The 115,343-nt window shown below is 37.2% G+C and carries 87 protein-coding genes and 1 tRNA gene (1 of these 88 cut by a window edge); 57 read left to right on the forward strand and 31 right to left on the reverse strand.

Annotation, left to right across the window (positions count from 1 at the left end; translation table 11 throughout):
- Window positions 1-1,182, reverse strand: coding sequence for a glycosyltransferase family 2 protein (locus tag LVD15_RS19620; RefSeq protein ID WP_233776908.1), 1,182 nt, complete (start codon window positions 1,180-1,182; stop codon window positions 1-3).
- A gap of 314 nt (window positions 1,183-1,496) precedes the next feature.
- Between LVD15_RS19620 and LVD15_RS19625 the strand changes: the two genes are divergently transcribed.
- From LVD15_RS19625 to LVD15_RS19660, 8 genes are all read left to right on the forward strand, one after another.
- Entirely contained in the window at window positions 1,497-3,833 is a 2,337-nt protein-coding gene (locus LVD15_RS19625; protein ID WP_233776909.1) for an MBG domain-containing protein, read from the forward strand.
- Window positions 3,830-4,837, forward strand: coding sequence for a PorP/SprF family type IX secretion system membrane protein (locus LVD15_RS19630; protein WP_233776910.1), 1,008 nt, complete (start codon window positions 3,830-3,832; stop codon window positions 4,835-4,837). Before LVD15_RS19625 ends, LVD15_RS19630 begins: the two co-directional genes overlap by 4 nt.
- Before the next feature lie 26 nt (window positions 4,838-4,863).
- Window positions 4,864-6,120, forward strand: coding sequence for a hypothetical protein (locus LVD15_RS19635; RefSeq protein WP_233776911.1), 1,257 nt, complete (start codon window positions 4,864-4,866; stop codon window positions 6,118-6,120).
- A gap of 123 nt (window positions 6,121-6,243) precedes the next feature.
- A complete protein-coding gene (locus LVD15_RS19640; RefSeq protein WP_305038971.1) occupies window positions 6,244-8,412 on the forward strand; it encodes an exopolysaccharide transport family protein in 2,169 nt (722 codons plus the stop codon).
- A 103-nt stretch (window positions 8,413-8,515) separates the two neighbouring features.
- Entirely contained in the window at window positions 8,516-9,943 is a 1,428-nt protein-coding gene (locus LVD15_RS19645) for an O-antigen ligase family protein (protein WP_233776913.1), read from the forward strand.
- Window positions 9,944-10,009: 66 nt separating this feature from the next.
- Window positions 10,010-10,687, forward strand: coding sequence for a TolC family protein (locus LVD15_RS19650; RefSeq protein WP_233776914.1), 678 nt, complete (start codon window positions 10,010-10,012; stop codon window positions 10,685-10,687).
- 30 nt (window positions 10,688-10,717) lie between these two features.
- Window positions 10,718-12,064 carry a flippase gene (locus LVD15_RS19655; RefSeq protein ID WP_233776915.1) on the forward strand — a complete coding sequence of 449 codons (1,347 nt, stop codon included), beginning with the start codon at window positions 10,718-10,720 and terminating at the stop codon, window positions 12,062-12,064.
- 7 nt (window positions 12,065-12,071) lie between these two features.
- Complete coding sequence (locus LVD15_RS19660) at window positions 12,072-13,283, forward strand: glycosyltransferase (RefSeq protein WP_233776916.1); 1,212 nt, start codon at window positions 12,072-12,074, stop codon at window positions 13,281-13,283.
- On the opposite strand, the gene LVD15_RS19665 is transcribed toward LVD15_RS19660, so the two are convergent.
- Window positions 13,267-14,148, reverse strand: coding sequence for a polysaccharide pyruvyl transferase family protein (locus tag LVD15_RS19665; RefSeq protein ID WP_233776917.1), 882 nt, complete (start codon window positions 14,146-14,148; stop codon window positions 13,267-13,269). The genes LVD15_RS19660 and LVD15_RS19665 overlap by 17 nt on opposite strands.
- Before the next feature lie 173 nt (window positions 14,149-14,321).
- Here LVD15_RS19665 and LVD15_RS19670 point away from each other — a divergent pair, with 173 nt between their 5' ends.
- The 3 genes from LVD15_RS19670 to LVD15_RS19680 are packed head-to-tail and all read left to right on the forward strand — an operon-like array spanning window position 14,322 to window position 16,923.
- Window positions 14,322-15,254 (forward strand): glycosyltransferase family 2 protein, encoded by a 933-nt coding sequence (locus LVD15_RS19670; RefSeq protein ID WP_233776918.1) that lies wholly within the window; start codon window positions 14,322-14,324, stop codon window positions 15,252-15,254.
- 14 nt (window positions 15,255-15,268) lie between these two features.
- Entirely contained in the window at window positions 15,269-16,156 is an 888-nt protein-coding gene (locus tag LVD15_RS19675) for a glycosyltransferase family 2 protein (RefSeq protein ID WP_233776919.1), read from the forward strand.
- Complete coding sequence (locus LVD15_RS19680) at window positions 16,156-16,923, forward strand: glycosyltransferase (protein WP_233776920.1); 768 nt, start codon at window positions 16,156-16,158, stop codon at window positions 16,921-16,923. Before LVD15_RS19675 ends, LVD15_RS19680 begins: the two co-directional genes overlap by 1 nt.
- Before the next feature lie 26 nt (window positions 16,924-16,949).
- On the opposite strand, the gene LVD15_RS19685 is transcribed toward LVD15_RS19680, so the two are convergent.
- The 4 genes from LVD15_RS19685 to LVD15_RS19700 form a co-directional block, all read right to left on the reverse strand.
- Window positions 16,950-18,440 carry a right-handed parallel beta-helix repeat-containing protein gene (locus LVD15_RS19685; protein ID WP_233776921.1) on the reverse strand — a complete coding sequence of 497 codons (1,491 nt, stop codon included), beginning with the start codon at window positions 18,438-18,440 and terminating at the stop codon, window positions 16,950-16,952.
- Window positions 18,441-18,489: 49 nt separating this feature from the next.
- Window positions 18,490-19,065, reverse strand: a complete 576-nt coding sequence (locus LVD15_RS19690; protein WP_233776922.1) for a hypothetical protein — start codon at window positions 19,063-19,065, stop codon at window positions 18,490-18,492.
- 2 nt (window positions 19,066-19,067) lie between these two features.
- On the reverse strand, window positions 19,068-19,958 hold the full coding sequence (locus LVD15_RS19695; protein WP_233776923.1) for a hypothetical protein: 891 nt from the start codon (window positions 19,956-19,958) through the stop codon (window positions 19,068-19,070).
- 65 nt (window positions 19,959-20,023) lie between these two features.
- Window positions 20,024-21,631, reverse strand: a complete 1,608-nt coding sequence (locus LVD15_RS19700; protein ID WP_233776924.1) for a glycosyltransferase family protein — start codon at window positions 21,629-21,631, stop codon at window positions 20,024-20,026.
- Between the two features lie 83 nt (window positions 21,632-21,714).
- Here LVD15_RS19700 and LVD15_RS19705 point away from each other — a divergent pair, with 83 nt between their 5' ends.
- Genes LVD15_RS19705 through LVD15_RS19715 form a run of 3 tightly spaced genes read left to right on the forward strand, consistent with a single transcriptional unit; the run spans window position 21,715 to window position 23,916 of the window.
- Window positions 21,715-22,587, forward strand: coding sequence for a decaprenyl-phosphate phosphoribosyltransferase (locus tag LVD15_RS19705; RefSeq protein ID WP_233776925.1), 873 nt, complete (start codon window positions 21,715-21,717; stop codon window positions 22,585-22,587).
- 10 nt (window positions 22,588-22,597) lie between these two features.
- Window positions 22,598-23,329: an SDR family oxidoreductase gene (locus tag LVD15_RS19710; protein ID WP_233776926.1), complete on the forward strand. Its 732-nt coding sequence runs from the start codon at window positions 22,598-22,600 to the stop codon at window positions 23,327-23,329.
- A complete protein-coding gene (locus tag LVD15_RS19715) occupies window positions 23,326-23,916 on the forward strand; it encodes an HAD-IB family hydrolase (protein WP_233776927.1) in 591 nt (196 codons plus the stop codon). Before LVD15_RS19710 ends, LVD15_RS19715 begins: the two co-directional genes overlap by 4 nt.
- 104 nt (window positions 23,917-24,020) lie before the next feature.
- On the opposite strand, the gene LVD15_RS19720 is transcribed toward LVD15_RS19715, so the two are convergent.
- From LVD15_RS19720 to LVD15_RS19770, 11 genes are all read right to left on the reverse strand, one after another.
- Window positions 24,021-33,479 (reverse strand): fibronectin type III domain-containing protein, encoded by a 9,459-nt coding sequence (locus LVD15_RS19720; protein ID WP_233776928.1) that lies wholly within the window; start codon window positions 33,477-33,479, stop codon window positions 24,021-24,023.
- Between the two features lie 191 nt (window positions 33,480-33,670).
- A complete protein-coding gene (locus LVD15_RS19725) occupies window positions 33,671-34,777 on the reverse strand; it encodes an acyltransferase family protein (protein WP_233776929.1) in 1,107 nt (368 codons plus the stop codon).
- Complete coding sequence (locus tag LVD15_RS19730; protein ID WP_233776930.1) at window positions 34,774-36,351, reverse strand: PorP/SprF family type IX secretion system membrane protein; 1,578 nt, start codon at window positions 36,349-36,351, stop codon at window positions 34,774-34,776. The genes LVD15_RS19725 and LVD15_RS19730 overlap by 4 nt, the downstream gene beginning before the upstream one ends.
- Window positions 36,352-36,361: 10 nt before the next feature.
- On the reverse strand, window positions 36,362-41,944 hold the full coding sequence (locus tag LVD15_RS19735; protein WP_233776931.1) for a PKD domain-containing protein: 5,583 nt from the start codon (window positions 41,942-41,944) through the stop codon (window positions 36,362-36,364).
- Window positions 41,945-42,192: 248 nt separating this feature from the next.
- Window positions 42,193-43,083 carry a glycosyltransferase family 2 protein gene (locus tag LVD15_RS19740; RefSeq protein ID WP_233776932.1) on the reverse strand — a complete coding sequence of 297 codons (891 nt, stop codon included), beginning with the start codon at window positions 43,081-43,083 and terminating at the stop codon, window positions 42,193-42,195.
- 7 nt (window positions 43,084-43,090) lie between these two features.
- Window positions 43,091-44,224, reverse strand: a complete 1,134-nt coding sequence (locus LVD15_RS19745) for a glycosyltransferase family 2 protein (RefSeq protein WP_233776933.1) — start codon at window positions 44,222-44,224, stop codon at window positions 43,091-43,093.
- A 67-nt stretch (window positions 44,225-44,291) separates the two neighbouring features.
- Window positions 44,292-45,422 carry a sugar transferase gene (locus LVD15_RS19750; RefSeq protein ID WP_233776934.1) on the reverse strand — a complete coding sequence of 377 codons (1,131 nt, stop codon included), beginning with the start codon at window positions 45,420-45,422 and terminating at the stop codon, window positions 44,292-44,294.
- 2 nt (window positions 45,423-45,424) lie between these two features.
- Window positions 45,425-45,832 (reverse strand): response regulator, encoded by a 408-nt coding sequence (locus LVD15_RS19755; RefSeq protein ID WP_233776935.1) that lies wholly within the window; start codon window positions 45,830-45,832, stop codon window positions 45,425-45,427.
- A 398-nt stretch (window positions 45,833-46,230) separates the two neighbouring features.
- Complete coding sequence (locus tag LVD15_RS19760) at window positions 46,231-46,851, reverse strand: deoxynucleoside kinase (RefSeq protein ID WP_233776936.1); 621 nt, start codon at window positions 46,849-46,851, stop codon at window positions 46,231-46,233.
- A gap of 221 nt (window positions 46,852-47,072) precedes the next feature.
- Window positions 47,073-48,104 carry a glycoside hydrolase family 5 protein gene (locus tag LVD15_RS19765; RefSeq protein WP_233776937.1) on the reverse strand — a complete coding sequence of 344 codons (1,032 nt, stop codon included), beginning with the start codon at window positions 48,102-48,104 and terminating at the stop codon, window positions 47,073-47,075.
- 149 nt (window positions 48,105-48,253) lie between these two features.
- Complete coding sequence (locus tag LVD15_RS19770; RefSeq protein WP_233776938.1) at window positions 48,254-48,772, reverse strand: GNAT family N-acetyltransferase; 519 nt, start codon at window positions 48,770-48,772, stop codon at window positions 48,254-48,256.
- Between the two features lie 189 nt (window positions 48,773-48,961).
- Between LVD15_RS19770 and LVD15_RS19775 the strand changes: the two genes are divergently transcribed.
- The 4 genes from LVD15_RS19775 to LVD15_RS19790 all read left to right on the forward strand — a co-directional run bounded on the left by LVD15_RS19775 (window position 48,962) and on the right by LVD15_RS19790 (window position 52,258).
- Window positions 48,962-50,500 (forward strand): SDR family NAD(P)-dependent oxidoreductase, encoded by a 1,539-nt coding sequence (locus tag LVD15_RS19775; protein WP_233776939.1) that lies wholly within the window; start codon window positions 48,962-48,964, stop codon window positions 50,498-50,500.
- 34 nt (window positions 50,501-50,534) lie between these two features.
- A complete protein-coding gene (locus LVD15_RS19780) occupies window positions 50,535-50,900 on the forward strand; it encodes a tRNA pseudouridine synthase A (protein ID WP_233776940.1) in 366 nt (121 codons plus the stop codon).
- Between the two features lie 25 nt (window positions 50,901-50,925).
- Window positions 50,926-51,309, forward strand: a complete 384-nt coding sequence (locus LVD15_RS19785) for a tRNA pseudouridine synthase A (RefSeq protein WP_233776941.1) — start codon at window positions 50,926-50,928, stop codon at window positions 51,307-51,309.
- 214 nt (window positions 51,310-51,523) lie between these two features.
- Window positions 51,524-52,258, forward strand: coding sequence for a TlpA family protein disulfide reductase (locus tag LVD15_RS19790; protein ID WP_233776942.1), 735 nt, complete (start codon window positions 51,524-51,526; stop codon window positions 52,256-52,258).
- A 56-nt stretch (window positions 52,259-52,314) separates the two neighbouring features.
- Here LVD15_RS19790 and serA read toward each other — a convergent pair whose 3' ends face one another.
- Complete coding sequence (gene serA, locus LVD15_RS19795; protein WP_233776943.1) at window positions 52,315-54,210, reverse strand: phosphoglycerate dehydrogenase; 1,896 nt, start codon at window positions 54,208-54,210, stop codon at window positions 52,315-52,317.
- Window positions 54,211-54,528: 318 nt separating this feature from the next.
- Between serA and LVD15_RS19800 the strand changes: the two genes are divergently transcribed.
- On the forward strand, window positions 54,529-56,511 hold the full coding sequence (locus LVD15_RS19800; RefSeq protein ID WP_233776944.1) for a Cache 3/Cache 2 fusion domain-containing protein: 1,983 nt from the start codon (window positions 54,529-54,531) through the stop codon (window positions 56,509-56,511).
- A 67-nt stretch (window positions 56,512-56,578) separates the two neighbouring features.
- Here LVD15_RS19800 and pgi read toward each other — a convergent pair whose 3' ends face one another.
- Window positions 56,579-58,225 carry a glucose-6-phosphate isomerase gene (gene pgi / locus LVD15_RS19805; RefSeq protein ID WP_233776945.1) on the reverse strand — a complete coding sequence of 549 codons (1,647 nt, stop codon included), beginning with the start codon at window positions 58,223-58,225 and terminating at the stop codon, window positions 56,579-56,581.
- Between the two features lie 436 nt (window positions 58,226-58,661).
- Between pgi and LVD15_RS19810 the strand changes: the two genes are divergently transcribed.
- The 3 genes from LVD15_RS19810 (at window position 58,662) to LVD15_RS19820 (ending at window position 63,460) form a co-directional block, all read left to right on the forward strand.
- Window positions 58,662-60,884 carry a GAF and PAS domain-containing protein gene (locus LVD15_RS19810; RefSeq protein WP_233776946.1) on the forward strand — a complete coding sequence of 741 codons (2,223 nt, stop codon included), beginning with the start codon at window positions 58,662-58,664 and terminating at the stop codon, window positions 60,882-60,884.
- Window positions 60,885-60,959: 75 nt separating this feature from the next.
- Window positions 60,960-62,279, forward strand: a complete 1,320-nt coding sequence (locus LVD15_RS19815; protein ID WP_233776947.1) for a BNR repeat-containing protein — start codon at window positions 60,960-60,962, stop codon at window positions 62,277-62,279.
- 17 nt (window positions 62,280-62,296) lie between these two features.
- Window positions 62,297-63,460, forward strand: a complete 1,164-nt coding sequence (locus LVD15_RS19820) for a glycoside hydrolase family 88 protein (protein WP_233776948.1) — start codon at window positions 62,297-62,299, stop codon at window positions 63,458-63,460.
- 84 nt (window positions 63,461-63,544) lie between these two features.
- Here LVD15_RS19820 and LVD15_RS19825 read toward each other — a convergent pair whose 3' ends face one another.
- The 5 genes from LVD15_RS19825 to LVD15_RS19845 all read right to left on the reverse strand — a co-directional run bounded on the left by LVD15_RS19825 (window position 63,545) and on the right by LVD15_RS19845 (window position 71,234).
- Window positions 63,545-66,634, reverse strand: coding sequence for an efflux RND transporter permease subunit (locus tag LVD15_RS19825; RefSeq protein ID WP_233776949.1), 3,090 nt, complete (start codon window positions 66,632-66,634; stop codon window positions 63,545-63,547).
- 40 nt (window positions 66,635-66,674) lie between these two features.
- Window positions 66,675-67,784, reverse strand: a complete 1,110-nt coding sequence (locus tag LVD15_RS19830) for an efflux RND transporter periplasmic adaptor subunit (RefSeq protein WP_233776950.1) — start codon at window positions 67,782-67,784, stop codon at window positions 66,675-66,677.
- Between the two features lie 13 nt (window positions 67,785-67,797).
- Complete coding sequence (locus LVD15_RS19835) at window positions 67,798-69,114, reverse strand: TolC family protein (protein WP_233776951.1); 1,317 nt, start codon at window positions 69,112-69,114, stop codon at window positions 67,798-67,800.
- A gap of 96 nt (window positions 69,115-69,210) precedes the next feature.
- Complete coding sequence (locus LVD15_RS19840) at window positions 69,211-70,554, reverse strand: HAMP domain-containing sensor histidine kinase (RefSeq protein WP_233776952.1); 1,344 nt, start codon at window positions 70,552-70,554, stop codon at window positions 69,211-69,213.
- Window positions 70,551-71,234, reverse strand: a complete 684-nt coding sequence (locus LVD15_RS19845; protein WP_233776953.1) for a response regulator transcription factor — start codon at window positions 71,232-71,234, stop codon at window positions 70,551-70,553. The genes LVD15_RS19840 and LVD15_RS19845 overlap by 4 nt, the downstream gene beginning before the upstream one ends.
- Before the next feature lie 186 nt (window positions 71,235-71,420).
- Between LVD15_RS19845 and LVD15_RS19850 the strand changes: the two genes are divergently transcribed.
- From LVD15_RS19850 to LVD15_RS19860, 3 genes are all read left to right on the forward strand, one after another.
- Window positions 71,421-73,088, forward strand: coding sequence for a sensor histidine kinase (locus LVD15_RS19850; protein WP_233776954.1), 1,668 nt, complete (start codon window positions 71,421-71,423; stop codon window positions 73,086-73,088).
- On the forward strand, window positions 73,085-73,717 hold the full coding sequence (locus tag LVD15_RS19855) for a response regulator (protein WP_233776955.1): 633 nt from the start codon (window positions 73,085-73,087) through the stop codon (window positions 73,715-73,717). Before LVD15_RS19850 ends, LVD15_RS19855 begins: the two co-directional genes overlap by 4 nt.
- Window positions 73,718-73,808: 91 nt before the next feature.
- Window positions 73,809-74,117 carry a hypothetical protein gene (locus tag LVD15_RS19860; protein WP_233776956.1) on the forward strand — a complete coding sequence of 103 codons (309 nt, stop codon included), beginning with the start codon at window positions 73,809-73,811 and terminating at the stop codon, window positions 74,115-74,117.
- A 137-nt stretch (window positions 74,118-74,254) separates the two neighbouring features.
- On the opposite strand, the gene LVD15_RS19865 is transcribed toward LVD15_RS19860, so the two are convergent.
- Window positions 74,255-74,668, reverse strand: a complete 414-nt coding sequence (locus LVD15_RS19865) for a hypothetical protein (RefSeq protein WP_233776957.1) — start codon at window positions 74,666-74,668, stop codon at window positions 74,255-74,257.
- A 312-nt stretch (window positions 74,669-74,980) separates the two neighbouring features.
- On the opposite strand from LVD15_RS19865, the gene LVD15_RS19870 reads away from it, so the two are divergent.
- From LVD15_RS19870 to LVD15_RS19890, 5 genes are all read left to right on the forward strand, one after another.
- Entirely contained in the window at window positions 74,981-76,444 is a 1,464-nt protein-coding gene (locus tag LVD15_RS19870) for a potassium/proton antiporter (RefSeq protein ID WP_233776958.1), read from the forward strand.
- A gap of 120 nt (window positions 76,445-76,564) precedes the next feature.
- Window positions 76,565-77,131, forward strand: coding sequence for a YceI family protein (locus LVD15_RS19875; RefSeq protein WP_233776959.1), 567 nt, complete (start codon window positions 76,565-76,567; stop codon window positions 77,129-77,131).
- 388 nt (window positions 77,132-77,519) lie between these two features.
- On the forward strand, window positions 77,520-78,695 hold the full coding sequence (locus tag LVD15_RS19880) for an efflux RND transporter periplasmic adaptor subunit (RefSeq protein ID WP_233776960.1): 1,176 nt from the start codon (window positions 77,520-77,522) through the stop codon (window positions 78,693-78,695).
- Between the two features lie 266 nt (window positions 78,696-78,961).
- The gene (locus tag LVD15_RS19885) at window positions 78,962-82,135 is read left to right on the forward strand and encodes an efflux RND transporter permease subunit (protein ID WP_233776961.1); all 3,174 of its coding nucleotides are present in this window, start codon (window positions 78,962-78,964) and stop codon (window positions 82,133-82,135) included.
- 14 nt (window positions 82,136-82,149) lie between these two features.
- Complete coding sequence (locus LVD15_RS19890; RefSeq protein ID WP_233776962.1) at window positions 82,150-83,601, forward strand: efflux transporter outer membrane subunit; 1,452 nt, start codon at window positions 82,150-82,152, stop codon at window positions 83,599-83,601.
- Between the two features lie 269 nt (window positions 83,602-83,870).
- Here LVD15_RS19890 and LVD15_RS19895 read toward each other — a convergent pair.
- Window positions 83,871-83,944 (reverse strand) — tRNA-Met (locus LVD15_RS19895).
- A 227-nt stretch (window positions 83,945-84,171) separates the two neighbouring features.
- Between LVD15_RS19895 and LVD15_RS19900 the strand changes: the two genes are divergently transcribed.
- From LVD15_RS19900 to trxB, 6 genes are all read left to right on the forward strand, one after another.
- Complete coding sequence (locus LVD15_RS19900) at window positions 84,172-84,567, forward strand: START-like domain-containing protein (RefSeq protein ID WP_233776963.1); 396 nt, start codon at window positions 84,172-84,174, stop codon at window positions 84,565-84,567.
- 53 nt (window positions 84,568-84,620) lie between these two features.
- Complete coding sequence (locus tag LVD15_RS19905; protein WP_233776964.1) at window positions 84,621-86,381, forward strand: LptF/LptG family permease; 1,761 nt, start codon at window positions 84,621-84,623, stop codon at window positions 86,379-86,381.
- 89 nt (window positions 86,382-86,470) lie between these two features.
- Window positions 86,471-86,746, forward strand: a complete 276-nt coding sequence (gene rpsO / locus LVD15_RS19910; RefSeq protein ID WP_202246024.1) for a 30S ribosomal protein S15 — start codon at window positions 86,471-86,473, stop codon at window positions 86,744-86,746.
- A gap of 114 nt (window positions 86,747-86,860) precedes the next feature.
- Entirely contained in the window at window positions 86,861-88,990 is a 2,130-nt protein-coding gene (pnp, locus tag LVD15_RS19915) for a polyribonucleotide nucleotidyltransferase (RefSeq protein WP_233776965.1), read from the forward strand.
- Window positions 88,991-89,086: 96 nt separating this feature from the next.
- Entirely contained in the window at window positions 89,087-89,950 is an 864-nt protein-coding gene (locus LVD15_RS19920) for a sigma-70 family RNA polymerase sigma factor (protein ID WP_233768988.1), read from the forward strand.
- 160 nt (window positions 89,951-90,110) lie between these two features.
- Window positions 90,111-91,058 carry a thioredoxin-disulfide reductase gene (gene trxB / locus LVD15_RS19925; protein ID WP_233776966.1) on the forward strand — a complete coding sequence of 316 codons (948 nt, stop codon included), beginning with the start codon at window positions 90,111-90,113 and terminating at the stop codon, window positions 91,056-91,058.
- Window positions 91,059-91,138: 80 nt separating this feature from the next.
- Here the strand turns inward: trxB and LVD15_RS19930 are convergent, their stop codons facing one another.
- Window positions 91,139-92,029: a 3-hydroxybutyryl-CoA dehydrogenase gene (locus LVD15_RS19930; RefSeq protein WP_233776967.1), complete on the reverse strand. Its 891-nt coding sequence runs from the start codon at window positions 92,027-92,029 to the stop codon at window positions 91,139-91,141.
- Window positions 92,030-92,151: 122 nt separating this feature from the next.
- Between LVD15_RS19930 and mscL the strand changes: the two genes are divergently transcribed.
- The 3 genes from mscL to LVD15_RS19945 are packed head-to-tail and all read left to right on the forward strand — an operon-like array spanning window position 92,152 to window position 93,818.
- The gene (gene mscL / locus LVD15_RS19935) at window positions 92,152-92,574 is read left to right on the forward strand and encodes a large-conductance mechanosensitive channel protein MscL (RefSeq protein WP_233776968.1); all 423 of its coding nucleotides are present in this window, start codon (window positions 92,152-92,154) and stop codon (window positions 92,572-92,574) included.
- 30 nt (window positions 92,575-92,604) lie between these two features.
- Window positions 92,605-93,432 carry a CvfB family protein gene (locus tag LVD15_RS19940; RefSeq protein WP_233776969.1) on the forward strand — a complete coding sequence of 276 codons (828 nt, stop codon included), beginning with the start codon at window positions 92,605-92,607 and terminating at the stop codon, window positions 93,430-93,432.
- Entirely contained in the window at window positions 93,429-93,818 is a 390-nt protein-coding gene (locus LVD15_RS19945) for a hypothetical protein (protein WP_233776970.1), read from the forward strand. Before LVD15_RS19940 ends, LVD15_RS19945 begins: the two co-directional genes overlap by 4 nt.
- On the opposite strand, the gene LVD15_RS19950 is transcribed toward LVD15_RS19945, so the two are convergent.
- Both LVD15_RS19950 and LVD15_RS19955 read right to left on the reverse strand, forming a co-directional pair.
- Entirely contained in the window at window positions 93,811-94,239 is a 429-nt protein-coding gene (locus LVD15_RS19950; protein WP_233776971.1) for an arsenate reductase family protein, read from the reverse strand. The two genes, LVD15_RS19945 and LVD15_RS19950, sit on opposite strands and share 8 nt — an antisense overlap.
- A 71-nt stretch (window positions 94,240-94,310) precedes the next feature.
- Window positions 94,311-94,679 (reverse strand): hypothetical protein, encoded by a 369-nt coding sequence (locus LVD15_RS19955; RefSeq protein ID WP_233776972.1) that lies wholly within the window; start codon window positions 94,677-94,679, stop codon window positions 94,311-94,313.
- 169 nt (window positions 94,680-94,848) lie between these two features.
- Between LVD15_RS19955 and LVD15_RS19960 the strand changes: the two genes are divergently transcribed.
- The 13 genes from LVD15_RS19960 (at window position 94,849) to LVD15_RS20020 (ending at window position 109,396) form a co-directional block, all read left to right on the forward strand.
- Complete coding sequence (locus LVD15_RS19960) at window positions 94,849-95,295, forward strand: hypothetical protein (RefSeq protein ID WP_233776973.1); 447 nt, start codon at window positions 94,849-94,851, stop codon at window positions 95,293-95,295.
- A gap of 170 nt (window positions 95,296-95,465) precedes the next feature.
- Window positions 95,466-97,337 carry a DNA topoisomerase IV subunit B gene (locus LVD15_RS19965; RefSeq protein ID WP_233776974.1) on the forward strand — a complete coding sequence of 624 codons (1,872 nt, stop codon included), beginning with the start codon at window positions 95,466-95,468 and terminating at the stop codon, window positions 97,335-97,337.
- Window positions 97,338-97,406: 69 nt separating this feature from the next.
- Window positions 97,407-98,039, forward strand: a complete 633-nt coding sequence (locus tag LVD15_RS19970) for a SatD family protein (RefSeq protein ID WP_233776975.1) — start codon at window positions 97,407-97,409, stop codon at window positions 98,037-98,039.
- The gene (locus LVD15_RS19975; RefSeq protein WP_233776976.1) at window positions 98,036-98,374 is read left to right on the forward strand and encodes a hypothetical protein; all 339 of its coding nucleotides are present in this window, start codon (window positions 98,036-98,038) and stop codon (window positions 98,372-98,374) included. The genes LVD15_RS19970 and LVD15_RS19975 overlap by 4 nt, the downstream gene beginning before the upstream one ends.
- Window positions 98,375-98,393: 19 nt before the next feature.
- Complete coding sequence (locus tag LVD15_RS19980; protein ID WP_233776977.1) at window positions 98,394-100,982, forward strand: DNA gyrase/topoisomerase IV subunit A; 2,589 nt, start codon at window positions 98,394-98,396, stop codon at window positions 100,980-100,982.
- A 201-nt stretch (window positions 100,983-101,183) separates the two neighbouring features.
- Window positions 101,184-101,828, forward strand: coding sequence for a SanA/YdcF family protein (locus LVD15_RS19985; protein WP_233776978.1), 645 nt, complete (start codon window positions 101,184-101,186; stop codon window positions 101,826-101,828).
- 79 nt (window positions 101,829-101,907) lie between these two features.
- A complete protein-coding gene (locus LVD15_RS19990) occupies window positions 101,908-104,376 on the forward strand; it encodes a DUF5686 and carboxypeptidase-like regulatory domain-containing protein (protein ID WP_233780989.1) in 2,469 nt (822 codons plus the stop codon).
- 31 nt (window positions 104,377-104,407) lie between these two features.
- Window positions 104,408-105,508, forward strand: coding sequence for a tetratricopeptide repeat protein (locus tag LVD15_RS19995; RefSeq protein WP_233776979.1), 1,101 nt, complete (start codon window positions 104,408-104,410; stop codon window positions 105,506-105,508).
- Between the two features lie 9 nt (window positions 105,509-105,517).
- Window positions 105,518-107,473 (forward strand): threonine--tRNA ligase, encoded by a 1,956-nt coding sequence (thrS, locus tag LVD15_RS20000; RefSeq protein WP_233776980.1) that lies wholly within the window; start codon window positions 105,518-105,520, stop codon window positions 107,471-107,473.
- A gap of 79 nt (window positions 107,474-107,552) precedes the next feature.
- A complete protein-coding gene (gene infC / locus LVD15_RS20005; RefSeq protein ID WP_233780990.1) occupies window positions 107,553-108,110 on the forward strand; it encodes a translation initiation factor IF-3 in 558 nt (185 codons plus the stop codon).
- Window positions 108,111-108,147: 37 nt separating this feature from the next.
- Entirely contained in the window at window positions 108,148-108,342 is a 195-nt protein-coding gene (gene rpmI, locus LVD15_RS20010; protein WP_233776981.1) for a 50S ribosomal protein L35, read from the forward strand.
- Between the two features lie 92 nt (window positions 108,343-108,434).
- Window positions 108,435-108,779, forward strand: coding sequence for a 50S ribosomal protein L20 (gene rplT, locus LVD15_RS20015; protein WP_233776982.1), 345 nt, complete (start codon window positions 108,435-108,437; stop codon window positions 108,777-108,779).
- Between the two features lie 71 nt (window positions 108,780-108,850).
- A complete protein-coding gene (locus LVD15_RS20020) occupies window positions 108,851-109,396 on the forward strand; it encodes a hypothetical protein (RefSeq protein ID WP_233776983.1) in 546 nt (181 codons plus the stop codon).
- Between the two features lie 41 nt (window positions 109,397-109,437).
- Here LVD15_RS20020 and LVD15_RS27315 read toward each other — a convergent pair whose 3' ends face one another.
- Window positions 109,438-109,716 carry an OmpA family protein gene (locus LVD15_RS27315; protein ID WP_370687427.1) on the reverse strand — a complete coding sequence of 93 codons (279 nt, stop codon included), beginning with the start codon at window positions 109,714-109,716 and terminating at the stop codon, window positions 109,438-109,440.
- 176 nt (window positions 109,717-109,892) lie between these two features.
- Here LVD15_RS27315 and LVD15_RS20025 point away from each other — a divergent pair, with 176 nt between their 5' ends.
- The 4 genes from LVD15_RS20025 (at window position 109,893) to ccoS (ending at window position 113,908) form a co-directional block, all read left to right on the forward strand.
- Window positions 109,893-110,183: a hypothetical protein gene (locus LVD15_RS20025; RefSeq protein ID WP_233776984.1), complete on the forward strand. Its 291-nt coding sequence runs from the start codon at window positions 109,893-109,895 to the stop codon at window positions 110,181-110,183.
- A gap of 299 nt (window positions 110,184-110,482) precedes the next feature.
- Window positions 110,483-111,346: a universal stress protein gene (locus LVD15_RS20030; protein ID WP_233776985.1), complete on the forward strand. Its 864-nt coding sequence runs from the start codon at window positions 110,483-110,485 to the stop codon at window positions 111,344-111,346.
- Window positions 111,343-113,712 (forward strand): heavy metal translocating P-type ATPase, encoded by a 2,370-nt coding sequence (locus LVD15_RS20035; RefSeq protein ID WP_233776986.1) that lies wholly within the window; start codon window positions 111,343-111,345, stop codon window positions 113,710-113,712. The genes LVD15_RS20030 and LVD15_RS20035 overlap by 4 nt, the downstream gene beginning before the upstream one ends.
- Window position 113,713: 1 nt before the next feature.
- Complete coding sequence (gene ccoS / locus LVD15_RS20040) at window positions 113,714-113,908, forward strand: cbb3-type cytochrome oxidase assembly protein CcoS (RefSeq protein ID WP_233776987.1); 195 nt, start codon at window positions 113,714-113,716, stop codon at window positions 113,906-113,908.
- Here ccoS and LVD15_RS20045 read toward each other — a convergent pair.
- Window positions 113,883-114,398, reverse strand: a complete 516-nt coding sequence (locus LVD15_RS20045; RefSeq protein WP_233776988.1) for a DUF4136 domain-containing protein — start codon at window positions 114,396-114,398, stop codon at window positions 113,883-113,885. The two genes, ccoS and LVD15_RS20045, sit on opposite strands and share 26 nt — an antisense overlap.
- A gap of 176 nt (window positions 114,399-114,574) precedes the next feature.
- Between LVD15_RS20045 and hemN the strand changes: the two genes are divergently transcribed.
- Window positions 114,575-115,343 carry the 5' portion of an oxygen-independent coproporphyrinogen III oxidase gene (gene hemN / locus LVD15_RS20050; protein WP_233776989.1) on the forward strand. Its footprint extends 596 nt past the window's final position, so only the first 769 of its 1,365 coding nucleotides appear in the window; the start codon lies at window positions 114,575-114,577; its stop codon lies beyond the right edge, outside the window.

Consider the following 115,343-nt stretch of genomic DNA (forward strand, 5'->3'; position numbering starts at 1 on the left):
TTATGCTGCTCTTTTTGCTTTTTCCCACACAGCAGATTGTGATCCTTTTAAATACCTGAAAAAACCTCTGAAAACGGCATAATTCATCATGCTGAAATAGTAAGGTATAAAGAATATCTTCAGCTTTAAATTATTGTTTTGAAGTAGCCAGCCAATAATAGAAAAGGCATAAAAGGCTATTTGACACACCAATATTAGTTGATATAGCGGTATTTGAAGATAAGCCAGATATATATTAGCCAATAATACTAGAATGAGACATAGTGGTGCTAAAGTCCAGCGAAGAACGCGGTGAGAAATGTACTGAAAGCTTAAGACACCATATTTAAAAATATTAAGCAGCCCCTTTAACTTTACTATAGCTTGTATACCACCTGCAGCAATTCTTATTTTTCTTTTTAATTCTTCCTTCACTGAAGCTGACCCTGATTCCATAGCATAAGCATCAGGCTCATACACTACTTTGTAACCTTCCATAGCCAGAGAAAGAGAAATATAAAAATCCTCAATTACGATATTTGTGTCCACCGGGTGGAATAATTCTGTCCGTATAGCGAACAGTTCACCTGCAGCTCCAACTACTGAGTGCAATTCAGAATCCCATTTCTTTAATTTAGATTCATACTTCCAGTAGAAGCCTTCGCCAGAGGCGGCAGCTCCATCCTTGTCTTTAGAAAGCACCCTTTTTTCACCGGCTACCAGACCTACTTTTGAGCTAGCGAAGTGGCGCCCTAAGTTTTTCAAGGCATCCTGATTTAAAAGTGTATTGGCATCAGAAAATACAGTGATGTCTGTTTTCATAAAAGGAATCATACGGTTTACGGCCGCTATTTTTCCACTTCTTTTATCTTCATGGTGGTGCTCTACTTCCGGATACTCCTTAATAATATCCATAGTTCTATCAGAAGATCCATCCGTAACTATTATTACCTTCAGCTTATCTTTTGGATAATCAAGATTGAGAGAGTTCGCAATCTTTTCTCTAATGAAATCTTCTTCATTATAGGCTGCTATAACATGGGTAATGTTTGGTAGAAAATCTGCTTCGGATTCTGGCTTTTGAGATGAAGAGAAGGCCCTCTTTAATTTTACCAATATGAATAATAAAATACCATAACCGAGGTAGGAGTAGAATATGATGAATATTCCGACCCAGAAGCAAATTTCTATAACTATTTTCATTAAATATTTTTAGTCAGTAAAAACACGCAAAAAAGCGAGTTGTTATCATATATCAAAATTTTTTATGCAAAGTAAGTATTAAGAATAATAATGGATGTTAGAAATGTATAAAAATATATTATAAATTTGTTATAAATTTAAGTTTGAGAGACTAATGACAGCTTTTATTCCTTAATTTGTTAAACAATATTTTAAGAATCGATTTTCTGAATTACTCTCAAATAAAAAGAAGTTCGTTTAATAGCGATAACTTTTAACACTTAGTAATGTTATTGCTGTTAATATTCACCTCTTGCATATATGGTTGTCTTATAATGAAGCAAAATTTACTAATTAATAATAAAGTATTCCTTCTCTTATGGTGCTTGGGATTGCCTTTTTTTGCGAAGGCACAAGATCCGTACATCACCAGCTCTCCGGTAGAATCAGCTACTTATGGAGAATCGTATTTATATGAAATTACCACTGGAGGTAATGATTTTTTGGGTATTTCTATAGTGCTTGAATCCGGAGAATTACCACAAGGTATTGTTCTTACAGATTTTGAGAATGGTACAGGTGAGCTAAGTGGAATTCCAGAAGAAACAGGTGAGTTTGAAATAGTACTGCGAGCAGAAGACTTTTTTGGAAGAGGTACAAATCAAAGTTTTACGCTTACGGTAAGCAAGGCAGAGGCTAATATTGAACTTAGTGGGTTGAATGCTACTTATGATGGTAACCCTAAATCGGCCTCTTATACCACAGTTCCAGCAGGTCTTAACGTGAATTTAACATATAACGGAAGTACCACTGAGCCTGTAAATGTAGGGCAGTATGCGGTGGAGGCTACCATTGATGAACCTAATTATTCTGGTTCTGCATCAGGTACCCTTACAATAGTAAGAGGGGAAGCTACTATTCAGCTTAGTGATTTGGAGCAGGTGTATGATGGCTCACCTAAGCCAGTAAGTTATACAACTGTGCCGGAGGGACTACCCGTAGATATTACCTATGATGGTTTAAGTACGGTGCCGGTTAATGCAGGTACTTATGCCGTTGAAGTCAGGGTTACCCACGGTAATTATCAAGGCTCGGCATCAGCTAATTTAGTGGTGTCAAAGGCTAATGCCACGGTAAATGTGACTCAACTTAATCAGGTGTACAATGGTCAGCCCAGACAAGTATCAGTAAGTACAGTGCCTGCAGGACTTAGTTATGAAACTACCTATGATGGATCTACAACCGCACCTACTAATGCAGGTACATATGATGTAGTGGTGAATATTGACAATATTAATTATCAAGGATCATTTACAGACCAACTACAAGTGCAAAAGGCCACTGGTATTGTTACTCTAAGTGCCTTTACTACCACATATAATGGAACTGCGCAGCAAGTGGGTGTTTCCACTTCGCCAGCAGGGCTTCCTTATGAGGTCACTTATAATGGATCTACTACAGCACCCACTAATGCAGGAACGTATAATGTAGAAGCCACTATCACATCTAATAACTATGCGGGGGAAGCTACAGGAGTCTTTACTATTAATATAGCCAATGCTTCCGTAGTTATTTCAGATCTTAGTGTGACCTATGATGGTACGGAAAAGCCAGTGACAGTAACTACAGATCCTGAAGGAATCAATGTAGCGGTTACATACGATGGAGAAACGCAGGCACCAATTGAGGCAGGCACCTATCAGGTAGAAGCCGTTATTGATGATAGTAATTACTCAGGAAGTGCTACAGGTAGTTTGGTAATAGATAAGGCCACTGCGGAAATTACTTTTTCAAGACTTACCGTTACTTATAATGGTGAGCCACAGGGAGCTAATGTTACTACCTCTCCAGAAGATCTAAACCTAACAGTTACTTATGATGGTGTAGAGAACGAACCCAGGGAAATAGGTACTTATAGTTTAGAAGCTGAAATTGTAGAAGATAACTATGAAGGTACAGCAAGTGCTACTTTCACCATTAGAGAGCCCGAAGGCTCTAATTCAAGACCGGTATTAACAAACCTGGAGCAGCAACCAATTGTCTATCAGCAAGGCGATGGTGCTGTGAGAATAACTGATAGCTTGATAGTCAATGACTTTGATAATGCCTATTTGGTATCTGCTCAGGTAAGCATAACTTCTGGCTTTGAGCCACTCTATGATGAACTAAGCTATGATATAGACAATGAAAATTTAGAAGTGAATTTTGATCAGAGCAGTGGAGTGTTAACCATAACCGGTGAAGAGACACGCTCTAATTATGAAGTTCTTTTAAGAAATGTTCGTTACTCTAATTCTTTTTTCGGAGAGTCTACTATAACAGAAAAGACGTTATCTATAACGGTAAATGATGGGTTTAATGATAGTAATGAAGCCTCCCGGCAAGTGAATATTACAGTGCTCAGAGATTTAGGTATTGTTAATGCCTTCACACCAGGAAACGGAGATAATGTAAATGACACCTGGTATCTTGAAAATTTAGATCAATACACCTCTGTTCAAATCAAAATTTTTGAGCGGAATGGGAGGGAGGTCTATAACTGTCAGGGCTCAAACTGCGCTTGGGATGGCACTTATGAAGGTAAAGAACTACCATCAGGCATGTATTTTTATACTATTGACCTTAATGAAGGAAGAAGAAAATTTCAGGGTACCGTTACAATTTTAAGATGAGAAAACTCAAGACATCTACAATACTATTATTATTTCTAATGGTATCTGCTAAAGTGGCTAATGGTCAGCAAACTGGTATATTTACACAATATTATCTCAATATGCCTAACCAAAACCCTGCTTTTACCGGTATTGATCCATTTTTAGATATAAAAGCTGGTTTCAGGCAGTCATGGAATGATTTTGCAAATAAAAATAATTCATACTTTATTACCGCTGATGGTTCTATTGGAGGGAATTCAGGTGATGTGCTTAAAAATAATGCACTTAGAGTGAGTGATGATTCTTTTACACCAAGTCAGGAGGCCAGGCGGCATCATGGGCTTGGCGGGATGGTGCTTTCGCAGAATTTTGGAGCTTTTAAATACTTACAATTAAACCTTAACTATGCTTATCATTTGCCGGTATCAGATCAGGTTAACCTTGCTTTAGGTACTCGAGTGGCATATAGCTCCCATGAAATAGATTATTCAGACCTGCAAGTGCGCGATCAGGTGAATGATCAGCTTTACCAGAGCCTGATGGCAGTGGGAGCGGGGAAGCTGCAGAGTATGCTCATAGATTTTGGTATAACCATGTATTCAGATAAATTTTATTTAGGCATATCTACCGTGAATTTGGTAAGTGAAGATGTAGGGAGTGATCAGGTAGGTGATATTGAAGAAGAAAAAAATTATAAAGCTAATGTAGGCTATGTGATGACACTAAATCCGGACTTTGATTTATTGCCATCGGCAGACTTCACTTACGGTGATATTTACGGGCTCACCTGGCAAGGAACAGCCCGGCTGAGGTATAAGGAAATGGTATATCTAGGTTTTTCTTATGAAAATGATATTAGAGCATCATTATTATTTGGTTTATCTTTTGAAAACAAATATAGTTTTCACTATTCTTACGATTATTTTACTCATGACTTAAACGACTTCAACAAAGGGAATCACGAATTTGCTATTGGATTATTTTTATTTAATAAATACTCTAAGAATTCTAAATTTTGGTAAAGTTGTGTATTGAATTTTCTTTTTGAATGAGAGTTTACTTAATCGTTTATATATTATTATTTGGTTTCTATCATCATTTGAATGCACAGGCTGTGCAGTTTGCTGAGCCTGAAAAGCTGGGTGGAAACGTTAATTCTGAGGCTGAAGAAATGAGCCCGATGCTATCTCCTGATGGCAAAACGCTCTATTTCAGTAGAGCTTTTGATGAGACCAACGTTGGAGGCAAATATGGGGGCATTGATATTTGGCTAACCCATAAAACTGAAGGTGGAGAATGGACTGATGCAACAAATAATTTAGGAAATCTAAATAATAAAGATAATAATGCCGTTATTGGTATTAAAGGTGGGGGAATTGTTCTTTACTTATTAAATTCCTATAATAGAAAATCGGGAATATCTTTTACCAAATTGGTAAATAACGAATGGATAAAACCCGAGTTTATTGAAATACCGGGGCTTAGCAAAGATGGCTTTGTAGGCTTCTATGTATCCCCGGATTATGAAGTGATACTGATTTCTTTTGTAGGGCCAGATACGCATGGCAAAGAAGATTTATATGTATCTCTAAAAAAAGATGGCGAGTGGACTAAACCGGTTAATCTGGGAGCTACTGTTAATACCAGCGGTTATGAAATATCGCCATTCCTTTCTCATGATAAAAAACGCATTTATTTTGCGAGTGATGGTCATCAGGGTTATGGCGATGCTGATATTTTTATGTCTGAGCGACTCTATAATAGCTGGACAATTTGGACGATCCCTCAAAATTTAGGTAGTAAAATAAATAGCGAAAAATTTGATGCTTACTTTTCAATTACTAAAGATTCAACGGTTTTTTTTACCAGTAACAGAGGTGGTGGATATGCTGATATTTATCAATCAAAAATTGTGTCTAAGAAAAATGAAGGGTATGCAGACATGAAACAATTGTTAAAAGAAACGCAAGGACTGCTTAATCAGTTAAAGGCTGATAATGAAGTTTATAGCGTTGAATTTGTTGATAATGCAGCTGAAATAAGTGAAGATGGTCAAGAGAAAATAGAAGAGTTTATTTCATCATATGGCGAACAGCAAAAATTTATTTTAACTTTCGATGCGAAACAGGTAGAAAGAAATAATTCTTTAAAATTACTTAACAATAAGCGACAGTCAGCGGTTATGAACCTTTTAATATCTAAGGGATATGACATTAATAATTTAGTGATAGAGAAGGAAGGTTCAGATATGCAAAGTCAACTTAACGGAGATAAAAACACTCTTTATATAATTCATCTTAAATAAAAAAGCGACTAATAGTCAATCATGGATATACTTATAATTTTTAGATTATTACTCAGAAAAATCTGGTGGCTTGTAATCATACCGGCAGTGATAATTGTCTTAGCAGTTGTTCTCACAATTAATATGCCTTTAAAGTACCAGTCTACGGCACAGTTGGCCACAGGATTTACACAGGAAGGGCAGATACAGGTTACAGATGAAAGGATGAATTTAAGAGATGCAGGAGTGAAGTTTAGTAACCTTGTAGAGACCATGACCTCAGAGTTGATTTTGACATTGTGCACCTACCAACTGGCTCTGCATGATTGGCAGGAGGCAGAAGATGCGCCATTTGTTACCTTAGATCCTGATGAGGAAGCTGCTGCTCTTTTAACTCCTACAAGTAAGAAGAAGTTCATTAAAATAATAGAGGAGAAGTATGAAAAAATGGAACTTCTCTCTAGTTATAGCGCAGAAGATCAAATGCTTATAGAGGTGCTAGCAGGTTATGGCTACCTGAGCTGGCAATTGGTGGAGAATTTATCGGTTTTCCGAGTAAGAGATACTGACTACGTTAAAGTGCAGTATTTATCTCCTAACCCTATAATGTCTGCCTTTGTGGTAAATAATTTGAGTAAAGAATACATCAGGTATGAAAACTCATTAAATAAGAATTTCTCAGGTCAGTCTGTAGATTTCTTCAGGAAACAGTTTGCCGCAAAAGAAGAGGCACTTCAGCAAGCCACTAAGGCATATAATGATTTTAAAACTGCTACCGGAGTACTTAGCTATGAGGGCCAAAGTGATGCCCGAATCACTCAGGTTTCTGAGTATGAACTCATGAAAGAAAATGCCGAAAGTGAAATTTCTCGTTTACAATTATCAATTGCAGATGTTAACAGAAGGATAAACCAATTGGGAAGTGGTAACCGAAGGGCTGAAATTAATGCTAAAATCGTAGAAATAAGAAATAAGATAGATCAGCTTAGCGAGCAGTACAGGCAGTCAGGTTCTACAGATACCGATTTAGCTAATTCCATAAAAGATCTAAAATACCAGCTTCAAGTTCAAATGACCAAGCTGGCTGACCAAGAGGCTTTAGAAGGAGCAGGTTCAGGGTATACTAAAGAGGAGTTAGAGCAGCAGAGAGATGAGTACCAACTGTCTTTACAAGTAGAAAGAAATAAGCTGGCTCAGATTAACAGTAAATTAAGACAATTAGGCTCTAATATGTCTGGTTTTGCCAGTAATGAGGCTCGTATGGAAAGACTTAGAAGTGAACTGGAAAATGCTAAAGAAGAGTATAATGAAGCTCAAAGCAGGTATAACACAGAGCTTAGCAAAGCCATGGTTTCAGAAACTTCGGTGAAGCTTATTATTGCGGGTCAGCCCAATGGCACTCCAGAATCTAGCAAGAGATGGATTATAGTGCTTATGGCAGGTGTGGCCAGCTTCTTTATCTGTGCATTTGTAATCATTATTATGGAATTTATGGATGCCAGACTTAAAACACCAGTACAGTTTAAAAAGCTGGTAAATATGAATCTAATAGGTACTATTCCTTCAATACCGATAAAGGTGGCGGAATTGCCTATGTTGTTTAAAAACAATAAAATAGAAAAGCCGGAAAGAGAAACATTTAAACATTTTCTTAGAAAACTGAGATATGAAATGGAGAGACAGGATGATTCCGTTTATCTCATTTCCAGTAATAAACAAGGAGAAGGAAAGACCTTTATTATTCTTTCATTGGCTTACTCTCTTAGCCTTATTAAAAAGAAGATATTGATTATTGATACCAACTTTAGAAATAATGCGCTTACCAGAATATTATTGCCAGACAAGGCTGATAGAAAGCGTATTAAGATGGGGCAGTTTCTATTAAACTCTCCGAATTTAAGCGAAGAGGAAGGTAAAGATGCCAAGTATCAAAAATCTGAAAGCAAGGTGGACACAGATGAAGAGTTTGCAAGTAGTATTGTTTCTCCTACATCTCATAAGCAAATCCATATAATAGGTAATACTGGTGAGCAGGCTTCACCGTCTGAAATTTTTGCAGGCAGAGATTTCCAAAATATGATTAAACAATTGAAGCTTAATTATGATTATATCTTTTTGGAAGGTCCATCTCTTAATGAGTTCTCAGATACTCGTGAGCTTATAGAGTACTCTGATAAGGTAGTCACCATTTTTTCTGCTGACTCAGTTATAAAACAGATAGATAGAGAGTCATTAGAATTCTTAAGTGGAATTAAGGAAAAACTAGGCGGAGCAGTACTCAACAAGCTGGACATTAAAGATTTAAAACAGTAGTAATGCAGGAAAATTCACCGAATAAGGTAGGGTTTAAATTTATGGTCATCAGCTTCGTTTTGATAACGTACCTGTATATTTTTTATACAACCTTATTTAACTGATGAGTAAAATTCTTGAAGTTTCGGAGAAAAAGGTATTAGGAGTACCAGTGCTATTTTATGCACTGTTAATATTCTGTGCCATGATAACTTCGCTTATTCCTTTATTTGGATGGAAGCTATTTGGGGTAGTATTAGCAGCTGTCATAGGTATGTCAGTGGTGGTTGTAGCCTTTTCTAATTATAGAATAGCACTGATGATATTTGGTGCCTATGGCTATTTGTTATTCCTGATAGGAGATACCTTACGGCTAAATTTACCCATGGGGGTGCCTTTTGAGATTATGATTGGGATAATTTTTGTCGCTATCCTGGTTAAGAATAAGTATGTAGATTACCAAGTTGAGGACAATAACCCTTTTACTAATGCTTTTGGAATAACTCTTTTATTATATCTGGCCTTAGACCTGATTTTAATAGTAAACTCCCCAATGGGAAGCTTTTTGTCTACTATTAGGTCTACCTTATCATTGGTAATGGGGTATTATTGCTTTTATAAAGCCTTTAAATCCAAACAGTTTATAAAAAGCTTTCTTACTCTCATTTTAGCTTTATCTTTTTTTGCTGCTTTATATGGTCTTAGACAAGAATATTATGGCCTTACTGATGCAGAGTGGCAATGGCTCACCAGTGATCCGAGAAGGTATGAGTTAGTATATATTTGGGGGCACGTAAGAAAGTGGTCATTCTTTTCAGATGTTAATGCATGCGGCCTTACCATGGCATTTACCGGGATTTTCTCCATTGTGCTGGCGTTTGGCCCATTCAAAAATATTAATAGAATTATACTGGTAATTATAGCCATTTGCATGCTCTTAACCATGAGCTATTCAGGTACGAGAACGGCTACCGCTATGGTTCCTCTTGGCTTAGCATTTTACTTCTTGCTAACAATAGACAAAATGCGAACTCTGGTTATTTCAGGAGCTGTAATATTAATTTTTGGAGCCCTTATGTTTGGGCCTTTTTATGGTTCTACGCTTAATAGAATCAGGTCTACCTTTAATTCAGATGATCCATCTCTTAATTTTAGAGAGTATAAAAGAAGAAGGCTTCAGGGGTTTGTATTATCTCACCCTATAGGTGGAGGGTTAGGAACCGCCAATGAAACTGCAGGAAGATTAAGTACAACATATGACCCGGATAATGGTTACTTAAGAACTGCACTGGACAAAGGTATACCAGGCTTGTTTTTACAGCTGACCTTGTTTTTCGTTTTTATGATATTAGCTACCAATGCTTTTTATGACATGAAAAACGAACGGAATAAAGCATTGACAGCAGCTTTTATGGCGGCACTTTTTGCTATCACAGTGGCCCAGTTCTTTCAAGATGCCGTGGAACAAAAACCTATAAATCTTTTGATATTTTCAGGAGTTGCAATGGTATTTAGATTAAAAGAATTGGACGATAAAGGTGAAAATATATAAATGAAGAATTTAATTAATCAAATAAATTACAGACCTTTAGTTAGGCTTAAATCAAAATTTTTATCAATGAAATTACTGACCTTTACCTTAACTCTAATCTTAGTTAGCTTATTCAAGCTAAACGCGCAGACTATTGATTATGATAGAATAGTGCTGCCAGAAGATGCTCAGGATATTACTATTGAAGAAAGGTTAGTGCAGTTGGCGTGGAAAAATCATCCTGATAATAAAATGTTATTTAGAGAGAAGCAGGCCGCTAAGTACAACATGAGATCTACACAGTGGTCATGGCTTGAGCAAATTAACATTTCTGGTAACTTAAATGAGTTTACTTTGGACAAGGATAGTGAGAGAAATAACTTTTCATTGAGCTTTCCTCTGGGAATGTTTGCTACCAGACCTTTGGCTGTAAAACAAGCTCGAGAGATGTATAAAATCTCTGATGATCAAATAAAAAGCAAGATGATCCAGGTTAGAGCGTCTGTTTTGAGTAGTTATGAAAACTATAAGACCAATAAAGAAATTTATGAGATCGAGGCTAGTGCCACTCAAGATATAGAAGCAAGTTTTCAGCTTACTGAGCAAAGATTTAAAAATGGAGAAGAAAGCTTAGAAGATTATAGCAATACTTTACGCTCTTTTAATGATCAGAAGAGAAAGGAAATTAATGCTCGTAATGCCTATAATTTAGCTAAGATAGAGCTGGAGGCATTAATAGGTCTTAAACTGGAAGAGGTCCTATAAGGTTTTTGATAAAGGGAAAAGGGGAATTTTGTGAAGAAACTGTTAGATCTATTTCAAAAGAGTAGAAAGTCTTACTGGGTAAGATCAGGTACTTATACATTACTAGGTCGTTCTAGTAATTTAATATTTGGCTTTGTTAATTTTCTGGTACTGGTCAGAGCTCTGACTGTAGATGAATTAGGTACATATACACTATTCATGACCATCTGTACTTTCATGGAGTTAATAAAGGCTGGGTTTATTGGAAATCCACTAATCCAATATTCATCAACCTTAAAAGGGAGTGAGTATACTAAGGTGATTTCAGCGTCACTATTTTTAAATATAGCGATAAGTGCCGTACAGGTGGTAGTAATACTGGTTTTCGCTTTTTGGCTTAGTGATTTTTGGTCAGCGCCTGAGTTACAGGTCATGTTTATAGTATATGCCGTTACGTACGTTGTCAATGTGCCATTGTCACATCTTAACTACATACAGCAGGCTAATTTTGATTTCAAAGGCAATTTTTATTCTAATTTCTTCAGGCAATTAATCATGTTCACGTTTATACTTTCCTACTTGGTAGGCTATAAGTATGACGTAGTAGAGCTGAGTTATGTGCAGCTTTTGAGTATTGCTGTTGCATTGGTTTTTGGTATATATTTCGGTAAGCAATACTTCTCATTTGATAGAAATATATCTAAAGAATGGCTGAGCAAGCTATGGAATTATGGTAAATATACTTTTGGAACTAACGTGAGTTCTAACTTTTTGAGGAACATAGATTCATGGATGTTAGCCAAGATGATTTCCCCATTGGCTACTGGTTTTTATAACCCTGCCATACGTTTAGGTAATTTATTTGAAGTGCCTACTACTACTTTAACCTCAATAGCTTTTCCGAAACTGGTAGAAAGAATAAAAAATCAGGGAGAAGATGCTGCAAGACATTTATATGAGAAGTCTACAGGGTACATATTTGCAGTGATGCTACCTGTGGTTACTTTAGTAATTGTTTTCGCAGATTATGTGGTTTTAATAGTAGCTGGTGAAGGTTTCGATGAGACAGTGCCGATTTTAAGAATAACCATGTTATACGGCCTTATTGTTCCTTTTAACCGTCAGTTTGGTATTACCCTGAGTGCATTAGGAAAACCTCATTATAACTTCTATTTTGTGTTTGTTAATGCTATTGTAAACACAATATTAAACTATATTTTTATTACGAATTTTGGCCTAATAGGAGCGGCGTTAGCTACGCTTACTACCTTTATGATTACTCTGCTGTATAACCAATATTATATTCATAATAAACTTCACGTTAGGTGGAGAAGGATATTTGGATATAGCTTATCCTTTTATAAAGTAGGTTATCAGAAGGCTAAATCAATACTTTAATTATAATATGCCGCAAAAAGATAATACTGATATAGTAATTTTAGCTCTTACGAGAAGTGATGCTCCGTATTCATCTACCACCACCTCTCTTGCTAAAGAGTTTTCCAAAAATCAGAGAGTCTTTTTAATTGATAATCCTATTACCTGGGCTTTTGCAGTTAAAAACTTTAATAGTCCGGTGGTAAAAAACCGGATTAAGTCTTTTTTCGGGTTTAAATACACTCGGAGTTGGGGAAATGATAACCTTATAGTTATTACCATGCCGTTAATGTTGCCGATTAACTTTTTGCCTGCTGGCAAATGGTATGACCGGCTTGCAAAAATTAACGACTGGCTGTTTTTGAGAAGGTTAAAAAAGGTATTTAAGAAGTTTGAGATAAATGAATTCTTGTATTTAAATTTTTTCAATCCTTTTTACACGCCTCACTTTCCCAAGTCTCTACAGCCAAAAGTAAATGCATATTATACCTTAGATGATATATCTCAATCAGCATACATCAGTAAGCATGGTCCTAGATTAGAAAAAAGAGCCTTTGAGGCGTCTCAAATAGGCTTTGGTACGTCCAAAATGCTTACCAAGAATAATAAAGAATTTACTCCTATAATGAGGTATTTGCCTAATGCAGCTAATATTGATCTATTCAGGAGAAAATCAGATGACAGCTATAGTTTACCTGAAGAGTACAAAGGAATAGAGAAGGATATTATTGTGTTTACCGGGCATTTAGATGTCAGAAACGATGAAGAAATAATAGACAAGATAGCCGAAGCATTTAAAAATAAAATGCTGGTTATAGTAGGGCCGGTATCCTGGAATGATAAGCAGTTAGACCGTTTAACAAAGCACGGGAATGTGCTTTTCACGGGTAGTAAACAAATTGAAGAATTACCTAATTACCTCTATTATGCTAAATGCGCTATAATTCCTTTTAAATGTAATAAGCTTACAAACAGCATTTATCCTCTTAAGATTAATGAATACCTCGCAGCTGGTTTGCCGGTAGTATCTACACCTTTTTCTGAGGATATTCAGACTTTTGCAGATGTTATTTCTATAGAGTCTACTCCAGAGGCTTTTGTGGAAGCCATAGCACAAGAGATACTTAATGACAACGAAGAACTTATAGAGAAGAGAATTCGATGTGCAGAAAGCAACTCTTGGTCTAGCAGAGCCCAGTCTTTGAGGCAGTATATAGAAGAAGTTAATACTTCTTCTTAATCAATTGAAACTTTTCTAGTAGTTGATCTACTTTTGAATCTAATATACTGGTTTGGCTTAATTGCGGCTCCAGGGTTTTTATATGTTCCATTTTAGCCACGAGCTTGTTCATCATAAACGTATCCTGATACACTTCATAGGAGGATAATATGCCAGACAATAAACCGTTAGGGATTTTTACCTTCATTTTATCTCTGATGACCCCACGCATAAAATCTGTATTATGATAATATGAGCCTATCCAGTATGGATTATAACTCATTTCTAAGGATGAACACCAATCTTCCCATTTAAAACTGTTAATGCCTTTATATGATCTTACAGGTATCCAGGGCACTCTTAGAGCATCAGCTACAATGGCGGCGTGCATAGCTTCAGCTATTACTACTTCCGACTGTTTTATTTTCTTAATAACAAGTTCAGTGTCTTCAGTAGGACTTATGTAGTTAATGCCGCTCAGGTTTGCTATATGGCTCCAATCAAATTTTAACTCACTTTCCCAGTGAGGCATAAAAGAGAACTTATATTTTTTCTCTTCATTATTGAGCTCCATATTTCTTAATAGCATGGCACCATCCACTACTGCTAAGTTTTTGTCAATGTTCAAAACTTCACATGTTTTGGGGCCTCTTACACAAAAAATGTCATAAGTATCATCTAAAGAAGGAATACTTCCATAGGCATAACCACTGCTAAATACTATCTTCCTTTTTGCTATTTGTGCTTCTCGGAATCCTAAAATTGATCCTATTCCTATAAATTCAATGTCTGAGTCTTGATCAAAAAAGTCTGGTAAATAATGAGGAAAAATTATGGGGTTTAATGCATCGCCAAAATTGGTCGATTCATAATAAGTCAATTTCATAAAGTAAAGGAGGTTAGTTTAATAATGCCTATGTAAGGTTTAAGAGTTATGTTAATGAATAAAGTAAATGAATATATTTTAAACATTTAAATGGAAAAGTGAATTATTAATATTATAAATTTAGCTTAAGTCTATTATTTAAATATATTTGAAATAACATCTATATCTAACCAATGTTTAGAATTAATAATCCAAATTGGATAAATAAGGAACTTTTGAATGTAAATAGTTTTGATGAGTATTCGACGGAATTCTTAACAGAACTAAAAGAACGCCTACGTAAGGTTGTGAGTGATAAACCTGAGGTTACAGTGTGTATTGCTGCCTGGAATGAGGAAGTGAACATTGTAAGATGTCTTGACTCATTAAGTCGTTCTAAATCAAAAACGCCATTTGATATTTTAGTGGTTAATAATAATTCAAAAGATCGTACACAAGAGGTTTTAGATCTTCTGGAGGTGCAAAATGTATTTCAACCTATTCAAGGCTGCGGGATCTCCCGTGAGCTGGGACAGCAAACAGCCAAGGGAGAATATGTGTTATTAGCAGATGCAGATTGTCTTTATCCGCCGTTATGGGTAGATGTAATGATGAAATACTTAAACAAACCTGGAGTGGTAGTGGTTTATGGTAAACATTCTTTTTTGGGTGATGAAATAGTGCCTCGTTGGAAGTTCTCATTTTATGAGTTGGGCAAGAGTGTTATTACCGAAATAAGACATATAAAAAGACCCTATTTAAATGCTTATGGTATGAGTATGGGGTATGAGAAGAAATATGGTTTAGAAGAAGGATTTGTTACCAGAAATATTAGGGGAGAAGATGGCCGAATGTGCCTTGACCTCATGAAGCATGGTAAGATTAAGATGGTTAGAGATGGCAGAAGCCGCGTATGGACCAAAGAAAGGAATTTTGAGAAGGATGGAGGATTAATCAATTCGATAGAAAAAAGAATGTGGAGAGAAGCTGTGAGATTGAGTGAATATTTTAAAAAGCCGGAGCCACATGATACTAAAACTTCGGAAAACAATGAGTTAACTGTGGATGAGTATAAGTCCGCCTTAAAATCGAAGTTAGGTATAAAGAAAAGTAAATCTTCAAAATAGAAATTTAATAAAGTATGGCAATAAATAAGTCTTCTACCCAAAAGAGATTGATGAATTTTGCAGAGAGAAAGCTAAGGCTTTTTAGAGATAAATTTATAAGGAAATATAATAACGAACAGTTACCGGCCGAGATCTATAGTGAAGATCAAAAGTTTCATTCCATTACTTTCTGTATCACTTGTATGAATAGGCTTTTTCACCTTAAAGAAACGCTGAAGAAGAATATAGAAGATAATATTAACTATCCTCATGTAGAGTTTGTATTAATAAACTATAACTCTCAGGATGGTCTTGATGAATGGGTGAAAGCCAATATGCAAAAATATATTGATCAAGGAATTTTGTCATATTATTATACCAATGAACCTAAGAATTTTCACGCTTCTATCGCTAAAAATCTGGCTCATAAGGTAAGCGAAGGCGAAATTTTATGCAATCTGGATGGGGATAACTTTACAGGTAAAGATTTTGCCTTTTATATAAATTATATGGTGAATCACCATGGTGAAAATGTTCTGCTTCATTTCAGGAAGAAACCATTTTGGGGCACAGAAGGAAGAATAGTGATGTCTAGAGATAATTTTTTTAAATTAGGAGGCTATGATGAGACCTTTTTGCCTATTGGGCATGAAGATCATGATTTGATCAATAGAGCTAAAGCTTTTGGACTTGAATATCACAATATACAAGTTGAAAATTTTTTACGATATTTAAGTAATTCTACATTAGAAAAATCGATAAATTGTGATGACGAACCAGAGAATTACTATAATTATGAATCAGGAAATAGAAAAGTCTCTGATGATAACATAGCTAACAATAGGCTTGTGGCTAATACAGAAGCTGGATGGGGCAACATCCCACTAAGCAAAAATTTTGATAATAAGTTTTTAAAATACTAATGAACCAACCGTACAATTTTGAAAATGTAGGTCTATTAATTACCCATTATAACCGAAGTAAATCTTTAGAGCGTTTACTAAAGACCTTCAGAGATTTTGGGGTTAAGTTTGGTCAAATTGTAGTTTCTGATGACAATAGTAAAGAGGAGCATCAGAAAAAAATTAATGAGATTAAAGATATATATGGCTTTGATTATATCACAACTCCTCAAAACAAAGGTCTGGGAAATAATATTAATAAGGGGCAGGATCTTATAAAAACACCTTATACATTATACGTACAAGAAGATTTCTACCCTAAAGAGTCTTTTCCAGATAAATTAGTAAGTACACTTCAGTACATGGAAGAGGATAAAGATTTAGATGTAGTGAGGTATTACGCTTATGGATCTTATCCTTTTATGCAAGACTTCAAGGAAGGTTTTGCTACTATGAACTTCAAAGTAACTTATCCTGGTTATAATAAATTCTATTATTATAGTGATCACCCTCATTTAAGAAGGACTTCATTTTTTAATAAATTCGGCAGATATGCAGAAGGTCATAATCCTGAACAGACCGAATACAGAATGATGATGTCATTTCTGAAGAATAAAGGGAAGGGGATATTCTATAAAGATCATAAAGATTTATTTCATCATGGAAATAGTGAGGATGAGCCTAGTACCATGCAAAGAAATTCTTTAAGAAGAAGTAATAACCCCGTAATTTCTTTTGTAAGGGATATTTATAGACATTTAAAGTTCAATTTTGATTATCTTTTTTAATCAAAATTGAACTTTAAATAGCTGTTTTAATATTCCATTTCTATAGCTCCAGGTTCATATCCGGTTCCTAAAGGTCTTTTATTGCCTTTGAAATCGAAGTTGATTCCAAAGTCTGAAACATCTTCTCCAACCCCAATGAGTGGAGATTCGGCCGTTAATTCAAAATCGGAAGAGCCTTGATTGAATAGAACAGAGTTGATGTCTCTAGTGAAATAATTGTTTCTCAAATCAATTTTCACGTTGTCACTTAATTTGTGAATGTAAGAGTCATTGCCAGTTTTGGAAGTATTGTCACTTTCATATTCATCAAAGGCGCCTGGATTTACTATAATGTTATTTATGATATGGTTCATATCCACCTTGTCCGCATAAATTTTAATACCATCAACACTGGGGTTAATGATGGTATTATTAATAAAACTAAAGCCAGGCCCGGTTGTATACCGCTCATCGCAAAAGATGCCATTTTTTCCGGGACTCACTATTACATTATTAAAAACAAGGTTATCGCCCAGGCCAAGCACTATTATGCCATTACCAGGACCATCTGCAATATAGTTATTATAACATACCCCGCCGGTACCTTCACCTAATTGGATAGCATTGTTTTGTGCATTTTTGTTTTCTCTTCCAAAATGCTCAATATGATTATCATGAATGCTTGCTCCTTCTACAGCACACCCCACTTGTATAGATTCCCAACCTGAATTAATGATTCTGTTTCGAGCTACTTCTAATCCTCTTATATCATGAGGATAAACCACACCACATTCATTAGTATTTTTTCCACTAGCGTAAAACGAATTACCTATATACATTGCTTCACCACCAGTTTCATGAATATAATTGTCATGAAATTTCACGTCTCTCATAGTAAAATTACCTCTTTGAGTAGCAGGGTCACAATATGGATCAGTCTTGGCCATAATTCCGGCGAAGCCTACATTGCTAATCTCCATGTGGTCTACTTCAAAGTTAGTGCTTAGATCGCTTATAGAAATACCTTGAGTTTTAGTATTGGTTAACTTAATGCCAAAAGCATGATCATTAGAACCTGTTCCAGTCACTCTGAAATGACTACTTTTTCCAATATATATAGCATAATCTTTACCAGGCAAATCCACAATAGCTTGCCCTCCGCAATTAGTAATTATTACAGGATTTGCAGCAGATCCATGAACATTTGAGATACTTATCGGTTTTTCATATGTAACGGATGCATCTAAACAGATGATGTTACCAGGGCGAACTCCTTTTTCATCACCGTCAAAGCCATAAACGGAACCTGAAATAAAGAAGTCGCAAGTGGAACAATCTGTAGGAGCACAGCTTCCATCATTTGTGGAAGCTTCTGAGTCATAGTTATTGGCAAGTACGTTTGTACATCCGGGGGTACCTTTCTCTTCAAACTGATAGCCGGGAAAGCCGTCGTCAGATCTACAGGAGAAGATACTTGAAATGAGTAAAAGTAATGCTACAGACACGAGTTGGTTAGTTTTGTTTTTAGTTGATAACATAACGTTAACTTTAGTTACGGTGTATGTTGTAAGAGTCAAATTATAAAATTTATCTAGTAGTGTTAGGCGTGCTATTTATCTCTTGTAACTCAGCTTCAATTTTATCTTGCTTCTCGAGCAAAATACTTTTTATCGTTTGCTTTGCTACAGGTACACTTATAGTTGTTAAGTAATCGTTTTTATTCAAATATTGTAACCCTTTCTTAATTTGTTCGGCTGTTGCTTTGCGTTTAAAATAATCTCTAAATAATTCTATTTCTATAGTTTTGAGAGATATGTTCTTTTTTATTACATCAAATGTTTGATCTACATTACTAATTTTTTTTTCATTTAGTTCCTTAATGATGCTTTTTACTTGATCAGGATCTACTTCATCTACAATTTTTAGAAGCTGATCAAAGGTTAAATTTAGTTCATGCAGCTCTTCGGGTAGTTCATCTATAGCTTCTGTAATTAAAGCCTTGTTTTCTTTAGCTACCTTGCTAATTGAGCTCGGAACCCATGTTTTTTGGTCAGAGGTCAATGCCTTAGCCATTTCTCTGGGTAAAATATGGTATACATATATGTAAGCAGCACCTGCCACCATAATACCTAATATAATTAATGAATGAAGTAGTCTTTTCAAGATTAGTTGCAGTTTAAAGTGGTTAAAATATCGGTAATATCATACTCGTATAAGTTTCCACCTAAAATTCCCTTAAAAAGTTCATCGGTAAGGATCAAAGTGCTCTCGTCTCTAAATGCCACCGCCTCCTTTTGACTGAAGTTCTGCATATTTACTTCTTTTACATGGCCTTTAAAAAAGTTATGTCCTTCAAAGCAGGTGAATAACCAGAATTTTCCATGACTTAACAATATCAGCTTTTGTTGGTCTTTGCTAATAGTGGCGCCAGTAATCCAGTTTTCGAACATAGGGCCGTCACCTAATGATATAGAGTCTATTAATCTGGCTTCTACTTCCTCTTCATAATTGTTAGCAGGAAGCACATATAGCTTTACATTTCCTTTAAAGGGCTTTTCTCTACTTTTGCTAAACAGATAAAGAGAATCTTGATAGGCTATCATAGCCTCAATATCAAAATTCATTTGGTTTTCAGGTGGGGGAAATTCTTTTTGGTCAGATAATTTAAATCGTATGATTTTAGCTGTTACTACCTTGTCTTTAACGCTATCAATCTTGTCTATTCTATAAATTTTGAGGTTTTTTCTTTTATTATAATTATTGCCAAAATCACCTACAAATAAGTTGCCCTGTTGATCTAGTGCCAGGTCTTCCCAGTCAATAACAGAATGGTTTAAATGGATGGCTTTTATGATTTGACCGGTAGTATCTATGCCATATACCACGGGTAAGCCATGATCATTAATGGTCCAGATGGTTTTAGAGTCAGAAACTTCAATACCGGAAGAGCTTTGTAAAGTTTTAGAAAGCTTTCCCAGTGTTTTGAAGTGAGGATTCTGTGCACTGGTTAGGTGCACAGAAAGCAAAATAATAGTTATTGATGTAAATAGCTTCAAAAGGTAGTTCCAATTTTAATGAAGCCATAATTTAAAGCGATTAATTGATAAATTACAACAACAACTTATTTTAAAGTATAAATTTCGACATGATCGGTTCCATAACCCGTAGGAGCTGGAAATTTTAGCTCCATTTCATAATTTTCTTCCAGGCAGTCTCTCACTGCATAAGGAAAGAAGCTATCCACTGTAGGCATGTCTTCAAAAATAATCAGATCATATTCACGATTAGCTACTTTTTTACACAACATATCTATTTCTCTATCAAAAAGAGCTACATCTTTATGGTACCATAATGGGTAATTAGGGCCTGATTCTAGTTCGTAATTCCATTCATAGGCAAGAAAGGTTAGATTACTCATGTTGAGTACTTTCATGCCTTCTTTTTTGAACGAAGACATCTTTTCTACCTCTTCTAATCCTTCAATAGTTTTTTTTGGCAATTTAATATGCTTGAGGGATTTATATTTTGACAATTGCCATATAGTTGGTTCAACTTTTACAGTATCTTCTGATTCCGACATCCAGTTGCCTTTTGCCACGGCATCTTCAGGTAATTCTGACCAGCTTTTTGGTAATATTTTTTTGACTGCTCCAGAACCGTATTTCCAATAGTTTTCAGATCTCCATATAAATATGAAAAGGCAGAAAAACAGAAATAAACCTACTTGCGAAAAATTATACCTTTCTGGTAGACTATGTAAAAGATAGGCAATACCAAAAGTAGTGAAGTAATAGTTTACTGTAACAGGGCTAAAGCTGGTTGTTTGTATAATTAATGCTTGGAACAGTAAGCCTACAGTTAGTAATGCAAATATAACTTCGGTTTGATTATTAATAAATTCTTTAACACTGTTAAACCTGAAAAAGATGACTGCAAGAGAGGCGAATAGAAAGAATTTCTCCCAAATTGATTCTCCAAAAATATCTCCTAATAAGATAAATATATTGATTCTGGAATAATGGGGTGATTGTCCGTAATTAAACCAGTAAGAAAAGTCATATTGTAGGAAGGGAACTATAAATAACAGTAGCCAAACTATAAATGAACCAAAAAATATAAGTGGTGTATCTATCCTTTTATTAATAATAGAAAAGTAAAGTATAATTACAGATACAATTATTAATGCTAGTCCGCCACCATCTTGCTTGGTGAAAATACTGAGACAAGTGAAGAAGGCGGCCACTATTAGCTGCCAAAAGCTGTCTTTTGTGGTAGTATAACGGATTACAAAGTAAATAGCGAAAATTTCAAATATAAACACTGTATGGTTATACCACGGCCAAAAATTGATAAGCACAAAAGTAAGACACATTACCAAGATTGATAGAAATACCTTAGCTTCGCTCATCTTAAGCATTTTAAATATTGCAGAAATGGCTAGTAATGATAAAACATTTAGAAATGCCTGAGCTATAATAAGCGTATGCATGTAGGGACCAAAAATCTTGAAAAAGATAGCTGGAATTAGCCAAAACCCGAATCCCAATGGCATTCCAAAGTCTTTAAAGGGAATTTGCCCCATGTACATTCTATAGGCGCCTTCCCATGTAAGAAATATATTAACTCTGTAGGGAAGATTAATCAATAAAGGAAGGCTACTGAAAAGTAGAATTATAAAAATTCTAAAATAGGTAATCTGTTTAGGGTTAAGTTTTTGGTGTAAAATCATTGAAAAGATTAGTTAAAGCCATAAATTTAAACAACAATATAAATATGCTAAGTTGATGGCTTTTGAACAAGAAAAATTTATAGATGATGTTGGCTTTTGTTAATTTGTTAAGAGCTAGTCAATGGGTTAAAAATTTATTCATATTTATTCCTGCTTTTTTTGCTGGGGTTTTATTTGATGCATACAATATTGCATTGTTAATAACCGCTTTTTTAGCCTTTAGTTCTGTTGCGAGTGCAATATATATTTTTAATGATTACAATGATATTCAAGAGGATAGAAATCATCCTGTAAAGAAATTCAGACCAATAGCTTCTGGTCAGGTTTCAGAGGGATCTGCTCTAACAGTAATGCTAGGATTGCTGGTCTTTGGGTTGTGTCTTGCATATTTAGTCAATACTACTTTTCTCATAATTCTTGTAAGCTATTTGATTATCAATTTTGGGTACTCACAAGGACTAAAGAAAATTTCTATTCTTGATATTATTATTATTGCTATAGGGTTTGTACTCAGAACTCTTGCAGGGGCTGCGGTAGTTAATGTACTGGTTAGCCACTGGCTTATTATAATGATATTCTTGTTAGCCTTATTTATGGCTTTAGCTAAAAGGCTGGATGATGTAATAGTTACAGAGCAAGGTGATGGAAAGGTGAGTAGGGCCAATGCAAAAAAGTATAACCTTCATTTTATACATTCAGGTATTTCTATGCTCTCTGCGGTAATAGTGGTGGCTTATATTATGTATACACTGTCTGATGAGGTGCCAGATTATTTTGGTTCTGAGTGGTTATATTTTACCAGTATATTCGTGATAACGGGTCTTTTAAGGTATTTGCAGATTACATTAGTAGAAGGACAAAGTGGTTCTCCTACACAAATTCTATATAAGGATAAGTTTACCTTAATTAATATTCTTTGTTGGATATTGAGTTTCTTGTTTATTATCTATTTCTAAAAATACCTTTATGCAAACAGTTTTGATATTAGGAGGTACTTCTGATATAGCATATGAATTGGCTAAAATTCATATTGGAGAGCAAGATGAGGTGATCCTGGCTTCTCGAAATGTAGATAACCTGAAGGTAATCCAAAGTGATTTAAAAATCAGGTATAGGGGAGGGGTGATGATAGAGAAATTTGATGCTACAGATACCGCTACTCATAAATCCTTTTTTGAGGAACTGCCGGATTCAATTAGTTTAGTCTACTGTTTGTTCGGGTATCTTGGAGATAATGATTTAGCTCAAACATCATGGGCTGAAGCTCAACAAATAATTAACAGCAATTATGTGGGTGCTGTATCCATATTAAATATTATTTCTGAAGAGTTTGCCAGGAAGAAGGAAGGAGTTATAGTAGGAGTAAGTTCGGTAGCTGGGGTAAGAGGAAGGCAAAGCAATTATATCTACGGGAGTGCTAAGGCTGGCTTCACTGCATATCTTTCAGGCTTGAGAAATAGGTTATATCATGATGGAGTACATGTATTAACTGTGCTGCCAGGTTTTATGAATACCAAGATGACTGCCGGAATGGATTTGCCCAAGTTATTAACAGCAAGTCCGGAAGTGGCTGCACGAAAAATAGCCAAAGCTGCTAAAAAGAAGAAAAATACAGCTTATGTACTTGGCAAATGGAGGTACATAATGATGGTAATAAGTAATATTCCCGAGTCAATTTTCAAGAAGCTAAAACTGTGAGTAAAGACCTCGTACTTTTTGATTTTGATGGTACATTGACTACCAAAGACACCCTTCTTGATTTTACACAATATGCATTTGGTAAAGGCCATTTTATAAGAGGTATGTTGAAATTACTGCCTTCTATGGTGGGCTTAAAATTAGGTGTGATTCCTAATTGGAAGGCTAAGGAAAAGTACTTACGCTATTTTTTTGGAGGGCTTACTTTTGAGGAATTACAGACTCTTGGCCAGGAGTATGGAGAGAAGAGAGTGCCTCAGCTCATTAGGAAGAAAGCTTTGGCTGCAATAAATGAATACAAAGAAGCTGGCGTAACGATGTATATTGTTTCAGCGTCATCTCCCTTATGGATAGAGTCTTGGGCATCAAAATATGGAATAAAAGTGGTAGGCACCCGGTTAGAAATTTCAGAGGGTAAAATGACGGGTAAGATTGATGGTAAAAACTGTTATGGTTTGGAGAAGGTAAACCGGATTAAAAAAGAGGTTGATTTGAAGGATTATGAAAATGTATATGCTTATGGTGATAGTTCTGGAGATAGGGAGATGTTACAATTAGCAACTAAAGGATTTTACAAATATTTCTGAACTGACACTTATAAGGCTTTGAGTCAGAATTACAATAAAAAGGGCTATCATTTAAAATGATAGCCCTTTTTATTGTATAGGTAGGTTTTGGAATGGCCTACTTTTTATTTTTTCACAAATCTATAATTGTATGTGGTGTTATCCATGGTGATTTTTATTAGGTACAATGCAGGTTTTAGATTTTCAATATCCACTTCTTGAATATCTCCATTTGCATCCATCTGTTTCTCAATAATGGTTTCACCTATCATATTAATAATTTGCAGGTTTGCCTCAGAAGGAATCATTTGCTGAATAAAGAGCGACTTACTTGCAGGGTTAGGGTAAATGCTCATAACATCTGACAAGCTGTTGTTGATTCCTGTTACATAATAATCAAAGATATCAGAAACCTCAGTACAAACTTCTCCACTTACTTGAACCATGTAACTGCCTGAAACCCGAGGGGTATAGGTTAATGAATTGGCTCCCGTTATTGCATTATCATTTAAGAACCATTGGATATCACCTTCAGTGTTTTCTGTAATTTCTAATACTTGTTCATTGGCCGTAATTTCAGGTTTTACTATTTGCTCTACATTAATGCTTATTGATTTTCTATCACTTGAACATCCATAATTATTTACGCTTTCTACGTATAGAATGTCACTGTTGCTGGCTGAATAGGTGTATGAGCCTTCTGAGCTTTCATAAACAGGTGTCTCAGAAGTGGCATCAGTAAACCATTTATAAGATCCTTCTCCATCTAAGCCGCTGGCAGTAAGTATAACATCTGAGTCAGGACAAGTAGTAATTTCTGATTCTACTTGTAAGTCAGGTGTAGGATTTAAGTCAACAGTAGCTTCATCATCAATAGTTACATACTCGCAATTAGGGAAGTTAGCCTTTATAGTGAAGGCATTTTGTCCTGTTGATAATAAATCACTAGGTATAGTCACAGAAGCACTACTTGCTGAAGTCACTTCACTCTCAATCAGAAGTTCACTATCTCTCCAAACAGAGTAAATAACTCCTTTTTGTGCAGATTGAATATTAAGATCCAAATCTTGGTTACTACAGTTATATGCCTCTGATGCAAAGCTAAATTCTGTTGTGTTACTGATTTCAGGTCTTTCAAAAATTAGTACAAATCGGTTACTATCTCTACTAGCTTCTGCCGAAGTTACTGAAAAGCTATATTCTGTATCTTCATCTACAATAGGAGTGGAGATAGAATTAAACCTATCTAAAAGGCTGATATTGTAACTATCAAAGGTGTTTACTTCATCAAAATTAAGCGTATAATTACCATTTTCTATATCCATCATAGAAAGCTGAACTTGTTTATCACAAAAGTCACTGCTCATTTTGTTAATAGCTAATCTTGATCCATCAGAAGATAGTGATGACAAATTAAAGAAGTCGTTAGTTTGTTTTACAGCTTCTCGCATAGGTTGGTACTCATCCACGTCTTCAGGGTTAAATTTGATGTAGGTCTCGTCTGTTTTGCTAGAATTTGAAAGTTTTACTATTAGGTAGTTTTCCAATACTTTTCCTTCCCTATAGAAATTACCATTATCAAAAATCTTAGCATCTTCATTTATGGATAGCGCTGCACTTGAGCTGCCGGCTTGTACCCAGAAAGATTGTCCTGAAGCTATTTTACCTGCAAAGCTGCTGTCACCTAAACCTTCAGTATCCCAGTAAATATATTCCCCGTTTATATTATCTTTAATGGCTACTGAAATACCAACATCAGTTCTGCTCCATCCTTCAGTACCCCATTGTATAGTAGACATATATGGGTTTCCTACCAAATTCCAGCCATCATTAACCGATTCTGTTCCTCCCTGAATATTGTAGTTAAAGGTTCCTTGTACAAGAGGCCCATCAAATTTAAGGGTTAAGTTAGTGCTGCCGGCATAATTGAAAAATGTATACCCACGGCCCACTTCTAGGAGCTCAGTATTGGTAGTGGTAGGGAATTCTTCCCAAGCATTATTATTATACCTATAAAGAGATGCTGCAGCATTTCTATTGTCGCTTCCTTCAAAATCACCTGTAACTCTTACAAATTCTTGTAAATCCTCTACAGAAGTTCCTTGAACAGAGCTGGTCACATATCTATATATTCTAGAGGTATACCCTGGTATGTATCTTTGAGCTTCCACGCTACCACTAATAAAACCGGTACCAGTAATAGGTCCTACATTAGCTGTAAATTCATTAGTGGAAAGTAATACTAAATGTCCATTGGTGTTCAATCGGCCATTAACCACATGTAAAAGATCCTTTATTTGTAAAGTGTTTCTAGTATTCACTGTTCCGCTTCCTAATTTGTCAATTTCTAGAGAGCTAACAGTGTTGGCTTCAGAATTGAAGTATAAGTTGGAGTTTTCAGCTGAATTTGCGGTGATATTTATAGAGCCTCCATTAGTGCTGATAGTTCCAAGTTCATTATTAGGATTAATGCTTCCACTTCCTTGAATAAACAAATTCCCTTCATTAAGATTAAAAGAGGATCCTGCAGATATGCTTAAACCTCCGCCGCTTGAAGCTCCAAGGTGAATATCCAAATTAGGATTGTCACTATTAATAGTTAAATTGGAGCTATCAGAAACGATAACCTTGTAAAGTGATAAGGTAGATTGATCGGTAGTAAGTACTTGCGCACTCTTATTGTTAAACCTATAGGTAATCAATTGACTTTCATCCTGCGGCTCATGCGTACCCACTAGGTTCAAATCTCCTTTTATACTTATTACTGTAGAATTAGGAGTAGCACCACTCAATATAACATCTTCAGCAATGGACAGGTTACCAAATACGTTAATATCCCCTTCCATTAGATTTTTAGTAGAGCTAGCACTATTTAATGTAATATTTCCATAATTGGCAACCGGAATGGTGTTACTAGAGCCACTGAAAGTTACAGTTGAACTAATGTCAAGATCTCCCAAGCTAGGTGCAGTAGTTACATTAACATTTACAGTACTGTTAGCTGATGCATCTAAAACCGCAGTAAGTGTTTCATTAATAGTTAGCGTAATATTTTCATCAACCATCATTTTGGATCCTTCTCCCGAAATAGTTAAAGGTTCGCTCAAGGTAACATCTTTATTTATCATGAAATGCTGATTGTCTGAGCTAAAGCTAGATGGGTTTGTTCCAGATCCATCAGTCTCAGTTCCCCAATTAGCAAGAATAGATATATCAGCTGCTGCGATAGGGTAATAAACTATCTCAGAACCAGAAGGTAAAGTGTTGACCTCTAGTGATTCAGAGAAATCCGATTTATTACCATTGCTATCTACTGCTCTTACAGAATATATATATTTAAAACCTGGAGATAGTGAACCTATATTAATAGAGATATTAGGAGTTGTTGTTACTAAGGTCCCGTTTTGATATATTTCGTAGTGTTTAATTCCAACATTGTCTGTAGAAGGTGTCCATGAAAGATCGAAACTGGTAGTATCAATGTTAGAAGCAATCAAGTCTGTAGGGACACTAGGAGGGGTTTCATCCAAGGCAATTTCTAATGAAGTGTGCGCTCCTATTACCATTCCATTAATGAATCCCCAACGGGCATCATTCTGATCAGAACATTGAAAATATAATACTATATTTTGATCACCATCCGGTTCTACAGAATTAATGGTAACAGTATTATGAGTGTTGTTATTTGCAAATAGAACTACCGTAGTTTCATTGATGGTGTATTCTCCTATTCCTGTAAATGTGGACGTAGTGTAGGTTCCATCCTCTGAACCTATGAATGTGAAGTCATAAACAAAATCACTATTCATACCTGAGAAAGTAAATGGAGCAGGGGCGGCATTGTTATCTAAGTAATAATAACCTTGTAATACTGCATCAGGGTATATTCCGCTATTGTCACCGGTAACAACTCCTGTGTTATTACTCGCCGCTTCATTTTCGCCAATATTGAAAGTAATACCAGTAGAATCACCTGAGTCATCAGATAAACCTACACTTACACCTGCCTCAGGTAATGCATTAGTATTATTCCAAGGGCTTGGAGCTTGTAAATACCCATCCAAATTGGTATTTAGGTTCAATAGTATATAATGATCATAGGTAATGCTTCCTACTTCACTGGTGTAACTGCTTTGCAGGGTAGCATTAACCGCTCTTATTTTATACACATAAGGAGTGTTTGGGCTCAGGCCAGAGTCTATGTATTCACCTGTATTCTCAGAGGTGGTAGTAATTAACTGAAAAGTACCTCCCCATTGGTTTGCTCTATATATTTCGAAACCTGTTTCGTTAATGCTATTATCTTCCCACGTAAGCCGTATGTCTGTTCTGCTGGTTGCATTTGCCATGAAGTTTCCAGGTGTAATTAACTTAGAGCCATCAAATTCTTTGATTATGATAGCATTAAGAAGGGCAGCAGTAGATCCCGATGTTTTCGCTACAGTAAGTGTGATTTCTCCTGTTCCTGAAGGAGTTAATCCTTCAAAATTGATAGTGCTACTGTTGTTATAAGAGGCATTGAAAGTCTCAGTATTTCCTGAAATGGTGTAATTTCCAGAATGATCTACATATGTATTAATGCTAGCTAAAACATTGATGTTATAACTTTTTGCAGGATCAAGCCCTGTTAAAGTAACGGTACCTGTACCGGAAGTTTCCCATGCAGTATGGAACACGTTGTCTTCAAACATTAGAGTATTGTTTTGGCTTGTTACTCCATTGTTATTACTTCCTGACCAGCCAGTTCCTACAGAAATACCTATTCCTGAGTTTTGATTTTCAGCATTGGTAAGGTTGTTATAGGAGGTGCCTGATGAAGGTGAGGAAGATAGGTTATTCCAAGGTAGACCAGCATCATTAGAATTATTTATGTTAATATAAACCTGCTGATCGAACTGCGGATCCACCACAGTGATAAAAAATGATGAGGAATTACTTGAATTAAAGTTATCAGTGGCAGTGACTTCAGAGCCTCCATAAAAACCTAAATCTGTGTTTTCAGGAGTGAAAAACAACTCACCAGTTCCATCTCCATTATCTTCGAATTGAACGAAGTCAGGAAGTCCTGTTGAGGTAATGGTGATAGGATTGCCTTCTTCATCTATTGCGGAAATATGAACTGTACGTGTTTCATCAGCCTTTATCACCACATCAGAAATCTCCTCTAGCGTAGGTGCAGAATTTAAAGTGGCTATTATGCCAAAACCGGTTTCTGCTGATCCACTTGGGTTTACAGCCCTAACTTTATAATAATATGTAGTGCTACCTGATAAGCCATTGTCAGTATAAGTAGAGCTATTTATAGAAGTGGTACTAACTACTGTATAAGGGCCATTTTCATTATTTGCTCTTAATATTTCAAATTGAGTTTCATTACTTGAGTTATCCGTCCAGTCTATTTTAACGCTGCTACTTGAAAGCGCTGTTAATGATAAGTCCGAAGGTGCACTAGGAGGGAGTCCATCATTGTAATAAGCATTAACTGTCATGGCATTAATAGTTGTCCAGGTACCTGTAGTTTTAGTTACCTCAATAACTATCACACCATCTGTAGATGGCTGTATTTCTGTGAAATCAGCGGTTTGTGTGGTGTTATCTGGTACTGACAAGGAATGACTTTCTCCTCCGATCGTGTATCTTACTCCCCAATTAGGATCACTGACCCCTTGGTTAGCTATATAAGCTGATGATGCACCGGAATAGAACGATAGGTCATATAGTAATGAAGGGTTTAGATTCCTTAATTCCATCGTAAATACACTACCATTCTTTCTTAATATAAATGATTGGATTACATCATTTTCGTAAACGCCATTGATTAAGTTAGGGTCCACATCTCTTCCTTGCGGAAATTGAGTGGTGTAAGCGATGTCTATATCAGTAGTTACTCCAGCTGCAGTGACCAAATTTTCCTCTAGTGAGGTGTTAAAAGTCACATTATTCCATGTATCTATGGCTCCGGTATTAGCTGTAAAGTTAATGTTGAGTGAATAATATGGGTTAACCGAATTTATGGTCACCGTAAATTCTCTTTCGGTTATTCCTCCATCGGTATCTGTTGCCGCCACTCTTAAGATATAGCTGCCAGAGGTTACTATGGAAGGAGATAAAGTAATGGTTCCCGTTCCGTCTCCATTGCTCACAATCGATGCCCATGAGGGTTTATCAATAAGTGTAAGTTCAATGGCAGTATCTTCTGTGTCTGTAGCTACAACGGAAACTGTTTCAATATAACCAGCATCCATGGTAACATCATTTATATTGGAGATAACCGGATTGTTGTTGTTGTTGACTGTAATAGTGAAGGTTTGAGTATCAGAGTCTATTCCATCACTAACTGTTAGCTCTAAATTATATACTCCTTGATCTGCTTCCAGCGGAGACAGTGTTAGTTCACCTATGCCATACCCATTATCACTGAAAGAGGTGAAGGATGGTAATGGATTTGTAAAATTAAAAGTGAGTGCATCTCCATCAGGATCATTTGCTTCAATGGCTAAATTTAAAGAAGTACCATATTGCACGGATCTATTTAGGATGGTAGATAATGTCGGTACACTATTAGAAGTGGTGGCGCTGGCCTGATTAGAATAGTCCGAGTTTGATCCTGGACCAATAGCTCTCACTCTGTAATAATATGTGTTATTTCCAAATAGCTGATTATCACTGTATGTAGAGATTTCTGCTTCAGTAGTAGCTATTAACGTATAATTTTGGCCTGTTGAAGAAGTGGTTCTATAAACTTCGAAGCCTGTTTCATTCGTAGCATTATCTTCCCAAGTTAGGTTGATAGTGTTATTTGAAGCTGCTGTTGCCACAAGGTTATCCGGAGCAGATGGAGTGGAAGGATAGTCCTCCGTAGTGGCACTGGCTGGGCCCGCAAACTCTGAACTGGAATTGCTATTGATAGCCTTAATTTTATAAAAATACGTAGTGTTACCTTCTAAGCCGGTATCAGTCCATGTAGTTTCATTGGCTTCAGTAGAATGAATTACAGTATATGTGCCATTGGTAGATAATGATCGGTAAATTTCAAAAGCTGATTCTGTGCTGCTGTTATCTAACCAAGTAAGGTCAATGGCATTATAACCTGCCGCAGTAGCTGTTAGAGATGCGGGGTCAGCAGGAGGGGTAGGGAAAGTAAAATCATCTTCAAATGCTTCGTCTGGAATAGTGGATTTAGATAAACCAGGCCCTGACCAACTTACTGTTAAGGTTTCTCCCCCGCTATTTTCAAAATATCTTACCCTGATAGCATGACTTCCAGCACTTAGAGTTACAGAACCACTTCGCTCTTGTTCACCATGTGCCCCGTCATTATTAACTACCGTGCTTCCGTTAATAGATAAGTCAGAGCCATCATCAGAACGGGTATAGAAAGTGTAGGTTCCTGAAACCGGTATTTGAATATACCCAGAGAAAATAAATGCATAATAATTACCTTTCCCAGTAGGAGAAGTTATGTTAATATTCTCCAAGTGTCCACTAGAGACATAATTAGTGTTAATAATGTCATTTACTGAATTGACAGTGCTTTCGAATTCATAATAATCATAGTTTAGACCATCATTAATAGTGGCAGCTTGAACCTGATTACTGAAAGGAGATATGTTTCCAGCAAAATCTTTAGCTCTAACTTTAAAAGTATAATTAGTACTAGTTTGTAAACCGGAGTTCATATAGCTTGTATTGGACGTAGTGCCTACTAATGAACCATTTCTATATATTTCGTATTGTGTTACTTCACTATTATCAGTAGAAGGGGTCCAGGATAAGCCTATGCTATTTTCACTAAAAGAAGCTACTGATAAAATGGGAGCTGTTGGAGGCTCGTTATCAATGATGGTAATCGCAGATGCTTCAGCTGTATATCCAGATGCCCCATCATTATTCACAGCGCGCATTTGATAATAGTAGGTAGTATTTGGAGTTAGCTCAGTATCTGTATAAGAAACTGGGTTTGAATTATTGCTCGGAGGTAAAATTTCTATTAACTCATATCCTGTTCCTGAAGTAATTGATCTGTAGAGTTCAAAGCCCGTTTCATTCGGAGAATTATCATCCCAGTTAATTTTTATACTATTGGCAGATAAGGTGTTCGCGAAGAAGTTAGAAGGCTTAGCTGGTGCGCCCACACCGTTTGAAGTCACTACATATAGTTCATTAGAAGGAGTACTATTACAGGCTGGGGGTTCTGCTCTATACTCTGTAGGGGTTTCTCCATCTTCTTCAAAGCCTGTTTCGCTAGGCTCTCTGGTTACTAAAGTATACACTCCTTCTACAGCAGTGGTGTAGTTTTGACTATTAGCTCCACTGATATTTGCACCATCTCTTTGCCACTGATAATCTACTTTATCAGCTGGGCCATAAAGTGTTACGTTTTGGCTTCCGTCTAATGCCGGCAGGTGCATACTTCGTTCATTATTACTGATTGAAGGAGTTGGAGAAGGGGTTTTGTCTCCATTAATATCTACAGGGTCGGACCATTCTGTCCAGTCAGAGTTGCTATTTCGTTTGAATCTGACATAATATAAGCCTGGTTCTACTACATTTATTTCATTAACACCTGTGGCTATTGGCGTACTACTGGTGTTGTCTTTTGCCCATTGGTAATCTGCAAATTCTCCGGTGATACCGATATTCACATCAATTTCTCCCTCACTGCAGAATGAGTTTTGACCGTGTAATACTGTGATAGACAGTTTCGAGTATTGTAAAAACCAACTAAAAAAGTCTGATTTTGAATAAACATTCCCCCAATTAGTATGTCCTTTATCAGGGAAGTATGTATATCTTATATTCCCTCCAGCATTTCTAATATCAGTTACTGTTTTGTTTCCATGATATGGCGTAGGGTCTTTGTCTTTACCGCCTTGAGATTCCCAAGCGGGTATAAATTTATAGCTTTCTGGAGGGTATGAAGTGATACCTGATAAGGCACAAATACCAGCTGTCAATTCAGGGTAGAGGGCACCGAACATCCATGCGGCTCTTGCTCCAGCCGATAGACCATGAACGTAAATACGATTGGGATCAACATTATAATCCGAAACCAGTTTTTCTACAATAACTTTTGCTCTATAGACATTGGTCTCACCCCAATTTGCTCCAGATGAATTATGTTGAGGGTACAATAAAAATCCTGGGAATTCATCACGAACAACAGCACTCATATATCTGGGGCCACCTTGATATAGTTGTTGTTCATTATCAGTACCTCTTTCACCTGAACCGTGGAAAAATACAATTAATGGATATTTTTCTGAACCATTATCTGTATAGCCGTTGGGCTTGAGCATTCGGAAATGCATATTACCAGCAGGTTCGTATTGGTAGGATTCAAATGGAGAAGTGTCCCAAGATAGTGATGCGGTGTAGTTATAAGGTGTAAACTCATCCACATAAGGGAGTGTCTCTTCAGGGCAATTGTCATTCAATTCTTCTGAGCAGTCTTCATCATTGTATGAAGAGGCATCAGTGTTATAGCTATTTTCTTCGCAGTAGTCACTCTCTATGGCATTTGAATTACCAGCAAGAGGCAAGCAAAATAGTGCAACTAAAAAAACGGAGTAAATTTTTGTCATATTAGGCGAGGAGTTAGGCGCTTTTGTTTATAATGATAGTTCTTATCCCAAATAATTAATAATCATCTGGGATTTATTACATCAGTGGTTTTTTGATTTAAGTCGAGCTATTCTTTATTGTTATATACGAAAATACCTTATTCCTAGATCCTGCGTTTTCGAAATATAACAATAATTTTCATGAAAAGTTCTCAAAAAGACTTAATATTTTTCAATTTCAAGAACTGTCTTTCATACGCATAATAACTTATAATTGAAACTACAAAGGTGATGATTAGGCATAATATTAGTGTAACAAAACCATTAACAAAGGGTTTACCAAAAGCTTTATCAATAGCCATAATTACAGGAAAGTGGAACAGATACATTCCATAAGATATTTTTCCGATGAGCAATAGTGGTTTTGATGTAAGCCATGATTTTCTCTGAGAGGTGGTAAGTTGCCATATTATAGCTGCAAAAAAAATGTTCAATACCGTATAAGACCATACATGTTGATAATTAAGTAACCCATGGATGAGGAAGCCTAAACTTGAGTAGCTATTAGGATTTAGGGGGTAGGCCGTAAGTAAATTGAAGGCTCCAAGTATAACACAAAGAGCTAATGAACCCCAAATCCATTTTTTTCTATTGATCCCAATATATTTTTGCCCTAAGAAATTTATAAAACCTCCTAAAGCAAATGCATCAAAGTGGCTAAGGCTAAACCAATATACAATATTACCAAGTCGATCTTCTGTAGGAGCTATATCTGCAAAGCCTAGTGCCAGTGCTAATCTGAGCAGTGGAACGCCAATGAGCATAAGACCTATAATTTTTTTAAAATTCTTTTCAGAAAAGAAGAATACTATGAACGGCCAAATCAGATAAAACTGTTCTTCTACTGATAGTGACCATAGGTGAACAAATAATCTGTTTACTGTCCATTCAGGTGAGATAATATAAAAATTATAGGTGTAGGTAAATAAATAAGGTGCTGTTTGAGGTAAGTCATCAGGCTGGCCTGTGGCTAAGAATAGAAGTAAAATGGCTAATAAATAGCCAAAATACAGGGGAAAGATTCTTAGAAGGCGTTTCCAATAGAACATTTTAATGTATGAACCAAAGGTCTTTCTTTTTTCTTCTAAAAGTATTCTTGTAATTAAATAGCCTGATAGCACAAAGAAAATCTGAACACCAACCCAGCCAATTTCAAAATCGAAATCAATGAAGCTAACTTTACTAAAATGAAATGTGATAACTAATAATACTGCAATGGCCCTCAATCCATCGAGAGAAGGAATGTAAAATTTACTCATATTAAAGTTGTAATTGAAATATTGGCTTTATTTGATCTGTAATATCCATGTGTCATGAAATCCTCTTTCTTTCTGAATGCGGAGCGTACTTCTTTGGCCAATTCTTGATCTTTTTTATCATAAAACACAAAAACGTAGTATAGGTTTTTCTTGTCGTAAAGTCCTATGTCTGCTACATGCCCGTTATCCATGCTGGTCTTAGCTACCTTCATGGCATTATTAAGGTATTTGAATACCCCTATTACAACGTAATAACCTTCTGATAATGAAATAGAATAAGAGTTTCTTTGCGAAAATCCGTTATCAAAATCTGGAGATTCAATATCGACTTTCTCTTTATGTTTGTGTCTTTCAATTTCTTCTGATTTTTCTTTGGAAGCCTTCGATTCTGTAGGTTCTTTTACAGCCATTTCTACATTGGTATTTTGAGCGGGCTCCTCAGTAATGTCTTTTGATTTGTCATTATTTTCGATAGGAGTAGGGGCCGCATTCTGTTCTGAAGGGGTGGTAGTCTTAGCAATGTTTTCAGTTGGTGCCTTAGTTTTAGCATCAGATTCATTAGGTTGTTTTTCTTCTACTTCTTCAGATTTTTCAGTCTCTACATTAGTGGCTAAAACAGGTTGTTTAAGATGAGCGTCTTCCTCAGTGCTTTTAGTTAGAAGAGGTTTCTTAGTATTTTTATTTTGTCCGAACTTAAAAGCCAATTGTAACTCATGAGATCCTGTTGACAGATCAGCATTGTTGGTTTTAAAAGGAGAGAATGAATAATCATAGCTGAAGCTGATAACATCCGTTATATTCATGCCTAATATTATACCTAAGCTGTTGCGGTAAGAAGCACCAGCCCATATTTTTTGTTGGTAGTATACAATGCCTGCTCCTTCGAGTTGGTTTTCATCATATTTATAATCTCTGTATAGTACTAGAGGCTTGAATGAGAATTTTGGAGAAAGCTGGAAATCATAACTTATAGAGTAGATCCTGTTATCAATAGCATTTATTTCTACTTCATTAAATTCGGAATAATTAAACTGATCCGAATCGAAGATCTTGGGCATAGAGAAGCCTATTTGCAACCTGTTGTATTGGTATACCATTCCAAATTTACCATTGAGGTAATAGTTGTTATCATAAGCAGAAATAATTGCCGGATCCATGGTATTAAGTTCATCAGAAGTGAGGTTAAGCATGTTTTGACCTACCCCTCCCGATATAGCAAAGCGTAGAGATTGGTTTTCTGTGATATTAAGTTTATAGCCAAAGGAGAGTAATGCAGAGCTGGAACGTACGGCTACCACCTCCTGAGAATAAAATTCTGCTCCAAAAAACAAGTGACCTTTTGTGGGGAGTTGAAAATTAAGACCAATGGTTTCAGGAGAATCCTCAATGTTCATCCATTGCTTTTTGTAAGTAAGAAAAAGTTGGTTGTGCCCATTAATACCTGTAAAGGCAGGGTTATAAACAGCAGGGTTAAAGAAGTTTTGTCTAAAAGAAGATAGCTCCTGGGTTATTCCTGATTGTGACTTAAACAGAAATATTAATAATAAAATAAGCAGATAACCTTTGCTCCTCATCTTGTACTTTTTAATAAATTATTCTTACTCCTCCGCGTCTGGTTCCTGACCGTGCCGTTATCTCGTAGAAATATGGGCCGGGCTGTAATAACTGTCCGTTTGAGGTTCCTCCCCAATCATTACCATAGTTTTTAGAATGGTAAATTTCATTACCTCGAGAATCATAAATTCTCACCTCAACTTCACCTAAAGCCTGTAGATTGGCTATTTCCCAATAATCATTAATGCCATCCCCATTTGGTGTGAAAAGCCTAGGAATATTCACAGCTTCAATTTCCAGAGGGAGCACTGTAATGTTTACAGTGTCGGTATCAGTAAGGTATTGCGTGTCAGTAACAGTAAGCTTAAACTGATATTCTCCTTCACGAAGGCCTCCTACAATTAGTTGAGCAAATGTTAGTTCTGAAGTAGTAGTATTACCTCCTGAAATTTGCTCCCATTCATAACTCCGGATAGAGCCATCTTCATCAGTGCCTGAGCCATTGAGTACTACGGAGCTGGTAGGCATGGTGATAGTCACATCTTCACCAGCATTGGCTACAGGCGGAATGTTTCCGTTGCTGTTTACCACTTCTATAGTCACTTCATCAGTATCTATGGCGCCTTTATCATCCGTTACTTCAAAGGAGAAAGTATAAGATCCAATTTGCATATTAGTGATATGTATAGTTGAATCTTGTGGACTTGCGATAGTAATGGAAGTCGGCCCCGAAATCTGAGTCCACATGCGTGATACTATTTCACCATCTAAATCGCTGGCTCCCCCGGTTAAATAGGTGTCATTTTGAGGAAAAACAATGCGCTGATCATTTCCGGCAAAAGCCACGGGTGCATAGTTGTCAGATACCAGCAGGTTCACTTCGTCAAAAGCGGTTTGATTATTATTATCTGTAACAGTACATCTGAAAACATAGGTGCCATATTCTAGTTGATCTACAGTTGTTTCTGATGAACTGGGAGAGTTGATCATCGATTGTGAAGGGCCAGTTCTTTGAGTCCATTGATAGGATATGATGGTGCCATCAGGATCTGAAGCGGTAGCAGATAATGTGGCTATACCGGGTAAAACTAAGCTTTGATTAGTGCCGGCATCTACTATAGGGAATTCATTAGGAGGACTAGGGAGTACAGTAATTTGTACTTCGTCAAAATCTCTGTCGCCTTCATCATCAGTAACTGTAAGCCTTAAAACGTAAGTTCCTTCTATTAAATTTTCTATTCTTACGTTAGGAGTGTTTCCACCTATGATTGATACTGTAGAAGGAGCCGTAACTACAGTCCATAAATAGTCTGTAACCGTGCCGTCAGGGTCTGAGCCTGTTCCGGTTATTTCAGCACTGTTTTCTGGCAGCGTCAAGGTAATGTCTTCGCCAGCATCTGCTGAAGGGGATAAGTTAGGATTTTCAGGATTAACCCGCACATTCACTTCGTCAAATCCTTGTAAGCCTTCATTGTCAGTGGCTGTAAGTCTAAAAACATAAGTTCCTAATATTAGGTTAGTCGCATTGAGTGTGGCTGAGCCTGAGCCTGTAAGAGAAGCCGTATTAGGACCACTTACCTGACTCCAGATGTAGCTGGTAATAGAGCCATCGTCGTCTTCTGCGGTTCCATTAAATGTAGTTTGAGATGCTGGCTGGTATATAGTTTGGTTTTCTCCAGCATTTACAATGGGTGGCTGATTGGCAGGTAGGGGCTCTACAGTTATATTGACTTCATCAAAAGCAGTGCTACCATCATCATCTTGAACGGTAAGTCTAAAAATATAAATACCTTCTACTAAATTACTAATTTGTATTATGGCGTTATTACTACCTGTAACAGTAGCAGTATTCGGCCCACTTTTTTGCTCCCACATATAGCTGGCAATGCTTCCATCAGCATCTAAGCCTTCTCCAATTAACTGAGTCTCATTCTCGGGTAGGGTTATTATTTTGTTTTCACCAGCATCGGCGATTGGGGGTTTATTAGCAGGAACAGGGTTAACCGTTACTTTGATATTGTCTGATGCGCTGGCATTATCATTATCGGTAACCCGGCAATTGAATATGTATACTCCTTCTGTGAGATTTTGAATGTTAGTATTAGCCTGATTAGGTGTAACAATGTTACCTGAAACGGGGCCACTGACTTTAGTCCATGAGTAAGACTGTATGGTTCCATCTGGATCTGTTGCATTTGCGGATAAACTAATGCTATTGTCAGGTAAAGTAATGGCTCTATCATTACCTAAATTTACAGTTGGGAATTGGTTTCCTGGGTACGGTCGAACCGTAACTCTTATATCATCAGTACCTCTATCGCCCCGGTTATCAGTTACTCTAAGGGTAAAAACATATAGTCCTTCTACCAGATTGCTAAAAGTGACATTAGCTTGATTGGCACCAGAGCTAGAGGCTGAGGAAGGGCCGGATTTCTGGCTCCACTGGTAACTTGCAATAGTTCCGTCACTATCAGATCCACTTCCACTTAGAGTTATAGATGACGTAGGCAATGTAATTGCTCTATCCGAACCAGCGTTAGCAGTAGGCGGGTTGTTAGGAGGCTCTGGTCTTACTGTAATTCTAACGTGATCTGTATTCGAAGCTCCTTCATTATCTTCTGCGTACAAAGAGAAAATATATACACCTTCCACCAAATTTTGCAAAGTAATCTGAGGATTTAGCACATCAGTAGTGGTGGCTGTGTTCGGGCCACTTTCTTGCTCCCAGAGATAAAAAGTAATCTGCCCATCTGAGTCAGTAGCTGACCCATTTAAGGTTAATGATGAGGTGGGTAAAGTTATAGTTCTATCTGGTCCTGCAGAAACTACAGGAGGTAAGTTCGGTGAGTTCACTATTATGCTTACTTCATCAGTAGCGAAAGCACCTCTATCATCCTCCACTGTTAATGAGAAAACATATATACCTTCTTCAAGTCCTTGAAGCTCAAGGTTAGCTTGATTTACTTCCTCATAGCCGGCATCTGCCGGGCCACTGATAAATTCCCAATGATAACTTACTATTGTGCCATCGGAGTCTGTACCAGAACCGTTAATTGTAGTGCTATTGTCTGGTAGAGTAAGTATGATGTCTGGACCTGCATTGGCTACAGGAGGTGTGTTAACAGGCTCTGGATTTACTGTAATAGTTATTTGAGTACTGTTAGTAGCATTGTCATCATCGGTAACTGTAAAGCTAATTACGTAAATACCTTCAACTAAATTTTCAAGATTAATAGAGGTCTCATCAGGGGAGGGCATAGAAATATCGCTGGGGCCACTTATTTGCTCCCAAAGATATTCTACAATAGTACCATCGGGGTCAGTACCATTACCATTTAATATAATGGAGTTAGTAGGTAGTGTAATACTTTCGGTACTTCCGTTTTCAATTATAGCTGTAGGGGCATTATTGGTTTCAGGAAAAACCGTAATAGTTACTTGATCCGTATCAGAATCACCGTCATCATCAGTTACAGTAAGAGAAATGAGGTAGGTGCCTTCAATAAGACCGCTAACGGTTGTAGTAGGTGTACTGTTGCTGGAAAAAGTAACCGAACTCGGACCTTGAACTCTTTGCCATAAATAACTAACCACAGTACCATCCGTATCAAGTCCAAAGCCTGTTAATTCTAGTGAATTTACCGGGAGTGTAATAGATGTGTCGTTAGGAACGATGGCAGTAGGAGGATCATTTGGTGGTATAGGGAGCACCGTTAAAACCATTTCATCTGATGATTCATCACCATCATCATCAGTAACAGTAAGTGAAAATGTATATACACCTTCTATGAGATTGGAGACATTAATTTGTGAAGCAGAATTGTCATCTATTGTAGCTGTGTTTGGCCCCTGAACCTGTTCCCAGAGGTAATCAGTTACGGAGCCATCAGAATCTGTTCCCTGACCTGAGATAGTGGTAGTAGATGTAGGCAGTGTAATTTCCTGATCTGAGCCAGCGTTAGCATTAGGTGGAGAGTTGGGCGGAACTGGTAGCACCGTTATTGTGATTTGGTCGCTATCCGTATCTCCATCGTCATCTTCCACTGTTAATGAAAAAGTATATACACCTTCTATGAGATTAGTAAGAGATAAAGAGCTTTGATTTAGCCCAGAATTACCGGGTGTATTAGGTCCTGAATTTTGAGCCCATGAATAGGATACAATTGTTCCATCAGAATCTTCTCCACTGCCGTTAATGGTAATAGAGCTGGTAGGGAGAGTTATGGTACGGTTATTTCCTGCATTAGCAGAAGGAGGGGAGTTAGCAGGGGTAGGGAACACCGTCACTGTTACGGCATCACTTCCTGTATCTCCATCATCATCAGTTACAGTTAATATAAAACTATAAGTTCCTTCAATCAGGTTGTCTAGAGTAATATCTTCAGCATTTGGGTCGGATATATCAGCAGTATTAGGGCCTGACTCTTGATTCCATTCGTATGATACAATTTCTCCATCAGAATCTGACCCCGAGCCGTTGATTGAAATAGTATTTTGAGGTAGGGTGATTTCACGGTTAGGTCCTGCGTTGGCAGTAGGAGGGATATTTGCCGGCTCTGGTAAAACGGTAATAGTTATCTGGCGAGATGCACTGAGGTTATCATTATCCGTAACGGTAATTTCTAAGCTGTAAGTACCTTCTATAAGGTTATCTAGGCTTACTGTAGCTGTGGAACTTCCACTAATGTTAGGTGAATTGGGGCCAGAGAGTAGAGTCCATTGATAGCTTTCAATAGTGCCATCGGCATCAGTGGCATTGGCGGTTATTGAGAGGCTGTTATCAGGTAGAGTTATAGTGTAATTAGCATTGACGGTTATGGATGGAGGTATTTCAGGAGCAGCTCCTCTTGATTGCAAAAGTAGCCACTGGTATAAATTTGGAGTATGTAAGGTATTGTCTGTGCGATATGCTCTATTCCAGCAACCAGCATGACCAACGCCTGGGTAGGTAGTGAATATTGGTGCAGGATCAGCATTGCATCTTATCATACCATTGATAGGCGTACGGCCTTGATGAAGTGGCATTTGGTTATCGGCTTCTCCATGAAAAGCCCAAACAGGTAAATGAATTTCTGCCAGATAACATGTTTCCTGATACCCACCTCTGCCTGGTGCAGGTGCAATGGCAGCGAAACGATTAGGTTGATTTTCTTCAGAATATGCCACCTGCCATGACCCCTGGCCGCCCATACTCAGACCCGTCATATAAACTCTGTCAGGATCAACGCGATAATTTTCTATGGCCCAATCAATAAAAGGCATGGTTTCAAAACCTTGCCATCCATTTCTGGAAGTTTGCGGACATAGAACAATAAAGCATTCTGTGGTTCCGTTAACTTCAAAACACATCTGTTCTCCGTTGTTAATGAGCTTGGGAGGGCCATTACTTTTTATTCTTTCTAATTGTGATGGAGATCCATCTCCTCGTTCCCCGTGGCCATGAAGAAAAATCATGAGAGGGTAGAGGTCGGTGTTGCTATTATAATTAGGGGGCAAATATTCCAGGTAGCCTAGGCCATCAGGCATCCTTCTGGCAGTAAGTCCCTGGCCGTAGCTATTAAATACCAAGAAGTATAGGCATATAAGACAAATCAGTTTGCCTGTATATCTCATCAGTGGTTAGGATCAATGTGTGGTTAAAACATCTGTACTTAGTATTCAGGAATTCCTTTCCTCTGCAATTTCAGTCAATTTCACTAATTAATTGAAAACCAATCACTCACTCTTACTAAGAGTTCGAAATATACAAAAAAATAATTGAATGAACCAAAAACTTACTTGTGATATAATAGTAAGGTATCAATTAAATATTTAATTGAATTTTTTAAAATTAGAGCAAGAAAAATATTAAAAGGTGCCTTCTACTTATTTTGTAGGTTCTTTATGTTCCAGAAAAGGGCTTTGTAGTAATTCTTTAAGTGCGCCCATTGAGAGTTTACCGTGTACTTTAACGTTTGTTTTGGTGTTACTACCAAAAGGAAGAATAGCATAAATATGCTGAATTGGGCTGTATTATTAGCACGTTTCATAAAAAGAACCCTATTCCGGTTATGGTAGTAAGCCTTTAATGGACTTTCTTTTCCTACTGAAACTGATTCTTTATGAAAAATGATGCCTTTGGGGTTATAATAAACTTTGAAGCCAGCTTTTACAGCTCTGTTAGACCAATCTAGTTCTTCATAGTAGAGGAAAAATTCATCAGGTAACATACCTACTTTTTCTACCACTTCTTTTTTGACTAACATGGCGGCTCCGTGAGCATAATTAGTAAATCCAGGGGTGTCATGCTGACCTTGATCCTTTTCTTTTAGACCGATGGCTTTATTACGTCCTGTAAATGTATTGATTTTAGTGTAACCGGCATACTGGATCAAATCGGGTTGATCATAATACTTGATTTTAGGACAAACAATGCCTATAGAATCGTCTTCCAAAAAAGGAGCCAGCAAATGATCCAGTAAATCTGGCGTGACCTCAGTATCATTATTAACCACGAAATAGTAATCGCCTTTAGCTATTTTTATACCTCTGTTATTACCACCTGAAAAACCTAAGTTTTTTTCAGTTCTTACCACCTTAACTTCCGGGTAATGCTGCTTTATATGTGCTTCAGGGTTTTCAAGCGAATGGTTATCAACAACTATGATTTCATAATTGCTATACTTTAGCTGCTTTGTAGATTCCAGGAACTCACAAGTAACCTTAAGCTGATTATAATTAAGAGCAATAATAGATATTAAAGGCGGTGTCATATTAGGTTTAAGAGGTGTGTGGCGTATGTATAAATTTCTTATTAGCTCCTTTTAGTTTAAATAAAATTAACAGCATCTTCCAGAATATGACGGGAAGTGATATTATGGAAATCAATAAGCTCTTAGTATAGTAGCTTCTTGGAATAGCCATAACAATGCTAGCGGCTAGAGTAAAGAAAATGGCACTCCATAAGTATATATGTACTGGTAAGTCGAATAGGTACAAAACCAGTGCTGTAGCAAAGAGAATAGTGGTTAATCCTAAATTAATTAATCTAGGCAATTGTATATTTCTTAATATCGCACTATTAAAGTGAGTTAAATTGCCTGAAAACATAGAAGCGAAACCGCTACCGAAATATCTTTTAAGGTAGTAGAACTGGCTTGAGATCCATCTTTTTCTTTGGTTTTCGAAAACTTCAGGTTTCTCTACCTTCTCATCTAGCACAATTATGTTTGAGGCATACTTTACTTTTATGCCATTACGAATTAACTGAACCTCCAGATCTCGGTCGAAACCTCCAATAGAACTCATTTTGGCCAGATGCGTTTTTACAAGCTGATAATCAAATGACATTCCTGATCCTTTAAGAGAGGAGGAAAGTCCTAGCGCTGTACTTCCTTTACAGAATACATGGTTATTGATTTCTTCACTTAATCCATCAAGGTAAGATAATGTGTTGTTTTGATTTTTTGCAGCTCTTCTTCCCTGAATCGCCTTGTGACCTTGCTGATGAAGGAAATTAGCGCCTTCTATAAAGTTTTCGGACATAATATTATCTGCATCCAAAATAATGGCGTTATCATATTCATCTCCAAGAATCTCCATGGCTTTATTAAGTGCTTTTACCTTAGTGCTTTTTTCGAAGGATACTTCTATCACTTTAATAGGTAATTTTCTCAATGCTGCCAGTGTCTCATCTTTAAATGAGTCAGCTATAATTACTACATCATAGTAGTTGTTATCATAGGTTTGCTTTAGTGCTTCTTTGGCTACCTGTACTATTACACCATCTTCCTTATAGCCAGGGATAAGAACAGCAAACCTGTTGTTTTTCTCTGCTTTGGATAATTTTGGTGCTCTGTAAAATAAGCCGGCACTTGAAAAAAAGAAACTATAAACAGCTGCGTAACCAAACATTAAAAGTAAGGCTACTTCAATGACATTATAAAAAAAATACAAAGTTCTTAAAAGTTAGTACGAAAAATTAAACGTTTTCTTTTTGTAACAGCACAGCAGGGGTTTTTAGCATGATTTTTAAATCATACCAAAATGAGTTTTTATTGGCATATTCCATATCCAGAGAAACTCTTTCTTCTTCAGACATGTCATCTTTACCTCTTTTGGTAATCTGCCATAATCCGGTGATACCAGCTGGAGCAAGAATTCTTAGCGCCCACTGATCTTGAGTAAGTTTTTCAGCCTCATATAAAGGTAGAGGTCTGTTTCCTACTAAAGACATGTCACCTTTCAGTACATTGATGAGCTGAGGGAGTTCATCAAGGCTGGTTCTTCTAAGGAAACCACCAAGCTTAGTGATTCTGGGGTCATTTTTTACTTTAAAGAATACTCCTCCTTTATCTGACTCTGCGGCGTATTGATTTAAATGCTTCATCTCTTCAACCAGATGATCAGCATCTTGTCTCATACTTCTGAATTTATAGAAGTTGAAAATCTGATACCCTTTACCCGCACGTTTAGAAATATAGAAGATAGGACCCTTAGAATCTAATTTAACAGCTATAGCTATAATTAGTAAAAGGGGACTTATAAGTAATAAAGCCGTTCCTGATATAGCAATATCAAAAGCGCGCTTCATAGACCACATTTTGAAAGTATTATTATTATGAAGTAGAGGCTTTTGTTCTTTACCTACTTCATCTGTATTCTCCAGTGAAAGTTCCTTTAACCTGGATAGAAAGTCTATTCTTTGGCTTAGTTCTTTCGCACTGATGTTATCAGTATAATAGTCCTCCGCACCAATTTTAATGGCCTGGTCTCTTTCACTTTCATCAAAATGATCAGCTAAATAGATCATAGGAACATCCCTGAGTACAGTTGATTTTATCTGTTCAAAGGGCTGAAGAGCGAAAATATCAATATTTGAATTGACAATTAAAACACTAGGCAATTGATCGGGCGTACTATTTTTCAGCCAGTTATATGCCTCCATGGGAGATTCCATGTTATCAATCGGATAGCCTTCCAGTCTTAAGTCAAGACAAAGGTCATCCCAGGCTCCTATAAATAAGATCTTCGCCTTGTTAGAGGCTTTTCTCTCATGGGTTAGGTTGTTGTTAGTTGAAGCCTGAAAATCCATTACTCGATTTTCATTCATAATTATGCTTGCTTTTTATTTTCCATAACATTAGTAATGCTCTCAATTAAGCGCTCAGGATTAAATGGTTTTAACAAATAATCATCAGCACCAGCTTTTAAGCACTGCTCCTTAGTTACCACATCTTGTCGGGAAGAGATAACTATAATAGGTATTCCTGAGTATAAACCGTTAGTTTTTAAATTAGTTAAAAAATCTTTACCATCAATTACTGGTAAATGAATATCGGTTATGATAACATCAGGTTTGCCATACATGTTCATATGCTTTAAAGCATTTCCAACGTGACTAAAGGCATCGACCTCAAAGTCCTTTTCAAGCATCTTCTTGATGAGCCATCTCATTGCCTCATCGTCATCAATAATAAGTATCTTTTTTTTCATTGAGCCAACTAGTTTTCCACCGGCCATAGTAAGTTTTTGTTTTGAATTACCGAACTTTTTTAATGAGTTCAGTAACTAATAATATGACCAACCACAGATAAATCAGACTTGTTTTCTAATTTCTTAAATTATTTTTCATTTCCTTTAAATAAGAATTTTTTTTAACTGTATAATTCAAATATAGGAATAGAAGTCAGAATTTTCACAGAAAAAAGAAGCTTAAAAGTTTAACCTACTCGCAGTAAGATAAGTTAAAATTTTAAGAATACATTACATTAATGTCTCTCCCTTTTCATTCTCTTTCAAATACAAGGGTAACCAATTTTAGATAAAAATTATATTATATAGAACTAAAAAATTAAAATTAGCTTTTTAGTGTTTTTATAATGTAATGTTTCAGGCTGTTTTTTATGTGGTTCTAGAAGTTATTGGCTGAAAAGCCCATGAAGCTCCACATCAATTTTATTTACGATGTAGGCGAAATCTTCAGAATTGGCCACATAGTCCATGTTGTTGACGTCTATGACCAATAGTTTTCCATCTTGATAATTCTCTATCCACTCCTTGTAATGTTGATTGAGGTTTTTTAAATAATCCAGGCGGATAGCATTTTCATAATCTCTTCCTCTTTTTTCAATTTGGCTTACCAGTTTAGGAATATCGGCCTTGAGGTATATGAGTAAGTCAGGAGCTTGCACATGTTCTATCATAGACTCAAACAGAGCGAGATAACTCTGGTAGTCGCGGTCATTCAGGTAGTTAGACTTATAGAGGTTAGCCGCAAATATGTAGGCATCTTCATATATGGTACGATCCTGAATGGTGGTTTTGCTGTTTCTTCTGATGCGTTTGATCTGGTTAAAACGGCTGTTAAGAAAATATATTTGCAGATGGAAGGCCCAGCGTGGCATGTCTTCATAAAAGTCTGACAGGTAGGGGTTATTATCTACTGATTCTAATTCTGCTTGCCATTTATAATGTTTAGAAAGCATTTTAGCAAGTGTGGTTTTACCGCAACCTATATTTCCGCAAATAGCTATGTGCATCGTCTTTTTATATTGAAGGGGTGCAAAAGTATTATAACCTTTGTTAACTAAAAATCAGATGCATAAAAAAAGACCAGCTAGGCTGGTCTTTTTGTTTAACCTAAACAAAACTTTTTTATAAGATTTAATGCTTGCAAAGCTATATTTTGGCAATTATGCATCGCTAAAAAAGAAATTAAGCCTTTATTATTTCTTTGAGGAATATTTAATCTTTAAATAACTTACCGGTTGGCTTTTGTTTTCATTGCATGTTCTTGCAATGATTGCTTGAAGTACTTACCCTGAGTGGTAGGCTTAAATGACCAATCAGAAAAAAGCATGGGAGACCATTGAGGGTCGAACACCCAGACTACGTACGATATGCCTTTATCATCACAATAATTATCTAGTACTTTGCCATAAGAATCATCTCCGATTACAGGTACATGAGCTCCTCTGTCATGGGGACCGCAAAAACCCACTTCAGTGAGTACTACAGGGTACTTATCCTTAACAAAACCCCAATCAGCAGTCCATTTTGCAGGCCAGGGGATCTCTCTTTTTTGAGGGTAGGGGTGGCTTACATAGGCTACGTCTGGGGCATCAATAGGTGAAGAAGCTACTTCCGTAAGGTCATATGCCCAATTGAAGCCTGCAATTAATGGAATAGAGGTATTTTCATTTTTTCTTACTACAGCAATTAAATCCTCCATTATGCTTTTCCATTCTAACCAGGTTATATTACCGTATTCACCTTCTCTGGTGGTGGGCTCGTTAAACAGCTCAAAAAAGGCTACGGTGGTATTGCCTTTGAAGTGTTTTGAAATGGTATCCCAAAATTCGGTAGTTTCTTTAATAGAGGTTCTATAAGAAGGCATGTGAAATATTTCTTCTTTTAAATTACCTATGCTGTGCCAGTCTATAATTACATGCATGTTTAACTCTGAAGCCCATTTTACTCCCTCATCAAGTAATTTTAAATAATCGGCTGAGCCCCTTTCTCTCCAATCCTGTGGGTGGACAGGGAACCGAACTATGTTGGCACCCCAATGAGCCATTTCATCGAAATACTCTTTATTCCAATGGCCTTCTTTTTTGAGTTTATTAGGATCACTGGTATTGAGACCACGGAATACTATGGTCTGGCCTTGTTCATTTACAAAATGATTGCCGCTTACACTAATTCTGCTCAGCATCGTCTGTCCAGAAGCGGAAATGGAGCATAAGGCTATCAGGAGAATGAAGATAGATTTTATATAGTAGCGTATATTCATGAGTTTGGTTATTTATGATACCAAAATTAGGAATATAAGCCCTTCGGTAAGTGTGGTATTTGTATCTTAATAGTAGGGTTTTTGGTACGAATGGAATTACTCGTACCTGTTTTTAGATTAGCCTGGAGAGTAATGATTAGAATTCAGGCTTAAAGTTCAAGCATCATTACTACATCAGTATATTTCTCTTCGCCCATAAAGAAATCCATTTTTCCCATTTTATCAAATCCATTTTTTTCATAGAAATGAATAGCCCTGGGGTTTTGATCCCATACACCTAACCATAAAAACTGGCTATGTTGCTCGCGCGCAATTTTTATTGCTTGGTTCAGGAGCACTTGCCCAAAGCCTTTCCCTAGCACTTTGCCTAAGGTGTAGATACGCTGCAGCTCTATGCTGTTTCGTTCCTGATACCGTTGCTGAGCATCTTTATAGTTTAATTTGAGGTAGCCGATCACTTCACCGCCATATTCGGCCAGATAAAATTCAGAAAAGGGGTTGTTTAGCTCTTTCCACAGTCGATCTTCACTAAAAGCATTCTTTACATACTCTTTTACATTATCGGAAGATTCACCTGCTAAAAAAGCCTCAAAATACGTGGCTTTAGATATTTCTAACAGTTGATCCAACTCGTTTAAAGTACACTTAATAAACCTTACTTCGTCCATACATTTTTTTAAGAAATTGATGCTCCTTAGCAAGGGATAAAAGTATTAGAATTTTTGTGATTTTGTAAAATAAACGGGCTATTTTTTATGAAATCTTTAAAGCTAATAGGAGTAGTAGAAAATATTAGGTTAACAAGAAGGTCTTTGCAATAAAGTAAAGCTTATATTCGTGCGTTATTTTGAATGATTATGGATCAAAAGATGGAGTCTGATAAGACGCTAAGAGAAAAAGATATAGAGCAATGTATTGACACCCTGAAATTGTTGGTGTCAGACAGAGAGCAGCTCGTTCTTTTACCTGAAGAAAAAAAGATAGAACTCATTACGCTGGCAGGTAAACTTTCCAGGCCTGACCGAGATGAAATTAGAAAGAGAAATAGGGTAAAGAGAAAGACTCAGAAGGAGGTAATAAGACAGCAGGATAAGGAGGCAAGAGCTACTACTGGTATTAGAAGTGCCAGAGAAGCGGTAGTATTTACTGCGCCGAAACTACTTGAAGGTCATACGCAAAAGGAGGGGAAGACCATGAGTTCGCCCAGAAATTGCTATGTGTGTAAGAAAGAATATACTGTGCTTCATCATTTTTATGATTCTATGTGTCAGGAATGTGGGGATCTTAATTATGCTAAGAGATTTCAAACCGCTGACCTTACCGGTCAGGTAGCTTTAATAACAGGCTCTCGTTTAAAAATTGGATATCAGGCCACTTTGATGATGCTCAGGGCAGGGGCAACAGTGATTGCTACCACTCGTTTTCCGGCCGATTCTGCAATAAGGTTTGCTAAAGAAGAAGATTTTTCTGAATGGGGCCACCGCTTGAAAATTCATGGTTTAGATTTAAGGCATATTCCTAGCGTAGAGCTTTTTGCGAGCTATATAGAGCAGCAATATGATCGTTTGGATATTTTAATAAATAATGCTGCTCAAACGGTGCGAAGGCCAGCTGGTTTTTATGCGCATTTAATGGAAAATGAGCGATTGCCATTTCATAATCATAACCATGATGTGCAGATGCTGCTTCAAGATCATGAAGATTTGTTGCATCATCTTATAGATAGCGGTAAGGAAAGTAAAATGGGACAGATGCCCATGACCTGGAACAGTCAGGAGCCGGGAATAGGAATAAGAGCGTCAGCGCAGCTTTCGCAAGTGCCTTATAAATTTGATAACTCTCTGGAAGCGGCAGAAGTTTTCCCAGAAGGAAAGCTAGATGCTGACTTACAACAGGTAGACTTGAGAAAAACCAATAGCTGGAGGTTGAAGCTTGGGGAAGTACACACGCATGAGATGCTTGAAGTACAGCTGGTGAATTCAATAGCTCCTTTTGTGCTTTGTAATCGTTTGATTGATCTGATGCAGAGAGATCATACAGGGAAGAAGCACGTGGTGAATGTAACTGCCATGGAAGGTAAGTTTTACCGATTTAAAAAGGAAAGCCGTCATCCGCACACCAATATGGCCAAGGCGGCATTAAACATGCTTACCCACACGGCAGCAGGTGATTTAGGCAAGGAAGGTATATTTATGAATGCGGTAGATACTGGCTGGGTTACAGATGAAGATCCTGCTGAGTTAGCTAAAATAAAGCAGGATAAGCATGACTTTCAGCCACCTTTGGATATTGTGGATGGAGCAGCCCGAGTTTGTGATCCGTTTTTTGATGGTATCAACACCGGAAAGCACTGGTGCGGTCAGTTTCTGAAAGACTATTTCCCTATAGATTGGTAGAAAGTAATAAGCGAGAAACTCTACCTTTGAAGGAATGAAGAAATTTTATTACCTCATTCATTTTCAGTTTTTGGGTTTTCGCTATCATGGCTGGCAAAAGCAATTGCAGGTGAAGACCGTGCAGGGGATGATAGAAAAGACACTCACCTTTGTGCTGGGGCATGATAACTATCGTACGTTGGGCTCTTCCCGCACTGATGCTATGGTATCAGCAGAGGGAGGAGTTTTTGAACTTTTCACCCGAGAGCCTATTGATATTGAATCCATTTTTGAACAGCTCAACTTGAACTTGCCTAGCGACATCAAGGCGCTAAAAATGGAGGAGACAGATAAGAATTTCAACATCATACAACACTCCAAAACAAAAGGAATATCTCTATCTTTTTTCCTTTGGAGCTAAAAACCATCCTTTTGCGGCGCCTTTTATGAGCTACATTATCCAGGATTTAGACCTGGATATCATGAAGCAAGGAGCCAAACTTTTTCAGGGTGCTCATAATTTTAAGAATTATGCTTACAAGCCTTCAGATGTAACTGTTTTTGATCGTGTAATTGATGAAGCTGAAATAGTTAAAAATGAGCTGTATACGGCCAATTTTTTCCCTGAGCAAAGCTACATCTTCAGGGTGAAAGGAGAGGGCTTTATGCGTTATCAGGTACGGCTGATGATGGGAGCCTTATTCCTACTGGGTAAAGGAGAGATTACTTTGGCAGACCTACAAAACTCACTCGAAGATCCTGATTTTGGATCATTTAGCTATATCGCCCCGGCTTCGGGCTTGATTTTGAAAGGGGTGGAGTTTAAATAATAGGCCTATTCTACTTTTGTGCCGCATAGATCAGGATATATGAATCTGCGCTGGATCGAAACGGCTGCAGACCCATGATTCATGGTAAAAGAACTATGAAAGGTAATGTTTGGGTGTCAGAAGAAGGCTATAAACGTATTGTTGATTTTAATTTTTGGATAAATTTGGTGCTTGAGTATAACCCAAAGGCTAAATCATCTAAAAAGAAGAAATCATGAAATACATACTGCCCCTCGTTGTTTTATTGGTCATGGCAAGCTGCAATGATAAACAAGCAGCACATGAAGAAGCTGAAACAGCATCGGTTGAACCCCAGGGTTATTATAAAGATTTGATTAAGGATAAGGTGTTAACCGAAGATGAATACCTTCAATTCAGAAAGGACCTCAAAAAAAAGTATCAGGATAGTACGGGCAATACCAGCGTGGTTTTTCATTTATATAATAGAGTAAGTAGTTCTGATTCTATTATTCAGGAATTTAAGTACACTGTGAAGCAAGGGCACAAGTACCTGTATAGTGGCTCTAAAGCGGCTTTATTTAATTATTTAAACACCTCATTTCCTAACAAAGAATTTCCAACCCTTAAAGGAGATAAAGTTATATTAGCAGGAGGAGGAAGGCCCATGCTTATTAACTTCTGGTTTACTCAATGTGCCCCATGCGTGAAGGAAATGCCTATTCTCAACGATTTGCAAACCAAGTATAAACAGCAGATGGATTTTGTGGCCATTACTTTTAGCAAAGCTGAAGAGGTAGAGAAATTTCTACCCAAGCACCCTTTTACATTTACTCAAGTGACCAATGCAGCCAGTTTTATTGATGAACTAGGTATTATGGATTATCCTACCACGATATTTATTAATAAAGACGGAAAACTAATCTATATAGAAGCAGCCGTGTTGGGAAAAGGAGAGGAATTTGAGAAGCTGATAGAGGAATTGATTTAAAACAAAAAATCCCCTAACAAGAGGGGATTTAATAATTATTTTAAGCTTGGAGACTATTAATAAAGTACTCTAAACTTAATAGTATGTTCTATTTCTTTTAAGGCTTCAATCACATGCGGATCATAGGCCTTATCAATATCAGTAATTACATAGCCAATGGTCTCATTGGTTTTAAGGTATTGACCTACAATGTTGATATCATGATCTGCCAGCACTTTATTGATTTTTGCTAATATGCCAGGCATATTCAGGTGAATATGAATCAGGCGATGAGCATTTTCTAATGATGGCAGCTGTAGGTTAGGGAAGTTAACACTGTTAGAGGTACTCCCTGTGTTGATGTACTCCATGATTTTGCCAGGCACAAACTGGGCTATGTTTTCCTGAGCTTCTATGGTGCTACCACCAATGTGTGGGCTCAGAATAGTGTTTGGTAAAGAGCGTAGTTCTGAAATAAACTCATCGTCATTACTTTTAGGCTCTTCAGGGAAAACGTCAATTGCGGCTCCGGCAATTTTACCACTTTCAATGTTTTTCTTAAGGGCAGCAATATCTACCACGTGACCACGGCTTAAGTTAAGGAAAATGACATCATCTTTCATCCAGTCAAACTCCTGTTCGCCAATCATGTTTTTATTTTCAGGGCGGCCATCTACGTGTAGTGTAACAATGTCAGAATTATTAAGCAATTCTTCCAGTGAGTCTGCTTTACGAACGTTACCTAAAGCCAGCTTTTCGGTGACGTCATAGTAAGTAACAATAAGCCCTAAAGATTCTGCTAATACTGAAAGCTGCGCGCCAATATTTCCATAACCAATAATACCCAAATGCTTGCCTCTAATCTCATAGCTGCCTTTGGCTGATTTGTCCCACTGACCGTCATGCATTTTTGTAGAACGGTCGAATAGCTGCCTCATCAGAACAATAATTTCTGCTATGGCTAACTCTACCACTGATCGGGTATTGCTAAATGGAGCATTAAATACTGCCACACCCTTTTTAAGGCATGCTTCCAAGTCAATTTGGTTAGTGCCGATGCAGAAAGCACCTACGGCTATCAAACGGTTAGCACTTTCCAGTACTCTGGCAGTAACCTGAGTTTTAGACCTGATACCTAATATGGATACGTTCTTAATTTTTTCGCAAAGCTCGTCTTCATCAAGTCCGGCAGGGTAAACTTCTACATTATATCCTTCTTCTTTCATCAGCCTGATGGCCTCTGGGTGGATGTTTTCCAACAGAAGAACATTAATTCTATTCTTAGGGTATGATATAGCTGTGTTCAATTTGTTCAAGTATAAAAATTCGTCTAAACTAGGAGTAATATGATCTGCTTTTGCCAGTACACTAGCCCTTTCCACATTTTCAGTGAAAGCATAAAACTTATTGGCCAGCCCGGAAGCCTTAATTTCATAATCGGTATATCCGTCTCCAATCACATAAACGTCTCCGTGCAGATCTAGTTGTTTAAGTTGCTCTACTTTTCCATTATTAACAGAAAGCACATTGTCTTTATCAAAGCCAATAATATCTCCTTTGTCATCAAATACAAATGAATTAGCAAATACATTTTCTGCTTTTACACCATATTTTGTTACAATAGGCACTATGAAATCACGGAAACCATTAGAGATGATAAAAATATTTTCCGATTGGGTGGTTAAAAACTCTTTATTCCTTTTAAAGCTCTTGGAAACCAGCTTTTTCAAAGCTTCTACCAATGGAGGTAAATGCTTTTTGTTGGCTCCTAAAATGGCTACTCTCTGCTCTAAAGACTCTCTGAAAGTGAGTCTGCCACTCATCCCTTCATCGGTGATGTCTTTGATTTTTTGTACACGTTCGTCCTTTTCTGGACTTCCCTCCAGGGCTATCTCTGCCAATACATCTAATGCCTCTACCTGCGTAAAAGTGCTATCGAAATCTATGACAAAATATTTCTTACCGTTTTGCATGGTTCTGTTTTATTTCGAGAACGAAATAACAGGATATACTTACCTTTTGAAAGTGTTTTAGCGAAAAATATTATTGTTTCAATATCAATCGTTTGCAAATGTATAATTTATAAATTATTTTCATATTACCATTTTCCTATCTCAGTATGGGTTAGGTTACCACAACATGGTTTCTTAAATTAATACAAAAGGATTTACCAACTCGTCCTTATAATCAACATAAACCAATGCTACGATCGATTGCTCGTGGTCTATGTAATGGATTAAAAATTAAGGCGATTTCGCATGGTAAAACTTTTTACAATCCTCAAAAAGAGGATGAGACACAAAATGGTACTGTTCAATGCTATCATTTTGACAGTTACCCTATTTATAGTTTCCCTTTTACTTTACAGCAACCAAAAAGCGTATATTCTAAATAGCAGTAATGAGCAGATGCAGCTCTATCTGCAGGATATGGTAGATCTTTTGGATTTGCAGATCAAAGAAAAACAGCTGCAGGTAGATCTTGCCCTAGATGTAGCACGAGATCAGTTATTGCTTAATGGTGAGCTTAGAAGAGACTCTGTAGGGATATCCATAGAAGCTACTAATCAGGAGACTAAAGAGGTGAAAGAGGTGGAGATTTATTCGCTTTACTCTGGTGATATTCCTTTTTATAATGATTTTGACATAGTAGATAAAGTCCAAAACCTAACCGGCCAAACCGCAACTCTATTTCAAAAAATTGAAGGAGGTTATTTGCGGGTATCTACTAACGTACGTAAGCTGGATGGTACCAGAGCCGTAGGTACTTATATTCCGCAAAACTCACCGGTAATACAGACTGTAGAGCAAGGCAGAACCTTTAAGGGCAGAGCTTTTGTTGTTAATGATTGGTATCTCACAGCCTATGAGCCTATCAGGTATAATAATGAAATAGTAGGTATACTCTATGTGGGTGTGAAGGAAAAGGATCTTAACTATCTTAAGGAAAAATTTTATGAAAAACATTATCTCACTTCCGGTTATCCTTATGCAATAACTCATGAAGGTGAGCTTCTTATCCATCCATTTTTAGAAAATGAATCAGTGGCTAATGAAAAATGGTTTGGTAAAATGACTCGTGATAAGAAGGGGATGGTGGCCAACGAATGGGGTAGCAAAAATGAAGATGAGGCCATGATGCATTACTTTATAAATTATGATGCTTTTGACATGACCCTGGCCATAGCTGTTCCTAAAGCTGAATTAATAGATGCTCCTTTGAATGAATTAAGAAATATAATATTTGGTGGCCTTATCATAATTCTTGCGATACTGCTCACGCTGATATCAATATTCGTGAATAGGCAAATGGCTCCTTTGTTAGTGATTAATGAGCAATTACATCGGGTTTCGCAGCGTAAAGATGTAGAACCACTTACTATGGATAGGGAAGATGAGATAGGCACTATTAATAATTCGTTGAATCAGGTAATTGCAGGCAATGAGAGTACCACCAAGTTTGCAGAAGCTATAGGTGAGCATAAGTTTGATGTTGAATTTAAAGCCTTAAGTGAAGAAGATGTACTAGGTCAGGCTTTATTAGGTATGAGAAAGAGCTTGAAAGCATCAGCTGAAGAGAACAAACAACGCTCATGGATAAATCAAGGTCATAATTTATTAAACTCTATCATAAGGGCCAATCAAGATACTATAACAGGGCTTTGTAAGGCATTTTTGCCAGAGCTTGTCCGTTATACAGATGCATGCCAGTCAGGCATTTACATTCATGAACAGGAAGGTAACCATCAGTATTTGGTGCTCAGAGGAGCCTACGCCTGGGGTCAGCACAAGCATGTAAAGCATAAAATGGAGATAGATGAAGAGCTATCACATAGCATGGTAGATCAGGTGTTTTTAGAGGGAAAGTCTATTTTACTGAAAGGTTTGCCTGATAATTATGTGAATATCACATCTGGCCTTGGGAGTGCTAATCCTAACCATATCATTATATTGCCGTTGCTTTATAATGATGATGTACTCGGCGTATTGGAAATAGCGAGTTTTAATGAGATTACTAAAGTGGTAGAAGAGTTCCTTACTCAGACTGCAGAAAATTTGGCTGCTTCTATAGCATCATTAACTACTGCTACCAAAACAAAACTATTATTGGCCGAAACTCAGAACAAGACCAGTGAATTAGCTTCTATGGAGGAAGAGGTAAGGCAAAACCTGGAAGAGATGCAGGCTACTAATGAAGAAATGAATAGAAAAGAGAAAGAATATCTCACCCGAATAGAAGAGCTTGAAAATGAAATAAAGAAGCTAAAAGAGTAGAATGCTTCAGGTATAAAAAAGGCCGTTTCTGATTGTAAGAAACGGCCTTTTTTCTTTTTCAAAACTGTTATTTTTTCAAAGCTTTATATTTATTAATTAACCCATTGGTAGAACTGTCATGAGAAGTAACTTCTCCGTCAGCTTCCAGTTCAGGTAAAATTTTCTTAGCTAATTGCTTACCTAATTCTACACCCCATTGATCAAAACTAAAGATGTTCCATATAACACCTTGAACAAAGATTTTATGCTCATACATGGCTATAAGGCTACCTAAAGTTTTAGGAGTAAGTTTCTTAAATAAGAATGAGTTAGTAGGTCTGTTACCAGAAAACTCTTTGAATGAAGGTAAGAAAGCTTTTTCTTCTTCACTTAAGTTGCCTAGTTCAGCTAATACTTCTTCTTTGGTTTTCCCGTTCATCAAGGCCTCTGTTTGAGCAAAGAAATTAGCCATTAGCTTGTCATGATGATCACCTAATGGATTATAACTGATGGCAGGAGCCAAGAAGTCGCAAGGAATAAGCTTAGTGCCCTGGTGAATTAGCTGATAAAAAGCATGCTGACCATTAGTGCCAGGCTCACCCCAAATAATAGGTCCTGTTTGGTAATCTACCAGCTTGCCGTTACGATCTACAGACTTACCGTTACTCTCCATATCTCCTTGCTGGAAGTAAGCCGCAAATCGATGCATATATTGATCATAAGGAAGTAAGGCGTGAGATTGCGCTCCAAAGAAGTTGTTATACCAAATGCCTAGTAAGCCTAAAATTACTGGTATATTTTCTTCAAAAGGAGTTGATTTAAAGTGGTTATCCATAGCATGAGCACCGGCCAGTAGCTCCTCGAAGTTTTCATATCCGATAGTACAAGCTATAGATAAGCCTATGGCAGACCAAAGAGAGTATCTACCGCCAACCCAGTCCCAGAACTCAAACATGTTTTGAGTATCTATACCAAATTCGGCTACAGCCTCAGCATTGGTAGAAATAGCTACAAAGTGTTTCTTTACATGTTCTGTCTCTTTTGCTTTCTCTAAAAACCAATCTCTGGCGCTGAGAGCATTAGTCATGGTTTCCTGAGTAGTAAAAGTTTTAGAGGCGATCATAAACAAAGTAGTTTCAGGATCTGCCTTTTTTAGAGTTTCTGCTATATGAGTAGCATCAACATTAGAAACAAAATAAGTGTTAATATTTTCTTTCTTATAAGGTTTAAGAGCTTCTGTAACCATTACCGGGCCTAAATCAGAACCTCCAATACCTATGTTTACAATGGTATTAATATTTTTACCTGTATATCCTTTCCATTCACCGCTAATTATAGCGTTAGAAAAGGTCTCTATTTGCTTTAAAACTTTATTTACATCAGGCATTACATCAGCACCGTCTACGTTAATAGGAGTGTTAGACCTGTTACGTAGGGCTGTATGTAGTACTGCGCGTTTTTCTGTTTTATTAATCAGCTCACCTGAAAACATGCCATCAATCGCTTCCTGTAGCTTTGTTTCCTTGGCCAGGGAGACTAAAAGATCAAATGTTTCCTGATTAATTCTGTTTTTTGAAAAATCAAACAGAATGTCCTCAAATTGCAAGTTGAACTTTTTGAACCTTTCAGCATCTTCTCCGAAAAGGTCTTTCATGTGTACCTGTTGTATCTCTGAAAAATGTTTTTCCAGTTTCTTCCAGGCCTCTGTACTTGTAGGTGTAATATTTGGAAACATGAGAATTAATTTTTTAAACTTTTGTTGGGCGAATTTATGAAAGTGACCAAAACAATGAAATATAAACCCACTTTAAATATAAAAGTTGCTTGATAATGTTATTTGAGACTGATAAAAGGCACATCCATTATATGGAAAAATTTCCTGCTTAAGGATTTATTTTTAATTCCTTAACCCTTAAAAATCGATGTTTGACCACTTTTTATGCTTGGCATGAAATTGATAATAAACAAAGTGTTATATGAAATAGTTAAATACGGTGTTATTTATCACAACATTTTACCACCCATATTAATTATGACAACCATTTGGGTTGGTAAAGAGTTGAAAAAAACCGAAAGCTATTCAATATCAGTATATTATGTGTTCCTGTTTCTGATAAATTTTTCTGAAGGAGGTACTTTTTGCACTGATTATGAAATTGAATGAAAAAATTATGAGAATAAAAACTTCAGTATTAATCACTTCATCGATAGCGCTTGCCGGAGTTTTGGTAGCTGCTATGGTGTTTTTTGTTCAACAAAGAATAATACGCACCTATGAAGAGTACACACCCTATGTGGTGTTAGGAGAGGAAGTAGGTAGCTCAATAACTAAGGCCCACTTACATTTAGAGGAGTATATGGCAGGAAATAAGGCTGTAAATCTGAAGTCAGAGGTGTTCGATTTGTTCGCTCAATCAGATAAAATACTAAATCAAGCCAAAAACGCTCAAGAAAATAAGTCAGGAGATTTTACAGCTTTAGAGGATAAGGAGGTAGATGAAATTCTTAATCATAGCATTAACTCTGTTAATAAATTAAGAGTATTGGCTGAAAAGAGAATTGTTAATAAGAACGCTAAGGCAAGTGTAGATTTTAATGAGGCTTATGATAATCTAGAGCTCAATTTAGAAAACTTAGTGGCTAAAGTTCAACAGAAAACCGAAAATGAGGTAGCTGACCTTAAGCTTCTGTCATTAATATGTATAGTAACCATTCTTTTGGTAGTAGGTGTTTTAAGCGTACTAACCTATAGAGTTGAGCACAAAAGTGAGGTATCTAGAGAAGCTAATGAAGAGAAGCTTCAGAACGAAAATGAAAGGATTACAAAGTTCACTAATTTCGTAGATTCAATAGCCTCTGGTGATTTTAATAAGTCTCTAGAAGTGAAAAATGAAGATGTTTTTGCCTCTACATTGGTAAAAATGAAAGATCAGCTGTATGCTAACAAGGTGGAAGATGAAAAGCGTAATTGGATTAACTTAGGCCTTGCTAAGTTTGCTGAGTTGCTGAGAAATAGTGACAATCTGAAAGATCTGTCTGATAACATAATAAGTAATTTGGTAAGGTATTTACATGCTAATCAGGGTGCTCTGTTTGTTGTAGAAGGGCCGGATAGAGGTGAGTACTTAGAGTTAAAAGCATCTTATGCCTATGAGAGAAAGAAATTCGTAGATAAGAAAATATACCCTAAGGAGGGACTTGTTGGTCAGTGCTGGATAGAAGGTGATAAAATACTTTTGAAGGATGTACCTCAAGACTATATGAATATTACCTCTGGAATAGGAGCAGCAGTACCTACAGAAGTAATTATAGTACCTCTAAAGATTAATGAGGAGATTTATGGAGTGATTGAAATCGCCTCTTTCAAAGAGTTTGAAAGTCATGAGATTGACTTTATTGAGAAAGTGGCGGAGAACATTGCCTCTACTATATCTGCGGCTAAAAACAGTGAAACCACTCGTACTTTATTAAAGTCTAGCCGTGAGCAATCTGAAATGCTTAGATCTCAGGAAGAAGAGATGAGGCAGAACATGGAAGAGTTACAAGCTACCCAAGAGGAGATGGAAAGAGTTTCAAGTGAGATGGCTGAGCAGATAAAAGTGGTAAATGCTACTTTGGCTACAGTGGAATTTGACTTGAATGGTATTATTAGGGAGGCGAATGACAACTTTATTCAGTTGGTAGGTTACGCTAGAGAAGAAATAGTAGGTAATCATCATAGAATGCTGGTAAGTCATGAAAATGTTAATGGTAAGTCATATGCCCGATTTTGGTCACGATTATCAAAAGGAGAGGCTTTTAGTGGTGAATTTAGAAGAATAACTAAGAGCGGTAAAGAAGTTTGGATTAGAGGTGTTTATAGTCCGGTATTTGATGTTAACGGAAATCCTCAGAGAGTAGTGAAATACGCTTATGACATTACTAAGGAGAAGAATCAGGAGAAAAACATGGCCAGGATAGCCAATGAAATGTCTGAGCAACTTAGAGTGATTAATGTTACCATGGCTACAGTAGAGTTTAGTTTAGATGGTACCATAAAAGGAGCCAACCAGAACTTCCTTAAACTTATGGGTTATAATAAGGAAGATCTAATAGGAAAGAATCATAGTGTACTAGTAACCGCCGAAGAGAAAGCCGGAGACGATTACAGAGAGTTTTGGAAGAAACTGGCTGCGGGTGAGTCGTTTAACGGGGAGTTTAAAAGAATAAGAAGAGGCGGATCTCAAGTTTGGATTAAAGGAATGTACAGTCCGATATTAAACAATGAAGGGGTGCCTGTGAAAGTGCTGAAAGTAGCCTATGACATTACCTTGGAGAAAACTCAGGAAGAAATAATGAGAGAGCAACTTAAAGAACTAGAAAGCCTAAAGGAGCTTAGCTATAGAGTAAATTAAGTTTTTCTATAATTAGATAATTAAAATCACACTTCTAATGGGGTGTGATTTTTCTTTTTTTGGTAGTTTAAGGGCATGAAATCTTATTTGGCTTTCACTGTCTTTTTTTTATCTTTTTTTCAATCCTTTGCTCAGACCAGCTATTCAAGCATATCTAAAGCGTGGTCTAAAAATTCAGTTAATACGGTTATTTTTAGAAAGAACTCGTTAGTAACATATGGCGAATATCAATTTGCCGCTTATTATGACGATGACCGATCTGTAGTGTTGGCTAAGAGAAAGATCGGAAATAGACAGTGGGATTATCGAAAAACACAATATTTTGGTAATGCACAAGATGCACATAATACCATAAATATAATGGTGGATGGTGAGGGATACTTGCATGTAGCCTGGGATCACCATAATAATAAATTGCATTATGCTATTAGTAATGCGCCTTTATCATTAGATCTGGGTGCGGCTGTGAGCATGACCGGGCAGGATGAAGAGTATGTTACTTATCCTGAATTTTACAAAATGCCTTCGGGTGATTTAACATTTTTGTATAGAAACGGAGAGTCAGGCAGTGGAGATCTGGTGCTAAAAAGGTATGATCTCCAGCAAAAAAGTTGGGAAACCCTACAGAAAAACCTCATAGATGGCGAAAATGAGCGTAATGCTTATTGGCAGGCTGTGGTAGATGACAAGGGTGTTATTCACCTTTCTTGGGTGTGGAGAGAGACTTGGGATGTATCTACTAATCATGATATGTGCTACGCCCGCTCTAAAGATGGAGGCAAGACCTGGGAGAATTCTACAGGAAAAGCATATCAGTTACCCATTAACCAGGAAAGTGCTGAGGTAATTTATGAGATCCCTCAAAATAGTGGCTTAATTAATCAGACCTCTATGACTGTAGATGGAAAAGGAAATCCTATAGTAGCGACTTATTTTAAAGATAGCCATACTGGAATACAGCAATATCAAGTGATATATGATGAAGGAGGAAGTTGGCATAGCTCAGTTATATCTAACAGAAACGAGGCCTTTGATTTAGGAGGCGGTGGCACTAAGAAAATACCAATTTCCAGACCTCAGATTTTATATGGCAATTATGATGGAGTACCTTTCGCTATGCTAATCTATCGTGATCAGGCGAATGATAATAAGGCTTCTGTTTATATTAATCCTGAGTTTCCTAAAGGGGAATGGTTTTCTGTAGATTTATGGAATAAGAGCCTGGGAGATTGGGAACCTACTTATGATACAGAGCTGTGGAGAAACTGCCAAATGCTCAGTTTATTCGTGCAAAATGTGGAGCAGATAGATGGAGAAGGTCTTTCTCAGCAAGAGCCTACTATGGTTTATGTGCTTGACTATAAACCTTATAAGGAATTAACAAACCGGAAATAATCTAACCTCAACCAATAATGAAAACTACTTATACTTTTTTAATGGCTGTTGCTTTATTTTTTTGCGCTTGCACCCCTGATAAAGTGGCTGAAATGAGCCGAGAGAACTTTAAGGATGGTGCTGCTCAGTATAAATATATGATGAAGCAACTACCTGATGGTGTTTTTCCTCAGACTTTTGAAAATGGAGAATTCAAGACCAGTGGCAGTGGCTGGTGGTGCAGTGGGTTTTATCCTGGCTCTCTTATATATCTTTATGAGCAAACTAAAGATGATAGTTTACTCACAGAGACCAAACGAATTTTAGAAATACTCAAAAAAGAGCAATACAATACTACTACTCATGACCTGGGTTTTATGATGTATTGCAGCTTTGGTAATATGCTTTCCATTGATCCTAAGCCAGAGTATAAGGAAATTTTATTAAATAGTGCCAAGTCACTTTCTTCTCGCTTTAGTGAAAAGACAGGCTGTATTAAATCTTGGGATTCCAGACCAGAAGATTATTTAGTAATTATAGATAATATGATGAATCTGGAGCTGCTTTTTTGGGCTACCCAGGAAACGGGAGACTCTACTTATTATGATATAGCCGTTACCCATGCAAATACTACTATGGAAAATCATTTTAGATCAGACTATAGCTCTTATCATGTTTTGAATTATGATTCACAGACCGGAAAAGTAAAAGAAAAGCGTACCGCTCAAGGTTATGCAGACTCTTCTGCTTGGGCTCGCGGACAGAGCTGGGGATTATATGGCTACACTGTGGTTTATCGCTTCACTCATGATGAGAAATATCTGGAACAAGCGAAACATATTGCTGAGTTTATATTGAATCATCCGAACCTGCCGGAAGACAAAATTCCTTATTGGGATTATGATGCGCCTAATATACCTAACACTAAAAGAGATGCTTCTGCTGGAGCGGTTATGGGTTCTGCATTTTTAGAATTAGCTAAATATGTTGATCAAGAGAGTGCAGATAAGTATAAAGCTACAGCTAAAACTATCATAGAAACATTATCTTCTCCAGAATATAAAGCGGAGATAGGTACTAATGGAGGTTTCGTGCTTAAGCATAGTGTTGGTCATTTTGATCAGGGTACTGAGGTGGACGTGCCGCTTACTTATGCTGATTACTATTTCTTCGAAGCCATGAAACGCTATTTGGAGTGGTAATTTAAGTTTTAGAATGCCTTAGAAAAAAGAAAAGACCGCCTCATTACGAGGCAGTCTTTAACGAATCAACCAGCAAGGAAGATCTTATTTATCTTCATTTCTATAAGCCAGGTAGAAAAGCTGTGGCAGCACTGTAAATGATAATAACATACAGATGATGAGTCCACCGCAAATCATAATGGCCAGGGGCTTTTGGACCTCAGATCCCATGCCATTAGATAAGGCAGCAGGCAGTAAGCCCAGCGATCCCATAAGTGCTATCATGACCACAGGCCGGATACGGCTGTAAACTCCTTCAGAAATGGCCTCTTTTAAAGGCATTTTCTCTTGTAGGTTTTCTTTCATTACCGCTACCAGTATGATCCCATCAATAGTACATACTCCGAAAAGTATTATGAAGCCTATACCTGCCGAGATGCCGAATATGGTGCCTGTAACCCAAAGCGATACAAAACCGCCTATAAAAGCGAAGGTAACGGTAGATATGGCTATGAGCATATCTTTAATATTTCCGAAATTCATATAAAGTAAGAATACAATCAATAGGAGAGCAGCCGGTACAATGATGGTCAACTGCTTGGTAGCCCTTTCTTTACTTTCGAATTCACCAGCCCATTCTAAGCGGTTATTCTTAGGGAAGTGTAGCTGTTCATCTACTTTCTTTTGAGCCTCATTAATGGTGCTTCCTAAATCACGACCTTCTATACTGAAACCAACGGCAGTATAGCGGCTGCTACCATCTCTATAGATAAATGCAGGACCCGTTTTGAAACTGATATCTGCTATTTCTTTCAGTTGCACTTCTTTACCAGTAAGGGTAGGAATCAGTATATTTCCAATAGATATTTCATCATCTCTGTAGCCTTCTTCAAAGCGGATTTGAATATCGAATTTCCTTTCATCTTCATAGAAATAAGAAGCCGTTTTACCTCCAATAGCCATTTCTACTACAGTTTGAGCATCTTCAGTATTCACGCCATATTGAGCCATTTTAGCTTCATTAAGCTGAATTCTGAGTTCAGGAAGACCAATGTTATTGTATACTTTTATACCTGTAATGCCATGAACCGTTTTTAAAACTTCAGCTACTTCATTAGCCTGATCTTCCATTTTATATAGGTCATCACCAAAAATTTTTACTACCAGAGAGCTTTTCACTCCGGCTACAAATTCCTCTACGTTATCTTGAATAGGTTGGCTAAACCCAAAATTGATTCCTGGGAAAACCTGCAGGCTGTCTTTCATTCTGCTAAGCAGTTCTTCTTTGGTTTCATCTCTGGCCCATTCATCTTGAGGGTGGAGTTCTATGTGAAATTCATTATTGAAAAAGCCGGTAGGGTCAGTTCCATCATTAGGCCTACCAGTTTGGTTAAGTACAAATTTCACTTCATCAAATTCACTGAGCTTTTTCTTTATCTTTTTCCCTGTTTTAACTGATTCCTTTAAACTCACACTGTTAGGCAAGGTAGCTCGTACATATACGGCTCCTTCGTTAAGCTGAGGGATAAACTCGGTACCATAATTCATGAAATGTATAGCACAGGCGATCAATATGGCAGTGAATGTGCCAAGTGTAATCTTCTTGTGACTGGTGGTCCAGCGGAAAAGCTTGTAAATATTCTCTCTAAAGAAATTTACCACAGGGTTATTGATAGGCTTCACATTCTTTTGTAGCATGACTTTACACATGGCAGGCACAAAAGTAAGGCTGAGTATAAGAGAGCCTAAAAGTGCATAACCCAGAGTGTAGGCCAATGGAGTGAACATTTTTCCTTCTACCTTTTGAAATGAGAAAATAGGGAAGAGGGCAATGATTAATATTAGCTGAGAAAAGAAAATGTGTGGAGCTACTTTGCTTATGCTGTTTTTAATAGTTCCTGATTTGATCAGCTTATTATATCTATTCAGACCATATTGAGTGGATTTCTCTTCAAGCTGTACGTATACGGTTTCTACAATTACCAGTGTACCTTCCAGAAGTAGTCCAAAATCTAGTGCACCCATAGATATCAGGTTGGCAGGTAGCCCTTGAATTCGCAATAGCGTAATGCTAAATAGGAAAGAAAGAGGTATTACCAATGCTACAGTCACCGTAGTTCTCCAGTTAAAAAGGAATATGAGTACTATTACCGAAACCAAAATGATCCCTTCCATTAGGTTCTTGCTCACTGTTTTTACAGTGGTGTTAACCAATTCTGTTCGGTCAATGAAGGGTTTTATTTTTACATCATCAGGTAATATCTCATTGTTGAGCTGATCTATTTTATGCTTCAGCCTTTCTATGACAGCAGCGGGATTCTCACCTCTAAGCATTACTACAATACCTTCTACTACATCTTCATTATCATCAAGACTTACCTGGCCGAGTCGTGGTTTAGCAGTTTTCTTTACTGTAGCAATATCCTTTACTAATACCGGAGCTTCTCCTCGTACATTAATCAGCGTATTTTCTATATCATTAATAGAAGTGAGCAGTCCCACACCACGAACCACATAGGCTTGTGTTCCTTTTTCAATAATATCGCCACCTACATTTATGTTGCTTTTTGAGATAGCTTCGTAAACATCAAGTGGAGAAAATTCATATTGCTTTAAGGCTACAGGATCTACTTGTATTTGATAGGTCTTTTCTTCACCACCAAAGCTTTGAACATCAGAAATACCGGCTACTGAGAGTAACTCGCGCTCTATAGTCCATTCCTGAATAGCTGTGAGCTCTTTAATGGGGCGATTGCTTTCGATAATGTATCTGAATATTTCTCCTGTGGCACCATATGGCGGATCTATTTCCGCATCAGCACCTTCAGGCATATCTACACCCTGTAAGCGGTTAGAGGCATATTGCTGAGCATAAAAGTCGTCCACTTCATCTTCAAAAATGACTGTAACAACAGATAGGCCAAACAAGGAAATAGATCGGACATTAGACTTTTTAGGAATGGTGTTCATCGACTTCATAATAGGAAGCGTAATGAACTTCTCTACTTCCTCTGCACTTCGGCCTGGCCACTGAGTAATAATCCTGGCTCTGGTGTTAGTAACATCAGGAAAGGCTTCTATGGGCGTGTGTATGTAGCTGATTATTCCTGCTACTGCTAAAAGTATAGTGAGGAAAAATACGATAATAGAATGGCGCAACGCAAAGGATACGATTCCATTGGTGAAATTTTTCATGATAATTTTTTTAAGAAATCAGATAATTGACGATGATCTGTTATTTGGAAGCGTAGGCGTTATACCATAAGATGGCATCATGATCTACAATTTTTTCTCCTGCCTCTAGGCCTCCATCAATGAAATAACCATTCTTATCCTGGTGGCCAATGGTGACGTTTCTTACTTCCATATGGCACTGATCGCCGTCTTTGGCTACTATTACATGGTAGCTGTCATTGTTAAATATTACGGCCTTTTTTGGCAGCCATACAGCTTTATTGTTGAGCTCTCTATGCGCTATTACCGTTACATTTAAGCCAGGCTTGAGGCTCAAGTCACTGTTCTTTAATATAATTCTGGCCTTCACTACGTTTTCATCAGGGTCTATCACCTGAGAGATGTTGTTGATCTCGCCTTTAAAAGTGGTGTCAGCAAAAGCATTACCGCCAATGGTTACTTCCATGCCTTCTTTTACATAAGGAATGTCTTTGGCGTATACATTGGCATTAATCCACACTTCATCTAAGTTAGATAGAGTGAAAAGAGGCTCAGACCCTGCATTAATTTGTAGACCAGAGGCCATGTGGTTGGCCACTATATAGCCGCTAACCGGAGCTTTTATCTCAAAAACACCAGCTTCCGGCTTAGCACTAAATAGTTCTAAGTTAGTTTTTAGGTTGTCTATCTGAGACTCTATCTGAGTAACTTCACTTTGAGACATGATCAGATCTTTCTCAGAAGAAATGCCGTTTTTATAAAAGCTTTCGGTAGACTGCAATTCGCGTTGAGCTACTTTGAGTTGTGCTTGTAACTGCTGCAGGTTCGCTTGCATAGCGTTGAGCTCAGTACTTTTAATAGTAGCCAAAACCTGACCTTTTTCTACTTTATCACCTAGCGATACAAATGTATTAGTCAGTACGCCATCTACAAGGCTTACATATTGCAATACATTGTTAGGGTTGTAATCTACCTTTCCGTTTAAAGAAATTTCATAGCTCACTGGCTTTAAAGAAGCAGAAACTAAATTTTGCATTTCATCGGCAGAGAGGCAAGGCTGCTCGTCGATGGCAGCGGTCTCAGGCTTAGAGTCTGAGCATGAAGTCAGGGTGGCAGAAATACAAAAGCCTATTAAAAAATGCGTTATTATCCTTTTTGATTGACTCTTCATAATCCTTTTTGGTTTAATTTTTTTGATGATGTTGTAGGTTGAGACCAGTAATGTAGTTGAGTTCTTCAAGAGCCGTTAAATACTGCATCTGGTTTTCAAATATGATTTGCATGTTATCTATGTAGGCTTCCATAAAGTCTAGATAACTGAGCATGTTTACTGTCTGATCTTTGAAAAACTGGTTATACGCTTCCATGGATTTATCCAGATCATTTACATAAGAAGCATTAATGGTTTCAAAAAAGCTGGCTACTTGTTGTAGGTTTTTGAGCTTTTGTCTTACCTCACTTTTCACTTTTAAGGTCGCTTCTTGTTGTATGAGTTGCGCCTGATCAATTTCTGCCTGTGCTCTTTTTATGCCACCTTTGTTACGATCGAAAATGGGTAAATCCAGAGCAAAGCCTACACCTATAAAATCTTGCATAATGTTACCCCCTCGGTCATAACCTACAGAAAGGTTTAAGTCTGGTGTTCTTAGTGCTTTTTCGTAAGCAAACTGTTTGTTAGCCTTGCTTACTTGGTGGTTAGCAATGAGTAGTGAGGGTTGATGATCCAGCGCCAGTTCTTGTAATTTGGTAAGCTCTATTTCTTCCGGATTAACTCCGTAATTAAAAGATTCATCAAACACCCCAGTAAAAGATAGGGTGGTGTTATCTTCCAAATTAAGCATTACTATAAGTTGACTTTCCTGTTCGTTGAGCTCTTCATTAATTTCGATAAGCTCATCTTTCATAGCCATGTGGGTGGCTTGCAGTCTTATTAAATCAGCCTTATTAATATTCCCTTCTTCAAACTGCTGTCTGTAAGAATTAATGAGCGTGGCTAATGAAGCTACTTGTCTTTCCAGAAGATCTATATAAAGCTTGCTATATTGAAATTGAAAAATAGTTTCACGAAATTCAGTTCTCAGAGATAATAGAAAGTCCTCTAAATAGGCATCGGCTATTTCCTGATTTACCTGCTCTATGGCTATTCTCTTTTTTCTTTTTCCGGCAAGCTGTACCAGCTGTTCTATTTGTGCACTGATTTGCCTTTGCCTTCCAAATGATTCACTGCCAAACAGTGAAGGGAGCGTTTCTCCGGTCTTTTTTTGGTAACTGGTGCTCCATAGATTAATCTCATCTACTGATAAAGTGGGGTTAGGCCATACTTTGGCTTGTATGACCTCTGCTTCAGCTATATCTATATTAAGTTGCTCGGCCAAAAGCCCCAGGTTCTGCTTGAGCAGGAGGGCTTCAGCTTCTTCCTGACTAAGCGTAAGTTTCTTGTCCTGTGCATGGCATAAGACCGATGAAAATATGATGATAGAAGTAATTATAATATGTTTCACTGCTTTCATTTTTATTACTAATGCAAATGAAGCAGTTACACATTAAGGTAAATTTTAAGCTACATTAAAAATAGATTAAAATCAGATGAGAGCTGTTTAAGGAAAGGATAGAGATATAGTGGTGCCTTGCTCTGGAGCACTTTTTATGTTAATGGAAATGTGGTGAGCTTCCAATATGAGGTAAGCTATACTGAATCCCAGGCCGTTACCATCAATTTTTTCAGTGTTTTTTCCTCTGTAAAAAGGCTGTCTCAAAAATTGAATCTCATCAGGAGATATACCAATTCCCTGGTCTTTAATATCTATTTTTAGCTTATTATCTATCTCATATAGTTTTATTAAAACCTGATCTTTAGAGAATTTAGCGGCATTTTCTATAAGATTAAACATAGCCATATACAGCAGGGTTTCATTGGCTATGGCAGAAAGGATTTGCATTTTCTGAGGCAGTATGTTAATCTCTACCTGAAAACGATCCTGATGCTTAGGGAGTAAGGCTTCTATTATTTCCCAGATGGTTTCATCGATCCTAACATCATGTTTGTCTTTTAAATTTCGCTGTATTCCCGAGAGTAAAAGCAGGTTTTTAAGAATGCGTTCTAACCTTAAAGCGGATTGTAATACATTTTCGGAATTTTCCTTATACTCTTCATTGGTTCTGGGCCTTTGTAAGGTTACTTCAAGAGCATTAATGATAGAAGCTAATGGTGTTTTTAGCTCATGAGAGGCGTGGTCTACAAAGTTCTTCTGCTGTTGATAGCTATTCTTTATTTCTTTGAGCAAATTATTAAAAGCGGCAAACAGGTTCTCTAACTCATCATTGGTTTTAGGGTATGATAGTAGGAGCTCGGTAGAATTAAGGTCCAAAGTATCTACCTGATGAATGATGTTTCTTACCGGCTTGTAAGCATATTTTGCCATTTGCCAAATGAGCAATGTAATAATGAGCATGCCTACACAAAACACGGTAATTAGAATAATGAGCAAGGAGGTCTTTTGCTGTTCTATTAAAGCGTTTTTAGCACTGACTATTACTACAAAATCCCCTTGGTTGTCTTCATAAAAAAGACCGTAATAATAAGTGTCATTAATAGAAAATTGATGAGCGGATTTCTCTTTAATAGTTTCCAGTACCTCAGGATTGATTTCTAATTGAGACTCAGTGTTAAAAGCAGTGGTTTTGCTTTGATCGTAAATGCTTATTTTACGGTCAGGGTTCAGCTGGTAAAAGGCATTCTGGATGGGGAGAAAGTTAGCCCGGTTAAGTTCATCTTTCTCCAGGTAGAACATAGCAGAAATTTGAGCTGTTCTGGAAAGATCTTTATAGAAAATACTTTCAGATGACTTTATGAATGATTTATAAGTAATAAATGATGTGAAGGCAAATACAAAACCAAAGATGGCGCAAGTGATCAGTATGATTTTATGTTGAATTTTCATTCGCTGTCAGTAATCATGTAGCCTCTACCTTTAATAGTTTTTATGAGTTTTTTCTCATTGGGCAGGTCTATTTTATTTCTCAAATAAGAGATGTAAACGTCAATAATATTGGTGTAGGTATCCTGATTTGTATGCCAAACACTTTCTAATATTCTTATTCGGGAAACTACCTTATTCTTTTCTTCTAATAGGCAGCATAAAAGCTGATATTCTTTAGATGATAATTGAATCAATTTATTACCTCTGTAAATCTTGTTTTTGCTCTTGTCTACCTGCAGGTTATCACAGCTGAGAATCTCGTTAGGCTCATGATGTGATTGATGGAACCTGCGGTGAAGTGCGTTAATGCGCGAGATCAGCTCTTTGAAGTGAAAAGGTTTTACAATATAATCATCTGCACCTTTATCTAAAGCAGTAATCTTGTCATCAGTTTCGCCTAAAGCGCTGAGCATTATAATAGGAGTCTTGTTCTTTTTAAAACGGATCATCTCACAGAGCTGAATACCGTTAACCCCGGGCAGCATTACATCCAGGATAATCATATCCCACTGTTCTTGAAAAACTCTATCCCTGGCTTCTACGCCATCAGTGATCCACTCAGTATTGAAGCCCTCTTCTATAAGTCCTTTTTGAATGGACACGCCTAATTTCTGATCATCTTCTACAAGCAGGATTTTCATCTTTCAAAGCTAAGTTACTTTCCTTAATTGATTTTGCTATTTATAAGTAAGCTAGATGCGAATTAAACAAAATTCTTGGTCAAATAGAGGCTGATGCTTGTTTCAATTATCTTATATTAGTTTTAAAGCAATGTTTTAATTGAATTTGGTAGCAATATGGGTATAAGAAGTAAGTTAACCTTAATCATGATTTCTCTGATCATGGGCGTAGTGATCGTGCTTACCTCTATATTCTATCTGGAGTTTGATGCGGCCTTGAAGGAACGTGTTTTTTTGCAGCTGTCTTCAGTTAAAATGCTCAAAATTGTACAAGTAAGAGAAGTTTTAGCCGCTAGAGCGAAGTCTTTTTCACAATTAGCTCAGCAGAATGAAGCAAATGATACTTTTTATAAACTGAAGTATTTCGAAAGTTGGCCTGAACAAATCGATAAATATAAATTGCTCCATAAGCTTCCTGAAAATGGACAGGTTTTGATTCAGGATATTTCTCCGCAAGATTCATCAGGTATTATCACGCTGGCCTATACCACTAAAGTAGATACTAGCTATGTAGTAGCCCTTATTCAGCTACCTGAGATACAACAGATTTTAATGGAAAGAACAGGCCTGGGAGAAACAGGAGAATCTTATATAGCAGGTAGCGATCTCTCCTTAAGAACCCAATCCAGATTTTATCCTGAAAAGAATCCTTTGCTTATTAAAGCAGATACAGAAGGTGTGAAAAAGGGCCTGCAGGGCGAGGAGGGAACTGCCGTTTTTAGAGACTACAGAGGCACGGAAGTGTTTAGTGCTTATGAGGCCATCACGGCTTTTGGCTTACAATGGGTGCTCTTAAGTGAAATAGACCACAATGAGGCACTTTTCCCATTAAAAGTGTTGAGAACCAATATTTTATATGTGCTTATTTTCACTTCTATCTTGGTGTTTTTTATCTCCTTTTTGGTGGCCAGGCAAATAGTGAAACCTATCTTAATGATGGCTAAGCAGCTTCAGAAAATGTCTAGAGGCGTTTTGGAGCAATCAAATGATTCGGTTGCCAGAGATGATGAGATTGGGGAGATGTTTAATGCCTTAGACCAGTTGATCGAAACTATGGAGCGCACCATCATTTTCGCTAAGATGATAGGAAATGGTGATTTCAAAGTAGACTATCAGTTGTTAAGCAATGAAGATAAGCTTGGTGCATCCCTATTACAAATGCGGGAGCAGCTTAAGAATTATCGTGAGCAGGAAGAAAAACTTATTACCGAAAAGCAACTGTCTTTGGTAAGGGGGCAGGAGATGGAACGCTCACGCTGGGCTAAAGAGATTCATGATGGACTAGGCCCGCTGCTTACCAGCATGCGCTTGCGTATTCAGGCACTATACCTGCCGGAAGAAAGAGAAAAGGAGCTGCTATCCCTGCTAGATCAAACCATTAATGAAGTAAGAACTATGTCTAATCGGTTGATGCCCAGTGTGCTTGAAGATTTTGGGATAGGAGAGGCTATAGCTAACCTGGTGAAGTTTCTACAACCTATGGTGGAGGCTCCTATTTATTTTAAAAATGCGCTTACAGACCCCATGATTATTCCTGAAGATATAAGCATTTCTTTATATCGAATAGTGCAAGAATCATTAAATAATGCCATTAAATACGCCAAAGCCACTGAAATACGGTTATCCATTACCCAATTCGATGATTTGATCACACTATTTATAACAGATAATGGAGTGGGGTTTAATGTAAATAAAAATCATACAGGTCATGGTTTGCAAAACATGGCAGAGAGAGTAGCTTTGTTAAACGGCTCTTTTGATATAAGTAGTGAAAAAAGCGGCACTACTATAGATATAGAAATTCCACTGATATGAGTAAGATAGAAGTTATAATCACGGATGATCATAAACTGTTTAGAGATGGGCTAAGGTCTATTTTGCAACAGTTTGATGACATAGAGATTATCGGAGAAGCCAGCAGTGAGTCAGAACTGATGGGCATGCTGCAAAATGGCTGTGATCCTGATATAGTACTCATGGACATTTCTCTTCCTGATGGTAATGGTCTGGATATCATTAAAAAGATGAAAGAGGACTACGGGAGCATTAAATGTGTAGTGATTACTATGCATGCTGAAGGTCAATATGTAGTAAAAGCAGTGAAAAATGGAGCTTACGGTTATTTGCTTAAGAGTGTAGATCAGTCTGAACTGGTAGAAGCTGTGAAAACCGTAGGCCTTGGTAAAAAGTATTTTAATGCAGAAGTATCTCAGCTAATGGTTACTGATATGGCTGAGGAGCAGGAGCAAGAAACCAACCTTTCTGAGCGAGAACTCGAAGTGTTACAGCTGGTAGCAAAAGGCTATACTACGAAGGAAATAGCCAATCAGCTATATGTGAGCGCCAGAACCATAGAAACACACCGCGTAAATATTATGCGCAAACTTCAGGTGCAAAACAGTGCCGAAATGATAACCAAAGCGGCTAAGTGTGATCTGATTTAGCAGTCAGTATTAATACGGATTAACATTTACAAATTTTTACTGAACGGCGAGCCATCATAGGCCACGTATAAATGAGTAAAAGAGAAAAGTTATGAAGTATTTAATGATTATGACGATGATGCTGGCATTCGGATACGCTAATACCGCAGCCGCACAAGAGAAGGAGAGAAAAGACTTAAAAGGTCCCGCAGCTAAAAACTATAAAGTGTGGAAAGATAAATCGCCTAAAACAGCTATGGTAACTGTTCCTGGAGATGAACTGCAAGGTCCTGAAGCCAAGAATCATAAAATATGGAAAGCAGAGCCAAAAGAAGAAGCCATAGTAGTGACTAAGAGCTCACGAAATAAATATATGGGGCCCAAAGCCAAAAATTACAAGTTGTGGAGAGATAACGATTAAACACTTGTTTCAAGTTTGACCAATGGAAAAAACCTGAAGACATGTCAACGTCTTCAGGTTTTTCTACATATAACCACCAACCAAATGCCTTATAAAAAAATAAAAGCAGCCTTAATGACTGCTTTTGCTATTTACCCTTAACTGTACTGATAAGGCATCACAAAAAATGGCGTTCCCTTTTTATATAATATTCTGGTTAGTATGTCCTGATGGTGCCTTCTTCTGGTAGGCTTACAATAAAAATGATGAGCACCAAGCATGGGTATCATCTGTATAGAGCGAGGTATAGTTTCACTATAAATAACATATTTGGTGTTAGCCAGGGCTGGCATCTCCTTCATAGCTATCAGGTAACTATGGGCTTTTAGAAAGGGCATATCATAGCTGGTGAAAATAAATTCAGGAGCAGGTAATCCCATGATTAAATGTTGCTTAAGCTCATGAAAGTTCTGCATGTATTGGAGGTTCTCTTTTATTCCTGCATCTTTCGCCGCTTGAACGAGCATCTTGTACTCTTGTAATCGGTCATCAATTATTAAAGAAAATGCCATAATTTTAAATGGTTATATTTTACATTATTTTATGGTTTAGGTGGTTTTGGATTTTGGAATCGTTTTCTAAAAATGAATTTAACCATTTTTAGTTAAAAAATGGGTTATAATTTGAATTATTTAATAAAAATTTAACCTATATGGGGTATTGATCCAATCCTATTGAATTTTTCAATATAAACTTCATCCAGAGGTAGCTTATGGCAGATATTGGCCAATCGTTCGTAATGAATTTTTAAGCATACCTCTGATTTAGGAAAGTAATTACTTGAGTAAACGTTTTATATTTGTTTACATACTGAATATGAATACATGCAGTTAAACATTGATAATATACTTTTAGTAGGCTCTCTACTTTTGTTAATAAGTATTTTTGCTGGTAAGACCTCCTATAAGTTTGGTGTACCTACTTTAATTTTATTCTTAGCAGTAGGTATGCTAGCCGGTTCTGACGGAGTGGTGGGTATTAATTTTGATAATCCTCATATTGCGCAATTCATAGGCATAGTTTCTCTCAATTTTATTCTTTTTTCTGGTGGACTGGATACCAATTGGAAAACCATTAAACCAGTTTTGAAGGAAGGTATTATGCTTTCTACGCTGGGGGTGTTGCTTACGGCGATGACTATTGGCTTATTTGTTTGGTGGGTTACTGATTTCACCATTTATGAAAGCCTATTGCTGGGGTCAATCGTTTCTTCTACTGATGCAGCAGCAGTTTTTTCTATATTGAGGTCTAAAAGCCTGGCTTTAAAAGAAAACCTAAGGCCTACACTGGAGCTGGAAAGTGGTAGTAATGATCCTATGGCCTATGTGCTTACTATTTCGTTTCTCAGTTTGGTGCAGCACCCTGAGCAAGGATTTTGGTCAGTATTGCCTATGTTCTTTATGCAAATGGTGCTCGGAGCAGTAGCTGGTTTTGGTTTTGGCCGTATTATAAAGTGGATAATTAATAAAATAAGGCTTGATTTTGAAGGGCTCTATCCCGTATTGGTCATTGTGCTCATGTTTATTACTTTTTCTGCTACTGATTATGCAGGGGGTAATGGTTTCCTGGCTATATATATATCAGCGGTTTATCTCGGTAATCAGGACCTTATACAGAAGAAGACCATTCTTAAAATGTTTGATGGTTTAGCCTGGCTTATGCAAATTGTATTGTTCCTCACCTTAGGGCTATTGGTCTTTCCGTCTCAAATATTACCTGTGGTGGGTATTGGTCTGTTGATATCTGCAGTACTAATTTTTGTGGCCCGTCCTTTAAGTGTTTTTCTAAGCATGTCTCTCTTTAAGATGAAATTGAGAAGAAAGTTTTACATATCATGGGTGGGGTTAAGAGGAGCCGTTCCTATTGTATTTGCTACTTACCCGTTGCTGGCAGGTATCGATAAGGCCAATATGATTTTCAATTTGGTATTTTTCATATCAGTAACTTCAGTGCTTATACAAGGAACCACTTTAGGTGTAGTTGCTCATTGGCTGCAGGTAGTTTTGCCAGAGAAAGTAAAAGATATAGCTGCTACAGAACGGTTTGTGTATGACTTCCCAAAAAATACTATGGAAGAAATAGAAATAACAGGCTCTAGTAGTGTTACAGGTAAAAAGCTGGTGGAGTTAGGCTTTCCTTCTAATGCTATCATTGCCATGATCAAAAGAGATGATACTTATTTGATTCCCAGAGGTACTACCGAGCTGCAAGAGAAGGATAAACTAGTGATTTTGGCGGAGAATGAAGAAGGTTTGCAAGCTGCTAATGACTGCCTGCTCAATTCCTGAGATATTGAAACTTATCAATATTGAGAGAAGATGAGTATTGAGTTTAAAGGTGAAATTAAATATTTACTGATTTAAAATAACTAATTGGATTTTTCTCGGTTATTGGTTAAACTTTTAACCATGCCTAAACCTATATTACTTATTGCCCTCTTTTTTCTTGCCTTCATAATTGAAGTTAAAGCACAAAGTAGATTTGAAGTAGATAGCCAACAGTCAGAACTGAAGGTAAAAGGATCATCTACTATGCATGACTGGGAAGCTTCGGCTCAAGAAGTCTTCGGTAAGGCTGATATCAAAGCCGGTGGTGATGAAGAGGAAATTCAATCGCTTTCCTTTAAACTCAAAGGTGAATCCTTGAAAAGTGGCAAGTCAGGGATGGAAGAGGACATGTACGAAGCCCTTGATACTAAAGGTCATCCATGGATAGTTTATGAGTTTAAAAAAATAATTGGCACGGAAGGTGGTTACCTTTATACATCAGGCATTCTTACCATATCAGGAACTTCTAAAAAGATGGAGATTCCGGTAGAAGTAAAAAAGGCAGCTGATCAGGTAACATTTGTAGGTGAAATTAGCTTTAAAATGAGCGATTTTGGAATAGAACCACCTACGGCTATTCTGGGAGTATTAAAAACTGATGATGAGGTTACGGTTAATTTCAACATAGTTTATAAAGCAGTACAATAAATTGATATTATCACGTTTACAATTTAAACATTAGAATATAGCCAGAAATAGAAGAAATCCCCGTTTCTTAACCCGAGTCACTGAGGTGGCTGATTTTAAATTGATTGGGTTGCTCTGGTTTACTTAAAAATATTATCTTACTATATCCCCTTCTTTCTGTAAAGTGTAGGAAAATCCCACACTATGACTTACAATGTGTTGAAAAAAACCACACTTATTGCTACATTTCGTTTTAGCGATTTTTTTTCATTTTAAATTACTTTCCACTTAATTATTCGTGTAAATGGCTGCTGTATAGCTTTTTAATTCATTTTGTGTCTTACCTGGAAATTCAATGGTATAGTTGTTGGCTTCTGTGGCGTAATCAGTAAATATTAATTTTGATTTGATGAGAAATAGAACTAGTAAGAATTATATAAATTTCAGCAAGTTTTTTCGAATCGGTTTAGTTGCTTTAGTGGCTTTTAACTTTGTCAGTTGCCGAGAGAAGGAAAAGAAGGATCATGGATTGCCTCTGCCTGTCATTACTTTGAAAGAAGAGAAAGCTGCTAAATCCTTTCAGTATCTAGGAGCAATAGAAGGTGTTGATAATGTAGATATCAGACCTCAGGTAGATGGTATTTTAGAAGAGATATATGTAGATGAAGGTGATTTCGTAGAAAAAGGACAGGCGTTGTTCAAGATTAATAGCCAGCCTTATATGGAAGACTACAAAAATGCCATGGCCAACGTGCAGGTTGAAAAAGCAAAATTGAGAAAGGCTAAAACTGAAATAGAGAGAATAAGACCTTTAATAGAAAACGAGGTTATCTCAAAAGTACGTATGGAAACCGCTCAGGCAGATTATGAAGTGGCTAAGTCTTCTTTAGACAGAGCAGAAGCCCTTGCAGCTAACATGCGTATTAATTTAGACTTTACTACTATATATGCTCCCGTAAATGGTTTTATGGGTAGAATTCCTAAGTCTATAGGAAACGTGGTTAAAAAGACTGATGATGAGCCTTTAACCGTTTTATCAAACGTACAAGATGTATATGTGTATTTCTCTATGAGTGAGTCAGACTATCTGTACTATGAGAGAATGAAGAGAGATACTACCTCAAGAAAATTAAATACAGAAGTAAAGCTGGTGTTAGCAGACGGATCTGTTTATGAAAGATCTGGTGTTATTGATGCTAACTCTGGTCAGATAGATAAATCAACTGGTTCAATAAGTTTAAGAGCTAAGTTTGATAACCCTGATACACTTTTAAGATCAGGTAATACTGGTAAAATAATTATGGAGCAAATTTATCCTAGTGCCATTCTTGTCCCTCAAGGAGCTACCACTTCTATACAGGATAAAAAGTTTGTTTTTGCTCTAAAGCCAGACAGCACAGTAGTAAGGAAGGAAATCAGTATCGAAGGCAGAACCGAAAAGCAATATATTGTGAGTGCAGGTTCATTAGAAGCTGATGATAGAATAGTAGTTTCCGGACTAGACAAATTGGCTAATGGCGTTAAAGTAAAACCTATGAAAGTGGGGCGTTTAGTTTTAGACAACAGAACGCTAGGGCAGAGGTAAAATAAAAGCAAGAAAGACCTAGTCTGAATATTTCAGAAACAAAAGTTATCTATATGTGTTTTTTCTAAAATGTGTATAGATAATTTTTTTATCCCTTTTTTTAAGAAAACGATGGGTAAAGCCGATCTTATTTACAATAGATTATTGATAAATCAGGAGAGCTATGTCGTTTTTAATCAGGTAATGATAATAGAGAAGTCTTTCTTTAACCGTAACCTCTACCACTATTTCAATTCCTTTTAATTATAGATTAAGCAAGAAGATAAATGTTAAAGAAGATAATAGATAGGCCGGTACTTACTATTGTTATTTCGGTGGTGCTGGTTTTGGCTGGTGCGGCCAGTATGATGCAATTGCCGGTAGAAAGATTCCCAGAAATAGCTCCTCCCAGTGTAAGTGTGCAAGTAAACTATCCCGGTGGTAACGCAGAAACGGTGGCTAAATCGGTTCTTCTGCCTATTGAGGAGGCCATTAACGGAACTGAAAATATGACATATGCTAACTCTACTGCCACTAACTCTGGTAAGGGTAGGGTTACCGTATATTTTGAGCCGGGCACAGATCCTAACCTGGCGGCAGTAGATATTCAAAACAGGATATCTGGAGTAATGCAGCAGATACCACCTGAAGTAGTGGAAGCAGGTATTACAGTGCTTAAGCGTATGAAAGGTACGCTAATGACCATTAACATTTTTAGTGATAGCGAGGAGTCTACTTATGACGAAACCTTCCTTAATGCCTACACTAGAATTAATGTAAGAAGAAAGCTCAAGCGTATTGAAGGGTTAGCGGAAGCATCTATTTTGAGGTCAAGAGACTACGCCATGAGAATATGGCTCAATCCTGAAAAATTAGCTCAATATGGACTTACTCCCAGAGATGTGTATGATCAAATAAGAGATCAAAGTTTTGAGGCTGCACCAGGTAAATTTGGAGAAAACTCTGATGAGGTATTTGAAATTGCTTTAAAGCACACAGGTCGTTTCAGTGAACCTGAAGAGTATGAGAATATAGTTATCAAAACTGAGCAGGATGGGTTGCAACTTCATTTGAAAGATGTAGCCAGAATTGAGTTTGGAGCCTCTAACTATACCAGTCAGAACCGGCTTGATGGTCGTCCTTCAGTAACTATAGATATAGTACAGCAAAGTGGAGCAAATGCCGTGGACATTGATCGTGATGTGAGAGCCGTTCTGGCAGAGCAGGCTAAGGTGTTCCCTGAGGGCATAGGTTATGAAATTACCTATAGTGTGAGGGATCAGATTGATGAATCTATGGGGCACGTGAAGCAAACACTTATAGAAGCATTTATCTTGGTGTTTTTGGTAGTGTTTATATTCCTTCAAGACTTTAAGGCAACTTTTATAACGGCTATTACCATTCCTATTTCTTTGGTGGGTACCTTCTTCTTCCTTTCACTTATTGGTGTATCTATGAACGTACTAAGTATGTTCTCAATAGTACTTTCAATTGGTATTGTGGTGGATAATGCCATTGTAGTTGTGGAGGCTATATATGAGAAAATGCAGCACCATGCCATGACAGCTAGAGATGCAGTAATGTCCGCTTTAAGTGAGATTACGGGAGCTATTATTTCCATTACGTTAGTAATATCAGCAGTATTCCTGCCTGTGGGTTTCTTGCAAGGACCTGTTGGGGTTTTCTATCAGGAGTTTGCTTACACTATTATTATTGCTGTGGTGATTTCTGCGGTTATTGCTTTAACCTTAGGGCCTGTACTCTTTATATTGCTTTATAAGAAAAAGGAGAAGAAAGCTTCTGAAAATAAGCTGGTGAATAAAGTGCAGCAGTCTAAGCAGGTGCAGCAAGCTAGAGATTTAGGTAATAAAGGTCTACGTAAATTCGATGTCTTTTTTGATAAATTGACTAATGGCTATATTAATCTTGCCAGAAAGGCCATTAAGTTTAAATGGGTAAGCTTACTTGGTTTAGCTGGTGTAGTCGGAGTAACAGTTTTTCTTGCGAATAATACGCCTAGTGCCTTCATTCCAACGGAAGATGATAACTTCCTTATTTTCACTATGTCTATGCCTGAAGGAGCATCTTTGCACAGAACTAACGAAGCTTTAGTGCAAGCTGACTCTATTTTAAGACAAGAGCCTGCTGTGGCTAGTGTGAATACCGTATCTGGATATAATATTGTGAATAGCTCGGAGAGTCCATCTTCAGGTATGGGGTATGTGCTCTTAAAAGATTTAGATGAGAGGGGAGATATTAAAAAAATAGATGATGTGGTAAGGCACCTTCTGAATAGACTGAATGTAATAAGTGAAGCAAGAAGTATAAATATGTATCCCAGACCTACCGTACAAGGCTTTGGTAACTTTGATGGTGTACAAATGATGCTTCAGGATCTGGCTGATGGTGATCCGGCAGAGTTTGGTAATCTGGTAAATGAGTTTATTGTAGAGCTTTCGCAGCAAGATGAAATAGAAAATGCTTTTACTTCATATAACACTAACTTTCCTCAATATAAACTTAATATAGACTATAAAAAGGCAAAGGCCTTGGGCGTGAGTGTTAAAGATATGATGTTCACCATCCAATCTAACTTTGGTAGAACAAGAATTGGTGATTTTAACCGATTTACCCGTCAATATGGCGTTTATATGCAGTCTGATATACCTTATAGAGAGAGTCCGGAGGCATTTAATTCTATCTATGTTAGAAATAAGAAAGGGGAGATGGTTCCTGTAAACACTATTGTTCGCTTAGAGCAGGCTTATGGACCTGAAGTGGTGAATAGGTATAACTTGTATAACGCAGCTAAAATTAATATTACACCATCTAAAGGGTACAGTACAGGTGATGTAATGAATAAAATAGAGGAACTTACGGAGAGTAAATTACCTGCCAGTCTTAGCTTCGAGTGGACCAGCATGAGTTTGGAAGAGAAGAAATCAGGATCTGACTCAACTATCGTATTTATTATCAGTAGTATTTTGGTGTTTTTTATTCTATCAGCTCAATATGAGAGCTTCTGGTTGCCAATGGCGGTTATGCTTTCATTACCTACGGGTATATTAGGCGTATTTGCCTTTATTAATTTAGCAGGAATAGATAACAATATTTATGTGCAGGTGGGTGTGATTATGCTCATTGGTTTATTAGCTAAGAATGCCATCCTTATTGTAGAGTTTGCGGCTCAAAAACGAGCAGCTGGTGCCGAAATATTAGATGCGGTGTTAGATGCCAGTGCTTTAAGGTTAAGGGCCATTGTAATGACTTCATTGGCATTTACAGTAGGTTTAGTGCCTCTGATGTTCTCAGAAGGATCTTCTGCCATTGGTAACAGATCAGTAAGTATTGGTACTGCAGGAGGAATGCTTTCAGGAGTAATTCTTGGAGTGATCATTATTCCGGTACTCACCTTTATATTTTTACAACTTAGTGAGAGGTTCAACATCAAAACGAAATAAGAATTATTGTAGTAATGAAGTTTTCAAAGCAATTTATATATATCTGTTTAGTAATTATTTCGGTTACCGGGTGTAAGGTAGGAGAGAACTACCAGAGACCAGAAATGGACGAAGCTGAAGATTATTACGGCACAGCTGAAGATAGTATCCATGTAGGAGAGAAGTTGTCACAAATCAACTGGAAAGAGTATTTCTCTGACTCTACTCTTATATCTCTAATAGATTCTGCGCTGGTAAATAACCTAGACATGCAGAAGGCAATCAAACAAGTGGAGATTGGCTTTCAGAACCTAGAGCAATCTAAGGCAAATTTTTATCCTACTTTAGGTTTTTCTCCATTTGATTTTAACCGTGAATATTATTCTGAGAATTATAATAACTATGGCTCTAACCGCGCCAGAAGAAATCATGGAGATTCACCTCCTACTACTTTATATACAGAAAGGCTCGCTTACAGTTCGGCACTTTCAACCAGTTGGGAAGTAGATATTTGGGGTAAATTCAGGTGGCAAAAGGAAGCAGCTAAGGCATCCTACATGAGAACCAAGGAATTTCAGAAAGCCGTACAGACTGCTTTAGTTTCAGAAATAGCCTCTATCTATTATAATATGCTTATGATTAATTCTCAGATAGATGTAGCGGAGAAAAACCTGGAATTGGGTAAGAGGACCTTGAAAATAGTGAAACTACAGTTTGATGCTGATGAAACTACCTCTCTGGCTATTCAGCAAACTGAGTCTCAGATGCTCAGAGCCAGGTCATTGATACCAAGACTTGAAAAGCAATATAGAGTGCTTGAAAACAGGCTAAATGAAATGCTGGGAAGGTACCCTCAGCCTGTAGGAATAGAAAACGGCTTAGAGCTGGTGCATCTGGCTAGTGACTATGATACTGGAGTTCCGGTAGAGCTTATAACTAACAGGCCTGATGTGGCTGCATCAGAATATCAGCTTGTGGTTAGTAACGCCAAAGTAGGTATAACCAAAGCTATGAGGTACCCTTCAATCTCGCTAAGTGCAGGAGCTGGGTTAAACTCATTTCAGTTTGATAAATTCCTGGATCCGTCAGGTTCTGCTTTTGCCCTTTTAAATGGTTCTATTTTTATGCCGATATTCAAAAATAGAAAGCTTAAAACCAATTATGAAGTAGCGGTGAAAGAGCGAGAAGTGGCTATACTTGATTTTAAACAAAAATTTCTTGGTGCGGTAGGAGATGTGTCTGATGCTTTAATCACTATTGAGAAGTTGCAAGATGAATACACCATAGCTCAGGAGAGAATAGAGGTGACGAGTAAGGGAGTGCAAGACGCATCACTATTATTTGAAAGTGGATTTGCTAACTATCTGGAGGTAATCAATGCGCAAGAAGATGCCCTTCAAAGTGAATTGGAACTGGTAGATCTAAAGAGGCAATTATTTTTGGCTAATATAGATCTTTACAGAAGCCTTGGGGGCGGATGGAAGTAATATAAGAGAAACTGCTTGAACGCTTAGAAGTAGTTAATTAAATGGTTTAGCATGAAAGTGATAATAGCTTTTAGTTTAAACTATACATAGATCCAGAAAAGGCAATGTGTAAAAGCATTGCCTTTTTGCATTTTATGTTATTAGTCTTTGGAAAGGTTATTACTGATTAGGGTGTTTTAGATTTCTCTTAATGTGTATTTACTCAGGTGAATGCAGGAGTGTATAGAGGGGTATAAACAAAAAATCCCGGCATAACCGGGATTTTAAAGTAGCGGGGAGCAGAATCGAACTGCCGACCTCAGGGTTATGAATCCTGCGCTCTAACCATCTGAGCTACCCCGCCATTTTTGTTGCAAATTTATGAACAATTCTTTCAACTGTTCTCCATTTTAACCGTAATATTTAATATTACTTTTTTACTTTTAGCGATATCACCGCCTTGTTGTTCGTTAAATGGAGCGCAAACTTACGCATAATGTTTTTTATTTTCCAAATGTCTGGAGAAATTTTTATTTATATTGTGCGAATCAATTATTTCGCATATATTTCAATTTACTTAACAATCTGAATATGAGTAAACATTTGTTTACAACTGACTTTGAAATTAATGCATCACCTAAGATGCTTTTTCCTTACTTAAACACTCCTAGTGGTCTGGCGCAGTGGATGGCCGATGATGTAAATGTTAATGAAGATAAGGTCTATAATTTTATTTGGGATGATGAAGACCACCTGGCAAGGCTTGTTTCCCATAGGGCAAATCAATATGTGAAATTTGAGTTTATCTCAGATGACGAAGAGGATCAGTCTGACCCTTCTTATTTTGAATTGCGCCTGGAAACTAACGATTTAACACAAAGCACCTTTATTAAAATAAGCGATTATTCTGATATGGATGATACCGAAGAGCTCATGGATCTTTGGGAAAGCTTAGTAGAAAATTTGAAAGAAACCGTTGGAGGTTAGTATTCTACAACCTTTTAATTAATTTTGGCCTTCTTTTTGATGCAAACAACGCAATGAAGAAGCTAGACAAACTAATACTATCCTCATTTCTGGGGCCCTTTTTTCTAACATTTCTGGTGGTAGTATTTATTCTACTAACCCAACATATGCTCAAATACTTTGATGACATAGTGGGTAAGGATTTAGGATTTGACGTACTGGCACAGCTTTTTTTCTATTTTGCTGTGTTTATGACACCCGTTGCCATTCCTTTAGCCGTTTTGCTTTCATCGTTAATGACTTTCGGTAATTTAGGTGAGCATTTTGAACTAACCGCTATTAAAAGTGCTGGTATCTCTTTGTTAAGAGCACTTCTTCCCATATTCGTTTTTGTGCTGGGGTTAACGGTTTTTGCCTTTTATTCAAATAATTACTTTGTACCTAAGGCTGCATTGGAGGCTTACAGTCTACTTTATGATATAAAACAAAAGAAGCCAGCCCTTGATCTTAAAGAAGGAGCCTTCTATAACGGACTGCCTGACTTTAGTATTAAAGTCAATAAAAAGCATGATGATGGCCAAACCATAGAAGATGTAATAATCTATGACCATAGAGGTAAAAATGGCAACAAGAATGTAATTCTGGCAGATTCTGGTCAAATGTATACTGTAAATAATGATAGGTATCTAAAGTTGGAGCTATATCATGGTAATAGGTATACTGAAGGCGATAATGGAACAGAAGCAGGGGTGAGGTCCAGTAAAGAAACCTTTAGTAAAGCTAAATTTACCAGAAGTGAATTTGTTCTGGATTTGTCAAGTTTCGTGTTAGATAGGACTGATCAAAACTTGTTTAAAGGTAATCGTATTATGCGTAACCTTACAGAGCTTACAGAGGGAGTAGATTCGTTGAAGGAAGGGATATTAGAGAAAAAGCTACAAATATATTCTGAAGCACCATATGCCTTCTATTATCATATGAGAGATAGTGGAGTAGCTATGCCTCATTATTTAAAGAAGTTTAAAGCAAAGTCAGACTCAATAAAAGAAGAGCAACAGAGGTTGGCTATGATAGAAGCCAATAAAAGAGATAGTATTAATAAGCTTAATTCTAAGGATGAAGAAGAAGCCTTAAGAAGAAAGACCAACGATGATAAGGATAAAAAAGAACTTACTCCTGCGGTAAAAAAGTCTGTAGCTACAGCTAAGAAAAAATCTAATAAAAAGTCATCCTCTTCAGCAGTTAATAAGAAAAAACTTCCTCCAAAACCTATTGCACTGGTGCGAGATTCAGTAGAGCAGGATTCTGTAATTACCAAAGAAGCGGTGGTACAACAGCTCATGGAAGAGGAGTTGGATCGTGATAACAAGGATTCGAACAGTATTATTGAGTCAGCTCTTAATATGGTGAGACAAATTCAAAATAAAATTCAAGCCAGTAATACTAGAATTGAAAGGTATAATTATGAGAAAAATGTATATGAGATACAATGGCATAAGATTCTTTCAAATTCAGCAGCATGTATTATAATGTTCTTAATAGGTGCCCCATTGGGCTCAATTATTAAAAGGGGAGGCTTAGGTGTGCCGGTACTTATTTCAATCGTGTTTTTTATAGTCTTTTATGTAATGAGCATGACTGGTGAGAAATGGGCTAAACAAGATATGGTAGAACCTGTCTACGGGTTATGGGCAGCAAATGCTATATTGTTACCTATAGGGTTATTCTTTTTGAGACAAGCCAGAAATGACGCCAGACTCTTTGATGCAGACTTCTATAATGTAGCTATTGATAAGATTAAAATCTGGTTCAGTAAGTTTAGAAAATCAAAATAGCATTAGGAAATATTATTATTTTGTTAATATCAATTAACTTAATATCTTTGCGCTTTGATTTAAAAGAAAACAATTTAATTTAACTAAGCATGTATTTAACAAGCGAGAAGAAGCAAGAGTTGTTTGAGAATCATGGTCGGTTAAAGTCAAAAGCGGATACTGGTTCACCAGAAGCCCAAATTGCACTTTTCACCTACAGGATTAATCATCTAACTCAACACATGAAGAAAAACAAAAAAGACTACTCTACACAGCAGGGTCTTTTGAAGTTAGTAGGTAAAAGAAGAAAGTTACTTAACTTTTTACACAAAACAGACATCACAAGGTACAGAGCAATTCTTGCCGAGCTGAATCTGAGAAAGTAAAAAAACTTAAAAAAGGGAATCCTAGGATTCCCTTTTTTAGCTTATTTCGTGTATCTTTCCAATTAGCGGCTCCCCACGCATCCCTTATTTATAAAATTTTTTTATTCAACAAATATGCAATTGAACGTAATTAACAAAACAATTAGTTTACCCGATGGGAGATCCATAACTATAGAAACCGGTAAATTAGCTAAGCAGGCTGATGGTTCCGTAGTAGTAAGAATGGGCAACACAATGTTGCTTGCTACGGTGGTTTCTAAACCTGAAGCTGGTGAAGGCGTTGACTTCTTACCTTTATCAGTGGATTATCAAGAAAAATTCGCCTCGTCTGGTAAAATACCTGGAGGTTTTCTTAAAAGAGAAGGAAAACTATCTGATTATGAAGTATTAATCAGCCGTTTGGTAGATAGAGCCATTAGACCAATGTTTAATGATGACTACCATGCTGATACTCAAATCGCAATATCATTAATATCAGGAGATCCTGATGCTCTTCCTGATGCTTTAGCTGCCCTGGCTGCATCATCTGCATTAATGGTTTCTGATATCCCTTTCAATGGCCCTATTTCTGAAGTAAGAGTAGCCAGAGTAAATGGTGAGTTTATAGTAAACCCTACCATGAGCCAAAATGCTGAAGCAGATATAGATCTTATAGTAGCCGCTACTATGGATAATATCTTAATGGTAGAAGGTGAAATGAAACAAGTGTCAGAAGATGAGATGCTTGAGGCTATTAAAGTGGCACACGATGCCATTAAGGTACAGTGTGAAGTGCAGCTTGAATTACAAGAAGCTGTGGGTAAAACACAAAAGAGAGAATATAGTCATGAAGTGAATGATGAGGCTTTAAAAGCTAAAATGCATGATGAACTTTATGAAAAAGTATATGAAATAGCGAGAACACCAAGACCTAAGAAAGAAAGATCTGAAGGGTTTGATGAAATATTCAGCGCTTTCGTAGAAAGCCTGCCTGAAGATGAGGAGATCGATAGCACTATGCTTTCTCGTTATTTTAAAAGTATTAAAAAGGAAGCTTGTCGTAACCTTGTGCTAAACGAGCGTATTAGATTGGATGGCAGAGCTCTTAATGAGGTAAGACCTATCTGGACTGAAGTGAATTATCTTCCTTCTACTCACGGGTCAGCTGTATTTACAAGAGGTGAAACTCAGTCATTAAGTACAGTTACTTTAGGTACTAAAATGGATGAGCAGCTAATTGATGGAGCTATGTACGAAGGTTCTAACAAATTTATGCTGCATTATAACTTCCCTGCTTTCAGTACAGGAGAAGTAAGACCAAATAGAGGTCCAGGTCGTAGAGAAGTAGGACATGGAAACCTTGCTTGGAGAGCGCTTAAAGAGGTTCTTCCTGAGAAGAATACTTATACTATTCGTGTGGTTTCTGATATCCTTGAATCTAACGGTTCTTCATCTATGGCTACAGTTTGTGCTGGTTCATTAGCGCTTATGGATGCTGGTATCCAAATAGAAGCTCCTGTATCAGGTATAGCTATGGGTATGATCTCTGACAGCGAAACAGGTAATTTTGCCATTCTTTCTGATATTTTAGGAGATGAAGATCACCTTGGAGATATGGACTTTAAAGTAACAGGTACCGAAAAAGGTATTACTGCTACTCAAATGGATATTAAAGTAGATGGACTTCCTTATGAAGTACTGAAGCAAGCTTTAGAGCAAGCCAGAGATGGAAGACTTCACATTCTTAATGAAATGAAGAAAACTATTTCTGCTCCTAATACAGACCTTAAACCTAATGCACCTCGTTCAGAAGTGCTCATCATCGATAAAGATATGATCGGTGCGGTAATAGGACCAGGAGGAAAAGTAATTCAGGAGATCCAGAAAGAAACTGGTGCCACTATAGTAATAGAGGAAATAGATAACAAAGGTCAAGTGAGTGTATTTGCTGTAAATGGCGATTCTATGAACGAAGCCTTGAAGAGAATAAAAGCTATTGTAGCTCAGCCTGAAATAGGTGAGGTTTATGATGGTAAAGTGAAATCTATAATGCCTTTTGGCGCATTTATCGAATTCATGCCCGGAAAAGACGGACTACTTCACATCTCTGAAATTAAGTGGGAAAGAGTAGAAAATATGGAAGGAGTAATGGAAGTTGGTGAAGAAGTTAAGGTAAAACTTGTTGATATTGACAAGAAAACGGGTAAATTTAGATTATCTAGGAAAGTGCTTTTGCCAAAACCAGAGAAAAAGGAGTCTAAATAAGGATTATTCGGTAATAAGTGCTTGTCATTTGGAACTTAATTTTATAAAATTGATGTTTTCCTAAAGGTCAATTAGTATTAATCAACCCAGACTTGAATGAGACAGCTTAAGATTAGCAAGCAGATTACCAACAGAGAGAGTCAGTCTCTGGATAAGTATTTACAGGAGATAGGTAAAGTAGACCTGTTAACTCCTGACGAAGAGGTAGAATTAGCGCAGCGGATCCGTGAAGGAGATCAGCTGGCTTTAGAGAAACTCACTAAGGCTAACCTTAGATTTGTAGTTTCGGTAGCCAAACAATACCAAAACCAGGGCCTTTCATTAGGTGACTTAATCAATGAAGGTAACTTAGGGCTAATTAAAGCCGCTCAAAGGTTTGATGAGACCAGAGGGTTCAAATTTATATCATACGCTGTTTGGTGGATTCGCCAATCTATTTTGCAGGCTTTAGCTGAGCAATCCAGGATAGTGAGACTTCCGCTAAACAGAGTAGGTTCATTAAACAAAATAAGCAAAACCTTTTCCGAACTGGAGCAGAAGTATGAGCGAGAGCCATCACCAGATGAGCTTGCAGAGGTATTAGAAGTAACTACCGCTGAAGTGGTAGATACCATGAAAATATCAGGCAGGCATGTTTCTATGGATGCTCCGTTTGTTCAGGGAGAAGAAAACAGTTTGCTAGATGTTTTGGAGAATGATCTGGATGAAACTCCGGATTCTGAATTAATGAATGATTCTCTGAGGAGAGAGGTTCAAAGAGCTCTGTCTACTTTAACACAGCGCGAAGCAGACGTGATCACATTGTACTTCGGACTGAATGGAGAGCATTCTATGACTCTAGAAGAAATAGGAGAGAAGTTTAATTTGACAAGAGAACGTGTAAGGCAAATAAAAGAAAAAGCCATTAGGCGTTTAAGACATACATCCAGAAGTAAGGCATTGAAGCCTTATTTAGGATAACTATCACGGAATAGTAAAAATCAATCAGGCCTCATGCTTTTTTATAATAGTATGAGGCCTCTTTTTTTTATATTTGTAGTGTAATGGAATGGCAATGAAGCCGAAAGCCCGTAGGGAGTCCATTAAATTGATATTTTAGAACTAACAGACTTAATAAATAATGACACAAGAAAACGCTAAAGTACTTATTATTGGTTCTGGTCCATCTGGTTATACAGCTGCTATTTATGCAGCCAGAGCTGGTTTGAAACCTATAATGGTTACAGGAGGAGAGCCTGGAGGACAATTGACTACTACTAATGATGTAGAGAACTATCCTGGTTATCCTGATGGTGTAAACGGACCTCAGATGATGGTGGACTTTCAGAAACAAGCTGAGAGGTTTGGTACTGACATTCGCTATGGAATGGTTACTTCAGTAGATTTTTCTGGTTATCCTCATAAAGCTGTAGTTGATGATAAATATGAAATTATAGCTGAATCTGTAATTGTATCTACTGGAGCCAGTGCTAAATACCTGGGATTACCTTCAGAAGATAAATACCTTAACAAGGGAGTTTCTGCCTGTGCTGTTTGTGATGGATTTTTCTATAAAGGAAAAACAGTAGCAGTAGTAGGAGGTGGAGATACAGCGGCTGAAGAAGCAACTTATCTTGCTAACCTTTGCCCTAAAGTGTATCTTTTGGTAAGAAGAGATGAGATGAGAGCATCTCAAATTATGCAAAACAGAGTAGAAAAAGCTGATAATATAGAAGTACTCTGGAATACCGAAACAGAAGAGATTTTGGGAGATGAAGAATCTGTAACTGGTATGAGAGTAAAAAACAATGTTACTGGAGAATCTAAGGACATTGATATCGATGGTTTCTTTGTAGCTATCGGGCACCAACCAAATACAGAGATATTCAAAGATTTCCTTGAAATGGATGAGACAGGATACTTAAAAGTGATCCCTGGAACATCTAAAACGAATATCGAAGGTGTTTTTGCCACTGGAGATGCTGCTGATAAAGTGTACAGACAAGCGGTAACTGCTGCAGGTACAGGCTGTATGGGAGCGCTTGATGCGGAGAAATTCCTTTTAGCCAAAGAAATGAACGTAGTGTGATTTTGTAGAGATGAACAATTAAAAAAGAAGAGGCTGCTTCCTTAAGGGAGCAGCCTCTCTCTTTTTATCGGTATTAATGTTTATTTCTTAAAACGATCTGCCACTATTAGGTCTTTAGTGCCATGACTCCATGAGTAAAAACCACTTCCCGTTTTTACGCCTTTATGGCCAGCCTGCACCATGTTTACTAACAGCGGACAAGGTGCATATTTTTGATTGCCTAATCCTTCATACAATACGTTTAATATAGAAAGGCATACATCGAGCCCAATGAAATCAGCGAGTTGCAAGGGCCCCATGGGGTGAGCCATGCCAAGCTTCATTACAGTGTCTATTTCTTCTACACCAGCCACTCCTTCAAAAAGGCTATAAATGGCTTCATTGATCATAGGCATGAGTATTCTATTGGCTACAAATCCGGGGTAATCATTTACCTCAACAGGTGCCTTGCCTAAGGTTTTGGATAGCTCCATTACCGTGGCGGTAGTTTCATCGGAAGTATTATAACCTCTTATTACTTCTACTAATTTCATTACCGGAACGGGATTCATGAAATGCATGCCAATCACTTTTTCTGATCGTGAGGTAGAAGCAGCTATTTTGGTGATCGATATAGAAGATGTATTAGATGCTAAAATGGTGTCTGGATCACAAATGGCATCTAAATCCTTGAAAATCTTCAGCTTAAGATCAGTGTTTTCTGTGGCCGCCTCTACCACCAGTTCGGCCTCTTTAACGCCTGCTTTGGTATCAGTATAAGTGGTAATATTTTTTAGCGTAGTGTTTTTGTGTGCTTCTGAGATTAATTCCTTTTTAATCTGTCTGTCCAGGTTTTTCTCTATGGTAGAGAGTGCCTTTTTTAGAGCATCTTCTGATAGATCAATGAGTGAAACGCTAAAGCCATTTTGAGCAAAAACATGGGCTATGCCATTACCCATAGTACCAGAACCAATTACAGCAATTTTTTTCATGAGGTTAATAGGGTTTTGAATATTGTAATTTTCAAATATATCAATGAAATTAAGCCCTTTCTCTCTAGCGAACAAATCTCATTTCTATTGGTTAATTTTTTCACAATAAACTTAGTAGTATCATGCTGACAGAATTCAAGAAATTTATCTCTCGGGGTAATGTGGTAGAGTTAGGAGTCGGGCTTATCCTGGCTACCTATTTTGGAGCAATTGTAAAATCATTTGTAGATGATATAGTAATGCCCCCTGTAGGTCAACTGATTGCGGGTATCGACTTTTCAGAGTTAAAATACAAAATAGCTGAAAGAGCTATGGAAGATGGATCACTACAGCCAGTAACTATCAATTATGGCTTATTTATAAATAATGTCATTACCTTTTTTATAGTGGCACTGGCGGTGTTTGTGCTTACCAAGATTTATAACAATTTCCTGCAGAAAAAGAAGGCCGAACCTGCGGCTGCTGAGGCGGCCCCTACAAGTCAGGAACAGCTATTGATGGAAATAAGAGATGCCATTAGAGAGCAAAATAGAATTAAAGAGTAGTTGGATCAATCTTTTCTTTAGTTTTGCATTATGGAAATAGGTAAATTTTACGATCTGGAAGTAGTTAAGGAACTTGACTTTGGTGTTTATCTTAAGTCTGACTTAGGGGAGATATTGCTGCCCACTAAATATGTTCCTGAGAGTGCAGCTATTGGTGATGTGCTCAATGTGTTTGTACACAGAGATTCTGAAGATAGGCTGCTGGCTACTACTTTACATCCTAAAGGAGTGCTTGGCGACTTTGTAGGGTTGAAAGCCACTCACATTACCTACCATGGAGCTTTCATGGATTGGGGGCTTGAAAAGGACCTGTTTGTGCCTAAAAGTGAACAGCATATTCCTTTTGTAGAAGGCAATACCTATGTAGTGAGAATATGTATGGACTATAAGTCTGACAGGCTGGTAGGGGTCTCTAAAATCAATACTTTCTTAAAGAGTGAGCACGATGAAGATCTGAATGAAGGTGACGAGGTAGATTTATTAATTTACAACCGTACTGATGTAGGCTATGCAGCCATAATCAACCAGAAATATAAGGGGCTCATTTATGAAAATGAAGTCTTTGAGCCCGTTAGAATAGGAGACACGAAGAAAGGCTATATTAAAAAGTTGCGAGAAGATGGTAAGATAGACTTGAGCTTAACTGCTGAAGGGAAAAAGGCTATCGATCATAATAGTGAGGTAGTGCTTGAGGCTCTTAAGAAAAGTGATGGATATTTACCATACCATGACAAATCAGATGCTGATGATATTAAAGATGAATTTAATATGAGCAAAAAGGCCTTTAAAAGGGCAATCGGGTCTTTATATAAAGAAAGGCTTATCACTATCGAGCAAGGTGGCATAAGATTGTCATGAAGGCACTGATCTGGGTTTTGGGTATATGTTTAGTGAGCCTGGTAATACTATATAGCTTTAAAGAAGAGGTAAGACATTGGCTTTTGCCAAATACAATTATACTGAATAAACGAGGCTCTGTAGATGTGCAGCACTTGCGTATAGATTGGACCTATGAAGCGGCTAATGATACTATTACTATTTATGATAAAGGAGTAGAAACGAGTGAGCCGTATGAGGCCAGGGGAAGGAATGTCTTTCTTTTGTATTATGATCAAAAGTTAGTTGGGGAATTTGAGCAGTTTAAAATGTCTGCCAATACTCCCCATACCTATCTTTTTTCAATCACAGCCAGAGAAGATTCAATATTCACTGGTCTTAAAATTTTAGGGCCAGATATTAATTAACCACTCTCGGCCTAAGGTGCGGAGGTACTTTAAATGATCCTCTGCTGTTTACATCTAACCTTAAAATATCAGTAGGTTTACGGCATAAAATAGCTCTATCATGATAAACAGCGATAGGAGCCTTGAGTAAATAAGGGTTGTTACAAAGAACTTCAAGCCATCCGGTCATAGTAAAAGTATTGCCTCTTACCTTGGCCTGATAGTTTGCATTAGACTTGTCCAGCAGGTCTTTCGGACGTAAGTCCAACCTATTAACGATTTCTTTCCATAAGGTAGTAGTAAGCTTCACCGTGGATAAGTTTAATTCATTAACATTGTTCGATACAGACCTGGCATAGGCTCTCGTTTGCTTACTTGTACTAGTCGATGGATCGTAGTAAATAAGCAGGAGCTCATTGGGGTGAAATTGAAAACTTCTCATTTGTTCATGGGTTTGTGTATTCTAATAATATACAAAAAATATCCCTCTAAAGCAAGAACAAACGATTGTGATTACTCCTTGTAAATCTGCACTTCTTTAGCCAAACCAGTAGCATTGAATCGTATACTTAAGTATATGTGCTGCTCGTTGGTTATAGCGCAATGCTCAGGATCTATGATCTCATAAAAGAAAAATTTCTGATTTCTTTTATAAAGCTCGTTTCTGTCTGGTTTTCCTAGTAAGATAACTATTTCATCCTGAGTGAGGCCTTTTAGTAGTTCTCTATGCTCTTCTAGTGCGTCAACCATGTCAACTCTCACTTGCTGACAGCCATTATCATCTTGTTGCCATTCTTTCTCATCAAAGCCAGGTATATCTACTTGCTTAGATGTACAGGCTACTAATAAAATTAAAATGAAGCTTGTGATATATTTATTCATAGAATTTTCATTTGGATCAAAGTTACAGTGATATGCTGATCATGCACCATCTATATTTAAGAAAAACCCATAATTAGAGATGAGATTTAAAATTAGGTTTATTTGTAGGTGAAAATGGCTACTGATGTAGAAATAATAATCTAAATTCGCAGCCAAAGAGATTGTTGTTATGACGCGTTTGATAAAAGCAGCCTGGTTTGTTTCCTTATTAGTAAGTTTAGCTGCACTATTGTATGTTTATGCTTCTATACCTGTAGAAGTAATTTATAGACTAGATAACTTCGGAAATCCGATAGGGGAGATTTCCAGAGAGACTTTCTTTTATGTTTCTCTCATTATTCTTGTTGTTGCCAATTTTTCACTATATACCGTATCCAGATCATTACAGTATAGAGATGAATCTATAAAGAATATTATGACCAGCTGGCAGTTGAGCTTTGCATTGGTACTTAATTTCTTTTTTATAATCATATGGAACTTCATATCATTGGTTAATAGTGGTGAGCATTATGCTTATACTAACTCTGGCTATCTCATATATGTAGCCTTAGGCCTGATCGCTCTTTGGGTTTTAGCCCTGCCTCTGATATTGATTAAGAAAAAGATTTCGTCTTAAATATTACTGGAGTTAAGTTTTTATAAACTTCTGATTTTGAGTTTTTTATAGGGGTGCTGCAGGGCACTGATTGAATAGGTGCGTGTCACTACTTTCTATTTGAACTCTTGAATAAATGTGAAATTTGGTGTTTATTCGCTAGATGTGTTAATGGATAATTAAAAGCAATAATGGCCGAGGAAAAGAAAATTGAATATACCGAAGATAGTATTAAGTCACTTGATTGGAAGGAGCACATCAGGTTAAGGCCTGGTATGTATATCGGAAAATTAGGTGACGGATCTGCTCAGGATGATGGTATTTATGTACTGGTAAAAGAGGTAATAGATAACAGTATTGATGAACATATGATGGGTTATGGTAAAACCATAGATGTGAAGATTACTGATCACAGGGTAGAGGTGCGAGATTATGGTAGGGGTATTCCGCTGGGAAAAGTGGTAGACTGTGTGTCTAAGATCAATACCGGTGGTAAATATGACTCTGGTGCCTTCCAAAAGTCTGTAGGACTAAATGGTGTGGGTACAAAAGCTGTGAATGCCTTGTCTGACTATTTTAAAGTACAGTCTTTTAGAGATGGTGAAACTAAAATAGCCGAGTTTAATAAAGGAGAGCTCGCAAATGAAGAAGAGGTAAAAAAATCTAGTGGCCGTAATGGTACACTCATAGCTTTTGAACCTGATGCTTCTGTATTTAAGAATTTTCATTTCAGACCCTCTTATCTGAATGACCTTATCTGGAACTATGTTTTCTTAAATGCTGGCTTGACCATTAATTTTAATGGAGAGAAATTTCACTCAGAAAATGGTCTTAAAGACTTATTGGAGAGAAAAACAGACACTGAAAATATAAGATACCCTATTATTCATTTGAAAGGGGAAGATATTGAAGTAGCCTTAACACATAGTAATCAGTACGGAGAAGAGTATTATAGTTTCGTAAACGGACAATATACAACTCAAGGTGGTACTCACCTGGCAGCTTTGAGAGAGGCTTTAGTAAAAACGGTGAGAGACTTCTATAAAAAGGATTTTGATGCTACTGATGTGAGAGCGTCAGTAGTAGGAGCTGTAGCGGTAAGAGTGCAAGAGCCCGTATTTGAATCTCAGACCAAAACCAAGCTAGGATCTCATAGCGTGGGGCCAGACGGACCTACCATGCGTACTTTTGTGAATGACTTCATGAAAAATCAGCTAGATAATTATCTGCATAGAAATGGAGAAGTGGCTGATGCTTTGCTGAAGAGAATTTTACAATCAGAAAGAGAGAGAAAAGAGATAGCAGGAATTAAGAAATTGGCTAATGACCGTGCCAAAAAAGCTAACCTGCATAACAAAAAGCTGAGGGACTGTCGTATTCACTTGAGTGATAAAAAAGGAGATAGAGTAGATGAAACCATGATCTTCATTACAGAGGGAGATTCTGCCAGTGGATCTATCACTAAATCAAGAGATGTGCAGACTCAGGCTGTATTTAGCTTAAGAGGTAAACCTTTAAATTGCTTCAACCTTACTAAAAAGGTGGTATATGAAAACGAAGAATTTAACTTGCTTCAACATGCCTTGAATATTGAAGACGGTATTGAAAATCTTCGTTACAAAAAAATAGTAATTGCTACTGATGCTGATGTGGATGGTATGCACATTAGGTTATTGCTTTTAACCTTCTTCTTACAGTTTTTCCCTGATCTGATAAAGCAAGGGCATATCTTTATTCTGGATACACCACTTTTTAGAGTAAGGAATAAAAAAGAAACGATCTATTGCTATAGCGATGAGGAAAGAAGAGCTGCTATTGCTAAGCTGGGAAGTAAAGCTGAAATCACGCGATTTAAAGGACTCGGAGAGATTTCTCCTGATGAGTTTAAAGGCTTTATTGGAGAAGATATCAGATTAGCACCTATTCATTTAACTAAGGATACTACCATCAATCAGTTATTGAAATTCTATATGGGTAAAAATACTCCTGAACGTCAGAATTTCATTGTAGATAGACTAAGAGTAGAAAAGGATCTGATTGAAGAAGAGCAGGAAGTGGCATAGTTTTGTAATAATATTACAAAATATCAATCTTTGTATTTTTATTACAAAATATCTATTATTGTAATATTAATGCAAAAAGAGAAGTATTATATCGTCATGGCAGACATTATTGATAGCTCCGATAAAGCCGGAGGATCATTAATGCACCACTTTAAGGAGATGGTGAATTCTGTAAATGAAAGGCTCAGTGAAAAGATTATTTCTCCGTTTACCATTACTTTAGGAGATGAGTTTCAGGGAATAGTTAACTCCCTGCAAACAGCGGTGGAAGTAATCTTTCTTATGGATGAGATATTGCTGGAGGCAGAAGAAGCCTATAAACTGAGGTTTGTAATTAACTTTGGTGTTATAGATACACCCATAAATAAAGAGCAGGCTTATGAAATGTTGGGAGAGGGGCTTACAGTGGCTCGTCGTTCTTTGGGTGAGTTAAAATCAGCGGAAAGTGATATTTTAGTAGCCGGTCTTGATCAGCCGTTAGAGGAGAATTTGAATATGGCTTTTCAGCTATACAGAATGATTTATGACGACTGGGGCACCAAAGACAGGCCCATAGCCAGAAGCTTTTTGAAGGAGCCGGACTACAAGAAGGTGGCAGAGATCTATAGTAAAGATATTTCTACCATGTGGAGACGGCAAAAGAGTCTTAAAATTGATGAATTTAATATAGCACGGAAACTTATTCTTAATCTTAGCTCATGAACGTCATCCTGTTAATTATCCTTGTTATTGTTGGTTGTGAAGGGGTATCAGTGTTATTATTTTGGTTACTGGCCAAGATAAATCATAAAGGACACAGTAGTAATAAGGTGAATTTTGGCAGTGTGGTGAAAGGTATGGCAGAGAGGGCTTTTATTACCTTTACTATGGTAAATGGTATTACGCAGTCTCTAACACTTTTTGCGGCTCTTAAAATTGCTACTCGCATTAAAGATGAAGAAAATAAGATTTCCAATGACTATTATTTATTAGGAAACCTTTTATCTATAACACTGGCAATTATATACAGCCAGCTGATTATAAAATATATTGGATGATAATTTTTTAAAATAACAAATGGCCGAGGAAAACGCTGAAAATAACGAACAAGAAAAAAATGATGATATCATACATGATATCACCCCGGTATCGGGCATGTATGAAAACTGGTTTTTAGATTATGCCTCTTATGTAATATTAGAAAGAGCCGTACCAGCTATCGGAGATGGTTTTAAGCCTGTACAGCGTCGTATTATGCACGCTATGAAGGAAATGGATGATGGCAGGTTTAACAAGGTAGCTAATGTTATAGGTAGTACTATGCAGTTTCACCCTCACGGAGACGCCTCCATTGGTGATGCCATAGTAAACCTGGGCCAGAAAGATCTTCTTATAGAAACGCAGGGTAACTGGGGAGATATAAGAACGGGTGATAGCGCAGCGGCACCTCGTTATATTGAAGCCAGGCTTTCTAAGTTTGCGCTTGATGTGGTTTATAACCCACAAACTACAGAGTGGCAGCTATCATATGATGGTCGTAAAAAGGAGCCAGTTACACTACCCGTTAAGTTCCCTTTGCTATTAGCACAGGGTGTTGAGGGTATTGCCGTAGGTTTGTCTACTAAAATATTACCACATAACTTCTGTGAGCTCATTAAAGCAGCCATAGATCACTTAAAAGGAAAAAAACCTTCAGTATATCCTGATTTTCCAACAGGAGGAATGGCAGATTTCTCTGAGTATAATGAAGGAATGCGTGGTGGTAGAGTTAAAGTCAGAGCCAAAATAGAAGAGTATGATAAAAAGACTCTTATAATAAAAGATATACCTTTTGGTACTACCACTACCAGTCTTATAGACTCTATCATTAAGGCTAATGATAAAGGTAAAATCAAGGTGAAGCAGGTGATAGATAACACCGCTCAGGATGTAGAGATACTTGTGTCTTTAGCGCCAGGCCAGTCTCCTGACATTACCATAGATGCCCTTTATGCATTTACTGACTGTGAGAGCTCTATTTCGCCTAATGCTTGTGTTATTATAGAAGATAAGCCTCATTTTATATCAGTAAATGATATACTCAGGGCTAATACAGATCAGACAGTAGACCTGCTTACTCAGGAGCTCGAGATTAAAAGAGGTGAGCTAAGAGAGAAAATACTGTTTTCTTCATTAGAGAAAATATTCATAGAGAACCGTATCTATAGAGATATTGAAGAATGCGAAACCTGGGAGGCCGTATTAGAGACTATAGATCAAGGATTAGAGCCCTATAAGCCACAGTTTTATAGAGAAATAACTCAGGAAGACATTGTTAAGCTTACTGAAATTCGTATTAAGCGTATTTCTAAGTTTGACTCCTTCAAGTCTGATGAGCTTTTACGCAAGTTGGAAGAAGAGCTGAAGGAAACTGAATATCATCTGGCTAACATTATTGATTTTTCCATTGCTTATTATGCTAACCTATTGAAGAAATATGGTGAAGGTAAAGAGCGTAAAACAGAGATAAAATCATTCGATGCTATAGACACTACCATAGTGGCTGCCAACAACCAAAAGCTGTATGTAAACAGACAAGATGGTTTTGTGGGTTATGCTTTGAAAAAGGATGAGTTTGTTTGCGAATGTTCTGATATAGATGACATTATTGTTATCAGAAGAGATGGCAAGTGTGTGGTTTCCAGAATATCTGATAAGGTGTTTATGGGTAAAGACATACTTCATGTGGGCATTTGGAAGAAAGGAGATGATAGAATGACCTATAACTTGGTGTACCTCGATGGTAAAAGTGGTCGATCTATGATCAAAAGATTCAATGTTACGGCTGTAACTCGTGATAAAGAATATGACCTTACCAAAAAGAACAAAGGCTCCAAAGTTCTTTATCTAACGGCTAACCCTAATGGAGAAGCAGAGGTAATTAACGTGAAGCTGACATCAGGTTCAAAAGCCAGGAAAAAGGTGTTTGACTTTGACTTCGCTGATATAGATATTAAAGGTAGGGGAGCAGGAGGAAATATTCTTACCAGATACCCGGTTAGAAAAATAGAGCTCAAGTCTGAAGGAGTCTCTACACTAAGCGGCCTTGATATATGGTATGATGAATCCGTTGGTCGTTTAAATAAAGACGAAAGAGGTATTCACATTGGTAACTTCAATGGAGATGATAATATTCTGGTGATTTATAAAGATGGTAGCTATGAATTGACTAGCTATGAACTTACCAATCACTATGAAACCGCCAAGGTTATGCTCATTGAGCGTTTTGATCCTAAAAAAGTAGTATCAGTAATTTATTATGATGGAGATAGTAAAAACTACTTCGTTAAACGATTCCAGGTAGAAACTACTACTATTAATAAGAAGTTTAACTTCATCAGCGAAGCATCCGGATCTAAACTGGTAGTTGCCTCTACTTTCGATAAAACTACTGTAGAAGTAGAATTCATCAGAGGAAAAGGAAAAGATAAGGAAACCGAAGAACTGGCTTTAGAGGAGCAAATAGATGTAAAAGGATGGAAAGCCATGGGCAATAAACTATCACAGTTTACTGTTAAAAAGGTGAAGTTCGTTGAAGGTGAAAATATTAAAAAGGAAGTCGCTAACGATAACGATGAGGATGACGACGATACACATGGAGTAGGAGATACCATCGAGTTGTTTTAATATTTCCTGATTTTCAATGCATTAGAACTAATAAAGTACTTAATCAAATGAAATAAGATGAGGTTGTATCAAAAGTGGTCACTTAATTAGTGAAGGTAATATTGAAGTTTTTGAATTATATTCCAGATGAAATAATGGAGATTTCAAAAACTTGGGTGTAACTTAAAATCAACTTTTGATATAGCCTCATTGTCTTTTTGGATGAAAATACTCAAGGTAGTTTTAAAAATTTTTACATTTTCATTTATATTCCTTCTCTTAATAGTACTAGTTACCAATTTATGGATTTACTTTGCTACCAAAGATCAGGTGTATAAAGATATGGGTGATCTTCCCCAGCAAGACGTGGGTTTAGTGTTAGGTACCAGTAATTATCTGATGAATGGAGATCCTAATCCATTTTTTAGAGAGAGAATGAAGACCGCTGCTAAGCTCTATAAAACCGGGAAGATTAAGCATATTTTAGTGAGTGGAGATAATAGGAGTAGGTATTATAATGAACCTATAAAAATGAGGAAGGCCTTAATAAAGCTGGGGATACCAGCAGAGGCCATAACCCTTGATTATGCCGGACTGAGAACTTTAGATTCTATAGTTCGGTGTAAGAAAATTTTTGGACAGGATCATATCATTATAATTACTCAGTCATTTCATGGGTTACGTGCGCTCTTTATCAGTAATTATTATGATATGGAAGCCGTAGTAATGGGAGCTGATAATATTTCTATTTCTATGATTAATGTGAAAATGAGAGAGTGCCTGGCCAGAACTCTGGCTGTTTGGGATCTTTATATTGTTAAGAAAGAACCTAAATTTTTAGGTAAAAAAGAAACCTTGAATCTCTAATTTGAGTTCAAGTAACATGTGATTAAACTTTACTTGATTGAGAAATAAAGTTAATTTTTTTAACAAGGCTCTAGTGTTAATGCTAGTTTTTGTGCCTTTTGTTCAAGTGTTTTCACAGAAAACGGTCGTGTCTGGTAAAATAACTGACGCCGGTTCTGGAGACCCTATCCCTTTTGCTAATGTGGTGTTTAAAGGCACTGATATTGGTACCACTACTAGTTTTGAAGGTTTCTACACCTTAGAGACTACTAAAAAAGTAGATTCATTAACCGTATCTTATATTGGGTACCTTACCAAGACTAAAGCCGTAAGCCCAACTGTACAAAAGTTAGACTTTCAGCTCGAAGAAAATGTAGTCAACTTACAAGAAGTGGTTTTTGTGGCAGGAGAGAACCCTGCGTATGAGATCATGCGTAATGTCATCCGTAACAAAGATCAAAATGACAAGCGTTCTTTAGATGCTTATGAGTATGAAACCTACACTAAAATAGAGGTAGATGTAGATAACATTACTGATAAGTTTAAGAAGCGTAAAATCATGCAGAAAATTACCAGCGTAATGGACAGTGTGGAGCGTATGGCTGGTGAAGATGGACAACCCATTTTGCCTATTTTTATTTCAGAATCTTTATCAAAAACTTATTATAGGAATAGTCCGAAACTGAAGCATGAGAATATACTGAAAACCAAAATTACAGGTGTAGGTATAGAAGATGGTACACTGGTATCTCAGTTTATAGGTAGTTCATTTCAGGAGTATAACTTTTACCAAAACTGGCTCAATATTGTAAGTAAGGACTTCGTTTCTCCAATCGCTGATGGATGGCGCCTGTATTATGATTATGATCTCACAGATAGTGCTTATGTTGAAAGTGACTACTGTTACAGACTAGATTTTTACCCTAGAAGTGAGCAAGATCTGGCCTTTAAAGGTACTATGTGGATTACCAAGAAGGATTATGCCCTAAAGCAAATGGATGCTACCGTAACGCAAACAGCTAACCTTAACTACATAGAGAAAATAAAAATACAGCAAGAGCTGGCACCAACAGATGCTGGTCCATGGATTCCTGTTAAAAACAGGGTGCTTCTGGATATCGGGGAGGTAACAGATAACATGGCTGGTGTGTTGGCCAAATTTTACACCAGTAACAGAAATATTACGGTAGATGCACCCAAAGAGCAGAAGTTTTACGCTCAGCCGATCAAGGTAGAAGAAGATTTCAACATTAATAACGGTAATGATTTTTGGAATGAGCATAGGCATGAGCCTTTATCATCTACCGAATTGAATGTGTATAAAATGATAGATACGCTTAAGAGCATTCCTGTGGTTAAAACCTATACAGAGATTCTCAAAGTGGCTATTAACGGATATAAAAAAGTAGGCAAGTTTGATGTTGGCCCTTATCTAAATTTATATGCTAACAATACTGTAGAAGGACATAGGTTTCAGGCAGGGTTTAGAACCAACATAGACTTTAGTGATCGTTGGATACTTGGTGGTAGGCTAGCATACGGTACCGAAGACCAGGAATTTAAATATCAGGCCTTTGTTGAAAATATTATAGACCGGCATAAATGGACCACGGTGCGGGCAGAATATACTAAAGACAGAGATCAGGTAGGGCTGGCCGCTGAAGATCTCATGGGTAATTATATCTTCCTTGCAGCCACTAAATTCGGAAATCTCATTAGGCCGTATAAATACGAACAAGCCAAGATAACAGCACAACGAGAGGTGTTTAAAGGTTTTACACCAAAAGTGGTTTTCAATTATAAAACATTTGATCCGCTTTATAATTTTGCTTATTACACTGATTCCGGGGCTGATGCGCCTTTGGCCAGTCAGTTTAAAACAGCAGAAACCATTATAGAGACGAGATTTGCTAAAGATGAGGTCTTTGTGCAAGATGATAATAATAGAATCAGCTTAGGGACTTTAAAATGGCCTATTTTTACTATGAGATATACCCGTGGGTTTAAAGGGGTTTTTGGTAGCGATTTTGACTATAATAAGTTAGGCCTCAATATTTATAATGACCTTCGCATGGGCTTCTTTGGTACCAGTAGCATATCGCTCACAGGTGAGCATGTATTTGAAACATTGCCATATCCATTACTCAAAGCTCATATTGGTAATGAATCGATATTCTATACAACTGCAGCTTTCAACCTGATGAACTATTCTGAGTTTGTGAGTGATACTTATGTTTCATTAAATTATAACCATTACTTCCAGGGCTTTATTCTTAATAGGATCCCACTGATGCGCAAGCTGAAATGGCGTTTGTTGGCTACAGCTAATGTTATTTACGGCCAATTAAGTGATGAAAATAGAGCACTGATTCCACCTACTACCAGTACAGGTGAAGAGGTGCCTCCGGTACATTCCTTTAAAAAGAATACTCCTTATATAGAGGTAGGGTATGGTATAGAAAATATCTTCAAAATCATTAGAGTAGACTTTTTGCACCGTCTTAATTACTTAGATAATCCTGATGCTACTAAGTTTGGGGTTAAGATTAGTTTTCAGTTTATATTATAGTTATAACTTTACGAAAGTGAAACTATACCCAATGCGAATTTTAATCATATTCATAGTATTAATAACCAGCTCCTGCGTTAAGTATTCCAGAGATCCTATGGAAACTGTGGATATGAAAGTAGATCCTGATCAAACGCTGGAGTATTTGCAAGATTTAGAATCTGATTATCCCAATGAGCCTCAGCTTTACTATCAGCTTGCCAGAACTTATTATCAGAAAGATAACTATGCCGCTGCTGATAACAACATAAAAAAGGCCATTAAGCTTACGGAAGAAAATCCTGACTATTACTATTTAGAAGGTAAAATACAGCAGAAGCTTAACCATGCAGAAAAGGCAATAAAATCATTGCTTACCGCAGAAGCGCTTGGTATGAAGAGTTTTGACTTGTATAAAATCTTGGCTCAGGAATACCTGGATCAAGGTTTGGCCGATAAGGCAAAGTCTTCAGTGGACAGACTTTTACAGTTAGAACAAACAGGAGAGGGGTACAGGCTTAAGGGAGATGTGATGCTCATAATGGAGGATACCACTGATGCCATTAAAAATTATGACAAGGCGCTGCAGGTAGATAGTAAAGAAGATGCTGCACATTTAAAGCTATATGAAATTTATGCTCGTCAGGAGTTGTATAACAAGGCGGAGTATCACATAGACAAGTTATTACAGATTGCCCCTGAGGAACCGAACTATATTGAAAATAAGGCCGATTTACTCAGCAATACCAATAGACTTGATACTGCTAAAATGCTTTATCAGGAATTGGTGGCGGTAAGAGGCGAGTTAAAGGATCTCTATAACTTAGCCAATACCTTTTATAAAATGAATGAATATGATTCAGCTGAACAGGTGTCAAGAAAGGCTTATGAAGAAGATAACAACTTTTTAGCTGCTCGTTTAATTACCGCTCGGTCGTTAGATAAGCAGCGGCAATACCAGCTGGCTATTGAAACTTATGAAGAAATCCTTAAAAAGGACTCTACTAATAATTTAGCACAGACGGAATTGGAGGTTTTGCAAAGAAAAGTTGCATATTTGTGGCGTTTGCAGCAGGAGAAGACTTCTCAGGAAGCTACCGGTGAAAATTCGCCTGCCGCAGTTGAGAAAAAAGACGTTACAATAGAAGAATAATTATAAAGTATGATTAAGATCACATTACCTGACGGCTCCGTTAGGGAATATGAAAAAGGAGTAACAAGTTATGATGTAGCCATGAGCATTAGCGAAGGGTTAGCTAGAAATGTGCTTTCTGCTAAAGTAAATGGTGAAGTATGGGATGCTAGCAGACCTATAGAGGAAGACGCTACGGTTCAGCTATTAACTTGGAATGACGAAGAAGGAAAATCTACTTTCTGGCATTCTTCTGCTCACTTATTAGCAGAAGCACTGGAAGAGCTATACCCCGGAGTAAAGTTCGGTATAGGGCCTCCTATTGCTAATGGCTTTTATTACGATATTGACCTGGGAGATCGCGTTCTTGGAGAAGACGATTTACCGGAGATTGAAAAGAAAATGAGCGAGCTGGCCAAAAAGAAAAGCCAGTTCATCCGTAAGGATATCAGTAAAGATGATGCTATAAAATATTTTAAAGAAAAAGGTGATGAATACAAACTTGAGCTTATAGAAGGGCTTGAAGACGGTAAAATCACTTTTTACGAACAAGGCAACTTTGTAGACCTTTGCCGTGGACCACACGTGCCGCATACAGGCATTATCAAAGCTATTAAGCTGATGAACGTTGCTGGTGCATACTGGAGAGGAGATGAAAAAAGAAAGCAGCTTACACGTATATATGGCGTTACTTTCCCTAAACAGAAAGAGCTAAAAGAATACTTAGAGCTGCTTGAAGAAGCTAAAAAGAGAGATCACCGTAAACTCGGCAAGGAACTGGAGCTATTTACCTTCTCTGAAAAGGTAGGTATGGGGCTTCCGCTATGGTTGCCAAAAGGTACGCTCTTAAGAGAGCGTCTTGAAAATTTCTTGAGAAAAGCTCAGATTAAAGCAGGGTATGAGCCTGTAGTTACGCCTCATATTGGTTCTAAGCAACTGTATGTTACTTCGGGTCACTATGAAAAGTACGGAGAGGATTCATTCCAGCCTATAAAGACTCCTAATGAAAATGAAGAGTTTTTATTGAAACCGATGAACTGCCCGCACCACTGCGAAATCTATAACTCTAAACCCAGGTCTTATAAAGATTTACCAGTAAGATTAGCTGAGTTTGGTACTGTTTATAGATATGAGCAAAGTGGAGAGTTACATGGGTTAACCAGGGTTAGAGGCTTTACTCAAGATGATGCCCACATTTTTTGCCGACCAGATCAGGTAAAAGAAGAATTTGTTAAGGTGATTGACCTTGTGCTTTATGTATTTAAAGCCTTAGGTTTTAATGATTATACCGCTCAGGTATCATTAAGAGATCCTGAAAACAAGTCTAAGTACATCGGTAAAGATGAACTATGGGAAAAGGCGGAGCGCGAAATTCAGGAAGCTGCTGATGAGCGTGGCCTTACTACAATAAGAGAAACAGGAGAAGCGGCCTTCTACGGACCTAAGCTTGACTTTATGGTTAAAGATGCTTTAGGAAGAAGTTGGCAGCTAGGAACTATACAGGTAGATTATAACTTACCTGAAAGATTTGATTTAGAATACACAGGTTCTGATAACCAAAAGCACAGACCTGTGATGATTCATAGAGCACCATTTGGGTCTCTGGAGCGATTCGTGGCAGTATTGATAGAGCACTGTGGTGGGAACTTCCCTCTATGGTTAGCTCCTGATCAAATAGCTGTATTACCAATAAGTGAAAAATATCATCAGTACGCTGAAGAAATATATACAAAATTGGGAGAAAAGGACATTAGAGGTTATATTGATAACCGAGATGAGAAAATAGGAAGAAAAATTCGTGATGCCGAGGTGAAGAAAGTGCCCTTTATGCTCATAGTAGGAGATAAGGAGCAGGAAGAAAGCCAAGTGGCAGTGCGAAGACACGGAAAAGGTGATGTAGGAAGCATGTCTTTATCTGATTTTGTTGAACATTTTCATAGTGAGAGTAGTTTAACAGAGGAAGAAGGTGCAACATTTAATGTTTAAGTACAGTTCACCTTTGAAAAATTAAATTATATATCGATATTTGCAACCTGTTTTTCCCAATTAAAATAAGGAGGTCAACATTAGTAAACAAAAATTTCAAAGAAGGGGCTATCGAGGGAGAGTAGAAGAGCCCTATAAAGTAAACTCGAAAATCCATGCATCTCAAGTGCGAGTAGTGGGTGACAATGTGAAGGTAGATGTCTACCCCATTGAGCAAGCCCTAAAAATGGCTCGTGAGCAAAACCTTGATTTGGTGGAAATTTCACCCAAGGCCGACCCTCCGGTTTGTAAAATTATAGACTACTCTAAATTCAAATACGAACAAAAGAAAAAACAGAAAGAGATCAAGGCGAAAGCCCAGAAGACTGTGGTCAAAGAAATTCGGTTTGGTCCTAACACTGAAGAGCATGATTTTAACTTTAAGCTAAACCACGCTCAGAAGTTTTTAAAGGAAGGTGCAAAAGTAAAAGCTTATGTACACTTCGTGGGAAGAACAATCGTGTTTAAGGAAAGAGGAGAAATTTTACTCTTAAGGTTTGCTCAAGCTTTAGAAGATTATGGTAAAGTAGAGCAAATGCCTAAGCTGGAAGGTAAGCGTATGACTATGTTCATCGCCGCTAAGGCAGCGAAGAAATAAATTAAAGAGATACAGATCTGATAAATTATATATTAAAATGCCTAAAGTAAAAGTTAAATCAGGAGCGAAGAAGAGATTCAAGCTTACAGGTACTGGCAAAATTAAAAGAAAACATGCTTTTAAAAGCCACATCCTGACTAAGAAGGAAACGAAACAGAAGAGAAATTTGACTAAAATGTCTCTTGTGCATAAGTCAGATGAGAACAATGTAAAAGCAATGCTTAACATCTAGTCTCAGGACTTCAGGTTTTAAATTATTCACCAGGTTTATGGCTTTAAAGTACTTGCGAAAGTAGGACGCCCTGAACCAAAAACAATTAAGAAATGCCAAGATCAGTAAATCACGTTGCCTCAAAGGCGAGAAGAAAAAAAATACTTAAAGCTGCTAAAGGTTTCTTTGGTAGAAAGAAAAATGTTTGGACAGTAGCTAAAAATGCTGTCGAAAAAGGTTGGACTTACGCTTACCGCGATAGAAAAGCTAAGAAAAGAGATTTTAGAAAACTTTGGATTCAAAGAATTAATGCCGGAGCAAGATTGCACGGTATGTCTTACTCTCAATTTATGGGTGCTGTTAAAAAAGCAAACATCGATCTTAATAGAAAGGTGTTAGCTGACTTAGCTATGAACCACCCTGAAGCTTTTGAAGCTATCGTAAAAAAAGTAAAATAAGTTCTAACCGATAGATCTGTATTGAGAAAACCTGACCAATTTTGGTCGGGTTTTTTTATGCCTTACTATTTATGATTAAGAAACTAGAAATAATTTTTGTTGTATTGTTCCTGCATGGTGTGCTATTAAGGTTTATCTCCTTAGAGTGGAGTAATGAACTGTTAATAGTCTCAGCCCTCATGCTATTTGTCATTTATGTGTTTTTTGGGTTTTCAATTTTCACAAATGTATCGCCTAAATCTATATTCTCAGGAGGATTTAAGGGAGTGCCTGGTTGGCAAATCGGTGTTTCCATATGGTCTGGAATAGTGATGTGTGCAGCAGTGGCTGGCCTTTTATTCCGGATGCTCTTGCTCACCGGAGCCGATGAAATGTTGATTTTGGCTGTGATAGGAGTGAGTGCTACTACAATATTAGTCTCCGCAGTGATGCTGCTAAAAAAGCAATATCTTGATCCTTTTTATGCTCGATTTTTCAAAAGAATGATTCCAGCTTTGGTGTTAACCTTAATTTTTGTGGGAATATCTAGTTCTGATTTATATAAAATATATACTAAAGATAACCCTGAGGAAGCGGAAAGGATTAGACAAAAATGGAAAGAAGAGAAGCCGAAATGAACAGGGAATAAGTTCAGGCTTCTCTTCCTTTAATGTGGGTTTTATTTATTCTTTAATTCAAATTCTACTCTACGGTTCTGTTTTTTGCCTTCTAAAGTAGAGTTATCAGCAATAGGATTATTTTCTCCCTGATCATCTGTAATAATTCTGTCAGATGAAACACCCTTAGCTGCAAGGTACTCAGCTACAATTTTAACTCTCTGAAGTGAAAGATCCTTGTTAAGATTCTCTGCCCCAAGGTTGCAAGTGTAGCCCGTTAGTATAATATCAAACTGATCGTATTTCTTAGTAATACCAGCTACCTCATCTAAGGCATGCAGGTTTCAAAAGAATAGGTGAAGATCATAGTAAATGGCTGTAAGTTAAAGTGATATATTTTGTTTCTGTTGATGGAATATTTAAATATTTACTTAATTAAGTTTTAAATAATATTCTATTTAATTAATTTATGTAATGTATAAGTATAAATAATTAATTAAAATGTTAAAATAGTATTATGGGTCGCAAATGTGAGTACTATGATGAAATAAAAAAGACGATTATTAAGGATCTTGAAACTTGGGCTCCTAATAAGCCCTTGCTTGATGGAATATGTGATTCCTGGGCAGGTTATCCTTTAATCTATGATCGTTCGTTGGTTAGTTATAAAGGTATGGAGCCAATCTATGACACGTGGGAAAATGAGATTGATATGCATGCGTTTGTATATGCTCATTTATATAAACACGGAAATAAGCCTTTGCTAATAGCTCAATCCTATTTGGGGTTTAAGGAGTTTGAAATCTGAAAAAAGTAGTGTTTCAAAGCTCAGAATTGGATCTGTTTATGAGGAATAGGTCGTTATGTGAACGTAGCATTTGATGATTTTAAGATAACTAGTTTCCCATATGTATTCTTCTTATGGATACTGAAAGTGTTAGGCTGGCTGCCTTTATGATGGCTTTTGCTTGATTTTGTTCAATTGCGTGCTTTTAAAATGCTCAAAATAAGGCGTTACTGATAAAAATCAGTAATAAGCTTGATGCATACCTTTATCCAATTTACCTTTATTCATCACCTTTGAACATCATTAAAAGATAGAAAGTGATGAAACGTATACTAGTTCCCGTCGATTTTTCAGAGCAGGCTAAGTTTGCTTTAAAGTTTGCTGCTGAGCTAAATGATATCCATAATGATATGAGGGTAACGGTTCTCCATGCAGTGGAGCACCCTATAGAAAGTTACCTGGATCCTACAGGCCTGGCCGTTGGTTTTGGTGCTGATGCTGACCTGTTGCGTGTAATGAAAGAAAATGCTTCTAAAGCCATGGAAGTGTTTATGAAGGAAACCATCACTGAGGCTCAATTTCAGCAGGTAAACAAAAAAATAGTAGCGGGCACGGCATATGAATGTGTGCAAGATGAGCTGGCCGAAGAAGAGTATGACATGGTGATAATGGGCACCAAAGGAGCTAGTGGCCTCAAGGAAATGTTCGTAGGCTCTAACGCTGAAAAAGTGGTGAGGTTGGCGAGTTGTCCTGTTATTACTATGACTGAAGAGGTAGCTGTTCCGTCTATTAAAAATATTGTGTTTGCTACAGCTACTTTGGCTGATATATCAGAAGAACTGTTGGCAGAGATCAAACAGTTGCAAGAGTTGTTTGATGCTCAGATTCATCTGGTAAGAATAAACACCCCTAATAATTTTGAACGTGATTCTGTAGTGAAGCAAGCACTGCAGCAAGTGGCCGATAGGTATATGCTTTCTAACTATACCTTAAATATCTATAATGATAAATATGAAGAGCAAGGCATTATTGCTTTTGCTAAGGAAATAGATGCTGATATGATTGCTATGGGTACTCATGGCAGACAAGGTTTGGCTCATCTGCTATCTGGCAGTTTGGCTGAAGATATTGTTAATCACGCATCCTATCCAATTTGGACTTACCACATATCAGAAACTGTATGATTCAGGTAGAGCAGAAGGTTTTATGTCATCATTGTGGGGAAGAATGCCGGGATGAACATATAAATTATGATAAGAAAGACTTTTGCTGTGTAGGTTGTAAATCAATCTATGAGCTTTTTCAGGAAGATGACCTAAAAGAGCTTTATCAAAGCAGAAATAAATCTAACCCACACTTAAGAGGCAAGTATGATTTTTTGAGGAATGACGAAATCAAGGGGCAGCTGCTCAATTTTCAGTCAACCGATCATAGTATTATTCATTTAGATTTACCTGATATCCATTGCAGCTCGTGCGTGTACGTATTAGAAAATCTTAATGAGTTTCATGATGGTGTCATTCAGACAAAAGTCAATTTTATGAAAAGAGCGGCAGAGGTTCACTTTGATCCGCGCCACATTTCATTGGAAGAATTGGCTATTTTGTTATCCTCGATAGGTTATCCGCCGGAATTTAATGCTGCTGATGGCACTAAAAAAGGTAAGAGCATAGGCAATAGAATATCTCTGAAAATAGGGGTAGCAGCATTTTGCTTTGGTAATATTATGCTATTGAGCTTTCCTGAATACCTGGGAATTAAAGATCAGATGTCTCATGACTTCGACCGGTTTTTTAGTTATTTGAATTTGTTTCTGGTACTTCCTGCTTTCTTCTTTTCAGGTAAGGAGTATTTTATATCTGCTTACAAAGGCTTAAAAAGAGGTTTTGTAAATATAGATGTGCCTATTGCATTGGGTATGGCTATCCTCTTTATAAGAAGTACTTATGAGATTATCTCAGCAACAGGCTCTGGTTATATGGACTCTTTGGCCGGGCTTATTTTCTTTTTGCTCATAGGTAAATGGTTTCAAAATAAAACTTATGAAAACCTCTCTTTTGATCGTGATTATAAGAGTTATTTCCCTTTAGCCGTACTTAAGCGTGATGGTGATCAGGAAGTACCTGTGCCCATCCAGCAGCTGCAGGAAGGAGATGAGATTATTATTAGGAATCAGGAGATTATACCTGCTGATGCAGTGCTTTTGAGTGACAGTGCTAATATTGATTATAGCTTTGTTACCGGAGAGCAGCGGGCAGTAAAAATGGATAAAGGAGAGCATATCTATGCCGGAGGGCGGCAGGCTGGTGAGCGTATATATTTAAAAGTACTTAAAGCCACCTCGCAAAGCTACCTGACCAGCTTATGGAATAGTGATACTTTTCTTAATAAGAAAGATTCCGTATCAATGATTGATCGGATAAGTAAGTACTTTACCATTGCTATTTTTACCATTGCAATAGTGTCGTCTGTGTTTTGGTATTTTATTGATCCTAGTCAGATATGGTTGGTAGCTACATCAGTGCTCATTGTGGCTTGTCCTTGTGCATTGGCACTTTCTGCTCCGTTTACTCATGGCAATACCATGCGTATTTTAGGTAGAAACAGATTTTACCTAAAAAGCGCCGAAGTGGCGGAAAAGTTAACTAATGTGAATACCATTGTTTTTGATAAAACGGGTACCATTACTACCGCTGGCGATCATAGGGTGACTTATTCAGGATCTCCTATGAAGTCTGTAGAAAAAAGTATTCTGAAAGGTATGACTGCTAACTCTACACACCCTTTAAGCAAGAGGATTTATGACTCTCTTGAAGATGTGGAGCTAATGCATGTAGATGAATTTGAAGAAATAGTAGGTAAGGGGATTAGAGCTGTTTTTGGTAAAAAAGTTTATAAATTAGGTTCCTCTTCATGGGCCTTGCATGATAATAAAGTAAATGAAGACAGTGTCTTTTTCTCTGAAAATGATCAGTTGATAGGTTCCTTTCAGGTTACTAATTATTACAGGCCTGGACTTACCAAAATGGTAGGAGACCTGTCTTTACTAAAATATGACCTTGAGTTGCTTTCTGGAGATAATCATCAGGAAGAGAAAGTGTTGAAAAATATATTGCCTCAGCTTAGGTCTATGCTTTTTAAGCAAAAGCCTGATGATAAGCTTAACTATGTTAAATCATTACAGCGGCAGCATCATAAAGTGCTTATGTTAGGAGATGGGTTGAATGACGCCGGAGCTCTCAGCCAAAGTGATGTGGGAATTGCCGTGGCGGAAGATGTTTCTGCATTTTCTCCTGCCTGTGACGCCATTATTGAGGGGGCTTCAGTAACTAAACTGAGTGAGTTCTTACAATACGTAACAGAAGCTAAAAAGATAGTTATAGCTAGCTTTGTAATATCCTTTTTGTATAATGTGGTAGGTTTGTCTTTTGCAGTGGTTGGTTGGCTTACACCTGTGTTTGCCGCCGTATTAATGCCTTTGAGTAGTATAACTGTAGTGGCTTTTACAACCATAGCAGGTAATTTGTTAGCCAGAAAATTAAAACTATAGTATGTCTGTAATTTTTGTATTGATTTTGGTGAGTATGGTGGTAGCTGGTGGCTTTTTGTCTTTATTTATCTGGGCAGTAAAAAGTGGCCAGTTCGATGATACCATGACTCCATCTATGCGAGTACTCTTTGACGATAAAAAGAAGAAAAAAGAAAAAGCAGAGCAACAGGCTAATTTGGAGGAAAATCCTTCATAGCGCATTTTATTATTTTCCTTATTTCTTTATCAGTCATATCTTCTCTTAATGATAGTACCTGCTTGCTGGTAGATTTCCATACTATCTGTCCTGAGGCTCTATCTGAGATATCGATGACCAAGGAGCCTCTTAAAAAGTGGTAGTAATCATCTTCTTTATAAGGATCCCAATATTGAAGGTCTTCTTCTTGTACCCAGCCAGTTTTGGAAGAATCGCGGGCAAGCACTATGTGGAAGTCAAGTAAAAGATCCGACTCATCATCGAGCTGAGTGAAGCCTTTATCTTGCATTTGATAGGCTATTTCATTAGCTACCATTCCCATATAAAGAGAATCCATTAATCCTCTGGGCCCTTCATAGGAGGGTTGGCATCCATTAAGCCAGCACCATGAGTGATCATTTTCAAAATTATGCTTATGATCATAAGAGGTTTTTACCTTTACAGATGCACACGCACCAAGTAGGACCAGAAAGATCAACCACGCTTTCATTGAGTGTTAGAATTGGTTTTGAGGTAAATATAATCAAATTGTGAGTATTATGACATTTGTCAGTTTTTTCCGTGAGTCGGGTCATTTCGATAGCCCATGAAAAAGGCAACATTTGTAACCTGTAACATAGTCACCAGGCTATTTTATAGAAAAGGCGACAAAAAAACATCACACAAATGAAAATTTCAGAAACGCTAATATCCAAGTATAACGTTCCTGTGCCTAGATATACCAGCTATCCTACCGTGCCTTTTTGGGAGGAAAAGCATGTAGACAAGACACAGTGGCTAAAGAATGTTAAGAAAACATTTAATGCATCCAATGATGAAAATGGAATAAGCCTATATATCCATTTGCCTTATTGTGAGAGCTTGTGTACTTATTGTGCGTGTAATACGCGTATTTCAAAAAACCATAAGGTAGAAGACAGTTATATTGATACTGTTTTAGCTGAGTGGAAAATTTATTGCGATACTTTTGAGAAAACACCAGTAATCAGAGAAATTCATTTAGGTGGGGGTACGCCTACCTTCTTTACACCTGAAAATCTGCAAAGACTGATTATAGGAATTGTTTCTACTTCAAAATTGCATGAAGATCACGCTTTTTCTTTTGAAGGACACCCGAATAATACTACTTATGAGCACTTAAAAGCACTGTATGAAGTAGGTTTTAGAAGGGTGAGTTATGGTGTGCAGGATATGGGTTTAAAGGTGCAGAAGGCCATTAACCGTGTTCAACCCTATGAAAATGTAAAGAGAGCAACAGAAGATGCTCGTAAAATAGGATATACTTCTGTAAACTTTGATTTGATTTATGGCTTGCCATTTCAAACAGAAGCGGGCGTGCTAGATACTATGGCTAAAACCCTGGAGCTTAAGCCTGAGCGTATTGCTTTTTATAGCTATGCCCATGTGCCTTGGAAGAGACCAGGACAAAGAGCTT

This window comes from Fulvivirga maritima, assembly GCF_021389955.1.
Taxonomy (GTDB): Bacteria; Bacteroidota; Bacteroidia; order Cytophagales; family Cyclobacteriaceae; genus Fulvivirga; species Fulvivirga maritima.

Excerpts from the sequence above, each read along its gene's own strand:
- LVD15_RS19620 (WP_233776908.1), bottom strand. The coding sequence starts at position 1,182 with ATGAAAATAGTTATAGAAATTTGCTTCTGGGTCGGAATATTCATCATA.
- LVD15_RS19625 (WP_233776909.1), top strand. The coding sequence starts at position 1,497 with ATGAAGCAAAATTTACTAATTAATAATAAAGTATTCCTTCTCTTATGG.
- LVD15_RS19630 (WP_233776910.1), top strand. The coding sequence starts at position 3,830 with ATGAGAAAACTCAAGACATCTACAATACTATTATTATTTCTAATGGTA.
- LVD15_RS19635 (WP_233776911.1), top strand. The coding sequence starts at position 4,864 with ATGAGAGTTTACTTAATCGTTTATATATTATTATTTGGTTTCTATCAT.
- LVD15_RS19640 (WP_305038971.1), top strand. The coding sequence starts at position 6,244 with ATGCCTTTAAAGTACCAGTCTACGGCACAGTTGGCCACAGGATTTACA.
- LVD15_RS19645 (WP_233776913.1), top strand. The coding sequence starts at position 8,516 with ATGAGTAAAATTCTTGAAGTTTCGGAGAAAAAGGTATTAGGAGTACCA.
- LVD15_RS19650 (WP_233776914.1), top strand. The coding sequence starts at position 10,010 with ATGAAATTACTGACCTTTACCTTAACTCTAATCTTAGTTAGCTTATTC.
- LVD15_RS19660 (WP_233776916.1), top strand. The coding sequence starts at position 12,072 with ATGCCGCAAAAAGATAATACTGATATAGTAATTTTAGCTCTTACGAGA.
- LVD15_RS19665 (WP_233776917.1), bottom strand. The coding sequence starts at position 14,148 with ATGAAATTGACTTATTATGAATCGACCAATTTTGGCGATGCATTAAAC.
- LVD15_RS19670 (WP_233776918.1), top strand. The coding sequence starts at position 14,322 with ATGTTTAGAATTAATAATCCAAATTGGATAAATAAGGAACTTTTGAAT.
- LVD15_RS19675 (WP_233776919.1), top strand. The coding sequence starts at position 15,269 with ATGGCAATAAATAAGTCTTCTACCCAAAAGAGATTGATGAATTTTGCA.
- LVD15_RS19680 (WP_233776920.1), top strand. The coding sequence starts at position 16,156 with ATGAACCAACCGTACAATTTTGAAAATGTAGGTCTATTAATTACCCAT.
- LVD15_RS19685 (WP_233776921.1), bottom strand. The coding sequence starts at position 18,440 with ATGTTATCAACTAAAAACAAAACTAACCAACTCGTGTCTGTAGCATTA.
- LVD15_RS19700 (WP_233776924.1), bottom strand. The coding sequence starts at position 21,631 with ATGATTTTACACCAAAAACTTAACCCTAAACAGATTACCTATTTTAGA.
- LVD15_RS19705 (WP_233776925.1), top strand. The coding sequence starts at position 21,715 with ATGATGTTGGCTTTTGTTAATTTGTTAAGAGCTAGTCAATGGGTTAAA.
- LVD15_RS19710 (WP_233776926.1), top strand. The coding sequence starts at position 22,598 with ATGCAAACAGTTTTGATATTAGGAGGTACTTCTGATATAGCATATGAA.
- LVD15_RS19720 (WP_233776928.1), bottom strand. The coding sequence starts at position 33,479 with ATGACAAAAATTTACTCCGTTTTTTTAGTTGCACTATTTTGCTTGCCT.
- LVD15_RS19725 (WP_233776929.1), bottom strand. The coding sequence starts at position 34,777 with ATGAGTAAATTTTACATTCCTTCTCTCGATGGATTGAGGGCCATTGCA.
- LVD15_RS19730 (WP_233776930.1), bottom strand. The coding sequence starts at position 36,351 with ATGAGGAGCAAAGGTTATCTGCTTATTTTATTATTAATATTTCTGTTT.
- LVD15_RS19735 (WP_233776931.1), bottom strand. The coding sequence starts at position 41,944 with ATGAGATATACAGGCAAACTGATTTGTCTTATATGCCTATACTTCTTG.
- LVD15_RS19740 (WP_233776932.1), bottom strand. The coding sequence starts at position 43,083 with ATGACACCGCCTTTAATATCTATTATTGCTCTTAATTATAATCAGCTT.
- LVD15_RS19745 (WP_233776933.1), bottom strand. The coding sequence starts at position 44,224 with ATGTTTGGTTACGCAGCTGTTTATAGTTTCTTTTTTTCAAGTGCCGGC.
- LVD15_RS19750 (WP_233776934.1), bottom strand. The coding sequence starts at position 45,422 with ATGAATGAAAATCGAGTAATGGATTTTCAGGCTTCAACTAACAACAAC.
- LVD15_RS19755 (WP_233776935.1), bottom strand. The coding sequence starts at position 45,832 with ATGGCCGGTGGAAAACTAGTTGGCTCAATGAAAAAAAAGATACTTATT.
- LVD15_RS19760 (WP_233776936.1), bottom strand. The coding sequence starts at position 46,851 with ATGCACATAGCTATTTGCGGAAATATAGGTTGCGGTAAAACCACACTT.
- LVD15_RS19765 (WP_233776937.1), bottom strand. The coding sequence starts at position 48,104 with ATGAATATACGCTACTATATAAAATCTATCTTCATTCTCCTGATAGCC.
- LVD15_RS19770 (WP_233776938.1), bottom strand. The coding sequence starts at position 48,772 with ATGGACGAAGTAAGGTTTATTAAGTGTACTTTAAACGAGTTGGATCAA.
- LVD15_RS19775 (WP_233776939.1), top strand. The coding sequence starts at position 48,962 with ATGGATCAAAAGATGGAGTCTGATAAGACGCTAAGAGAAAAAGATATA.
- LVD15_RS19780 (WP_233776940.1), top strand. The coding sequence starts at position 50,535 with ATGAAGAAATTTTATTACCTCATTCATTTTCAGTTTTTGGGTTTTCGC.
- LVD15_RS19785 (WP_233776941.1), top strand. The coding sequence starts at position 50,926 with ATGAGCTACATTATCCAGGATTTAGACCTGGATATCATGAAGCAAGGA.
- LVD15_RS19790 (WP_233776942.1), top strand. The coding sequence starts at position 51,524 with ATGAAATACATACTGCCCCTCGTTGTTTTATTGGTCATGGCAAGCTGC.
- serA (WP_233776943.1), bottom strand. The coding sequence starts at position 54,210 with ATGCAAAACGGTAAGAAATATTTTGTCATAGATTTCGATAGCACTTTT.
- LVD15_RS19800 (WP_233776944.1), top strand. The coding sequence starts at position 54,529 with ATGAGACACAAAATGGTACTGTTCAATGCTATCATTTTGACAGTTACC.
- pgi (WP_233776945.1), bottom strand. The coding sequence starts at position 58,225 with ATGTTTCCAAATATTACACCTACAAGTACAGAGGCCTGGAAGAAACTG.
- LVD15_RS19810 (WP_233776946.1), top strand. The coding sequence starts at position 58,662 with ATGAGAATAAAAACTTCAGTATTAATCACTTCATCGATAGCGCTTGCC.
- LVD15_RS19815 (WP_233776947.1), top strand. The coding sequence starts at position 60,960 with ATGAAATCTTATTTGGCTTTCACTGTCTTTTTTTTATCTTTTTTTCAA.
- LVD15_RS19820 (WP_233776948.1), top strand. The coding sequence starts at position 62,297 with ATGAAAACTACTTATACTTTTTTAATGGCTGTTGCTTTATTTTTTTGC.
- LVD15_RS19825 (WP_233776949.1), bottom strand. The coding sequence starts at position 66,634 with ATGAAAAATTTCACCAATGGAATCGTATCCTTTGCGTTGCGCCATTCT.
- LVD15_RS19830 (WP_233776950.1), bottom strand. The coding sequence starts at position 67,784 with ATGAAGAGTCAATCAAAAAGGATAATAACGCATTTTTTAATAGGCTTT.
- LVD15_RS19840 (WP_233776952.1), bottom strand. The coding sequence starts at position 70,554 with ATGAAAATTCAACATAAAATCATACTGATCACTTGCGCCATCTTTGGT.
- LVD15_RS19845 (WP_233776953.1), bottom strand. The coding sequence starts at position 71,234 with ATGAAAATCCTGCTTGTAGAAGATGATCAGAAATTAGGCGTGTCCATT.
- LVD15_RS19850 (WP_233776954.1), top strand. The coding sequence starts at position 71,421 with ATGATTTCTCTGATCATGGGCGTAGTGATCGTGCTTACCTCTATATTC.
- LVD15_RS19855 (WP_233776955.1), top strand. The coding sequence starts at position 73,085 with ATGAGTAAGATAGAAGTTATAATCACGGATGATCATAAACTGTTTAGA.
- LVD15_RS19860 (WP_233776956.1), top strand. The coding sequence starts at position 73,809 with ATGAAGTATTTAATGATTATGACGATGATGCTGGCATTCGGATACGCT.
- LVD15_RS19865 (WP_233776957.1), bottom strand. The coding sequence starts at position 74,668 with ATGGCATTTTCTTTAATAATTGATGACCGATTACAAGAGTACAAGATG.
- LVD15_RS19870 (WP_233776958.1), top strand. The coding sequence starts at position 74,981 with ATGCAGTTAAACATTGATAATATACTTTTAGTAGGCTCTCTACTTTTG.
- LVD15_RS19875 (WP_233776959.1), top strand. The coding sequence starts at position 76,565 with ATGCCTAAACCTATATTACTTATTGCCCTCTTTTTTCTTGCCTTCATA.
- LVD15_RS19880 (WP_233776960.1), top strand. The coding sequence starts at position 77,520 with ATGAGAAATAGAACTAGTAAGAATTATATAAATTTCAGCAAGTTTTTT.
- LVD15_RS19885 (WP_233776961.1), top strand. The coding sequence starts at position 78,962 with ATGTTAAAGAAGATAATAGATAGGCCGGTACTTACTATTGTTATTTCG.
- LVD15_RS19890 (WP_233776962.1), top strand. The coding sequence starts at position 82,150 with ATGAAGTTTTCAAAGCAATTTATATATATCTGTTTAGTAATTATTTCG.
- LVD15_RS19900 (WP_233776963.1), top strand. The coding sequence starts at position 84,172 with ATGAGTAAACATTTGTTTACAACTGACTTTGAAATTAATGCATCACCT.
- LVD15_RS19905 (WP_233776964.1), top strand. The coding sequence starts at position 84,621 with ATGAAGAAGCTAGACAAACTAATACTATCCTCATTTCTGGGGCCCTTT.
- rpsO (WP_202246024.1), top strand. The coding sequence starts at position 86,471 with ATGTATTTAACAAGCGAGAAGAAGCAAGAGTTGTTTGAGAATCATGGT.
- pnp (WP_233776965.1), top strand. The coding sequence starts at position 86,861 with ATGCAATTGAACGTAATTAACAAAACAATTAGTTTACCCGATGGGAGA.
- LVD15_RS19920 (WP_233768988.1), top strand. The coding sequence starts at position 89,087 with ATGAGACAGCTTAAGATTAGCAAGCAGATTACCAACAGAGAGAGTCAG.
- trxB (WP_233776966.1), top strand. The coding sequence starts at position 90,111 with ATGACACAAGAAAACGCTAAAGTACTTATTATTGGTTCTGGTCCATCT.
- LVD15_RS19930 (WP_233776967.1), bottom strand. The coding sequence starts at position 92,029 with ATGAAAAAAATTGCTGTAATTGGTTCTGGTACTATGGGTAATGGCATA.
- mscL (WP_233776968.1), top strand. The coding sequence starts at position 92,152 with ATGCTGACAGAATTCAAGAAATTTATCTCTCGGGGTAATGTGGTAGAG.
- LVD15_RS19940 (WP_233776969.1), top strand. The coding sequence starts at position 92,605 with ATGGAAATAGGTAAATTTTACGATCTGGAAGTAGTTAAGGAACTTGAC.
- LVD15_RS19945 (WP_233776970.1), top strand. The coding sequence starts at position 93,429 with ATGAAGGCACTGATCTGGGTTTTGGGTATATGTTTAGTGAGCCTGGTA.
- LVD15_RS19950 (WP_233776971.1), bottom strand. The coding sequence starts at position 94,239 with ATGAGAAGTTTTCAATTTCACCCCAATGAGCTCCTGCTTATTTACTAC.
- LVD15_RS19955 (WP_233776972.1), bottom strand. The coding sequence starts at position 94,679 with ATGAATAAATATATCACAAGCTTCATTTTAATTTTATTAGTAGCCTGT.
- LVD15_RS19960 (WP_233776973.1), top strand. The coding sequence starts at position 94,849 with ATGACGCGTTTGATAAAAGCAGCCTGGTTTGTTTCCTTATTAGTAAGT.
- LVD15_RS19965 (WP_233776974.1), top strand. The coding sequence starts at position 95,466 with ATGGCCGAGGAAAAGAAAATTGAATATACCGAAGATAGTATTAAGTCA.
- LVD15_RS19970 (WP_233776975.1), top strand. The coding sequence starts at position 97,407 with ATGCAAAAAGAGAAGTATTATATCGTCATGGCAGACATTATTGATAGC.
- LVD15_RS19975 (WP_233776976.1), top strand. The coding sequence starts at position 98,036 with ATGAACGTCATCCTGTTAATTATCCTTGTTATTGTTGGTTGTGAAGGG.
- LVD15_RS19980 (WP_233776977.1), top strand. The coding sequence starts at position 98,394 with ATGGCCGAGGAAAACGCTGAAAATAACGAACAAGAAAAAAATGATGAT.
- LVD15_RS19985 (WP_233776978.1), top strand. The coding sequence starts at position 101,184 with ATGAAAATACTCAAGGTAGTTTTAAAAATTTTTACATTTTCATTTATA.
- LVD15_RS19990 (WP_233780989.1), top strand. The coding sequence starts at position 101,908 with ATGCTAGTTTTTGTGCCTTTTGTTCAAGTGTTTTCACAGAAAACGGTC.
- LVD15_RS19995 (WP_233776979.1), top strand. The coding sequence starts at position 104,408 with ATGCGAATTTTAATCATATTCATAGTATTAATAACCAGCTCCTGCGTT.
- thrS (WP_233776980.1), top strand. The coding sequence starts at position 105,518 with ATGATTAAGATCACATTACCTGACGGCTCCGTTAGGGAATATGAAAAA.
- rpmI (WP_233776981.1), top strand. The coding sequence starts at position 108,148 with ATGCCTAAAGTAAAAGTTAAATCAGGAGCGAAGAAGAGATTCAAGCTT.
- rplT (WP_233776982.1), top strand. The coding sequence starts at position 108,435 with ATGCCAAGATCAGTAAATCACGTTGCCTCAAAGGCGAGAAGAAAAAAA.
- LVD15_RS20020 (WP_233776983.1), top strand. The coding sequence starts at position 108,851 with ATGATTAAGAAACTAGAAATAATTTTTGTTGTATTGTTCCTGCATGGT.
- LVD15_RS20025 (WP_233776984.1), top strand. The coding sequence starts at position 109,893 with ATGGGTCGCAAATGTGAGTACTATGATGAAATAAAAAAGACGATTATT.
- LVD15_RS20030 (WP_233776985.1), top strand. The coding sequence starts at position 110,483 with ATGAAACGTATACTAGTTCCCGTCGATTTTTCAGAGCAGGCTAAGTTT.
- LVD15_RS20035 (WP_233776986.1), top strand. The coding sequence starts at position 111,343 with ATGATTCAGGTAGAGCAGAAGGTTTTATGTCATCATTGTGGGGAAGAA.
- ccoS (WP_233776987.1), top strand. The coding sequence starts at position 113,714 with ATGTCTGTAATTTTTGTATTGATTTTGGTGAGTATGGTGGTAGCTGGT.
- LVD15_RS20045 (WP_233776988.1), bottom strand. The coding sequence starts at position 114,398 with ATGAAAGCGTGGTTGATCTTTCTGGTCCTACTTGGTGCGTGTGCATCT.